The 111,000-nt window shown below is 61.5% G+C and carries 121 protein-coding genes, 4 tRNA genes and 1 pseudogene (1 of these 126 running past the window's edge); 40 read left to right on the plus strand and 86 right to left on the minus strand.

What is annotated here, in order from left to right; translation table 11 throughout:
* From PPN31114_RS16995 to PPN31114_RS17005, 3 genes are all read left to right on the plus strand, one after another.
* A protein-coding gene (locus tag PPN31114_RS16995; RefSeq protein ID WP_150680693.1) for an amino acid ABC transporter permease crosses the window boundary here: on the plus strand, positions 1-418 show its 3' portion. It extends 236 nt beyond the left edge of the window; the window shows 418 of its 654 coding nt (coding positions 237-654); the start codon falls outside the window, past its left edge; the stop codon is at positions 416-418.
* Entirely contained in the window at positions 402-1,130 is a 729-nt protein-coding gene (locus PPN31114_RS17000; RefSeq protein ID WP_150680694.1) for an amino acid ABC transporter ATP-binding protein, read from the plus strand. The genes PPN31114_RS16995 and PPN31114_RS17000 overlap by 17 nt, the downstream gene beginning before the upstream one ends.
* A 63-nt stretch (positions 1,131-1,193) precedes the next feature.
* The gene (locus tag PPN31114_RS17005; RefSeq protein WP_150680695.1) at positions 1,194-1,988 is read left to right on the plus strand and encodes a transporter substrate-binding domain-containing protein; all 795 of its coding nucleotides are present in this window, start codon (positions 1,194-1,196) and stop codon (positions 1,986-1,988) included.
* 69 nt (positions 1,989-2,057) lie between these two features.
* Here the strand turns inward: PPN31114_RS17005 and PPN31114_RS17010 are convergent, their stop codons facing one another.
* Positions 2,058-2,570, minus strand: a complete 513-nt coding sequence (locus PPN31114_RS17010; protein ID WP_150680696.1) for a DUF6622 family protein — start codon at positions 2,568-2,570, stop codon at positions 2,058-2,060.
* Positions 2,571-3,029: 459 nt separating this feature from the next.
* Here PPN31114_RS17010 and PPN31114_RS17015 point away from each other — a divergent pair, with 459 nt between their 5' ends.
* Positions 3,030-3,374 carry a c-type cytochrome gene (locus PPN31114_RS17015; protein ID WP_306439733.1) on the plus strand — a complete coding sequence of 115 codons (345 nt, stop codon included), beginning with the start codon at positions 3,030-3,032 and terminating at the stop codon, positions 3,372-3,374.
* Between the two features lie 13 nt (positions 3,375-3,387).
* On the opposite strand, the gene PPN31114_RS17020 is transcribed toward PPN31114_RS17015, so the two are convergent.
* Together PPN31114_RS17020 and PPN31114_RS17025 are read right to left on the minus strand one after the other, a co-directional pair.
* Positions 3,388-3,960 (minus strand): isochorismatase family protein, encoded by a 573-nt coding sequence (locus tag PPN31114_RS17020; RefSeq protein WP_150680697.1) that lies wholly within the window; start codon positions 3,958-3,960, stop codon positions 3,388-3,390.
* Positions 3,961-3,968: 8 nt separating this feature from the next.
* A complete protein-coding gene (locus tag PPN31114_RS17025; protein WP_150680698.1) occupies positions 3,969-4,400 on the minus strand; it encodes a MarR family winged helix-turn-helix transcriptional regulator in 432 nt (143 codons plus the stop codon).
* Positions 4,401-4,691: 291 nt separating this feature from the next.
* Between PPN31114_RS17025 and PPN31114_RS17030 the strand changes: the two genes are divergently transcribed.
* Positions 4,692-5,603, plus strand: a complete 912-nt coding sequence (locus PPN31114_RS17030) for an alpha/beta fold hydrolase (protein WP_150681114.1) — start codon at positions 4,692-4,694, stop codon at positions 5,601-5,603.
* A gap of 129 nt (positions 5,604-5,732) precedes the next feature.
* On the opposite strand, the gene PPN31114_RS17035 is transcribed toward PPN31114_RS17030, so the two are convergent.
* Positions 5,733-5,817 (minus strand) — tRNA-Leu (locus PPN31114_RS17035).
* Positions 5,818-5,909: 92 nt separating this feature from the next.
* On the opposite strand from PPN31114_RS17035, the gene PPN31114_RS17040 reads away from it, so the two are divergent.
* From PPN31114_RS17040 to PPN31114_RS17065, 6 genes are all read left to right on the plus strand, one after another.
* The gene (locus PPN31114_RS17040) at positions 5,910-6,113 is read left to right on the plus strand and encodes a hypothetical protein (RefSeq protein ID WP_150680699.1); all 204 of its coding nucleotides are present in this window, start codon (positions 5,910-5,912) and stop codon (positions 6,111-6,113) included.
* 89 nt (positions 6,114-6,202) lie between these two features.
* Positions 6,203-6,793 carry a chromate transporter gene (locus tag PPN31114_RS17045; RefSeq protein ID WP_150680700.1) on the plus strand — a complete coding sequence of 197 codons (591 nt, stop codon included), beginning with the start codon at positions 6,203-6,205 and terminating at the stop codon, positions 6,791-6,793.
* Complete coding sequence (locus PPN31114_RS17050) at positions 6,783-7,319, plus strand: chromate transporter (RefSeq protein WP_246182608.1); 537 nt, start codon at positions 6,783-6,785, stop codon at positions 7,317-7,319. The genes PPN31114_RS17045 and PPN31114_RS17050 overlap by 11 nt, the downstream gene beginning before the upstream one ends.
* Before the next feature lie 176 nt (positions 7,320-7,495).
* Positions 7,496-8,746: an ergothioneine biosynthesis protein EgtB gene (gene egtB / locus PPN31114_RS17055; RefSeq protein ID WP_246182643.1), complete on the plus strand. Its 1,251-nt coding sequence runs from the start codon at positions 7,496-7,498 to the stop codon at positions 8,744-8,746.
* Positions 8,746-9,729, plus strand: coding sequence for an L-histidine N(alpha)-methyltransferase (egtD, locus tag PPN31114_RS17060; RefSeq protein ID WP_150680702.1), 984 nt, complete (start codon positions 8,746-8,748; stop codon positions 9,727-9,729). The genes egtB and egtD overlap by 1 nt, the downstream gene beginning before the upstream one ends.
* 470 nt (positions 9,730-10,199) lie before the next feature.
* Positions 10,200-11,033, plus strand: coding sequence for a DUF4088 family protein (locus PPN31114_RS17065; RefSeq protein ID WP_150680703.1), 834 nt, complete (start codon positions 10,200-10,202; stop codon positions 11,031-11,033).
* 94 nt (positions 11,034-11,127) lie between these two features.
* Here the strand turns inward: PPN31114_RS17065 and PPN31114_RS17070 are convergent, their stop codons facing one another.
* The 3 genes from PPN31114_RS17070 to PPN31114_RS17080 all read right to left on the minus strand — a co-directional run bounded on the left by PPN31114_RS17070 (position 11,128) and on the right by PPN31114_RS17080 (position 13,477).
* Positions 11,128-12,021: a DMT family transporter gene (locus PPN31114_RS17070; RefSeq protein WP_150680704.1), complete on the minus strand. Its 894-nt coding sequence runs from the start codon at positions 12,019-12,021 to the stop codon at positions 11,128-11,130.
* A 185-nt stretch (positions 12,022-12,206) separates the two neighbouring features.
* Positions 12,207-13,217 carry a hypothetical protein gene (locus PPN31114_RS17075; protein ID WP_150680705.1) on the minus strand — a complete coding sequence of 337 codons (1,011 nt, stop codon included), beginning with the start codon at positions 13,215-13,217 and terminating at the stop codon, positions 12,207-12,209.
* A 14-nt stretch (positions 13,218-13,231) separates the two neighbouring features.
* Positions 13,232-13,477: a hypothetical protein gene (locus PPN31114_RS17080; protein ID WP_150680706.1), complete on the minus strand. Its 246-nt coding sequence runs from the start codon at positions 13,475-13,477 to the stop codon at positions 13,232-13,234.
* 383 nt (positions 13,478-13,860) lie between these two features.
* Here PPN31114_RS17080 and PPN31114_RS17085 point away from each other — a divergent pair, with 383 nt between their 5' ends.
* Complete coding sequence (locus PPN31114_RS17085) at positions 13,861-14,337, plus strand: nitrate reductase associated protein (protein ID WP_150680707.1); 477 nt, start codon at positions 13,861-13,863, stop codon at positions 14,335-14,337.
* 33 nt (positions 14,338-14,370) lie between these two features.
* Here PPN31114_RS17085 and garD read toward each other — a convergent pair whose 3' ends face one another.
* The gene (gene garD, locus PPN31114_RS17090) at positions 14,371-15,903 is read right to left on the minus strand and encodes a galactarate dehydratase (RefSeq protein WP_150681116.1); all 1,533 of its coding nucleotides are present in this window, start codon (positions 15,901-15,903) and stop codon (positions 14,371-14,373) included.
* A 404-nt stretch (positions 15,904-16,307) separates the two neighbouring features.
* Between garD and kdgD the strand changes: the two genes are divergently transcribed.
* Positions 16,308-17,219: a 5-dehydro-4-deoxyglucarate dehydratase gene (gene kdgD, locus PPN31114_RS17095; RefSeq protein WP_150680708.1), complete on the plus strand. Its 912-nt coding sequence runs from the start codon at positions 16,308-16,310 to the stop codon at positions 17,217-17,219.
* 10 nt (positions 17,220-17,229) lie between these two features.
* Entirely contained in the window at positions 17,230-18,804 is a 1,575-nt protein-coding gene (locus PPN31114_RS17100) for an aldehyde dehydrogenase (NADP(+)) (RefSeq protein WP_150680709.1), read from the plus strand.
* An 81-nt stretch (positions 18,805-18,885) separates the two neighbouring features.
* On the opposite strand, the gene PPN31114_RS17105 is transcribed toward PPN31114_RS17100, so the two are convergent.
* The 9 genes from PPN31114_RS17105 to PPN31114_RS17145 form a co-directional block, all read right to left on the minus strand.
* On the minus strand, positions 18,886-19,530 hold the full coding sequence (locus PPN31114_RS17105; protein WP_150680710.1) for an antibiotic biosynthesis monooxygenase: 645 nt from the start codon (positions 19,528-19,530) through the stop codon (positions 18,886-18,888).
* Positions 19,531-19,552: 22 nt separating this feature from the next.
* Entirely contained in the window at positions 19,553-19,861 is a 309-nt protein-coding gene (locus PPN31114_RS17110) for a UBP-type zinc finger domain-containing protein (protein ID WP_150680711.1), read from the minus strand.
* Positions 19,862-19,873: 12 nt separating this feature from the next.
* Positions 19,874-21,154, minus strand: a complete 1,281-nt coding sequence (locus PPN31114_RS17115; RefSeq protein WP_150680712.1) for an NAD(P)/FAD-dependent oxidoreductase — start codon at positions 21,152-21,154, stop codon at positions 19,874-19,876.
* 15 nt (positions 21,155-21,169) lie between these two features.
* Positions 21,170-21,487, minus strand: coding sequence for a GNAT family N-acetyltransferase (locus tag PPN31114_RS17120; protein ID WP_150680713.1), 318 nt, complete (start codon positions 21,485-21,487; stop codon positions 21,170-21,172).
* A 54-nt stretch (positions 21,488-21,541) separates the two neighbouring features.
* Complete coding sequence (locus tag PPN31114_RS17125; RefSeq protein ID WP_150680714.1) at positions 21,542-22,363, minus strand: alpha/beta fold hydrolase; 822 nt, start codon at positions 22,361-22,363, stop codon at positions 21,542-21,544.
* Between the two features lie 73 nt (positions 22,364-22,436).
* Complete coding sequence (locus tag PPN31114_RS17130) at positions 22,437-22,850, minus strand: DoxX family protein (RefSeq protein WP_150680715.1); 414 nt, start codon at positions 22,848-22,850, stop codon at positions 22,437-22,439.
* Positions 22,851-22,852: 2 nt separating this feature from the next.
* On the minus strand, positions 22,853-24,766 hold the full coding sequence (locus tag PPN31114_RS17135) for an amidohydrolase (protein ID WP_150680716.1): 1,914 nt from the start codon (positions 24,764-24,766) through the stop codon (positions 22,853-22,855).
* A gap of 150 nt (positions 24,767-24,916) precedes the next feature.
* Positions 24,917-25,201 carry a DUF1427 family protein gene (locus tag PPN31114_RS17140; RefSeq protein ID WP_150680717.1) on the minus strand — a complete coding sequence of 95 codons (285 nt, stop codon included), beginning with the start codon at positions 25,199-25,201 and terminating at the stop codon, positions 24,917-24,919.
* 14 nt (positions 25,202-25,215) lie between these two features.
* The gene (locus PPN31114_RS17145; protein WP_150680718.1) at positions 25,216-25,878 is read right to left on the minus strand and encodes a hydrolase; all 663 of its coding nucleotides are present in this window, start codon (positions 25,876-25,878) and stop codon (positions 25,216-25,218) included.
* Between the two features lie 230 nt (positions 25,879-26,108).
* Here PPN31114_RS17145 and PPN31114_RS17150 point away from each other — a divergent pair, with 230 nt between their 5' ends.
* A complete protein-coding gene (locus PPN31114_RS17150) occupies positions 26,109-27,011 on the plus strand; it encodes a LysR family transcriptional regulator (RefSeq protein ID WP_150680719.1) in 903 nt (300 codons plus the stop codon).
* On the opposite strand, the gene PPN31114_RS17155 is transcribed toward PPN31114_RS17150, so the two are convergent.
* From PPN31114_RS17155 to PPN31114_RS17185, 7 genes are all read right to left on the minus strand, one after another.
* Positions 27,008-27,916, minus strand: coding sequence for a zf-HC2 domain-containing protein (locus tag PPN31114_RS17155; RefSeq protein WP_150680720.1), 909 nt, complete (start codon positions 27,914-27,916; stop codon positions 27,008-27,010). The genes PPN31114_RS17150 and PPN31114_RS17155 overlap by 4 nt on opposite strands.
* The gene (locus tag PPN31114_RS17160; protein ID WP_150680721.1) at positions 27,916-28,470 is read right to left on the minus strand and encodes an RNA polymerase sigma factor; all 555 of its coding nucleotides are present in this window, start codon (positions 28,468-28,470) and stop codon (positions 27,916-27,918) included. The genes PPN31114_RS17155 and PPN31114_RS17160 overlap by 1 nt, the downstream gene beginning before the upstream one ends.
* A gap of 145 nt (positions 28,471-28,615) precedes the next feature.
* Positions 28,616-29,008, minus strand: coding sequence for a COG4315 family predicted lipoprotein (locus PPN31114_RS17165; protein ID WP_150680722.1), 393 nt, complete (start codon positions 29,006-29,008; stop codon positions 28,616-28,618).
* 224 nt (positions 29,009-29,232) lie between these two features.
* Positions 29,233-30,141, minus strand: coding sequence for an ABC transporter permease (locus PPN31114_RS17170; RefSeq protein ID WP_246182609.1), 909 nt, complete (start codon positions 30,139-30,141; stop codon positions 29,233-29,235).
* Between the two features lie 53 nt (positions 30,142-30,194).
* Positions 30,195-31,076, minus strand: a complete 882-nt coding sequence (locus tag PPN31114_RS17175) for an ABC transporter permease (protein WP_150680724.1) — start codon at positions 31,074-31,076, stop codon at positions 30,195-30,197.
* On the minus strand, positions 31,073-32,152 hold the full coding sequence (locus tag PPN31114_RS17180; protein ID WP_150680725.1) for an ABC transporter ATP-binding protein: 1,080 nt from the start codon (positions 32,150-32,152) through the stop codon (positions 31,073-31,075). The genes PPN31114_RS17175 and PPN31114_RS17180 overlap by 4 nt, the downstream gene beginning before the upstream one ends.
* Before the next feature lie 26 nt (positions 32,153-32,178).
* On the minus strand, positions 32,179-33,354 hold the full coding sequence (locus PPN31114_RS17185) for an ABC transporter substrate-binding protein (RefSeq protein WP_174988158.1): 1,176 nt from the start codon (positions 33,352-33,354) through the stop codon (positions 32,179-32,181).
* 291 nt (positions 33,355-33,645) lie between these two features.
* On the opposite strand from PPN31114_RS17185, the gene PPN31114_RS17190 reads away from it, so the two are divergent.
* The 3 genes from PPN31114_RS17190 (at position 33,646) to PPN31114_RS17200 (ending at position 37,153) form a co-directional block, all read left to right on the plus strand.
* Positions 33,646-34,920, plus strand: coding sequence for a glucarate dehydratase family protein (locus tag PPN31114_RS17190; RefSeq protein ID WP_150680726.1), 1,275 nt, complete (start codon positions 33,646-33,648; stop codon positions 34,918-34,920).
* 88 nt (positions 34,921-35,008) lie between these two features.
* Positions 35,009-36,181 (plus strand): porin, encoded by a 1,173-nt coding sequence (locus PPN31114_RS17195; RefSeq protein ID WP_246182610.1) that lies wholly within the window; start codon positions 35,009-35,011, stop codon positions 36,179-36,181.
* Between the two features lie 225 nt (positions 36,182-36,406).
* The gene (locus tag PPN31114_RS17200; RefSeq protein ID WP_150680727.1) at positions 36,407-37,153 is read left to right on the plus strand and encodes a FadR/GntR family transcriptional regulator; all 747 of its coding nucleotides are present in this window, start codon (positions 36,407-36,409) and stop codon (positions 37,151-37,153) included.
* A 13-nt stretch (positions 37,154-37,166) separates the two neighbouring features.
* Here PPN31114_RS17200 and PPN31114_RS17205 read toward each other — a convergent pair whose 3' ends face one another.
* Positions 37,167-37,811 (minus strand): MSMEG_1061 family FMN-dependent PPOX-type flavoprotein, encoded by a 645-nt coding sequence (locus PPN31114_RS17205; RefSeq protein WP_150680728.1) that lies wholly within the window; start codon positions 37,809-37,811, stop codon positions 37,167-37,169.
* A 131-nt stretch (positions 37,812-37,942) separates the two neighbouring features.
* Here PPN31114_RS17205 and PPN31114_RS17210 point away from each other — a divergent pair, with 131 nt between their 5' ends.
* On the plus strand, positions 37,943-38,731 hold the full coding sequence (locus PPN31114_RS17210; RefSeq protein ID WP_246182611.1) for a helix-turn-helix domain-containing protein: 789 nt from the start codon (positions 37,943-37,945) through the stop codon (positions 38,729-38,731).
* A gap of 189 nt (positions 38,732-38,920) precedes the next feature.
* Positions 38,921-39,817 (plus strand): dienelactone hydrolase family protein, encoded by an 897-nt coding sequence (locus tag PPN31114_RS17215; protein ID WP_150680729.1) that lies wholly within the window; start codon positions 38,921-38,923, stop codon positions 39,815-39,817.
* A gap of 74 nt (positions 39,818-39,891) precedes the next feature.
* Here the strand turns inward: PPN31114_RS17215 and PPN31114_RS17220 are convergent, their stop codons facing one another.
* From PPN31114_RS17220 to PPN31114_RS17235, 4 genes are all read right to left on the minus strand, one after another.
* Positions 39,892-42,354 carry a TonB-dependent siderophore receptor gene (locus PPN31114_RS17220; RefSeq protein ID WP_150680730.1) on the minus strand — a complete coding sequence of 821 codons (2,463 nt, stop codon included), beginning with the start codon at positions 42,352-42,354 and terminating at the stop codon, positions 39,892-39,894.
* 71 nt (positions 42,355-42,425) lie between these two features.
* Positions 42,426-43,478 (minus strand): FecR family protein, encoded by a 1,053-nt coding sequence (locus PPN31114_RS17225; protein ID WP_150680731.1) that lies wholly within the window; start codon positions 43,476-43,478, stop codon positions 42,426-42,428.
* Entirely contained in the window at positions 43,475-43,942 is a 468-nt protein-coding gene (locus tag PPN31114_RS17230; protein ID WP_150680732.1) for a sigma-70 family RNA polymerase sigma factor, read from the minus strand. The genes PPN31114_RS17225 and PPN31114_RS17230 overlap by 4 nt, the downstream gene beginning before the upstream one ends.
* A gap of 211 nt (positions 43,943-44,153) precedes the next feature.
* Positions 44,154-44,537 (minus strand): glyoxalase superfamily protein, encoded by a 384-nt coding sequence (locus PPN31114_RS17235; RefSeq protein ID WP_150680733.1) that lies wholly within the window; start codon positions 44,535-44,537, stop codon positions 44,154-44,156.
* Between the two features lie 181 nt (positions 44,538-44,718).
* On the opposite strand from PPN31114_RS17235, the gene PPN31114_RS17240 reads away from it, so the two are divergent.
* The 3 genes from PPN31114_RS17240 (at position 44,719) to PPN31114_RS17250 (ending at position 46,665) form a co-directional block, all read left to right on the plus strand.
* Positions 44,719-45,462 carry a hypothetical protein gene (locus PPN31114_RS17240; protein ID WP_174988161.1) on the plus strand — a complete coding sequence of 248 codons (744 nt, stop codon included), beginning with the start codon at positions 44,719-44,721 and terminating at the stop codon, positions 45,460-45,462.
* A 182-nt stretch (positions 45,463-45,644) separates the two neighbouring features.
* Positions 45,645-46,376, plus strand: a complete 732-nt coding sequence (locus tag PPN31114_RS17245) for an AzlC family ABC transporter permease (protein ID WP_150680734.1) — start codon at positions 45,645-45,647, stop codon at positions 46,374-46,376.
* A complete protein-coding gene (locus PPN31114_RS17250; protein WP_150680735.1) occupies positions 46,369-46,665 on the plus strand; it encodes an AzlD family protein in 297 nt (98 codons plus the stop codon). Before PPN31114_RS17245 ends, PPN31114_RS17250 begins: the two co-directional genes overlap by 8 nt.
* 33 nt (positions 46,666-46,698) lie before the next feature.
* Here the strand turns inward: PPN31114_RS17250 and PPN31114_RS17255 are convergent, their stop codons facing one another.
* Complete coding sequence (locus tag PPN31114_RS17255; RefSeq protein WP_150680736.1) at positions 46,699-47,256, minus strand: hypothetical protein; 558 nt, start codon at positions 47,254-47,256, stop codon at positions 46,699-46,701.
* A gap of 58 nt (positions 47,257-47,314) precedes the next feature.
* Between PPN31114_RS17255 and PPN31114_RS17260 the strand changes: the two genes are divergently transcribed.
* The gene (locus PPN31114_RS17260; protein WP_217426959.1) at positions 47,315-47,863 is read left to right on the plus strand and encodes a hypothetical protein; all 549 of its coding nucleotides are present in this window, start codon (positions 47,315-47,317) and stop codon (positions 47,861-47,863) included.
* 92 nt (positions 47,864-47,955) lie between these two features.
* Positions 47,956-48,483 carry a DUF2846 domain-containing protein gene (locus PPN31114_RS17265; protein WP_150680737.1) on the plus strand — a complete coding sequence of 176 codons (528 nt, stop codon included), beginning with the start codon at positions 47,956-47,958 and terminating at the stop codon, positions 48,481-48,483.
* A 42-nt stretch (positions 48,484-48,525) separates the two neighbouring features.
* Here the strand turns inward: PPN31114_RS17265 and PPN31114_RS17270 are convergent, their stop codons facing one another.
* From PPN31114_RS17270 to PPN31114_RS17285, 4 genes are all read right to left on the minus strand, one after another.
* Positions 48,526-50,091, minus strand: a complete 1,566-nt coding sequence (locus PPN31114_RS17270; RefSeq protein WP_150680738.1) for an EAL domain-containing protein — start codon at positions 50,089-50,091, stop codon at positions 48,526-48,528.
* Positions 50,092-50,279: 188 nt separating this feature from the next.
* Complete coding sequence (locus PPN31114_RS17275; protein ID WP_150680739.1) at positions 50,280-51,080, minus strand: hypothetical protein; 801 nt, start codon at positions 51,078-51,080, stop codon at positions 50,280-50,282.
* A gap of 335 nt (positions 51,081-51,415) precedes the next feature.
* Positions 51,416-51,793, minus strand: a complete 378-nt coding sequence (locus tag PPN31114_RS17280) for a hypothetical protein (RefSeq protein WP_150680740.1) — start codon at positions 51,791-51,793, stop codon at positions 51,416-51,418.
* Positions 51,794-51,900: 107 nt separating this feature from the next.
* Positions 51,901-52,476, minus strand: a complete 576-nt coding sequence (locus PPN31114_RS17285) for a hypothetical protein (RefSeq protein WP_150680741.1) — start codon at positions 52,474-52,476, stop codon at positions 51,901-51,903.
* 474 nt (positions 52,477-52,950) lie between these two features.
* Between PPN31114_RS17285 and PPN31114_RS17290 the strand changes: the two genes are divergently transcribed.
* The gene (locus tag PPN31114_RS17290; RefSeq protein ID WP_150680742.1) at positions 52,951-53,247 is read left to right on the plus strand and encodes a type II toxin-antitoxin system RelE/ParE family toxin; all 297 of its coding nucleotides are present in this window, start codon (positions 52,951-52,953) and stop codon (positions 53,245-53,247) included.
* Positions 53,248-53,250: 3 nt separating this feature from the next.
* Complete coding sequence (locus PPN31114_RS17295; RefSeq protein WP_150680743.1) at positions 53,251-53,565, plus strand: addiction module antidote protein; 315 nt, start codon at positions 53,251-53,253, stop codon at positions 53,563-53,565.
* Positions 53,566-53,630: 65 nt separating this feature from the next.
* On the opposite strand, the gene PPN31114_RS17300 is transcribed toward PPN31114_RS17295, so the two are convergent.
* Positions 53,631-54,425 carry a DNA adenine methylase gene (locus tag PPN31114_RS17300; protein WP_150680744.1) on the minus strand — a complete coding sequence of 265 codons (795 nt, stop codon included), beginning with the start codon at positions 54,423-54,425 and terminating at the stop codon, positions 53,631-53,633.
* A gap of 175 nt (positions 54,426-54,600) precedes the next feature.
* Between PPN31114_RS17300 and PPN31114_RS17305 the strand changes: the two genes are divergently transcribed.
* Positions 54,601-55,314, plus strand: a complete 714-nt coding sequence (locus PPN31114_RS17305) for a hypothetical protein (RefSeq protein ID WP_150680745.1) — start codon at positions 54,601-54,603, stop codon at positions 55,312-55,314.
* 144 nt (positions 55,315-55,458) lie between these two features.
* On the opposite strand, the gene PPN31114_RS17310 is transcribed toward PPN31114_RS17305, so the two are convergent.
* The 30 genes from PPN31114_RS17310 to PPN31114_RS17455 form a co-directional block, all read right to left on the minus strand.
* Entirely contained in the window at positions 55,459-55,860 is a 402-nt protein-coding gene (locus PPN31114_RS17310; RefSeq protein WP_150680746.1) for a hypothetical protein, read from the minus strand.
* On the minus strand, positions 55,847-56,248 hold the full coding sequence (locus PPN31114_RS17315) for a phage holin family protein (protein ID WP_150680747.1): 402 nt from the start codon (positions 56,246-56,248) through the stop codon (positions 55,847-55,849). The genes PPN31114_RS17310 and PPN31114_RS17315 overlap by 14 nt, the downstream gene beginning before the upstream one ends.
* Positions 56,227-56,673 carry a hypothetical protein gene (locus tag PPN31114_RS17320; protein WP_150680748.1) on the minus strand — a complete coding sequence of 149 codons (447 nt, stop codon included), beginning with the start codon at positions 56,671-56,673 and terminating at the stop codon, positions 56,227-56,229. The genes PPN31114_RS17315 and PPN31114_RS17320 overlap by 22 nt, the downstream gene beginning before the upstream one ends.
* Before the next feature lies 1 nt (position 56,674).
* Entirely contained in the window at positions 56,675-57,169 is a 495-nt protein-coding gene (locus tag PPN31114_RS17325; protein WP_246182612.1) for a glycoside hydrolase family 19 protein, read from the minus strand.
* A 180-nt stretch (positions 57,170-57,349) separates the two neighbouring features.
* Positions 57,350-58,012: a hypothetical protein gene (locus tag PPN31114_RS17330; RefSeq protein WP_150680750.1), complete on the minus strand. Its 663-nt coding sequence runs from the start codon at positions 58,010-58,012 to the stop codon at positions 57,350-57,352.
* A gap of 89 nt (positions 58,013-58,101) precedes the next feature.
* The gene (locus PPN31114_RS17335) at positions 58,102-58,407 is read right to left on the minus strand and encodes a hypothetical protein (RefSeq protein ID WP_150680751.1); all 306 of its coding nucleotides are present in this window, start codon (positions 58,405-58,407) and stop codon (positions 58,102-58,104) included.
* Complete coding sequence (locus tag PPN31114_RS17340) at positions 58,400-62,155, minus strand: TipJ family phage tail tip protein (RefSeq protein WP_150680752.1); 3,756 nt, start codon at positions 62,153-62,155, stop codon at positions 58,400-58,402. Before PPN31114_RS17340 ends, PPN31114_RS17335 begins: the two co-directional genes overlap by 8 nt.
* Entirely contained in the window at positions 62,152-62,709 is a 558-nt protein-coding gene (locus tag PPN31114_RS17345; protein ID WP_150680753.1) for a tail assembly protein, read from the minus strand. Before PPN31114_RS17345 ends, PPN31114_RS17340 begins: the two co-directional genes overlap by 4 nt.
* Before the next feature lie 63 nt (positions 62,710-62,772).
* Complete coding sequence (locus tag PPN31114_RS17350; RefSeq protein ID WP_150680754.1) at positions 62,773-63,540, minus strand: C40 family peptidase; 768 nt, start codon at positions 63,538-63,540, stop codon at positions 62,773-62,775.
* On the minus strand, positions 63,537-64,235 hold the full coding sequence (locus PPN31114_RS17355; protein ID WP_150680755.1) for a phage minor tail protein L: 699 nt from the start codon (positions 64,233-64,235) through the stop codon (positions 63,537-63,539). Before PPN31114_RS17355 ends, PPN31114_RS17350 begins: the two co-directional genes overlap by 4 nt.
* 11 nt (positions 64,236-64,246) lie before the next feature.
* On the minus strand, positions 64,247-65,080 hold the full coding sequence (locus PPN31114_RS17360; protein WP_150680756.1) for a tail fiber domain-containing protein: 834 nt from the start codon (positions 65,078-65,080) through the stop codon (positions 64,247-64,249).
* A gap of 75 nt (positions 65,081-65,155) precedes the next feature.
* The gene (locus PPN31114_RS17365) at positions 65,156-65,497 is read right to left on the minus strand and encodes a phage tail protein (protein WP_150680757.1); all 342 of its coding nucleotides are present in this window, start codon (positions 65,495-65,497) and stop codon (positions 65,156-65,158) included.
* Positions 65,498-65,522: 25 nt separating this feature from the next.
* Positions 65,523-68,780: a tape measure protein gene (locus PPN31114_RS17370; RefSeq protein ID WP_150680758.1), complete on the minus strand. Its 3,258-nt coding sequence runs from the start codon at positions 68,778-68,780 to the stop codon at positions 65,523-65,525.
* A 9-nt stretch (positions 68,781-68,789) separates the two neighbouring features.
* Positions 68,790-69,080 (minus strand): phage tail assembly protein T, encoded by a 291-nt coding sequence (locus PPN31114_RS17375; protein ID WP_150680759.1) that lies wholly within the window; start codon positions 69,078-69,080, stop codon positions 68,790-68,792.
* A gap of 8 nt (positions 69,081-69,088) precedes the next feature.
* Positions 69,089-69,514, minus strand: a complete 426-nt coding sequence (locus PPN31114_RS17380) for a hypothetical protein (RefSeq protein WP_150680760.1) — start codon at positions 69,512-69,514, stop codon at positions 69,089-69,091.
* A 2-nt stretch (positions 69,515-69,516) separates the two neighbouring features.
* Complete coding sequence (locus tag PPN31114_RS17385) at positions 69,517-69,951, minus strand: phage tail tube protein (protein ID WP_150680761.1); 435 nt, start codon at positions 69,949-69,951, stop codon at positions 69,517-69,519.
* Between the two features lie 8 nt (positions 69,952-69,959).
* The gene (gene gp17 / locus PPN31114_RS17390; protein ID WP_150680762.1) at positions 69,960-70,313 is read right to left on the minus strand and encodes a tail completion protein gp17; all 354 of its coding nucleotides are present in this window, start codon (positions 70,311-70,313) and stop codon (positions 69,960-69,962) included.
* Positions 70,310-70,747 carry an HK97-gp10 family putative phage morphogenesis protein gene (locus PPN31114_RS17395; RefSeq protein ID WP_150680763.1) on the minus strand — a complete coding sequence of 146 codons (438 nt, stop codon included), beginning with the start codon at positions 70,745-70,747 and terminating at the stop codon, positions 70,310-70,312. The genes gp17 and PPN31114_RS17395 overlap by 4 nt, the downstream gene beginning before the upstream one ends.
* On the minus strand, positions 70,740-71,081 hold the full coding sequence (locus PPN31114_RS17400) for a phage head closure protein (RefSeq protein WP_150680764.1): 342 nt from the start codon (positions 71,079-71,081) through the stop codon (positions 70,740-70,742). Before PPN31114_RS17400 ends, PPN31114_RS17395 begins: the two co-directional genes overlap by 8 nt.
* Positions 71,066-71,404 carry a head-tail connector protein gene (locus PPN31114_RS17405; protein WP_150680765.1) on the minus strand — a complete coding sequence of 113 codons (339 nt, stop codon included), beginning with the start codon at positions 71,402-71,404 and terminating at the stop codon, positions 71,066-71,068. Before PPN31114_RS17405 ends, PPN31114_RS17400 begins: the two co-directional genes overlap by 16 nt.
* Positions 71,405-71,450: 46 nt before the next feature.
* A complete protein-coding gene (locus PPN31114_RS17410) occupies positions 71,451-72,677 on the minus strand; it encodes a phage major capsid protein (protein ID WP_150680766.1) in 1,227 nt (408 codons plus the stop codon).
* Between the two features lie 26 nt (positions 72,678-72,703).
* On the minus strand, positions 72,704-73,312 hold the full coding sequence (locus PPN31114_RS17415) for an HK97 family phage prohead protease (RefSeq protein WP_150680767.1): 609 nt from the start codon (positions 73,310-73,312) through the stop codon (positions 72,704-72,706).
* Between the two features lie 16 nt (positions 73,313-73,328).
* Positions 73,329-74,441 carry a phage portal protein gene (locus PPN31114_RS17420; protein ID WP_246182613.1) on the minus strand — a complete coding sequence of 371 codons (1,113 nt, stop codon included), beginning with the start codon at positions 74,439-74,441 and terminating at the stop codon, positions 73,329-73,331.
* 110 nt (positions 74,442-74,551) lie between these two features.
* Complete coding sequence (locus tag PPN31114_RS17425; RefSeq protein WP_246182614.1) at positions 74,552-76,255, minus strand: terminase large subunit; 1,704 nt, start codon at positions 76,253-76,255, stop codon at positions 74,552-74,554.
* Positions 76,256-76,266: 11 nt separating this feature from the next.
* On the minus strand, positions 76,267-76,773 hold the full coding sequence (locus tag PPN31114_RS17430) for a P27 family phage terminase small subunit (RefSeq protein ID WP_246182615.1): 507 nt from the start codon (positions 76,771-76,773) through the stop codon (positions 76,267-76,269).
* Positions 76,774-76,956: 183 nt separating this feature from the next.
* Positions 76,957-77,385 carry an HNH endonuclease gene (locus tag PPN31114_RS17435; protein ID WP_150681124.1) on the minus strand — a complete coding sequence of 143 codons (429 nt, stop codon included), beginning with the start codon at positions 77,383-77,385 and terminating at the stop codon, positions 76,957-76,959.
* Between the two features lie 311 nt (positions 77,386-77,696).
* Positions 77,697-78,314, minus strand: a complete 618-nt coding sequence (locus PPN31114_RS17440) for a hypothetical protein (protein ID WP_150680769.1) — start codon at positions 78,312-78,314, stop codon at positions 77,697-77,699.
* A gap of 237 nt (positions 78,315-78,551) precedes the next feature.
* Complete coding sequence (locus PPN31114_RS17445; RefSeq protein ID WP_150680770.1) at positions 78,552-81,296, minus strand: VapE domain-containing protein; 2,745 nt, start codon at positions 81,294-81,296, stop codon at positions 78,552-78,554.
* A 153-nt stretch (positions 81,297-81,449) separates the two neighbouring features.
* Positions 81,450-81,827 (minus strand): hypothetical protein, encoded by a 378-nt coding sequence (locus tag PPN31114_RS17450; RefSeq protein WP_150680771.1) that lies wholly within the window; start codon positions 81,825-81,827, stop codon positions 81,450-81,452.
* 3 nt (positions 81,828-81,830) lie between these two features.
* Positions 81,831-82,340, minus strand: coding sequence for a phage regulatory CII family protein (locus PPN31114_RS17455; protein WP_150680772.1), 510 nt, complete (start codon positions 82,338-82,340; stop codon positions 81,831-81,833).
* A 209-nt stretch (positions 82,341-82,549) separates the two neighbouring features.
* Between PPN31114_RS17455 and PPN31114_RS17465 the strand changes: the two genes are divergently transcribed.
* The 9 genes from PPN31114_RS17465 to PPN31114_RS26635 all read left to right on the plus strand — a co-directional run bounded on the left by PPN31114_RS17465 (position 82,550) and on the right by PPN31114_RS26635 (position 87,950).
* Positions 82,550-83,287 carry a helix-turn-helix domain-containing protein gene (locus tag PPN31114_RS17465; RefSeq protein WP_174988168.1) on the plus strand — a complete coding sequence of 246 codons (738 nt, stop codon included), beginning with the start codon at positions 82,550-82,552 and terminating at the stop codon, positions 83,285-83,287.
* A 586-nt stretch (positions 83,288-83,873) separates the two neighbouring features.
* Positions 83,874-84,167 (plus strand): hypothetical protein, encoded by a 294-nt coding sequence (locus PPN31114_RS17470; protein ID WP_150680775.1) that lies wholly within the window; start codon positions 83,874-83,876, stop codon positions 84,165-84,167.
* A gap of 221 nt (positions 84,168-84,388) precedes the next feature.
* On the plus strand, positions 84,389-84,781 hold the full coding sequence (locus tag PPN31114_RS17475) for a beta-hexosaminidase (protein ID WP_150680776.1): 393 nt from the start codon (positions 84,389-84,391) through the stop codon (positions 84,779-84,781).
* Complete coding sequence (locus tag PPN31114_RS17480) at positions 84,778-86,073, plus strand: transcriptional regulator (protein ID WP_150680777.1); 1,296 nt, start codon at positions 84,778-84,780, stop codon at positions 86,071-86,073. Before PPN31114_RS17475 ends, PPN31114_RS17480 begins: the two co-directional genes overlap by 4 nt.
* Before the next feature lie 134 nt (positions 86,074-86,207).
* Complete coding sequence (locus PPN31114_RS17485; RefSeq protein WP_150680778.1) at positions 86,208-86,792, plus strand: hypothetical protein; 585 nt, start codon at positions 86,208-86,210, stop codon at positions 86,790-86,792.
* A gap of 4 nt (positions 86,793-86,796) precedes the next feature.
* The gene (locus PPN31114_RS17490; protein WP_150680779.1) at positions 86,797-86,979 is read left to right on the plus strand and encodes a hypothetical protein; all 183 of its coding nucleotides are present in this window, start codon (positions 86,797-86,799) and stop codon (positions 86,977-86,979) included.
* Complete coding sequence (locus tag PPN31114_RS17495; RefSeq protein WP_150680780.1) at positions 86,976-87,179, plus strand: hypothetical protein; 204 nt, start codon at positions 86,976-86,978, stop codon at positions 87,177-87,179. The genes PPN31114_RS17490 and PPN31114_RS17495 overlap by 4 nt, the downstream gene beginning before the upstream one ends.
* Entirely contained in the window at positions 87,176-87,628 is a 453-nt protein-coding gene (locus PPN31114_RS17500; RefSeq protein ID WP_150680781.1) for a hypothetical protein, read from the plus strand. The genes PPN31114_RS17495 and PPN31114_RS17500 overlap by 4 nt, the downstream gene beginning before the upstream one ends.
* Entirely contained in the window at positions 87,621-87,950 is a 330-nt protein-coding gene (locus tag PPN31114_RS26635) for a helix-turn-helix domain-containing protein (RefSeq protein WP_174988171.1), read from the plus strand. The genes PPN31114_RS17500 and PPN31114_RS26635 overlap by 8 nt, the downstream gene beginning before the upstream one ends.
* Here PPN31114_RS26635 and PPN31114_RS17510 read toward each other — a convergent pair.
* From PPN31114_RS17510 to pgsA, 5 genes are all read right to left on the minus strand, one after another.
* Positions 87,915-89,078, minus strand: a complete 1,164-nt coding sequence (locus PPN31114_RS17510; protein ID WP_150680782.1) for a site-specific integrase — start codon at positions 89,076-89,078, stop codon at positions 87,915-87,917. The two genes, PPN31114_RS26635 and PPN31114_RS17510, sit on opposite strands and share 36 nt — an antisense overlap.
* Positions 89,079-89,236: 158 nt before the next feature.
* Positions 89,237-89,310: transfer RNA gene (locus tag PPN31114_RS17515), tRNA-Cys, on the minus strand.
* 113 nt (positions 89,311-89,423) lie between these two features.
* Positions 89,424-89,499 (minus strand) — tRNA-Gly (locus PPN31114_RS17520).
* A 49-nt stretch (positions 89,500-89,548) separates the two neighbouring features.
* Positions 89,549-89,624: transfer RNA gene (locus PPN31114_RS17525), tRNA-Gly, on the minus strand.
* A gap of 176 nt (positions 89,625-89,800) precedes the next feature.
* Positions 89,801-90,394, minus strand: coding sequence for a CDP-diacylglycerol--glycerol-3-phosphate 3-phosphatidyltransferase (gene pgsA, locus PPN31114_RS17530; protein WP_150680783.1), 594 nt, complete (start codon positions 90,392-90,394; stop codon positions 89,801-89,803).
* A 176-nt stretch (positions 90,395-90,570) separates the two neighbouring features.
* Between pgsA and kch the strand changes: the two genes are divergently transcribed.
* Positions 90,571-91,806, plus strand: a complete 1,236-nt coding sequence (gene kch, locus PPN31114_RS17535) for a voltage-gated potassium channel protein (RefSeq protein ID WP_246182616.1) — start codon at positions 90,571-90,573, stop codon at positions 91,804-91,806.
* 118 nt (positions 91,807-91,924) lie between these two features.
* Here kch and uvrC read toward each other — a convergent pair whose 3' ends face one another.
* Entirely contained in the window at positions 91,925-94,216 is a 2,292-nt protein-coding gene (gene uvrC, locus PPN31114_RS17540) for an excinuclease ABC subunit UvrC (protein ID WP_246182617.1), read from the minus strand.
* 110 nt (positions 94,217-94,326) lie between these two features.
* Between uvrC and earP the strand changes: the two genes are divergently transcribed.
* Positions 94,327-95,574, plus strand: coding sequence for an elongation factor P maturation arginine rhamnosyltransferase EarP (earP, locus tag PPN31114_RS17545; protein WP_150681128.1), 1,248 nt, complete (start codon positions 94,327-94,329; stop codon positions 95,572-95,574).
* A gap of 138 nt (positions 95,575-95,712) precedes the next feature.
* Positions 95,713-96,270 carry an elongation factor P gene (gene efp, locus PPN31114_RS17550; RefSeq protein ID WP_150680784.1) on the plus strand — a complete coding sequence of 186 codons (558 nt, stop codon included), beginning with the start codon at positions 95,713-95,715 and terminating at the stop codon, positions 96,268-96,270.
* A gap of 172 nt (positions 96,271-96,442) precedes the next feature.
* Here efp and nagZ read toward each other — a convergent pair whose 3' ends face one another.
* From nagZ to acpP, 15 genes and pseudogenes are all read right to left on the minus strand, one after another.
* The gene (nagZ, locus tag PPN31114_RS17555) at positions 96,443-97,477 is read right to left on the minus strand and encodes a beta-N-acetylhexosaminidase (protein ID WP_150680785.1); all 1,035 of its coding nucleotides are present in this window, start codon (positions 97,475-97,477) and stop codon (positions 96,443-96,445) included.
* Positions 97,477-97,926, minus strand: coding sequence for a holo-ACP synthase (gene acpS / locus PPN31114_RS17560; protein WP_150680786.1), 450 nt, complete (start codon positions 97,924-97,926; stop codon positions 97,477-97,479). The genes nagZ and acpS overlap by 1 nt, the downstream gene beginning before the upstream one ends.
* Before the next feature lie 24 nt (positions 97,927-97,950).
* Complete coding sequence (gene pdxJ, locus PPN31114_RS17565) at positions 97,951-98,712, minus strand: pyridoxine 5'-phosphate synthase (RefSeq protein WP_150680787.1); 762 nt, start codon at positions 98,710-98,712, stop codon at positions 97,951-97,953.
* On the minus strand, positions 98,709-99,716 hold the full coding sequence (recO, locus tag PPN31114_RS17570; RefSeq protein WP_306439734.1) for a DNA repair protein RecO: 1,008 nt from the start codon (positions 99,714-99,716) through the stop codon (positions 98,709-98,711). The genes pdxJ and recO overlap by 4 nt, the downstream gene beginning before the upstream one ends.
* A complete protein-coding gene (era, locus tag PPN31114_RS17575) occupies positions 99,703-100,596 on the minus strand; it encodes a GTPase Era (protein ID WP_150680788.1) in 894 nt (297 codons plus the stop codon). The genes recO and era overlap by 14 nt, the downstream gene beginning before the upstream one ends.
* Before the next feature lie 60 nt (positions 100,597-100,656).
* Positions 100,657-101,580, minus strand: a pseudogene (gene rnc / locus PPN31114_RS17580) (ribonuclease III); the annotation flags it as partial.
* 294 nt (positions 101,581-101,874) lie between these two features.
* On the minus strand, positions 101,875-102,789 hold the full coding sequence (lepB, locus tag PPN31114_RS17585) for a signal peptidase I (RefSeq protein ID WP_150680790.1): 915 nt from the start codon (positions 102,787-102,789) through the stop codon (positions 101,875-101,877).
* An 18-nt stretch (positions 102,790-102,807) separates the two neighbouring features.
* On the minus strand, positions 102,808-104,613 hold the full coding sequence (gene lepA / locus PPN31114_RS17590) for a translation elongation factor 4 (RefSeq protein WP_150680791.1): 1,806 nt from the start codon (positions 104,611-104,613) through the stop codon (positions 102,808-102,810).
* Between the two features lie 191 nt (positions 104,614-104,804).
* The gene (locus PPN31114_RS17595) at positions 104,805-105,050 is read right to left on the minus strand and encodes a glutaredoxin family protein (protein WP_150680792.1); all 246 of its coding nucleotides are present in this window, start codon (positions 105,048-105,050) and stop codon (positions 104,805-104,807) included.
* Positions 105,051-105,061: 11 nt separating this feature from the next.
* Positions 105,062-106,573 (minus strand): DegQ family serine endoprotease, encoded by a 1,512-nt coding sequence (locus PPN31114_RS17600; RefSeq protein WP_150680793.1) that lies wholly within the window; start codon positions 106,571-106,573, stop codon positions 105,062-105,064.
* 130 nt (positions 106,574-106,703) lie between these two features.
* Positions 106,704-107,762, minus strand: a complete 1,059-nt coding sequence (locus tag PPN31114_RS17605) for a MucB/RseB C-terminal domain-containing protein (protein WP_150680794.1) — start codon at positions 107,760-107,762, stop codon at positions 106,704-106,706.
* Positions 107,763-108,455 carry a sigma-E factor negative regulatory protein gene (locus PPN31114_RS17610; RefSeq protein ID WP_150680795.1) on the minus strand — a complete coding sequence of 231 codons (693 nt, stop codon included), beginning with the start codon at positions 108,453-108,455 and terminating at the stop codon, positions 107,763-107,765. It abuts the gene before it with no gap.
* A gap of 38 nt (positions 108,456-108,493) precedes the next feature.
* Entirely contained in the window at positions 108,494-109,093 is a 600-nt protein-coding gene (gene rpoE / locus PPN31114_RS17615; protein WP_058375946.1) for an RNA polymerase sigma factor RpoE, read from the minus strand.
* A 167-nt stretch (positions 109,094-109,260) separates the two neighbouring features.
* Positions 109,261-110,499, minus strand: a complete 1,239-nt coding sequence (fabF, locus tag PPN31114_RS17620; protein ID WP_150680796.1) for a beta-ketoacyl-ACP synthase II — start codon at positions 110,497-110,499, stop codon at positions 109,261-109,263.
* Positions 110,500-110,645: 146 nt separating this feature from the next.
* Entirely contained in the window at positions 110,646-110,885 is a 240-nt protein-coding gene (gene acpP, locus PPN31114_RS17625) for an acyl carrier protein (RefSeq protein ID WP_150680797.1), read from the minus strand.
* Positions 110,886-111,000 lie beyond the last annotated feature (115 nt).

Genomic DNA, 111,000 nt, shown 5'->3' on the forward strand with positions numbered 1-111,000 from the left:
CGGCTTCGAATTGCCCGCCATCGTGGCCGCCGCCCTCGCGCTGATGGTCTACACCAGCGCGTATCTGGGCGACATCTGGCGCGGCTGCGTGGAAGCGATGCCGCGTGCGCAGTGGGAAGCCGCTGAGTGCTTGTCGTTCACGCGCTGGCAGACGTTGCGTCTGGTGATCATTCCACAAGCCATTCGTTTGTCGCTGCCGCCCACGATCGGCTTCTTGGTGCAGATCATCAAGATGACGTCGCTCGCATCGGTGATCGGCTTCGTCGAACTCACGCGCGCCGGTCAGATCATCAACAACTCGATTTTCCAACCCTTCCTCGTGTTCTCGCTCGTGGGGGTGTTTTATTTCGTGCTGTGCTACCCGCTTTCGCGCTGGAGCGCTGCACTGGAGGACAGACTGAATGTCGGCAATCGTTAAGGTCAACCAGATTCACAAACGCTTCGGCGACAACCCGGTGCTCAAGGGCGTGTCGTTCGAAGTGGAGCGCGGCAAGATGGTCGCGATCATCGGCGCGAGCGGTTCGGGCAAGAGCACGGCGCTGCGCTGCATCGACCGGCTGGAGACGATTGACGAAGGCTCCATCGAAGTGTGCGGTATTCGCGTGGAAGATCCGAAGATCGATCTGCACGAACTGCGCCGCGAAGTCGGCATCGTCTTCCAGAGCTACAACCTGTTTCCGCACCTAAGCGTGCGCGAGAACATCATGCTCGCGCTGCGCCACGTGAAGCGCATGCCGCGCAGCGAGGCCGAAGCGGTTGCCAAGCGCGTACTCGCGCAAGTGGGCCTTGCCGAAAAAGCTGACAGCTATCCCGAGCAACTCTCAGGCGGTCAGCAGCAGCGCGTGGCGATTGCGCGTTCGCTCGCCATGTCGCCGAAGGTGATGTTGTTCGACGAAGTGACTTCGGCGCTCGATCCGCAACTCACCGGCGAAGTGCTGCGCGTGATGGAAGACCTCGCTGCCGACGGCATGACAATGGTGCTCGTCACGCACGAGATGGCGTTTGCCAAGCGCGTGGCCGATCAGATTATTTACATGCATCAGGGCAAGGTGTGGGAAGTCGGTCCGGGCGAGATGCTCGACAACCCGCAAACGCCTGAACTGCGTGCGTTCCTCGCCAATGGTCTGTAAGACAGGCCGCCTGCGTACGCTAGCAAATCGCAGCAAAACACAACACTTCAAGGAGACCACCGCATGAAACTCAAGACGCTCTTCACCCAAGCCTGCGCGGCCGTTGTGCTCGGCGCGATGGCGCACGCTGCGCTCGCCGATCAACTCGACGACATCAAGAAGGCGGGCAAGATTCGCGTCGCGATTGCCATGGGCACGCCGCTGTTCTCGTTTGCCGATGCCAATCTGCAACCTGCGGGCTCGGATGTCGATACGGCGAAGTTGCTCGCGCAAGACCTCGGCGTGAAGCTCGACATCGTGTCGGTGACGAACGCTGCGCGCGTACCGACGCTGCAAGCGAACCGCGCCGACGTGGTGGTGGCCGACTTGTCGATCACGCCGGAGCGTGCGCAGGTCATCGACTTCTCGGTGCCGTATGCGGTGATCTCGATCATCGTCGGCGCGCCCAAGAGCATGAACATCAAGACCTATGACGATCTGAACGGCAAGCGCGTCGGCCTCACGCGCGCGACCGTCAACGACACGCTGACCACGCAGAACGCCAAGGGCGCGCAGATTGTTCGTTATGAAGATGACGCGACGCTCATCACGTCGATGGTGACGGGGCAAGTGGACATCTTCTCGAGCACGCCGTCGAACCTCGGCGAGATGGCCAAGCGTGCGCCGGAAAAGAATCTTGAATTGAAGTTCACGCAGAAAGACTTCGATCTGGGCATCGCGCTCAACAAAAACCAGCCGCGCCTGAAGGAGTGGATCAACGAGTGGGTGAAGACCAACCTCAAGAACGGCAAGCTCAACGCGATCTACAAGAAGTATCACGGCCGTGATCTGCCGGACAGTGTGACGAAGGCTTCGTAAGCGTCTGTTTCGCACGGGTGATGGCGATGAAGCACGCATGTGCCGAATCGCCCTCACCCGTTTTCTGTTTCACGACGCCAGCGGCACCGCCTTATTCCCGGCCAGCCGAATCGCCCGCCGTACCGCCAGCCCTCGGCCGAGAAATACGCCGGTGAAGGCGCCGTAGGCCAAGCTGATCCACGCGACGAAGCCGCCTTGCTCGCGCAGCGCTGGATGCATCGCTAATTGCACGGCGACAGCGAATTTCAACGCGAAGATCGCGAGCATCCAGACGAGTGGCATCCAACTCCCTGCGACGATGACTCTGCGCGTCGCTGGCACCCAGCGCACGTCGCCCCAGATACCAAGCGCGGCACGCAGCGCCACGACGATCACCACGGCACTCGTCCATGCGACGAGCGACGGTGCACTCGCCCCAAACGAATTCGCCACGCCGTATGCGGAAAACACCGTCATGGCCACCGGCATCGCCAGCGCCGCCCACAAGGGCTTTTGCTGTGTACGCGTGGCCGACAAGCCCAGCGCCACCAACCCCACGAATAGAAACCCGACCCACAGCGGGATATGAGACAGAAAGGTCATTGCAACGCTCCGAAGAATGGCCGCAGTCGTGCGGCGATGACCGAAGCATCGGAGATTGCATGAGATGACTCGACGAGGATGCGACGAACGGCAGGCGGCATGGCGCGAGTTGCCGATGCGATACGCGAGCCGAGCGCACTGTCACGCGCCGACGCTGCAACGCACCGCCGTGCCACCGTTCCATTGCACCACCGCATCACCGCATCGCCGCACCATCGCGCCACCGCGACACGATGTCGCAACGTGTCGCCGCGCGGGAGAAACACTGGCCCGAGAATTTAGAACGCGGTAACGTAGCGCCTTGCTCACAAAACGCTTCGCGCAGCATTTCCGCCGATGAACCGTTCGTCCTTAGCTTCCCCGCTCGCCACCGCGCTCCACCACGAGCCATCACGCCAGATCGCAGCTTCCGTCGCGCCCTTGAACGCTCGGCAAATCGCGTCGCTCGGCGCAATGCTCATGGCGCTTGCATTCGCGTCGCCAGTCTTCGCGGAGGGGAATATTGCAGAAGGGAAAACGCTCTTCACGGCGCGCTGTTCGTCCTGCCATTCGGTCGGGCCGATGGCGGGCTCCGGGTTCGGGCCGCAACTCAATGCGATCGCGGGCCGCCGGGCGGGCAGTCTGAAAGATTTCGACTATTCGACCGCGATGAAGCAGTCGGGCATCGTCTGGGACGACAAGTCGCTCGCCGCCTTCATCGAGAACCCGGGCAAGACCGTGCCCGGGACCAAGATGCGCTTCTGGGGCATCAGCAACCCGCGCAAGATTGCCGATTTGCTGGCGTATCTGGATTCGCTCAAGTAAGCCCAATCACCGCTCAGTCGTCGGCTCGCTGCTTCAGCGCGGCGAGCACGTCAGCCGTGGTCGTCGTCTCACCAAGCCTCGGGAAGATCTTCTCGACGCTGTGCGCATGCGACGCGGCATTCAGGTCAGTCATCGCATCGACCACGAGCGCCACGTTGTAGCCAAACTCGTGGGCATTGCGTGCGGTCGATTCCACACCAATGCTGGTGGAAATACCCGCCAGCACCACCTGCGTCACACCACGCCGACGCAAGAACTGATCAAGCGACGTGCCGTAAAACGCGCCCCATTGCAGCTTCGTGACTTTGTGATCGCTGGGCTGCACGTCGAGCTCAGGGATCAGATCAGCCCAATCGGGGGCAGGCGTGCCGTGCACAGGCGCGTCGGTTCGGCCCGCCGGGCGGCCAGCGACGTTGACCAGCACCACGGGCAAACCCCGCGCGCGAAACATTTGCGTCAATGCGGCGCAGTGCTTTTTGATGTCTTCGACCGGATGCGCGGTCGGCAAGCTCACAATGCCCTTCTGCATGTCGATGACGACAAGCGCAGGCAGACCGGGATGGGAATCGAGTTGGGAGAGTGGCATCGGAAGCCTCAGGAGTTGCCGAGTCGGCGAATCAGTTCTACCGCCGAGACGAGCGTCTTGCGCTCGGCGGGCGTGAAATTGGCGACGGCGCTCATCAGCCAGTCGTGCTTGGCTAAGCGCACTTTGCGCCGCGTCTCACGGCCATCGTCGGTGAGCGCAACCAGCATTTGCCGACCGTCGTCGGGATGAGCGTATCGCTCGATGAGCCCTTCCGCCTCCATCACCGCCAGCGTGACGCCCATCGATTGCGGCTTGACCGCTTCCGCGCGGGCGAGATCCGCCGTCGTCGTGGGGCCGCCCTCTTCAAGGCGCGCCATGATGGCCACTTGCGACCACGTCAACTCGCGGGTGTTGGAAACCGCCCGCAGGCGGCGCAGCAATTGGCCCATCACCGGCAACAGGTCGGCGATGGCGCTTTCAGATTCGTTGGGAACAGTCATGGGCGAAGCATAGAACTTGGAATATTAACTTGCAAGTTAACATTCCAATTTCATCGTGCCGTTGAAATGCTGCGTCGTATCGGGGACCGAAATCCGAACCCCTATTGTCTTTGCAATAATTCCTGCGTAGATTTGGAACGCCACAAGCAGTTGCCGACCACGGTCGGCGTCGCCCACAAGCGATATTCAACGCACTACGAAGCGGCCGTCCGAGACGGCCGTCTTTTCGCTAGGCAGCAGCGCTATCCACACCACAGGCAATTCGGCTTACTCAACCCTCGGGGGTTAGAAATGCGGAAGCTTCTCTCGTTTCTGTTGCTGCTTGTCTCTGTTCACGCCCTTCCTGCGGCGGCAGACGTATTTACATTTCCCACCAGTTTCAAGCATCAAACGATCGCTACCAACGGCGCGAAAATTTACGTGCGCGTCGGCGGTCACGGGCCAGCCGTCGTATTGCTGCATGGCTATGGCGAGACCGGTGACATGTGGGCACCCATCGCCGCAAAGCTCGCGGCCAACCATACGGTGGTCGTCCCCGACCTTCGCGGCATGGGGCTCTCCGACCATCCAGCCACTGGCTACGATAAGAAGAACGAAGCACGCGATATTGCCGGGGTTCTGGATGCGCTCCAGATTGGCAAGGTCGATGTGGTTGCCCATGACATCGGCAACATGGTCGCCTACGCTTTCGCAGCCGAGCAGCCTGAGCGCGTGACGAAACTCGTGCTCATGGATGCCCCGATTCCGGGTGTTGGCCCGTGGGAAGAGATTCTGAAGAGCCCGCTGCTCTGGCACTTCCGTTTCGGCGGGCCGGACATGGAGCGTCTGGTCAAGGGACGAGAGCGTATTTATCTCGATCGATTCTGGAATGAGTTTTCCGCAGATCCCAAGAATTTCAACGAGGCATCGCGTCGGCATTACGCAAAGCTCTATGCCCTGCCCGGTGCGATGCACTCCGGCTTCGAGCAGTTCCACGCTTTCGATCAGGACGCGATCGACAACAAGGCGTTTCTAGCCAAAGGGCCTTTGCCAATGCCGGTACTGGCGATCGGGGGAGAGAAATCCTTCGGAACGATGATGGCGACGGTCGCCAGTGCGGCGGCCAGCAACGTTCAAGGTGTCGTGATTCCAAACGCGGGCCACTGGCTGATGGAAGAACAGCCGCAGGCAACCATGAGCGCGATCACCGCATTCCTTCAGTGATGGTCATGCCCGCATGGATCGCCCCGTCGGCACGAAATCGATTCGCTCGATGTCGCGTCAGGGGCCTGACTTGATTAGCGTCTGCGGTGAGCGCTGGCTCGGGAAGTACAACCGAGCCAAATGTGCAGATGGTACCGGGGACCGGACTTGAACCGGCAAGCCCGAAGGCGGCGGATTTTAAGTCCGCTATGTTTACCAATTTCATCACCCCGGCAGGGTCGCGCATTCTAACATCCCCACCGCGTTACGTCAGTTGAGTATCATGGCGGCATGCGCGCGGTGCGCGCTCCACCGGAGATCGATCCCATGCTGGAGAATCTCGACCGCATCGCCATGTCGCTCGACGCCATCGAAACCGCCGCGCGCGACGTCGCCCTGCACTCCCCCCAGAACGCGCAGGCGCTCTACACCGCGCTCATGGAAATTCGTAACGCCATCGCACTCGTCGCCCAAGAAGTCGTGCGGCTGGAACACGAAATCCATGGCCCCACCGGCAACGGGCCGACATAAGCGCGCGAGCATCTCACGAATGACCTCCCGCTAGCACAGCGGCGCCCCCGCTTTGGGTGCGCTCCCACACTTTCTGTCTCTTCGTCGTCATGGCCGTCGATTCCGATAGCACCCCGCCGCGCCCGTCCTGCTGGCAACTCGCCCTCGCTTTCGGCACCGTCGGGGCCACCGGCTTCGGCGGCGTGCTGCCGTGGGCACGCCGCATGGTCGTCGATCAAAAGCAATGGCTAACCGACCGCGAATTCGCCGAACTGCTGCCGCTCGCACAACTGCTGCCCGGCCCTAACGTCGCCAACATCGCCACCGTGCTCGGCCGCCGGTTTCGAGGCCCACGCGGGGCGGCCGCAGCAGTCGCCGGACTCTACTTCTGCCCAACCATCGTCATCATCCTCATCGGCTTCGCGTATGCGCAGTGGGGACAAACGCAGGTGGTGCAGCACCTGCTCTCGGGCCTGATGCCCGCCGCCACCGGACTCGTCATCGCCACCGCCCTGCGCCTGCTCGCCGGTTTGGAGCGGCACTGGAGCACGCTGACGTTTGCCGCCGCCACGTTCATCGGCAGCTTCGTCTTCGGCCTGCCCTTGCTGCTCGTGCTCGGCGTACTCGGGCCGTGCGCCATTCTCATGGCGTATCACCTGCGACGACAGCGCGACCGACAAACACCGCCCGATGCCGTCTGATATGCACACGCTCATCGATCTCTTTCTCCACGGCTCGCTCTGGTCGCTGCTGGCCGTGGGCGGCACCAACGTCACGCTCGCAGATATTCATCGCTACGCGGTGGAAACGCGCCACTGGATCACCGACGCGCAATTCGTCACCTTCTTCTCGCTGGCGCAAGCGGCGCCCGGCCCGAACGGTATGGCCGTCACGCTCATCGGCTTGCAAGCCGCAGGGCTGCCCGGCGCGCTCACGGCCACGCTCGCCAAATGTGCACCGAGTTCGTTACTCGCCTATTTGGTTGGCGGCTGGGTCGACCGGCACGAACGCTCACCGTGGGTGCGGGCGGTGCGCGCCGGGCTCGCGCCGATTACCGTCGGGTTGCTGGCCGCCAGCAGCGCTATTTTGGCCCGCGAAATCGACATCAATCTGGCGCGCGCACTCGTCACCCTCGTGGCCATCTTCATCACGCTGCGCACGCGCTGGAATCCGCTCTGGCTCATCGCGGGCGGCAGTCTGCTTGGGTTGACCGGATGGTTGATGTAGTACCTCCCGGCCGGGGTTCAAACCGGCCACTCCCGGTGTCATACGAAGCGCTGGCAACAGGTCTACAATAGAGCGCACGTTTCACAACACGGTGTGTCCCCATGACCGTCCCCTGTTGTACGTCGCAAGCCGAGGCGCCCTCCGGCACCTCCCCCGAAGCGAGCGTCCTGCGCACTATGCGTGACGGGCCGTCCGCCAATGGCACCATCGCCGATCGGTTCGATTCGGTGCGCGCCGCATCGGTCGCGTTCGCGTCCGGGCTATCGGACGCCGACGCCACCGTGCAGTCGATGCCCGACGCCAGCCCCATCAAGTGGCATCTCGCACACACTACGTGGTTCTTCGAGACGTTTTTGCTCGGTGAATACGGCGCACTGGCTGGCAGACGCTATCGCCCCTACGATCCGCACTTCGCGTTTCTCTTCAACTCATATTACGAAGCCGCCGGTCCGCGTCATCCGCGCCCGCAACGCGGCTTGCTCACGCGCCCAACGCTCGACGAAATTCTGCGCTATCGCGCCCATGTCGACGCGGCGATGCACGAGTTTCTACTGCACGCCGATCTGCCTCGCGATGTCTTCGATCTGATCACGCTCGGGCTTCATCACGAAGAGCAGCATCAGGAACTGATGCACACCGATTTGCTGCATCTGTTCGCGCAGAATCCGTTGCGGCCCGCGCATCGTGAAATCGTTCGCGAAGCGGATCGGGCACCGCATCCGAATATCCCCTTGCAATGGATCGAGCTCGACGGCGGACAGCATCGCATCGGCCACGCGGGCGAGCCCTTCTCGTTCGATTGCGAGACACCCGCGCACGATGTGCTGCTACGCCCCTTTGCCATCGCGTCGCGCGTGGTGACCAATGGCGAGTGGCGCGACTTCATCGAAGACGGCGGCTATCGCATGGCGGGGCTCTGGCTCTCCGACGGCTGGGCGACTGTGCAACGCGACGGCTGGGGGCATCCGCTTTACTGGGAATTACGCAACGGCGAATGGCATGCGATGACGCTCAACGGCATGCAACCCGTCGACGACAACGCACCGGTGCGGCATGTGAGTTATTTCGAAGCCGATGCGTTTGCGCGCTGGGCTGACAAGCGATTGCCGACAGAACATGAGTGGGAGGTCGCGGCACAGACACAGGCGGCGCGACAGAACTCTCCGACGCAGCAGCACGATCAGCTTCACCAGCTCTACGGCCCGGTCTGGCAATGGACCGCGAGCCCGTACGTCGCTTATCCCGGATTCCGGACGGCAGCGGGGGCCGTCGGCGAATACAACGGCAAGTTCATGTGCGGACAATTCGTGCTGCGTGGCGGCTCGCTGGCAACACCGGCGGGACATTCGCGCGCGACGTACCGCAACTTCTTCTACCCGCATCAGCGCTGGCAATTCTGCGGCCTGAGGCTCGCGGAGGACCGCTGATGTCGCATGCCACCCAAGCCACGGCATTCGTTTGCCCGTCACTGCCCGAAAACGCGTTTGCCACCGACGTGCTCGCCGGTCTCGGCCACACGCCCAAGTCGCTACCGAGCGTCTGGCTCTATGACCGGCGCGGCAGCGAACTCTTCGAGGAAATCACCGGCCTCGACGAGTATTACCAGACACGCACCGAAACTGCCTTGCTCGGCGAATGCGCCGCCGCGATTGCCGATGTCATCGGCCCGGACGCCGTAGTCGTCGAATTCGGCAGTGGCTCCAGCCGCAAGACCCCATTGCTGCTCGACGCCCTCGTGACGCCGCGCGCCTATGTACCGGTCGATATCGCCGACGATTTTCTCGACGACGCCGTGGCGGCACTCGCGCGCCGTTGCCCGGGCATTCCGATGCTGCCGGTGCGAGCCGACTTCACGCGGCCGTTTCACCTTCCGCCGCAATTGCAGAACACGCAGGGGCCGCGTCTGGGCTTCTTTCCCGGCTCGACCATCGGCAATTTCGCGCCCGGCCAGGCGGCCGCCTTTCTGGCGCACGTGGGCAAGATGCTCGGTGCGCGTCGGCGCATGGTCGTCGGCGTCGATGCCTGCAAAGACCCTGCCGTACTGCTGCCCGCCTACGACGATGCTCGTGGCGTAACGGCGCAGTTCGATCTAAATGTGTTGGTGCGCATCAATCGCGAACTCGACGGCAACTTGCCGCTCGACGCCTTCCGCCATGAAGCGCGATTCAACGCGGGCGCGAGCCGCATCGAGATGCATTTGGTGGCGCAGCGGCCTTGCCACGCGGATGTGCTCGGTCAGCGCTTCACATTTGCCGCGGGCGAATCGATTCACACCGAGAACTCTTATAAATACGGTCCCTCGGAATTTCGCGCGCTCGCCAACTCGGCTGGCTGGGACGTGGAACGTGTATGGCACGACGCCCGTTCGCGCTTCGCGGTGTATCTCCTCGGGCCAGCGGCTAACGCCTGACGGCCAGGCACGGTTCGCGCGAGTGACAGGTTGGTCTGACCGGTCATTCGCGCGACGCCTTCCACACTTCAAAGCCAAAAACGCAGCAGCCCTAAAGTTTTTCTGCGCTTTTGCCGTTAAGCCGAGGGGATCCACGCTGCTTGCTCTGCAAAGTGTGAATTCGACAGCGTTTTAATGAATCGCGGTGACTTGCTGGCAACGAATACGCTAGAATCGCCGCCATATGGGGTCACGCGCGCCGCGAGACAGCGGCGGGAATCGATGGCCATCTTCATAGCGCACGGCCATGACCGGCGCGCACCGTTTAGACGTATCGCTGCAATGACTTCACGCGCAATGGGGATGCACGTGGCACGGGCTCCGGCGACGCCGCCTGCGGCCTGTTGCACTCAGGCAGACGCTCGCCGAGCCATGACGGGCTCGCGTGACGACTGGCATCGCGCCGTCGCAGTGGCCGGGAGCCTGTCACGATGAGCCGTATCTCACTCACCCTGTCCGACACCGCACTTGCGGACCTGCAAAAAGACTTCGACGCGTTCGTGCGTATCTCCGCCGCCGTCGATCGTCACTTCACGCCCCCGCCTTTCGACGACTTTCTGCGCGCACGCCTGCTCGACAGCACCGTCCCGCTCACCGAAGCCGCCGTCGCGCAATTGCTCGCGGGCGGTCACTACGCGTGGGCCAAGCGCACGTTCGACAAGCAGTTTCCCGACGTCGTCTCGATCATCCTGAATCAGGCGCGCCAGCACGGCTTTTACTTCGTGTCGCGCCCGGAATGGACGCGCGAAGATATGTCGCGTCAAGCCAGCCGCTGGGCCGAAGGCATCGTGCGCGAAGCGAAGGGCGAAGAGCGCATCGTGGAGTCGCTCGCGGGGCAGATCGTGACCTCGGCACAAGACCTCCGCACGCTGGAAGCGACGTTGCAGACGCCCGCGTGGCGCGCAGCATCGGTACTGCGCGAGCGGGTATTCGACGCCAAACGCGCCGTGGAAACCGCCCGCACCTTGCAGGCGAGAGAAAAGCTGGGGGAGTTGCGCGCACTGCTCGACCTCGCCGTGATCTACGGGTCGGTCGGGCATCAGGAAGCGGATCAGATTCTCGAATACCTGCGTGTGCTGCGTCCGGAGATTTTCAACGACGACCCCACCGTGTTCGAGCGGCTCGCCGCATGGTTGCGTCGCTTGCTCACGCCTTCCGCACCGCGTCCGGCCATCAACGACGCACCGCCTGCCGCCGCGTCAGGCTTGTCACACGATCAGACATCGAAGAACGCCGACAGCTTGCAGTCGCCGCTGACGCGTTGATGTGCTGATGTGCTGACGCGCTGATGTGCCGACACAGTAACGTGTCGCTTCGCACGCGCATCGACGCGCGCTGATACGCGGCGTCTCCCTCGCATCAACGGTTGAAAATCAGCGCCACCCCAGCGCTCGCAATCAACGCGCCTACCCACGCACCGGCTGCCGGACGCTGACGCGTACGAATCCACAGCAGCGGCAGCACCATCACCGGCGTGGTAGCCGAGAGCGTGGCGATCACCCCCGTATTGCCATGCCCCATGCCGTAGAGCAGCAACGTCATGCCCACGGCCACGCCCACAAAGCCAGACAACGCCGTCAGCGCCAGCGTGCCCGGCGTGAACGCGGCGAAGATGCTCCGCCCGCGCCGCGCGGCAAGTATGGTCAGCCCGAGCGCCGACACCCCCACGCGCACCGCCGATGCCCCCACCGGATCGACACCGGCCGCCATCACCGGCTTGGCGATGAGCGTACCGATCGAGTGACACAGCGCCGCCGTCAGGCCAATCGCCACGCCCACGCGCACGTCGCCGCGCACCGATTCCCAGTGATGGGCATCTTCCCGGCGGCCACCGAAAGCGATAGCTAACGCCACCCCCGCCGTCACCAGCGCAACGCCGACGATGGCACGCCAGCCGAGCGCCTCGCCCAGCCAGAAGTAGCCAAGCATGGCCGTCATCGGCGCATTGGTTGCAAAGATGATGGAGTTACGGCGCGGCCCGAGACGGCCGAGCGAGGTGTAGAGAATGGTGTCGCCCACCAGAATGCCGATCAGCCCCGAGGCGCATAGCCGCAGCCATTGTTCGGGCGTGAGCGACGGCCAGCCACGCAACACCGCCAGCGCGAAGAGCAGCATCGCGAAGACGAGCAGCATGCGGGCGTAGTTGAACGGGAAGGAACCGGCCTGACGAACAGGCGTGATGGCGATCATGCCGCTGCAAGCCCAGCAAAGGGCGGCACCGAGGGCGGCGAGGTAGGCGAGTTGGGTTGTCATGGTCAGGGGGCGGACGGCGCGAAGTCGCAACCGCCCCCCGCCGTTGGGACGCCATTATACGAGCCGCGCGCCCCATCCGGGTGCATCTTCTCGTTGTCTTATTGCCCCTTCCGTCTCGCTCCTTCCCCCCCACGCGTTCTCGGCCCTTCCCCCTTCCCCGCGTCGCTCGATCGGACTTTGCAGGCTTACATATCCTCGTCGAGCCGATACAACGCATCGAACATCGCGCGATAGGCCGCCGCGACACCCGAGGCACCGCGCAGCATGCGCAAGCGCGCGGCGGCATCCGGCGGCCCAGCCTCCTGCACCCAGAGCGACAACAGCGGCGTGCCGCCACACACACTGGCGTCGTGACGCGCATGCGCACACACCGCCGCAAACCCCTCCGCGGCCGACGGGTAGCGTTGCGAGAGCGCCTCGAACTGCGCTTCGATCTCGCTCACCGCCCGCGCCGCAGCCGGGGCCTGACAGAGTGCACAACAGCCGACGTAGCTCGGCATGTCCCCCGCCGCTTCGATAATGAAGTCGACCAACGCGTGTGTCGCGTCGAACGCGCCGCTATCGAGGAACGTGCGGGCAGCCGCGCCGCAGCGCAGCAATCCGGCAGCCAGCATCGTCGCCTGCCCGCGCTGCTCGCGGTATTGGCGCAACAGCATCGGCCGCAAGACCGGGTCGGTACAACGTTCGACGGCGATCCTGTTATGCACGTCGGCACCCGCCGCACGGTGGTAAAGCTGCGCGAGAAACGCGAGCACTTGAATGTCGCTCGACTCTCTGGCGAGAAAGCGCGCCCAGAATGGCGTCGAGAAAATGCCGCGCATCCACGTGTCGCAAATGCTCCCGAATGCGGGCACGATATCGGGCTGCGTCGCGGGCAACACACTGACGAGCCCCTCGTCGACAAGCCTCGCGAGCCAGCCGCTGGGCGCCGGTGCCGACGCCAGCAACACACCGTGCCTCACGCGCTCCAGCCATGTCGGCACCTCAGGTGTCACACCGTGCAATGTGCACGACACCTCGTGCGACGCCACCGTGACGACATCCCCCGCACAAGACCACTCCGCGTGCGGCGAGACGATGACCCACACGGCCCCGCCGGGCCTGTCGGTCTCTGCATGGGGATGGGGATGGGTATTGGTATTGGCATCGGCAAGTTGGCGAGACTCGTCGAGCGGGCGCGGCACCGAATTGGGCATGACTGGCACCGCACTCATCGGACGATCGCGCCAAGCAACAGCACCTCGGCACCGGTCACGACACGCACCACGTCGATGCGCAGACCGGCGAAGCCGCTGTCGGGCGACGTCATCGGGGTCTGACGCGTGCCGCCCGACACACTGCGTTGTGCGTTGCGAGATTTGGGAGGGATGGCAGAAGTGAAAGCCTGCGATGCCGAGGGTGGTGCTGGCGTCACGGGCACGAAGGGAAAGGGTAGCGGCGAGGCGTTGGTCGGCATGTCGGCTCCTGTCGAATCCTGCGAGCAAACGCTAACCTTAGGAAAACGCGAGGGTTTCGTGATTGGGGCAATGCTCTAGGAAAATTCCCAACGAGTGCCACGCCGCTGCCATGCGCCATACCCGGCTTTTGCGCGCACACCACCGCCCTGAATGGCTGCCGCGCGGGCACCCGTCGTCGCGCGTTGCGCCCGTCAGGTCACTGAAGGCGTTACGCGCAAGCGTCACGAATATCCGTCGGCTGAGTGGCACTTTCGGAAACCGCCCAAGAACCTGTTGGGAGAATCCGAAGCCACCTCGCACTTCTGCGCCCTGTCGCGATGGCGGCAACTGCACAGGTACAATCGTCTGGCTACGATATGTCGCCACACGAGGAGTTACGCTCATGCATCTCTACCAGCGTCTGCCGATCTTTGTCTTCGAGATCGAAGCCTGCGAAGACCTGAAGTTCATCACGATGGCGATTCGCTTCAATCTGGATCGCAACGGACAACACTTGTCGCTGGCCGATTGGCAGCGCCTGCCGTATGAGGCGCGCGAGACGCTGGCGTCCTGCGCGCCGGGCGATGAGGATTTTGCGGCGCGTCTGGATGAGATTGCCGAACAGCATCTGGGCCAGCCGGTCGAGCGCAGCATCGACGCTGCGCCGACGGCGTGGCAAGACGGTAACGCCCTGCCGCCGGGCTTACTCAAGCAATGTGAACTGGCCGACCTGCTGCCGCCCGACGTGGGCGACTGGGGCACGCTCACGCCGTTTCGCCGCTACGTGCTGACCAAACTCTCGCGGCGCGACACGCTCAACCACTGCTTCGTGCCCGCCATGCTGGAGTTCGGTCTGGCGCAAACGCAAGCAGAGCTCTGAGGCCAGCCCCCCCTCCGCCGCCCTCGCCTATCATCAGGTCACCGGTGCGGGGTTGAACAGCACGAGTGCGTTGTGCAACTCCCACCGCTCGGCCCACGTCTTTTCGCCGCTCGCCACCGCGAGCATCAAGTGGAAGAGTTGCCAGCCCACGTCTTCGATAGTGGCCTCTCCCGTGGCGATCCGCCCCGCGTCGACGTCCATCAGATCGTGCCAACGGCGCGCGAGATCGCTGCGTGTCGCGACTTTGATCACCGGCACTTCGGCCAAACCATACGGTGTGCCGCGCCCGGTCGTGAACACATGCAGATTGATACCGGCCGCGAGTTGCAGCGTGCCGCAAATGAAATCGCTGGCAGGGGTCGCCGCATAGATGAGCCCGCGCTGGCGTGACCGGTCGAGCTTGTCGCCCGGCGACACCACGCCGTGAATCGGCCCGCTGCCTGACTTCACGATCGATCCCATCGCCTTTTCGACGATGTTCGACAAACCGCCTTTCTTGTTGCCCGGCGTCGTGTTCGCACTGCGATCGACGCGCCCGCGCTCCAGGTAGGCGTCGTACCACGCCATCTCCTTGATCATGGCTTGCGCCACTTCGGGCGTGGCCGCGCGCGAGGTCAACTGATCGATGCCGTCGCGCACTTCCGTCACTTCCGAAAACATGACTGTCGCGCCGGTGCGTACCAGCAAGTCCGTGGCGAAGCCGACAGCCGGATTCGCGGTCACGCCCGAGAACGCGTCGCTGCCGCCGCACTGCACGCCGACCACCAGTTCCGACGCGGGCACCGTCTCTCGCCGACGGGCATTTAGGCGCTGCAAGTGCACTTCCGCCGTCGCGAGAATCGAATCGATCATCGACAGAAAGCCGACATGCGCCTCGTCTTGCAGGCAAACCGTGTCGGGTTTGCCGTCGGCGTTCGCGCTGCCGATGGGGATACTGCCCGCCGGGAGCAGCCGCTCCGGCTGAAGCTTCTCGCACCCCAAACTCACCACCATCACTTCGCCGCCGAAGTTCGGATTCGTCGCGATGTTACGCAGCGTGCGGATGGGGACGATCGCATCGGGCGCATCGATGGCGACCCCGCAGCCGTACGTATGCTCCAGACCGACAACGTCGTCGACATTCGGATACTTGGGCAGCAGCTTCTCTTTGATGCGCTTCACGGCAAACTCGACCACGCCCGCCACACACTGCACGGTCGTCGTGATCGCCAGAATGTTGCGCGTGCCGACTGAGCCGTCGGCATTCCGATAGCCCTGAAACGTGAACCCTTCGAGCGGTGGCAATTCGGCCGGCACGCGCGTTGCGATCGGCAGCCGGTCGAGCGACGGCGCTTCCGGCATATGCAGATTGCGCTCGTTGACCCAACTGCCCGCAGGCAATGCGCGCGCCGCGTAGCCGATGACCACGCCGTAGCGAATCACCGGCGCGTCCTGCGCGAGATCGACAAGGGCGACCTTATGGCCCTGCGGCACCGCATCGACCAGCACCAGACCGTCGGCAAAACGACTGCCCGCAGGCAAGCCGCCGTCGTTCACCACGATGGCAACGTTATCTGCGGGTTGCATGCGGATGTAGCGCGGCAAAGCCGACGACTTGTTGGAAATATCCGACACACCGGCGGCGGTGTCCTGATGTGCATCGCTTGCGCGGCGCGTGTCCTGTGTTGAAGACATCTTGCGTCCCTCTCCTCCTGCTGACTTGATCCCATCCGGCGTCGTTGACGTTAGCTCAACCCGCCGTCACTTATGCGTCATCATACATCTAGACGCTTTCTGCGCGTACGCTTTCGCGGTCACACCCATATACCGATAAGCCCTTTCCGGGTTTATCCCAACTGCCATTCCGGCAGCCGCCCTCTTGCTCGTCCGAATGACATGTTATACGATGACATATAACTAAGCGCCGGACGCTAGTTGAGCGATCCCTTTTTTATTGAATCCGGCCCTGCGGGCCGACAGGAACTGCCGAAATGACCGCACCCCAAGAACTCAAACAGATCGTCTCCGACGGCTTGTTGTCTTTCCCCGTGACCGATTTCGACGCGAATGGAGACTTCAACGCGCGCGCTTACGCGGCTCGCCTGGAATGGTTGGCGCCGTTCGGTGCGACGGCCCTGTTTGCAGCCGGCGGCACGGGCGAATTCTTCTCGCTCACGCCGCAGGACTACAGCGCCGTGATCAAGACCGCCGTCGATACCTGCGCAGGCAAGGTGCCGATTCTGGCCGGTGCCGGTGGCCCGACACGCATGGCCATTCAGTACGCACAAGAAGCCGAACGCCTCGGCGCCAAGGGCGTGCTGCTCATGCCGCACTACCTGACGGAAGCCAGCCTCGACGGTATCGCCGCGCACGTCGAACAGGTCTGCAAGGCCGTGAACATCGGCGTGATCGTCTACAACCGCGCCAACTCCAAGCTGAGCGCCGACGAACTGGAGCGACTCGCCGACAAGTGCCCCAACCTGATCGGCTTCAAGGACGGCGTGGGCGACATCGAGCGCATGGTGCAAATACGCCGCCGTCTGGGCGAGCGCTTCTCGTATCTGGGTGGCCTGCCCACGGCCGAGGTCTATGCCGCAGCGTACCGCGCACTGGGCGTGCCGGTGTACTCGTCGGCCGTCTTCAATTTCATCCCGAAGACCGCCATGCAGTTCTACCGTGCCGTGTGCGAGGACGATCAAGCCACGATGGGCCGTCTGCTCGACACGTTCTTCCTGCCGTATCTCGAAATTCGCAATCGCCGCGCCGGGTATGCCGTGAGCATTGTGAAAGCGGGCGCGAAGCTCGTCGGCCACGACGCCGGTCCGGTGCGCGCGCCGCTGACCGACTTGCTGCCGCAGGAACTCGAAGCGCTCGACGCGCTGATCAAGAAGGTCGAAGGCTAAGGAGCCCCGCATGCAGATCACCGGTGAGATGTTGATTGGCCGCGCCGATGTGCGCGGCAGCGCGGGCACGCTCGACGCGTTCGATCCGTCGCGTGGCGAGCGTCTTGCGCCCGCGTTCGGCGCGGGCACCCCGCAAGACGTCGACCGGGCCTGCGAACTGGCCCGTGCGGCGTTCGACCCGTTCCGTGCGCTGCCGCTTGCGAAGCGTGCCGAATTTCTCGAAGCCGTCGCGCAAGCCATTCTCGATCTGGGCGATGCCCTCATCGAACGCGCCCATGCGGAAAGCGGCCTGCCTGTCGCGCGTTTGCAAGGCGAGCGCGGCCGCACGGTCGGGCAGTTGCGGATGTTTGCGCAAGTGGTGCGCGACGGACACTTTCTCGACGCCACCATCGATCCTGCACAACCGGCACGCCAGCCGCTGCCGCGCAGCGATCTTCGTCTGACGAAGATCGGCCTGGGCCCCGTGGCGGTGTTCGGTGCGAGCAACTTCCCGTTAGCATTCTCCGTGGCAGGCGGCGACACGGCGTCGGCGTTTGCGGCGGGATGTCCGGTCGTGGTGAAAGCGCACTCTGCACATCTGGGCACGTCGGAGTTGGTCGCACGCGCGGTGCGTTCCGCTGTGCAAAAGCTCGGCTTGCCCGAGGGCGTCTTTTCGCTGCTCGTGGGTGAGCGTGCAGTGGGCGAAGCGCTGGTGGCGCATCCAGCCATCGCTGCGGTCGGCTTCACCGGCTCGCGCACTGGCGGACTCGCATTGCAACGCATCGCGCAAGCCCGCCCGGTGCCGATTCCGGTTTATGCGGAAATGAGCAGCATCAACCCGGTGTACGTATTGCCGGAAGCGCTCAGCGCGCGCGGCGACGCCATCGCCAAGGGCTTTGCCGATTCGCTCACGATGGGCGTCGGTCAGTTCTGTACGAATCCGGGGCTGGTGCTGGGCATTGCGGGCGAGGCGCTCGAGCGTTTCTGCCAAACCGCTGGCGACGCCCTCACGGCGAAGGCCGCGGGCACGATGCTCACGCCGGGCATTCATCAGGCCTACGACAAGGGTGTCGCGCGTCTGGCCGACGAAAGCAACGTAGCGCTCGTCGCACGCGGTCAGGCAGGCAGCGGTTGCCAGGGGCAAGCCGCCCTCTTCCGCACGACGGCTGCGGCGTTTCTCGCCACACCGGCGTTGCACGACGAAGTGTTTGGTCCGGCGTCCGTCGTCATCGCATGCGAGAGCATCGACGAGATGATCGCGATTACCGAGCGTCTCGAAGGCCAGCTCACGGCGACGTTGCAACTCGATGCAGGCGATGTGGAAACCGCGCGCCGCCTGTTGCCGAGTCTGGAGCGCCGCGCTGGCCGCATTCTCGCCAACGGGTTCCCGACCGGCGTCGAAGTGTGTCATGCGATGGTGCACGGCGGCCCGTTCCCGGCCACGTCGAACGCGATGTTCACATCCGTGGGCGCCACCGCCATCGATCGCTTCTTGCGCCCGGTCTGCTATCAAGACCTGCCTGATGCGTTGCTGCCGGATGCACTGCGTCAGGACAACCCGCTCGGTTTGTGGCGTCTGGTCGACGGGGCACTCAAGCAAGCGTAATACCTGCGTAGTGCGTAATTCGCGAGGGGCGTCATCGAGAAACGCTGGGAGTTAAAAGCGTTTCCCGATCCGCCCCTCGCGTCATTCATACAGCCATTTCGAGGCGAGCCGGGTCACACGCGGCATGATCACGTAAGTCATCAACCCGACGATGACGGCGGCGACCACGAGTTTGGCGAAGATCGTATTAGTCAGCCAAGGCAAGCTGGCTGCCAGCCAATGCACGGGTAACGGCACCACCACCGTGAGCGGAAAGATCACCGACAGCGTCAGCAGAAACTGCTTATAGCGCTTAGCGGGTTTTTGTCCCGGTGCCGGGTGAAACCAGAACTCGAGCCCGGTGATCGTCTGACGCCGCTCGTCACTCGCCAGAAACGGCATCACCTCGCTGAGCAAGGTCTGCCGCGCATCCGACTCGAACCAATCTTCCGCATGCGCTAGCGAGTCGAAACGCAACGTCACGGTGTAGACCGTCGAGCCCGCCGCAGGACGAAGGACATGCACACCACGGTGCCCGGGGAATCGTTCCGCGATCGGCACAATGCGCTTGAGCCATGCTTCGTACGCGGCAACGGACTCCGGGCGAATGTGATGCTCGATGACGGCCGTCACACTCTCGGGACGCGGCAAACTGCGTGCCGAAAGATCGCCCAGCGAGGCGCTACGCAGCGAGGGATCGCGCGGATCCATGGAATCTGTGGCGGCGGTGGTTTCGGCTTGATGCATAAGATCCTCTTCGAATTGTTATTTAGACGTAGCGCGGAATCGGCCCGTTTTGCGGCGTCGTATCGTCGCCCAAGTCCAGCATGACGCGATCGACATAGCACCAGCCCCAGCCTTCCGGCGGGTCGTAGCCCTCGATGATCGGATGACCGGTTTCGTGGAAATGCGCGTTAGCGTGGCGGTTCGGCGAGTCGTCGCAGCACCCCACGTGGCCGCACGTGCGGCACAGTCGCAAATGCACCCAACGGCTGCCGGTTTTCAGACACTCTTCGCAACCGAGTGCGCTGGGTGTGACGTGTTGAATGCTGTCGGTATGCGTGCAACGTTTGGACATGGCGATCTCTCCTCAGAGGGTTGCGAGATGCTGATGGATAAACGCGACTGCCATTGCGCCTTCGCCCACCGCGGACGCGACGCGCTTCATCGAGCCATGCCGCACGTCGCCCACGGCGAACGAACCCGGCACACTCGTTTCCAGCGGAAACGGGGCACGCGCGAGCGGCCAGCCCGCCGCCGCCAACATCGCCGGGGTGAGATCCGGTCCGGTGACGAGATAGCCGGAGCCATCGCGCGTAATGGCGGTATCGCGCGCCCAATCGGTATTGGGCAAACCGCCGATACAGACGAACAAATGATGCGTCGCCAGATGTTGCTCCGCACCGCTCGCACGTTCGCGCACCGTGATCGCCTCCAGAAAGCGATCGCCATGCAACGCACTCACTTCGCAGCCCGTGACCACCCGAATGTTGGCCGTGCCTTGAATCTTCTGAATCAGATAATCGGACAACGTATCGGCCAAGCGCGCACCGCGCACCAGCATGACAACTTCGCGCGCATAAGCCGACAGATGCATCGCAGCCTGCCCCGCCGAATTGCCACCGCCGACCACATACACCGTCTCGCCGGTACACATCGGCGCTTCGCTCGCACCGGCGCCGTAAAAAAGCCCCAGCCCCTGCAACCGCGCCTCGTCTGGCAGACCGAGACGGCGCCACTCGATGCCGGTCGCGCAAATGTTGGTGCTCGCGCTTAGCTGTGTGCCGTCGGCCAGATCGACATGAATGCCGCGCTCGGCAAACACGGCGTACACGCCCTCGCGTAGACGAAGAATTTCTGCCCCAAAGCGCACCGCCTGCTGACGCGCACGCTCGGCAAGTTCACCGCCGCTAATGCCCTGCGGAAACCCCAGATAGTTCTCGATCAACGACGAGTTACCCGCCTGTCCGCCGACCGCATCGCGCTCGACGAGCACCGTGTTCAACCCTTCCGAAGCGGCATACACCGCCGCACTCAACCCCGCCGGGCCAGCACCGTAGATGGACACGTCATACGCCTTCCGGCGGGGCTTTTCCACCCATCCCAGCCGCCGCGCAACGTTTGCGACAGTCGGGTTGAACAACCGCGTTCCATCGGGAAACTCACACACCGGCAGCCCCGGATCGTCCAATCCCCGAATACCGGGAATGCGGCGCGCCGCCGCTTCATCCAACTCGACCCAGTCGAAGGTGACCACACTTCGGCTCAGGAAATCGCGAATCTCAAATGCACGTGCAGAGATGGCAAGCCCGAGCAAGCGCACTCGGGGGCGTGGGGTGTCAATCGGATCGGCAGCGGCGGGCGATGTCATGACAGCTCCGTGTCGTTACAAACCGAGCAAGGTGCGGCCTTCATCGGCCAGCAAGTCGTGCGTCTCGGGATGCGCACGCATATAAGCCGCAAACACGGGGCACTGCGGAATGACACGCAGACCACGCTCCCGCGCCGAGGCCAGCCCCGCCAGCACCAACTTCGTGGCGATGCCTTGGCCACGCAACGCGTCGGGCACCAGCGTGTGAATGAACGTAATGACGTTGCCCTCCAGCGAGTAGATCGCAACGGCGTGTTCGCCTTGCACCGTGTACTCGAAGCGGTGCTTTGCCGGGTTGTCTTGCACCTGAATCGGCGTGGTCGAAGTGGTCATGAAAGTTTCTCGATGAGGGGGCGCGGTTTTACACGCCCCCGGGGCATGTGCCCCTTAGCCCTTGATGAATGCCAGCAAATCGGCGTTGAGTTGATCGGCGTGGGTGGTCGCAGTGGCGTGCGGTGCGCCTGCATAGACCTTCAACTGCGCGCCCTTGATCATCTCCGCCGCGATCTTGCCGGTCGCCTCGAACGGCACCACTTGATCGTCGTCACCGTGAATCACGAGCGTGGGCACGTCGATCTTCGCCATGTCAGGGCGGAAATCCGTTTCGGAAAATGCCGTCACGCAATCGATGGTGGCTTTGATCGACGCCTGCAACGCGATCTGCAACGTCTGCTTGAGGACGCCTTGCGACACCTTCGCGCCCGGCCGATTGGTGCCGTAGAACACCGTGCTGAAGTCATCGATGAACTGCGGCCGATCGGCGGCAAGACCTGCACGGATACCGGCAAAAACAGAGGCATCCGGCCCCATCGGGTGATCGGCCGTCTTGACGAAAAGCGGCGTCACGGCGCTGATGAGTGCGAGCTTGGCAATCCGCGAGCTGCCTTTACGGGCGATGTAGCGCGTCACGTCGCCCCCACCCATCGAGAAGCCAGCGAGGATCACGTTCTTCAGATCGAGCGCTTCGATGAGCTCGCCGATGTCGTCGGCGAACGTGTCGTAGTCGTAGCCGGTCCACGGCTGGCTCGAACGGCCGAAACCCCGGCGGTCGAACGCAATGGCGCGGTAGCCGCGCTCGGCGAAGAACAGCATCTGGGCATCCCACATGTCGGCGCTCAGCGGCCAGCCATGGCTAAAGAGAATCGGCTGGCCCGAGCCCCAGTCCTTGTAGTAAAGCTCGGTGCCGTCGCGCAAAGTCAGAGTCGTCATGATTTTTTCCAAAGAAATGGGGGAAACGAGATCGAGAAAACGAAGCACTTACCGAAGCAATTACCGCTGCCGTTTAGGCATCCGCACGGGCTTTCCAGTCGTGCCATGCCACCAGCAAAAAACCACCCACCAAACCGAGATGCTCGAAGAACGCGTTCTCGGCCATGAAGCGCTCGGGCTGCGGCATCTCCCAGAAGCGCAGCGCCAAGAAAGTGGCGAACAACGTGAACGCCGCCAGGGCCAAGGCCCCCAGCCACCGATAGAAGCCGGTGAGGATGAGCAGCGACGCGCCCAACTCCAGCACGATGACGGCCGCCGCCATCGGTGCCGCGGGCGACACGCCGAAGTGCTGCATTTCGGCGATCGCGGCGTTGAAATCGAACGCCTTATCGAGGCCGCCCTGCAAGTAGGCGGCACACAACAGCAACAGTGCGATCCACCGCAGTGCGGGCGCGGGTTGCCAACGCGCAAGGGTTGACGTGTTCATCGTCACACCGCCCAGCAGGCACAACCCAGCGCGCCCCAGAAGCCCTTCAGATCGGACACGGGCAGCTTGCTGCTCCACGCCGTCGCATGCCGGTGACCGTGCACGTTGCAGTTGTTGGCGCAGGCACAGGCCGCTGCGGCGTTGTGCAGTGCCTTCTGCATCGGCGTGCCTTGTGCCGACGTTTCCTTATCTGCCCATCCGGCATAACCGCCGAACGTGCGGGCAGGCGACCAGTCGGGCATCGCTACCGGCGGCGTGCCTTCGTCGAACGAGGCAAACGGACCCGCCCCGTAGACCACTTTGCCGCCAACCATGGTGAGCAGCGCGGTGGTGTCGGCAATATCCGATTCGGCACAGCCGAAGAAGTCGCGATCCGGCACGATCAGATCGGCCAGTTGACCCGCTTCGATACGGCCCTTCTTGCCGACTTCGTTCGAGAACCACGTGACCTTCTCGGTCCACATGCGCAGCGCCGTCTCGCGATCCACGCAGTTGGCCTGCGGGTAAAGCTGCATGCCGCCCACCGTTTTGCCCGTGACCAGCCACGACAGCGACACCCACGGGTTGTAGCTCGCCACGCGCGTCGCGTCGGTCCCGGCCGACACATTCACGCCCTTCTCCAACATGCGCTTGACCGGCGGCGTTGCCTCGGCAGCGCCTGCACCGTAACGCTCGACGAAATACTCGCCTTGATATGCCATCCGATGCTGCACGGCGATACCGCCACCGAGTGCCGCGATGCGATCGATCGACTTCTCGGAGATCGTTTCGCAGTGATCGAAGAACCAGTTCAGGCCTTCGAGCGGCGTGTCTTGATTTACCTTTTCGAACACATCGAGCGCTCGCTCGATGGTCTCGTCGTACGTCGCGTGCAGACGCCACGGCCAGCGGTTCTGTGCGAGTACACGCACCACTTCTTCGAGTTCGCCTTCCATCTCCGGCGCCATGTCCGGGCGCGGCTGGCGGAAGTCTTCGAAGTCGGCGGCGGAGAACACCAGCATCTCGCCCGCGCCGTTATGGCGGAAGTAGTCGTCGCCCTGCTTGTACTTGGACGTTGCGGTCCAGTTCAGAAAGTCTTCCTTTTCCTGCTTCGGCTTTTGCGTGAACAGGTTGTAGGCGAGGCGAATTGTGAGTTGACCGGCGTCGGCCAACTGCTGAATCACCTGATAGTCCTCGGGGTAGTTCTGGAAGCCACCGCCAGCATCGATCGCGCCGGTCACGCCAAGGCGATTGAGCTCACGCATGAAGTGGCGCGTGGAGTTGACCTGATAGTCCAACGGCAGCTTGGGGCCTTTGGCCAGCGTGGCGTAGAGAATCGAGGCATTGGGTTTGGCGAGCAGCAAGCCCGTGGGGTTGCCCGCGCTATCGCGCACAATCTCGCCGCCCGGCGGCGCCGGCGTATCTCGCGTGTAGCCCACAGCGCGCAATGCGGCGCCGTTGAGCAAAGCGCGGTCATACAAATGCAGGATGAAGACCGGGGTGTCGGGGGCCACGGCATTGAGTTCGGCGATGGTCGGCAGGCGCTTCTCGGCAAACTGATGCTCGGTGAAGCCGCCGACCACACGCACCCATTGCGGTGCGGGCGTGATTGCCACCTGACGCTTGAGCATGCCCATCGCGTCGGCCAGGCTGCGCACGCCGTCCCAGCGCAATTCCAGATTGAAGTTCAGGCCGCCGCGAATGATGTGCAGGTGGTTGTCGATCAGGCCCGGCAGCACCGGCTTGCCCTTCAAATCGATGACTCGGGTGTTGTCGCCTGCAAGGGGCAGGACTTCTTCGGTACGGCCAACGCGCACGAAGCGGCCGTCTTTGATGGCCACAGCACTCGCCGTGGGATTGGTGCGGTCCAGCGTGGTAAAGCGCCCGTTGTGCAGGATGACGTCGGGGGTAGCGGTCGAGGCGTTGGTGGCGGTCATGTCGGGCTTCCTTGGCTTGGCGGAGTGGGACGTCTCAGGACTGGGAACAAGGCGCTCGCCATTTAGGCGAGCGCGACACCGGTTGCACGCGCTGCGTGGGCAGCGTGCGCTACGTGCGTTCTTCTGCGCTTTCTTCTGCGCTTTCTTCTATTACGTGCGTTCTTCTTTGACGGGCGCGGCCGCAGCAACGTCGGTCTTGGCGCATCGCGGCAGCTCGCCGAACACATGCGGCTTGACCTGCTCTTTCAGCCACGAAGTCTGCACCGTGTCGGGCTTGATCCAGCCTTTGACGAGGGGCGGAATCTGCTCACCGAGCAAGATTCCGAGAAGCCCCACCAGAGCGACGACCGGCGGTGCCGGGGAGCGCACGTGAAACATCGCGTAGATCACGCCAACCAGTACGCCGAGCGCCAGTGAAAGTAGGTAGGGCTTCATCGTCTTCCTCCGGATTAGCCTTCGTGAGCGCCAAACATCGTCTTGGCATAGTTGATGCCGATGCCGTACGACCCGCCCCACTTCTTCGCGATACCCGTGGTCATGTCGTACGTGTCGGTGCGCGCCCAGTCACGTTGCAATTCGAGCAGATACTGCAACGACGTCATCGGGCGGGCGCCAGCCTGGATCATGCGCTCAACGGCGCGTTCGTGGGCTTCCGTCGAAACGTCGCCGCTGGCGTCGGTAATCACATACACCTCGAAACCTTGATCGATCGCCGAGAGGGCCGGGCCCACGATGCAAACGCCGGTCCAGAGACCTGCGAGCACGATGCGCGACTTGCCGATCTCGTTCACGCGGCGAATCACTGCCTCGTCTTCCCACGTGTTCATCGACGTACGGTCGAGCATCTTCTGCCCCGGGAACGGTGCGGTGACTTCTTCGAACATCGGGCCGCTGAAGCTCTTCTCAGCCACGGTGGTGAGGATGGTCGACACGCCGAAACCGGCAGCGGCGTTAGCAACCAGCGCGGCGTTGTTGCGCAGCGTGACGGCGTCGATCGAGTGCGTAGCGAAAGCCATCTGCGACTGGAAGTCGATCATGATCAGCGTGTGGTCTTGCGGCGTGAGCAGCAGCGAACCGGGCTTGGCGGCGGCGACGGGTTTGTTGAGGGCCATGGTAAGTCTCCTAGATTGCGTTGAATGACAGAAAAGTTAAAAACCAACGGGAAATCGCGTTTTACTGTTCGATAAAATTCACTAAATCAAACTCGGCGGCTCGTGTAAGCTTTCGTCTGTGTTTCCCGCCGCGTTGGAAGAAGTTTCGTCGGAATCAAGGCACGCGAGGTTGAAGGTTTTGACGACTTATCATCGAAAATTTCGATGATCGATTTTTTGGAGAATCATCCGTGCTCAAGCTGTCTCTGGAAGCCATCGAAATCGTCGATGCCATCGCTCGGTACGGCTCGTTCGCCGCTGCGGCCGAACGGCTGCACAAAGTGCCGTCGACCATCTCGTACGCCGTCTCCAAACTGGAAGATCAACTCGGCCTTGCCCTATTCGTTCGTAACGGACCGAGGGTGACGCTCACCGACGCGGGACAGGAGATGCTCAAGGAGGGCCGCTGGCTGCTGGCGGCGGCAAACCAGCTTGAATCACGCATGCGGCAAATTGCGACCGGCTTCGAGGCGGAAATCCGGTTGGTTCACGATTCGCTGATCCCCACGAGCGCCTTCAATCCGGATATCTGCGCCTTCGAAGACCTGAACTGCGGCACACGCCTGCGCATTGGCACCGAGACGCTCACGGGGACTTGGGAGTTGTTGCGGGAAGGACGGGCGGATCTGGTGGTGGCGGCGGGGGAAGGACCGGCCAGCGGCGGCTATAAGGCCGTGGCGATCGGCACGCTGGATTTCGCGTTCTGCGTGAGCGCCAACCACCCGTTCACCAAGCTGGGCCGTCCGCTCACGCGGGACGACCTGCTGGAGAACACCGCCATCGTCGTGGGCGACGGGGCGCGCTCGCTGGCCGATCGCTCAGTGGGGCTGTTGCTGGGCCAGCGCCGGATCACGGTGCCCGGCATGCAGGCGAAGATTGCCGCCCAGTTGGCCGGGCTGGGCCACGGCTTTCTGCCGCGCGCCTGCGTGTGCGCGGAACTCAAGCGCGGTGCGCTGGTGGAATTGCAGGTCGAAGAGCCCCGCCCGCCGGAGACCTTCTGGCTGGCGTGGCGCACCGAGCGCATGGGCGAGGCGTTGAAATGGTGGAGCCAGCGGCTTAGCCGGCCGTTGTTGCCCGAAATTCTGGCGCTTTAAAGCTGCGCCAGCGAACTCGCAACGGCCTTCAGATCGACCGAACCTGGCGCGCCGATCAGCGCATAACCGAGCTGCCCCTTTCGCCAGGTGACCACGCCCATACGGTCGATATGCTGCTCGGCAACGCCTTGATCCGGGCGCGGGTCTTTCACCACGCATAGCGCAATCGGGTCGCCCTTCTCGGGCAAATACACCATCTGCACCAAGGCGCGATCCTGCCAGCGCAAGCGCTGCACACGCTTGAACGTCAGGCCCTGCGCCTTCAGATCCGGCACTTGGATATCGAGTTGATCGTCGCGCTGAATATCGGCCACGGTGCGCGCGGTGTCGCTGGCGTCCACGTTCACCGACGCCACTGTGTCGCGCGCATAAAGCTGCTGATATTCGGCCGCCGCACGCACCCACGTCACGCCTTGCGGTGACTTCGGCGGGGGAGTCGTGGCACTGGTGAGCACCGGTGCACCAATCCCTGCCTTCTGCAAAACGCCCGGCAACAACGGCATCGTGACGGCGGTCACCGCCACACCGGCCGCAAACGCCGCAGCGAGCCACCACGGGCGCACACGACGCCCCGGCCCATTCGTCGGCATCGACGATTCGATCGGCGCATCGTTAGCGACAGGCGCATTCGTTTGCGGAATCTCACTCGCGGGCTTCGCCCCCGCCTGCTGACGTTGCGCATGCGTGCGCAGCAACGCGTCGAGATTGGCGCTCAGGCTTTCGGGCACGGGGGGCAACGCTTGCGCAGCAAACGTCTCGCGATACGGCAGGCGCGACGCCCGCAGCGAGGCCACCACGTCGGCCAGCGCGGGCGAGGCGGCTACGGCCGCTTCTACCTCGGCACGTTCGGCCGGGGCGAGTTCGTTGTCGACGTACGCGAGCAGGCGGATATCGTCTTCGTTCATCACGCGTCCTCCTCACGTGCGCCGGGGGTGGTGTCGATCCGGCGGGGTTGTCCCTCGGGGTTACGGAACCGGTCGCCGATGGTACGGCGAGCACGTGACAGGCGGCTCATGACCGTGCCGATGGGCACGTCGAGCACGAGCGCAGCCTCTTGATAACTCAAGCCTTCAACCGCCACGAGCAGCACCACGAGACGTTGCGCCTCGGGCAACTGGTCGACGGCACCGAAGACCTGGTGATAGCTGGCAAGCTCCTCCGGCGTCGACGCTTGCAAATCAGGCACGGTTTCCACATCGGCGTCTTCCCACGCGAGACTGCCGCGCGAGCGTACCCGCCGCGCACGAATCTCGTTGATCCACGTGGTGTGCACAATGCTGTACATCCAGCTCAGCGCGGAGGTGCCCGGCTGCCACTGATGCACGCGCTCCAAGGCATGCACGCAGGCGCGCTGCACGAGGTCTTCGGCATCGTGACGATCGCCTGCGATACGCAGCGCGAACGCCCAGAGGCGTGGCAGCAGGCCCGGGAGCATGCTGGGCAAATCCTGACCGGTCATCGGCGAATTTCCTGGCGGAGGAGACCTGGCGGCAAGCCAGTCCGAAGCGCCGCCGGCGGTGGCCGCCAGCGTACGCCGCGAAATTATACTGAGCCGCCGGGAAACCCGCGCGACGGGAGTTCGCACCCGCGTCCTCCCGCTTCGCTCAAGGCTTGATGGCGTGCCACACGTCCTTAAAGCCGTCGCCCTTCATGTCGCCCGGTGCGGCATCTTTCGTGAACAGGTACATCGGCTTGCCTTTGTAGGCCCACTGCATCTTGCCGTCGTCGCGCTTGATGATCGAGTAGTCGCCTTCGGGCTTGGCGCCCAACATGGCCATCACCGGCGGCCACGCTTCGGCGCACGGGCCGTTACATGCGCTCTTGCCGCTGCCGGCTTCATCTTTGTCGAACGTATAGATCGTGCGGTTCTGGCCATCGACCAGCATGCCGTTGGCCGCCTTGAACGGCACTTCTGCGTGGGCAACGGTGGCGGCAAACGCTCCGGCGGCGACGACGAGAGCGGACAGAACGGCGGACATCGATTGACGTTGGTTCATCAGATTGGCTCCTCAGGTAATTGTCGGTGTCGACATTGAGAGAACGTTCGCCCGCAACGCTTTATTCCATCGCGAGCGATCGGTATTTTCCGCCGCTGCCCGGTAAACGACAACGGCCACCCGAGCCCCCTCGGATGGCCGTCACCGGGCAGGCCGCGCCGGGGGGACATCCGGCGCGTCTGCCTGACAAACGCAATATTCCTTTGCTGGCTGACTTCCCCTCTTTATTCTCCTTTCGGTGCTTCTTTGACGCGGCTCACCAACTGCGTCGGGCTGACGAATTGCAGCGCGATGAGCACCCACAGCAACGTGATCGCCATGTAGATCATCGCCATCGCATCGATCGACTGTGGCGCCCGCACGCCGGTGGAAAACACCGCGTAGTACAGCGCCACCACGAGCGTCTGTGTGTCTGGGCCTGCCGTGAAGAACGTCAGTTCGAACATCCCGATGGTGCGCACCAGCACCAGCAAGCCTGCCGCAAGCATGCCCGGCACCAGCAACGGCAGCAGCACGTAGCGGAAGTACTTGAGCGTGTTCGCACCGAAGATGCGCGCGGCAGCCTCCAGATTCGGGTCGATCTGCTCGATGAACGGCGTCATCACGAGAATCACGAACGGCAGCGACGGGACGAGGTTCGCGAGAATCACGCCCGAGAGCGTGCCGCCCAACCCGATCTTGTAGAGCACCGTCGCCATCGGAATGCCGTACGTCACCGGCGGCACCATCAACGGCAGCAGGAACACCAGCATCGCAATCCGCTTGCCGGGGAACTGCGCACGCGCCAACGCGTAGGCCGCGGGCACCCCCAACGCAATGGACAACAGCACCACGGCGCCCACGACCTCGAACGTCACCCACAACACGTTAGCGAGTTGGAAGTCGTTCCACGCCTGCGCATACCAATGCAGCGTGAAGCTCTCGGGCAGCGGCGTGCCGAACCAGCGCGTAGCGACCGAGTTCATCGTGACCGTGGCAATCATCAAGCCGACGTTCACGAGGAAGAAGATCATCGCGCCCCACACCAGCACCCGCCAGATGCGCGCGCCGGGGCCTTCGCGGCGCAAATTGCGGCGCGCACCCTTCGCTTCGCGCGACGCGGTTGTGTTGCCCACGGGCGAAGGCGTCGTCATGAGGTCTCCGTTCTGCATAGCCATGGCACCCGCCATCGATTTATCGGTCGCGCTCATCCTTTGCCTCCCGTGGTCGGACCGCTATAGAACGCCCGGCGTGCGCCGAGCATGCCCGCCACGATCAGCAGTTGCACAAAGCCCATCACAATCGCCACACACGATGCGAGCGAGTAGTCGTAGCTCTCGAATGCCGCTTCGTACGCCGCGATCGACACCACGCGCGTGGCACCGGCCGGCACCCCGAGCAGCACCGCCGACGGAAACACCGAAAACGCCTGCACGAACGACAGACACGCAGCCATCGTCAGCCCGGGCACGAGCAACGGCAGATAGATCAGCCGGAACTGTTCCCACGGGCCTGCGCCGAGCGTACCTGCGGCGCGCGCCAGCGTCGGATCGATACCCGTCACGTACGACAGAATCAGCAGGAACGCGAACGGAAACCCCGAGATCACGAGCGAGATCAACACGCCCCAGTAGTTGTGGGTCAGACGCACTTCATCGCTATACAAATGCAACGCGTGCAGTGCCTGCGGGAACCAGCCGTTCGGCCCGTAATACGTCAGCATGCCGTCGGCGATCAGCACCGTGCCGAGCGTGACCGGCACCACCAGCAGCATCGTCACGAACTTCGCCGCAGGCGTGTTGCGGCGCAACGCAAACGCCGCCGGAATCGATGCGCCGACGTTGATCAGCGTGGCGGGAACCGCAAGCTTGAGCGTGATCCAGACCGTCGGCCAAAGCGTGGATTCGGTAAAGAACTTGAGATAGTTCGCGAACACCCCGCCGCCGTCCATCGGCTGGAACGACAGGAACAAGCCGTACGCGAACGGGTACACGAACATCGCCACCAGACACGCGAGCGCTGGCACGACGAGCCAGCCGCGCGCATCGAATCGTGCCCCGGCCGGGGCCGTAGACGTGGCGGCACTCATGCCCGCTCTCCCGCGTACACGAGCGTGCGATCGGCTGGCACGCGCAGCGGCACACGCTCACCAACAGCGAAGTCGCCGGGCAAGCGCGCATACAACGGGCCGAACGGCGACGCCACGCGCAGCAGCGAATCGTGACCGCCGTATTCCACCGTTTCCACCACGGCCTCAAAGGCGTTGTCGTTGGCGGCTTGCGCGCGCTCGAAGTCGTCGGGCCGGATTGCCACACTCACGTTGGCGCCGCTAGGCGATTCCATGAGCACGCCGTCGAACGACGCACCGCCTGCTGACACGCGGGCATGTTCGCCCTGCGTCGACGTGACCGAAAAGTCGAGCACATTGCGATAGCCCATGAAGCGCGCCACGTGCAGATTGCGCGGGCGGCAATACACGTCGCGCGGCACACCGATTTGCTGCACCACGCCTTCTTTCATCACGACGATGCGATCGGCCATCGACAGCGCTTCGTCCTGATCGTGCGTGACGTAGATCGTCGCGCGGTCGAGCTTGCCGTGAATGCGGCGAATCTCGGCGCGCATCTCGATACGCAGCTTCGCGTCGAGATTCGACAAGGGCTCGTCCATCAGCACCACCGGCGGCTCGATCACGATGGCGCGTGCAATCGCCACGCGCTGCTGCTGGCCGCCCGAGAGTTGACCGGGCAGCTTGCGCTCGTGCCCCACGAGTTGCACGAGTTGCAGCGCGTCGCGCGCCCGCTTCTCGATCTCCGCACGCGGCACGCCGCGCATGCGCAGACCGAAGCCCACGTTCTCGAGCACGCTCATATGCGGAAACAGCGCGTAGTTCTGAAACACCATGCCGAAGCCGCGCTTTTCGCTGGGCAGCACGTCGATGCGCTCGTCGTCGAGCCAGATCGCGCCGCCCGTGAGCGGCGTGAGTCCGGCAATGCAGTTGAGCGCGGTCGACTTGCCGCAGCCCGACGGCCCGAGCAAGGCGATGAACTCGCCGCGCTCGATCGTCAGGTCCAGCCCGTTCAGTGCAGCAACGGACTGGCCTTCGGCGTTGGTGAAACTACGCGCAACGTTGTCGAGGCGTAGATGCTGAAAGTTATGCTTCATGACGAAACCCTTGTGAATCCGCCGAATTACTTCGACTTCTGGGCGCCGATCTCGGCATCCCACTTCTGGAAGGCCGCCACCATGGCCGTGGCGTCGAGCGGCACGGCATGCGGGAAGTCGGCGATCAGCTTCGCGTACTCGGGACGACCGTACTTGGCGATCACTTCCTGACTCTTGGCGGGCGCAGCCGAGAGCGGCACGTCCTTCACGGCGGGGCCCGGATAGAAGTAGCCGTCGTCGTAGGTCAGCGCCTGTTGCGCCGGTTCAAGCATGAAGTTGATCAGCTTGATGATGACTTCCATCTTTTCCTTCGACACGCCCTTGGGCACGACCATGTAGTGCGCGTCGTTCACCCACGTGAACTTGTCGAACGACTGCACCTTGAAGCTCGCCGGGACGATGCCGAGTGCGCGCGGGTTGATGTCCCAGCCCGTGACGGTCACGGTCATATCGCGGCTGCCTTCGCCGAGTTCCTTCATCACCGCCGACGTGCCGCCCGGGTAGTACGGAATGCACGTATCGAGTTCTTTCAGGAAAGCCCACGTCTTGTCCCAGCCCTTGATCGGATCGTGCGGATCTTTGTCGCCGAGCAGATACGGCAGGCCCATCAGGAACGTACGGCCCGGGCCGGAGTTGGCCGGACGCGCGTAAATCAGCTTGCCGGGGTTCGCTTTGCACCATGCCAGCAGCTCAGCCGGCGTTTTCGGCGGTGCGCTGACCTTGGCCGGGTTGTATTCCACGAGCGGACCAGCGGGCATGAACGTCACCGCCAGACCATAGCCCTTCGAGAGTTCCTGCATCGCGCGCACATTCGGCGCGTACTTGTCGAGCACGCCCGGCAGTTGGGCGCTGTACTCGGGCAGCAGGCGTTGCCAGAGGTTTTGCTGGATACCGGCGGCGAGCGCATCGGTGCCGGTCAGCACCACATCGATGTCGGCGCGGCCAGCGGCCTGCATCGCTTTGATCTTGCCCGGCAGTTGCGGCGCCGGGGCGTTGGTGAAGGTGATTTTCGAGACCAGATCCGGGTACTTGTCACGGAACGCTTCGAAGCCCTTCTGCGTGAGCGCGAGGTTACCCGCCACGTCCACGATATTGAGCGTCACCGGCGCAGCAGCGGCGGTGTTCGCAATGCTTCCCACTACGGCGGCACATGCCAGTGCGCTTAACGTGCGTTGCCAGAATCCCCTGCGGCTGAAGGCCATGCTGTCTCCTCTTCTAGGTTAAATTTCTCGTAAGTCATCATATGACTGACGTTGTCATTTTGCAATTAGGAGACGCCGCGAAACACGTCAGAGATTTCCCTAGGATAGCGAGACATCTTTGTTTTTGCAGCGTTTACAGGCTTATTTCACCAGGAAAGACAGCCAACGATCAGGGGAAACACCGATAGAGAGACGCCGGATGCGTCACCTAAATTACGGCCAGTCATACGATGACGTAAAAGATATCAGCGCACCGCAATTTGCGGATGCCGCAGACGAGGCCGAGACACCGTGAAAATCCAGCGCATCACCATCACCCCGATTGCCTTTCGCGACCCGCCGCTGCTCAACGCGGCCGGTATTCACGAGCCCTACGCCCTGCGCACGATCATCGAAATCGAGACCGATAACGGGCATGTCGGGTTGGGCGAGACGTATGGCGACGCCCCGGTGCTCACCCTGTTGCAAAACACCCGCGAGCATTTGATCGGCATGGACCCGTTCGACACCAACGGCCTGCGTGCCCGGGTGGCGGCGGTGGTGGCGCGTGGCGTGGGCGGCGAGCGCGTCGAGTACGAACTCGCGCCGGGCACCGATCCGCGCAAGGATGCCGAGAAGATTTACTCCGCCTTCGAAGTGCCCTTCCTCGATTTGCAGGCGCGGCATCTGGGCATTCCGCTCGTCGAGCTCCTGGGCGGTGCGGTGCGCAACGAGGTGCAGTACAGCGCGTATCTGTTCTTCAAGTACGCGCAGCACATCGAGAACCCCTACGCCCCCGACAGTTGGGGCGAGACGCTCGACGCCACGCAGTTGGTCGCGCAGGCACGCACGATGATCGACACCTACGGCTTCGGCAGCATCAAGCTCAAAGCCGGTGCGCTCGATCCGAGCGCAGAAGTGAAGTGTCTCAAGGCGCTCAAGCGCGCATTCCCGGACAAGCCGCTGCGCATCGATCCGAACGGCAACTGGTCGCTCGCCACCGCCATCGCGATGGGCCGCGAACTCGAAGGCGATCTCGAGTACTACGAAGACCCCACGCCCACACTCGAAGGCATGGCCGAACTGCACCGTGCAACCGGCATGCCGCTCGCCACCAACATGGTGGTGACCGATCTGCGCCAGTTCCGCGAAAACGTGCGGGTGAACGGCGCGCAAATCATTCTTTCCGATCACCACTACTGGGGCGGCCTGCGCGATACGCAGCTTCTGGCGCGCATGTGCGAGACGTTCGATCTCGGCCTGTCCATGCATTCCAACTCCCACCTGGGCATCAGCCTGATGGCCATGACGCATCTGGCCGCGAGCGTGCCGCGTCTGTCCTATGCCTGCGACACGCATTACCCGTGGCAAGAGGCCGATGAAGAAGTCGTGCGCGGGGGAAAGATCGCGATCCGCAATGGCGCCGTCGCCGTCACGAAGGCCCCGGGGCTGGGTCTCGAAATCGATCAGGACCAGTTGGCGAAGCTTCACGAGCAATACCTGCGTTGCGGGGTGCGCACCCGTAACGACGCGGTACAGATGCGCAAATACCAACCCGGCTGGAGCGGCAAGGCACCCCGCTTCTGACACAGGCACACGCGGTATCCGAAGTCCCGAAGCATCGAAGCACCGTAGTTTCAGAAACACAAGAAAACACACCACCTGAGGGGATGTCGTGAGACAAACGAAACTGTTCGCCGGGCTTGCACTCGCCGGTCTCGCTGCCGGCGCCGTGCCGGCCTTCGCGCAAACCAACGTCACGCTGTACGGGATCGTCGACGATGCGCTGACTTACAGCAGCAACCAGAACGGCAGTTCCAACACCTACCTGCGTAACGGCAATCTGGCGGGTAGCCGCTGGGGCATTCGCGGCACGGAAGATCTGGGCGGCGGCACCAAGGCGCTGTTCCAGTTGGAAAACGGCTTCGACGTGAACAGCGGCGCGTTCAGCTCGGCGGGCGTGATGTTCAATCGTCAGGCGTTCGTAGGGCTGAAGAACGACACCGTCGGCACCGTCACCATCGGCCGTCAGTACACGCCGTACTACCTGATGGTCGGCACGATCGGCCCCGTGGCCTACGTCACGGGCGCGACCGGCGCGCACCCGGGCGATATCGACGGTTTGGACACGACGATTCGCATCAACAACTCGGTGACGTACACCTCGCCGGTGCTGTGGGGTGTGACGGCCAGCTTGCAATACGGCTTCGGCGGCCAACCCGGCGCATTCAGCAAGGGCAATACGTATTCCGGCGCATTGCGCTACGACGGCGGCCCGCTGTCGTTGGCAGCCGGTTATTTGCGTTTGAACAACGTGGGTGGCGGCACGAGCTGGAACAGTGCGTCGACCGGGTCGTTCGGCACCTCGGCGGTCAATCAGGGTTACGTGACGGCAGACGTGCTGCAACACATCGCCTTCGCGGGCGTGTACACCATCGGCGGCCTGACGTTCGGGGCAAGCTACAGCAACGTGCAGTACAAGCCGGGCGCCACGTCGCTGTTCCACGACACGGCAGTGTTCAATACGGCGGGCGTGCACGCGTCGTGGATCGTTGCGCCGCAATGGCGTCTGGCGGCCGCCTATAGCTATACGGCAGCGTCGAAGGCAAACGGCATCAACGATGCCGCGACCTATCATCAGGTCTCGCTCGCGCAGGTGTATTCGCTCTCGAAGCGCACGTCGCTCTACGCGCTCGAAGCGTGGCAGCACGCCAACGGCAAGTCGCTGTCGGCCAATGCGACGAGCATCATCAACGCCGGTCCGGTGGTGGGCGATTCGCAGAACGCCACGCCGTCGACGACGAGCTCGCAGTTCGTCGGCATGCTGGGGATTCGCGTCGACTTCTGACGTCTGCCCGCACGTTGTGTGTCCTGAGGGTCGACGCCGTGCGCGCGTCGGCCCGTGCTTGACGAGTGGTCGCGAGAAGGCGCACTTTGGACCGTCGATACCGCATCGCATTTGGGGTGAGGCATCGACGGTCGATTCTTATCGGTTGTCGTATGTATGCGACGGTCGATAAGGTAAACTGGGGGCGTTTTTTTCGTCATCACCTCTTTATCCGACGCCATGTCCATGAACAGCTCGTTGCCCGCACGTCCTCGCCGCAAGTCTCGCAGCCTCACGGAAGAGGTCGTGAGCGCCTTGTCCGAGCAGATTCGCGCCGGCACGTTCCGGCCCGGCGACAAGCTGCCGACCGAGTCGGCCATCATGGAAAGTCTCGGCGTGAGCCGCACCGTAGTTCGCGAAGCCATTTCGCGGCTGCAAGCGGCGCAACTGGTCGAGACGCGTCACGGCATCGGCACGTTCGTGCTCGAAGCGCCCCGCGAAAACGCCCTGCAAGTCGACACCAACAGCATCCTCACGATGCTCGACGTGCTGGCCATTCTGGAATTGCGTATTTCGCTGGAAACCGAAGCCGCCGGGCTGGCCGCAAATCGCCGTACCGACACGCAACTCAAGCTCATGCGTCAGGCGCTCGACGACTTCGAGATGCACGTGCGTCAGCGCACCGGCAATGCGGTGACCGCCGACGTCGCCTTCCACTTGCAAGTGGCGAGCGCGACGGGCAACCGCTACTTCCACGACATCCTCGAACAACTCGGCAACACGATCATTCCGCGCACGCGCGTGAACTCGGCTGCGCTGGCCGACGACGATCAGGTGACGTATTTGAATCGTGTGAACCGCGAGCACGAAGATATCTACAACGCGATTGCGCGACGCGACCCCGAAGCGGCGCGTGCTGCGATGCGCACCCACCTGACGAACAGCCGCGAGCGCCTGCGCCGTGCGCAAGAATCGGCAGGCGCACAGAACTAATTTCCTCCGACGTTCAGTACAGATCGCCGCGCACCGCGCGGTAATACCCTTCATCCATCTCCTGCGCTTTCGCTTTATCGATCCCGGTAAGCGAGGCCTTCATCTCGCCTAGCGACGGCACTGCCGTACGCGCGAGTTGCGACTCCGGCCGCCAGAGTTTCGCGCGGTTGATCGCTTTGCCGCAGTGGAACAGCACTTCGTCGATCGTGACGACGATGGCCGTCTTTGGCGTGCGCTCGTTCTCCTTCAAACGGTTCAGCAAATCGGGCGACGTCGAGATCTGCCCGTGCCCGTTGATCCGCATGAACACCTCCAGCCCCGGAAATAAAAACAGCATGCCGATGCGGCTGTCTTCGTTGAGATTGCGCAGCGACGCGATGCGGTTGTTGCCGGGCCAGTCGGCAAACGCCACGGTTTTTTCGTCTAGAGCATGAACGAACCCGGGCTCGCCGCCGCGCGGTGACGCATCGAGCCCTTGCGCGCTCCCCGAGGCGAGGCAAAAAAACGTGGCGACTTTCAAGTACGCGATGTGAAAGGGCAGCAGATTCGGCATCACGCCTTTGACGATCATCTCCGAGGGCGGATCGTAGAGTTGATCGAGATCGATGGGCTTGATGAGTTCGGTGGGCTCGATGGGCTCGACAGGGGCTTGTGACATGACGAGGTGTCCTTGGCAGATTTGACAAGGCAGCATATCGCCGCGAGCGCTGGCACTGATAGACTATTCACGCCATTGAATAGCGCATTTGCGCCACAATTGCGCTCACCTATCGCGGCATCCCGATCACCATGACTTTCCCCGAGCATCTGACACCGAAGATCGCACGCGTGCACTGCATGGACGCCACCGATCCGCCGATCATCGCCTTGATGGGACGCATCGACGAGCCGCGCGGATCGCAAACCCATCAACACGATTCGGGGCAACTGCTCGGGTTGCTCGGCGGACTGCTGACCGTGCAGACGAGCGCAGGCACATGGGTCGTGCCCACCACGCGCGCCGTCTGGATTCCGCCGAATCATCCCCACGCCGCGTTCTCGCACGGGCCGTTCTACGGCTGGGCGGTGTATGTGCGCCCTGACCGGTGTGGCGACCTGCCCGACGCACCGCGCGCCATCGAGGTAACCGGTCTGATGCGCGAAGCCGTCTTGCGGGCCGCGCAGTGGGAATTGGGCCAGCCGGATCGCCGTCAGGAGAGCGTCGTGAACGTGTTGCTCGATGAGATTTCCACCAGCGATGCCGACACTTTCCGCTTGCCGATGCCGGGCGACGCCCGGTTACGGCGCATCGCCACCGCCCTTGTCGACAACCCCGCCGACGCCCGCACCCTCAACGAATGGGCGGTCTGGGCCAACACCACGCCGCGCACCGTGAGCCGCCGCTTCGTCGAAGAGACGGGGCTGACGTTCACCGCATGGCGTCAGCGTGCGCGGTTGCTTCGCGCGGTGGAGCTGCTGGCGGCGGGCCAACCGGTCAGCACCGTGGCACTCGATCTGGGATACGACAACGCAAGCGCCTTCATCGCGCTATTCCGACGCACGTTCCACACCACGCCGGGGCGCTACTTTGCTTCGTAATACGGCATAACACTTTGTCGGTGCCGCACCCTTCGCCGCCCGTTCCCGGCGTCATGCGGCGGGGGTAGTATCACCGCTGGTCCTCGTTCGAAGGTCAATAAAAATATGATGCCCATCGCCACGCGTTTGCGCCCTCGCCTTCACCTTCCACGCCTTGCACTTCGCTGCCGCTCAGCGGTGTTGGCGGCGATGCTTCCGATCGCGTTGTGCGCGGGTGCGCCGCACGCCTTCGCGCAGGACGAAGCCCCGGCAGCGGCGACCGCCTCACCACAAGAGATTCAGCCCGAAATCGTCTCGATCGTGGTGCCCGGCGCAGGCACCTTTGGCCGCGACATCGCCATGCGCACCGAGGTCTACAAGCCCGCTGGCAACGGCCCCTTCCCCGTGCTGCTGTTCGAGCATGGCCGCGCGGGCGACCCGCTGGAGCGCGCCAAGCTGGCACACCCGGTGTTGCAAGGGCATGTGCGGTTCTGGCTCAGCCGAGGCTTTGCCGTCGTGGCGCCGATTCGCGTCGGCTATGGCACGACGGGCGGCCCGGATCGCGAGAACTCGGGCGCGTCGTTCGGCAATGCGGGGGAATGCAAGCGCCGCCCCGATTTCCGCCAGCTTTGGAAAGTGACTTCCGAGGCAAATCTCGCCGCCCTTGGCTGGGTGCGAGAACAGCCGTGGGCCGACAAGGATCGCGTCATCTTGGAAGGCCGCTCGGTCGGCGGCTTCACGACTGTGGCGACCGTGGCCGAACGACCACCGGGTGTCGTCGCGTACATCAACTTCTCCGGCGGTGCCGGGGGCTCGCCCGACAAAGCGCCGGGCCATAGTTGCGACCCCGAGCAAATGAAGTCGATCTACGGCGAAATGGGCAAGACCACGACGATTCCCGGCTTGTGGCTCTACGCGAAGAACGACCAGTACTGGGGACCGGATGCCCCGAAGGGCTGGTTCGATGCGTTCGCGGCGGGCGGCAGCCCTGCCCAGTTCGTCCACACCGACGACCTGCCCGGTCACGACGGTCACTTGCTGCTCACCTACGGCGGCAAGATGTGGTCGGTACCGCTCGACAAATTTCTCAAGCAGGTCGGGTTTTGAGTGTGGCGGCGATGCGCACTCAGTAGCGGCTTAGAAGATGCTTAGAAGCGGCTCGGTAGCGACTCAGTAGCGGCTTAGAAGCGATACGTGAGCTTCACCCAGCCGTTACGCGGTGCGCCATAGGTGTAGCCGTTGTAGCCGCCCAACCCGGCCCAGTAGCGCTTATCTGTCACGTTGCCAACGTTGAGCGACACGCTTAACTCGCGCGTGACGTCGTAGCGCGCCATCAGATCGATGAGCGTGATACCGCCTTGTCGCGCCGTCAGCCCGCTATAGGTCTCCACATACGAGATCGCGCTCTGGTAGCTCAAGCTGCCGCCGATCGTCACCTTGCTTAGCACGCCGGGCAGACGATACGTCGTGGCAATACGCAGCAGCCGCTGCGGATACGTCGGGTTCACCAGCGCGCCGCTGCGGTCGCGCTTGGCGCTGTAGGTGTAGCCCGCCTGCACCTGCCAGCCCGGCAGCACCTGCCCCGCGACGGTCGCCTCGAAGCCTTGCGTCTTCGCACCGCTCACCGCCTTGTAAGCCGCCGTGCCGCTCGGCGTGAGCGTGCCGTCGGTCACAGCGAGGTTGTCTTCATACGTGCGGAAGATCGCTACCGCCGTATTCAATCGTCCACCGAAGTGTTCGCCCTTCAGACCCAACTCGATGTTGTTGCCGCGCTTAGGCGCCAGCGTATTGCCCGAGGTGTCTTGCGCCGTGTTCGGCGTGAAGATGCTCGTGTAGCTGGAATACAGCGAGAAGTCCTCGCTGACATCGACCACCAGCCCTGCGTATGGCGTGAACACGGCGTTCTGCTCGACCGGCGCACCGGTCACGAGCGCACCGTTCGTGCCGTTGTTCCAGTAGCGCGCCCACGACGTCGCGCGATACCACGTGACGCGACCGCCCAGAATCACCGACACACGGGCGATCGGTTTGATCTGTGTCGCCGCGTAAATGGCGGTTTGCTGCGTGGTGCCGCCGAGCCGGTTCAGCGGATAGGCAAACGACGGCATCGGGATGCTGCCCGGATTGAGAATGTCGACCGGGCGTCGATCGAACGCATTGGGCACCGCCGAATCGTTGCCGTAGTTGTAGGCGTTGTGATTGATGCTCGCGCCGAACGTCGCCTGATGGGTTCGCCCGAACAGGTGATACGGCCCCGTTGCATACACGTCTAACGCTTTGTTGATGCCATACGCGGGGTTACTCGCGAGCTGCATCGTGCCCATGTGCGTATTGGGATCGATGTTGGCGGGATACAGCCAGACGTCGCCGCTGTAGCGCTCGCGCTGGTTGCGCGACCACGAGCCTTCCGCCTTGATCTTCCAGCCCGAGTCGAAGCGATGATCGAGATCGACGAAGACGCGATCGGTCGTCATGTTCCACAGGCTCCACGGCGTAGAGGAGTTATACGAGCGCGGCAAATTCGTCGCGGCTCCGTTGCTGTAAAACAGCGGACTCTGGCCGAAGTCAGCACCGTGAATCTTGTTCTTCTGATACTCGTAACCGGCCGAAATCGTGGTGTTGTCGGTGATGTCGGCTTCGACGATGCCGTAGAACACGTCTTCACGCGTGCGCTTGTCGTCGATGAAGGTGTCGCCTGCGGTGTGCGAGCCGACCACGCGCGCGCGCAGCGAGCCCGATTCGTTGAGCTTGCCGCCCACATCGGCTTCGAGGTTGTAGCGGCCCCACGACCCTGCACCGGCGGTGACGTAGCCCGTGAAGTCTTTGCTCGGGCGCTTGCGCACGAGATTGATGGCACCGCCCGGATTGCCCACGCCATTGAGCAAACCCGCTGGGCCGCGAATCACGTCGATACGGTCGTACATCACCATGCTCAGCAGGTTGCGCATGCCCGCGATGGTGTCGTACGCGAGCGTTGGCACGCCGTCGATCATGGTGGCGAGATCGAAGCCGCGCGAGGAAAAGTTCGCGCGCTCGTCGAGCGTATCGACCACGATGCCGGGCGTTTGCCGCAGCACGTCGGTGAGCGACATCAGGTTCTGATCTTCGATCTGCTGGCGCGTGATGACCGTCATCGATTGCGGCGTTTCGCGCAGCGACAGGTCCATACGCGTGGCGCCATCGGTCACGCGCGTTGTGTACGAACCCGTGCCTTCGGTAACGCGCTGCGCGTCAGCGCTGACCACCGTCGCGGGCAAGGCCACGGCATCGGCATGAATCGATACCGTGCGACCGGAGATACTCACCGCGAGCCCCGAACCGGCAAGCGCCCGTGAAAGCGCATCGCCCAACGTCATACGGCCTTGCAGCGCTGGGGCGGTCTTGCCGGTGGCGAGGCTCGCATCGAAGCCGATACCGACGCCGGACTGGCGCGCCAACGCGTCGATGGTCAGCGCGAGCGGTTGTGCGGGCAGCGACAGATCAAGCGGCGTGGCGGCGACATTAGTGTTGGTGGTCGCAGGTGTCTGGGCGCGCACCTCCAGCGGGAGCGAGGCGGCGCACAGGCAGGCGACGGCGATGCTAATGAGCGTGGCCGCATGTTTCGAGTGAGTTGAAGTCGGCAAAGCGTGCAGATGTCTGGTCATTTCCGTGAGTCTTCTGTTGGCTTACCCGGTGAAGACGCACGAGAACGCAAACGACAGACAAAAATTTTTCCCTACCGTAGTGCCGCGATGACGGCTTGACCGTTTTCCCGACGAACGCGAACCGGCAGCATCGTCGGCAAGCCTTGCAGAAAGCCCGCGGGATCGGACACGGGGAATGTGCCCGTCAGCCGCAGCCCGCGCAGCGCTGCGGCGTCGGCGTCCGCCATACGCATCTGCTGCGCCGGCTGGGCGAGAAAGTCGTTCCACTGCGCGATCGCCTGCGGCAGCGGCGTGGCTTGAAAGACCAGCCACCCTTCGCGCCAGGCCCCGACGCTTCGCGGCGTGACCGCTTGCGGCGCGCCGATACCCTGCGGCAGCGTCGTGACCGCCTGTCCGGCGGCCAGCGTGACATCGGGGTCACGATCCACGTGGACCCGGCCGTCAGGCGAGCGCGCCCAGACGGCGACGCGTCCATGCGCGACGGCCACGTCCATGCCGTCGTCACGCAGCGCAACGGTGAAGACCGTGCCCAGCACGCGCACGTTGCCGAACTGCGTGGCGACGCTCAGTGGCCGCGACGTATCGGGTTGCACGTCGAGATGCAGTCCACCGCGCGACAGTTGAAACTCGCGGCGATTGCGGTAGTAAGTGATCTGCACGTCTGTGTGGGGTGCCAGCGTCACCACGCTGCCATCGGGCAGCGTGTGCGGCAGCACTTCGCCTTTGCCGGTGCGCAGCGCGAGAGTGTGCGTCGGCTGTAACCATTGGCGCCGGGCCACACCGCCGAACACGATGGCGAGCCCGCCGACGCCTAGCCACGTCAGCATCTGACGGCGGGCTTGGCGCGGCGTGCCATCGACTCGCTTCGGCACCGCGACACGCTCGCGTAACGCGGCACCGTCCGTCTGCGCCCAATACGATTGCGCAATGTCGGCGGCGGCATCCTGCACGGGAGACTCGGCACGCCAGTCGGCCAGTGCGCGGGCGGCGGCCGCGGCATCATCGGCGTCGCCGTGTTGCGTACGGCCAATCAGCGAGAGCGCGTGCGCAATCTGGCCGCGCGTCGGCTTCAATGCACGCGATGAGGGCTTCGTGCCGGGAGTTTGGGTCGCGCGGGCGCTCATGGGCGGTAACTCATGCAATCCATGACAGCGCGCACGACGTGCTTATCGATGGCTTCGAGCGAGACTTGCATGTGGCTGGCGGCTTCGGCATAGCTCATGCCGTGAATACGCACGAGGATGAAGGCGTCGCGGCGTTTGCGCGGCATCCGCTCCAGTCGGCTGAGCAGCCGTTCGAGTTGCTGACGAATATCGGCGTGATGTTCGGCCGACGGCGCGTGGTCGGCGCCGATGAGGGCCAGGGTCTGGAGCATGCGCGTCTCGGCGTCATGACGACGCGCGTCGCTCACGATCAGATGCTTGCCGGTGCGATAGAGCAACGCCCGCCAGTCGCGAATCTCCGTGCCGCGCGTCTGCAAGGCGAGCACCTTCGCATAGGCTTCTTGCACCAGGTCTTTCGCGTTGTCGCGATTGTTCAGCGACTTCGCGAAGAAGTTGACCAGCTCGGTGTAGTAATGCGCAACCACGGCAGTCTTCCGGCAGCCCGTCGCATCCGCGCACGGAAAAAGTTAAATGAGAATTAATCGCATTATGGCCGTGAGTGACGACGTGACGCAAGAAGGATTTTGCGTATTGGAACGGGATTAGGTCAGGCGCGCTCCGCCCCGCGGCAAATGCGCGCCTGTATGCGGCGTCGAATCAGAATGAAGTCGGCGTCGTTAGCGTTGTCGCGTGGCGCTATCGGATCTCAGCGACGTCGATGCGATTGCCGTCAGGATCGGCAAACACAAACGCACGTAAGCCGATGTCCATGGTGCGCAACCGTTTGACGATCCGCACGCGATGCTGCTCGAGGTGATCGTGCAAGGCATCGGCATTCGCCACCATCAAGTGCGCGACGTTCTGCGCGGTGGCGCGATGCTGGGCGTCGCGGGACAAGTGCAGCTCCGCACCGTCTTTTTTGAGAATCACGAAACCGACGGGCGAACCGGCTTCGAACACTTTCTCGAAGCCGAGCACATCGCAGTAGAAACTCAGTGACCGGTCGAGATCGGCAACGGAGAGGGTCGGGGCAATTCGGCCGAATTGCACGGCATGAGGGACACGATTGAGAGTATCCATGGGCGCTCCACAAGCGGCGTCTGCGGTTCCAAGATGGGCGACGAAGGCGGTGCTTCGACGGGAAACAGACGCTAGATGGCGGAGCGGTGTCCGCAGGTTCGGCGTATCCTAGCACGACCTTTTTGGGCTGTTGAGTCCTGCTGAGTCCTGCTGAGTCCGCCACCCCTATCAAAACTATCAAGTGCACGACGCGCCCAACGCCCTCACCTCTATCTATTGGCATGACGACACGCTGCGCCACCGCAGCGTGAGTCGCGTCGTGCTGTGGGGGCACGCGGATATCCCCGCGCCGCCTGAGCGTTTGGTGACGGATTGGTCGCGCGATATTTCGTCGCACACGCCGTTGGCCGTTGGTGACGTCGAGCCGATGCCGCTAGCGCGCGCACGCATGCGCTGGCCCGAGTATTCACAATGTGTGCAGGCGGCCTACGACTGGACCGGGGCACAGGGTCTGCCGGGGCTGCTGGCGGCGAGCGATGTGGCGTTGATGGCGTGTCGCGGCGCGCGCTATCACCACGATGGCGAACAGTACGGCGGCTTCGTGTTCTGCAATTTGTTTCTGAGCGACGACTGCGGGCTGGACGTGCATTTCCCGCATGCCGGGAATGGCGGCTACCGCATTCCGCTGACGCGCGGCACCATGCTCGTGTTCGATACCTGCCAGCCGCACGCGGTCATCCGTCGAGGCAGCAGCGGGTTCGACGAAGCGGATTTTGCGAATCCCGTAGGTACGCTCGACAACGTACACATGTTCCTCACGTGGGAGCTTCCCGTCGACGACGCACGTATGGTACAAGCGCTCGGCATTCGCTTCGACGTTTTGTCGTCGGCTCCGGCACAAGACTCGCAAGTGCTGGTCGATGGGCGCACCGCCACGCTGTGTGCCGATACCGGCCGATGGTTGCCTGTGGCGAATTCGCTTTGATTGGGGCATTCGGCCCTTAGCGCCGCCGCTCGTAACGCCATCATCCGCAAGATCGTACAAGCCAGCCACCTGACGGTTGCGCTAGTCTTCCCCTCTCGCATTTCCACACGACCGGCGCCGCAGATGCGCTGGCGTGTTCGACGTTTCGTTGGGCGTAAGTGTTTTTGTTTGAAGGACGTGTAATGAGTGGTATGTATTCGCCATCGGTCGCGGCGCAGGCGTCGCCGTTTCGCACCGAGATGGCACGAGGCATGCGCGCCGCGCTGCCGGTGATGTTGGGTTTCGTTCCCTTTGCGTTAGTGCTTGGAGCTCAGGCGGCGCAGAAAGGCTTGAGCGCGATTGAAGTGCCGTTGATGACGGGCCTGAACTTCGCGGGCGGCTCCGAGTTCACGGCAATTCGTATCTGGACCTCGCCGCCGCATATCGCGCTGATTATTGCGATGTCCCTGCTGGTGAATGCACGGCATATTTTGATGGGTGCGGCGCTCGCGCCTCGTATGCGTCATGTGCCGCTGCCGCGTGCGCTCGCTGCGCTCTTTCTGATGTGCGACGAAAGCTGGGCCATGGCGCTTGCCGACGCGAATGCGCGCGGCAAGGAGCGCATTAGTTTCGGCTACTACGTGGGTGCGGCGATCAATCTATGGATGACGTGGGTGGCGTTCACTGCGCTCGGGGCAGTGCTTGGCCCGGTGCTGGGCGATATCGAGCAATACGGTTTCGATATGGCTTTCACGGCGGTGTTCATCGTGCTGCTCAAGGGCATGTGGAAGGGCATGAAAGCGAGCCGTCCGTGGTTCGTGAGTCTGGTGGTCTCGGCGATCACGTATCTGCTGGTGCCTGGTGCTTGGTATGTTGCGGCGGGCACGTGTGCCGGGCTGATTACAGCGGTCATGCTGGAGAAGAAAGATGCTTGATGGGATGACCGTTCTGACCATTGTGTTGATGGCAGCGTCGACGTACGCGACGCGCATCGTTGGCTTTGTGGCACTGCGCGATCGCACGTTGAGCCCGCGCATGCGCGCGATTATGGAGAGCGTGCCGGGATGCGTGCTGATCTCGGTGATTGCACCGGCGTTCGTCGCCCGTAACCCCGCCGACTTGCTCGCGCTGGCTGTGACGTTGCTGGTGGCGACGCGGTTTTCGCTGTTGCCGACGGTGGTGATCAGCGTGGTGGTGACTGGGGTGTTGCGGCAGGTGGTTTGAAAGGAGCGCGGGACGCGCGCCCCCTCTAAGGAATTACGGACATTCAGGGCCGCTATCCTTGCTCGCGTCACGCTCCACAAATTTGATTTTCATGGCGGTCTGCGACTTTCCCCGGCAAACCTCCTGTAGCGCTACATCGGGAGGTTGCCCCTCGCGGCGCACAGGGACGAGTTTGTAAATCGTGTCGGGCGCTAGGTCCACTTCCAGTTCGCGATAGTCCTGTTTCCGCTTGGTCACGGATCCAAACCCCATGGGGCTCACGGATGCGGAATGCGAGAGGCGAATGGTCAGCGTGTGGTTGCCGGGCAGCATTTGGATGAACAGGCCACAGTACGGGACGCCGCCGCCGTTACCCGATTCCTCAGGACATAGTTCGCCATCGACGCCCGCGACGTATGCGATAACTTGCTCCGCGGTTGTCTTGTTCCAGGAACCACCGATCCACCCCACTGCCACCAGCGAAATTTCCTCGTCCGGGAGCGTGTCCCCCGGGTACATTCTTTTGGGCTCCTCACGGGCCCCCTGGGCAATTGAAATCGCACCGAATAGCATTGCACTGACCACGGCAACCCGGCTCAATACTCGTCGCATTGTGTTTCCCCTTATCTGTTATTGATTTTCGCGCAGAAGCATATCAAACGATTCGCGTGTGACGGAAGTTCAACTTATCAATCCACAGGGAGCCCATTTGAATCTGCTTACGTTGTTCCCCGGCGTCGAGGCGGGTGTGGAAATACGGCCCCGCTGGCCCGCACGCTATGTCTACGTGGATGCGCATGCGTTGAGCAAACTTCAGGCGATTCAATCCGAGATGCCGCCTGAGATCACGCTGATTCTGACACGCGGCTTCGAGCCGAAAGCTTCGAGCCTCGGGTTAGCGCGGCGTCAGTTTCGCTCGCTCGGTATCGCTGTGTTTCGCTTGATCTATCCCACGCGACACGACGAGCTCGCGGATATTTTCGGCAGCAACGGACATGATGTGGACGGCACGCACGTCGACGTTTCTTTTCGTTTAAATGGGCGACGTGTGCGCATGCTGCCGCTAGGTGTATTTACCCCACCTTCGTGGCAACGGCGCCGCATGGAACGCTGCGCTGCGGCATTGGCACTTGTGAAGTCAGCGCTCGTCAGCCATGGGTTTTCGATTCATCACAACGCGACGGAGAGTCTGCAAATTCATTGTGATTGGGTTGGATAGTGCCTGCTGGCAGCGAGCCATTTCGTGTTTCACCGTGCTAACATCGCGAAAAAATTCGTTTAATAAATCAAACTAAAAATCGCGATAACAAGATGAAAAAAATATCCTGGGGATTTAGCACACGACATCTCGCAATCGGACTGATGCTCGTCGGTTCGCAACTGCTCTCCGCTTGTGGCGCAATTGGACCGGCGTTCCAAGCGGTTCAGAATGTTCCAGAAGATAAAGCCCTTGTTTATGTGTACCGTTACGACCGCCTCGCACTTGGCGCGCGTACGGCCAAGTTCTATCTCAACGACGTTCCCGCTTTCGATTTGGATAGCAACGGTTATTCATGGCTGACGCTGTCACCGGGAACGTACCACCTTGCACAGCGCTGGAGCAGCCTCTGGATGGGCGAGGACAGGGACGAGACCCGATTGATCCTGATGGTGGGGGCGGGTGAGACGATCTACGTTTCGTTCGACACCAATCGGTGCCCCTCCGATTACGGCATGCTCTGTCTCAGTTGGAAACTGAAGCGGATGTCGGAATATTTGGGACCGAAAGAAATCGCCAACAAAAAATTTCAGGAAAACTTCGGGCTAAAAGAAATCGCGGAAAACGTGGAGCCCGAGTGATCAAGTGACGCTGACCGGGGGCGGGGATTCATTGCGATTGGCTTAATGCGTACCACGCGCCTTAAGCCACGCACTCAACGTTGCCGCCGGCAGCGCCTTAGAGAATAGCCACCCCTGACCGTATTCGACGCCTTTGCGCTTCAAGTACTCAACCTGCGCCTCGGTTTCGACACCTTCTGCCACGATGCCAAGGCCAAGCTCGTGTGCCATTTCGATGATGTGCGGCGCGACGACACTCGATGCCGCGCCCTGCCCGATGGTGTCGACGAAAGACTTGTCGATCTTCAGCACGTCGACGGTGAACGATTGCAGGTAGGACAGACTGGAATAGCCGGTGCCGAAGTCATCGATATACACGGGGTGACCGGCCTGCCTGAGCGCCCCAATGATCTTTCGGGCCGAGTCGGCTTTGAGCATGCCCCGCTCGGTCGCTTCGATTCGGATTTGCGATGGATGGATGCCCGTGCCCGCCAAGCTCGCATTCAATTTCTTGATAAACCTGTCGGTTTGCAAATCCTCGCCAGCAACATTAATCGACACATAGAACGATGGCTGCGCCCGCAGCAATTCCTTAAGGTCGCGAATCGTCTTTTCGAGCACCAAGTCGGTAAGCGGTTGAATTAAGTCATTGTCTTCGGCCACAGCGACGAAGATATCCGGCGGGATATTCTTGCCGTTCAAATTCCACCGAACCAGCGCCTCGCATCCGACGCACACGCCATCCTCCAGCCGCACGATCGGTTGGTAATGCACGTCGATATACCGGCGCGAAATCGCCCATTCGAGCGTAGCGGGGAACGACACTTGTCGTGAGATTCGCTTATACGACAGCCATCCAATCAATCCGCCCACCGCCACGCCAATCGCAAGCCAGAACGCCAGCAGCCCCGTCCAACCGGCGACTAACCCACTGCGCGGCGCTTTGACGATGACCCCAATGGGGCGCGATGACGAACGGGCAACGGCGTAATGCCATTGATCACTCTTGATCTGACCGCCATGCCGCCACGCGTTGAGCATGTCGTCGCGATCGGCGCCGTACGACATGGCAAGAACGCCGTTGGTATCGATGTTGATGGCAGCGATCGGGCGGCGGGCCGGGTCGATGATGTCCACATACGATTGCGGATTGATCGACACGTAGTTGCCGTCGCGCCCGAATTGAATGTCGTCGCGAACGTCGCTGATGGGGTTGTGCTGACGCAGCCAGACGAGATAACCGTCGTTGCTTCGCCAACTCGGTGCCGGGAGTTTGAAATGCTTGTCGCGCACGTCGCCAAGCAGTGGCGAGCAAAGGTATTGCGAGTCGCCGTACGCGCCTGCGTCCTGAACGTAGCCGTAGTTGAAGATGACGCGGGAAGCTCGCGCAAGATAGGCGGGGGAACAGCGAGGTTCTGCACCGGCAGACAAGTCTGCGATGGCAGCGAACGCCTGATAGGTGACCTGCTCCGCGCGCATGACAGCCTTCTGCGCGAACTGCTGGAGCTCTTCTTGCTCACGCTTTTGCGCGTCTTCGCGCGCGATGTAGATGCTGGTCAGCACAGGAAGCACTGTGCCGACGCAACCGAGCGCAATCGATGCCGAAATGAGCGACAGCCGTCTGAACATTCTGCAAGCCTCCCCCGAGCTCCACACACCGCCAAGCAGCGGCAGTCCCCCGAACGGCGACAAGGGCCAGGATGCCTATTGCGACCCGTGACTTGGTCGCATACTAGCCGATATTTGAGGCGCGGGGGATTGCCACACGTTTGCGGCAATGACGCGTCTATTTTTTGATAAGCATTAATGCCAGAGCACTACGATCTTTGATGCTTTCGCGAAAGGCCAAGCAAGGCGAACCCCACGATCGACAAGATCAGCAGCACTTGTAGCGTGGCATCCCAATGGAAAAGTCCTCTGGCTTGCGGATACTGAACTCGGACATAGACGTAGCTCATCACGCACTGAAGCACTTCAAACGACGCAAGCGCAACCAACAAGAGTCCCGCGACGTGCTGGGCTGACCGCTTCTCCTGCCAAATCACACCGCCGATCCACATGATTAGCAACGCCGCACCGAGGTTCACGAGTGCTTGGCCGCTCGTCATGGCCACCGAACTCATCGTCGGCGACGTGCCGTTGAACAGCGCCCCAATGGTCACGTAAAGCAGAAGCGTCGCGAAACCGAAAAAACCCAGCCCAACCGCGCGCTGAATGTTTTCCTCTACCGAACGCCGACGGTTATCGGTTGCCCGCACAATGGGCGCGCGAAAGAGAATCATCAACGGCACCGCCGAAACCAGGGCCCCGAACAACTGGAAGACCACACTTCCCTCGTACAGAAACAAGCCCGCGACATTACTCAGCAGAAACTGGGCAATGAGCACAGTCCTTCCCCAAGACAACCGCCGCAGCAGCGCGACCGCACAGATCGCACTGACTACGCCACCCAACCCCGTCATTACCCACTGCCAGCCAATCGATAACGTTGATCCCGGAGTGAGTGGCGCGCCACGGGACTGCTGCGATGCATAGACCCAGTAGAAAGCCACGAGCGTAGACATCGCATAGAACATGCAAAAATAGCCCGCCAATGTTGGCCGATCAGATTGGTTCATAAGTCGAAGTGCCCGGAGCGCGGGCGTGGGTCAATCGAAAATTGCCACGAATTGAAGCGACAGAACATCTATTTTCACGCAATGACGGCCCATCCTCTTAAAACAAAGGAGGCGGTATAGGGAGCGAATTCTGGCGCGGAAAAAGAAAAAGCCCTGACAAGTCAGGGCTTTTGAATTTTGGAGGCGGGAGTCGGAATCGAACCGGCGTACACGGCTTTGCAGGCCGCTTGAAAGTCTTAAATATCAATCGACTACTAACAACACCACCCCGAAGCACCCCCTCCAGCGTTCCAGTTACCTAAAGACCCGCTGCGTAGGCTGGCTGGAATCCAAAATTACTGTGGCTCGTATTCATCCCCGACCTGCAAGAGCCCTCTTACACCGAGCACAACGCTGAAGCGCTTGAAATGGCGCAGGAACTCGGCAGCGGTCAAGGCCAAGTCGACCTGTCTCAAAGGAATCGCGCCCTGCGCGCGCTTGGCATCAATGTACGCCTTGGAAGTGTCGTACGTATTTTCGGGCACAACCAGTGCCTTGATCGAAATGAAGTCGTGAGCGCCAGCGTAGAACTTGACACCGACCACCGTCTCTCCCTCTTTGAGGAGTCCTTGGTCCGCGATCCAAGCACGAATGCCAGCCAAGTCAGCGTCGTCAGCGTGAGCATCACCGACCCAATCCCCATATTGCGCCTGCGCTTTGAATACTTCCGGCATAAATTCACCTCGAATATCAATAGTGGAATCAAGAATTCTACATTGCTCTGCACACCTACTTATCTCATATTTCGATTAGAAATCCTCAACGTACGGATTTGTCATTTTTATGGAAAAGGCGGTTGCGCTTTCGCCAAAAACTCATCGCCAACAATTCTCGGGACAGTTTCAAATGCGAGATGGAGCATGGGGGTGACATCAACCCCGTTCAGCTTGTTGTCATATGTTGCATGAGCAAGACGCTGGCCTGCAAAGTCACATGTTGCTACCCACGCTCTCCGCACCTTCTCAGGCTGAGGGAAGCGATGGACCACGCCTAGAGGCAGCCGATGCAAAGGGGAACCACCGATATCCCAGAAATCTTCTATCCCCACGTCCCCCTTCTTTCGCTCCTTTATTTCCACAAGGTCCGAAAGCTGCCCCCCACTCCTTAGCCCCACGAACTCAAGCAGTAGGCGGCAATGAACTGCTGCCATGTTTGAAATCGGATGCGTGTACATGTTAACCGTCGTCTCGTGTACAGGTTCCGCCTCTTGATCGACGTACACCCTCAACGGCGCCAGTTGATTGTGCTTGCTTGCCAGTTGCAAAGCATGCAAGCCATATTCAACCGACATTTTGTAGTAAGGGATTATGTGTAGCAGCATGTCAAAGCGCCGCTTTGCGGCCCGCGTCAATTCCATTTCTCCCCCTTGACTTCGTTGCACTCGGACAAACCAGATATACTGTACAAAAACACAGTGTTATATTTTGCACCATGCCGCACATCCTGTCTGACACATCAAACTCACCGTGCGATAGGTACATGCTCGATACGGAGCATAACGTTGTGCCAGCGAGCGATTGGGCCGACTGGTGTAAATGGATGGCCGGGCCACTGTGCCCTCGATGGGTGACGGAGGTACCGCCGACTAACGTTCGAGTTTTCACGTTCTTCGCAGGCATGCCAGACGAGCACGGCGCCTTCTTTTGGACCACCATCACTGGCGGACGTTATCACGGGCGAGCAGGGCACGCGCTCACCTACGCAGACGCCAAAGCACAGCACACCCGGGTGGTTGCTTGGCTCCGCAAACGCTTCCCCGACCCGTCATGAGTAGATTTTTGCAAAGCGACTTTTCATTGCAATTGTGTAACCCATGGGTTACATTTAAATCATGACGAAAATTCTCCAACACCCTGAATTCAGCAAATGGTTTTCCGGCTTGCGGGACAAAAAAGGCGTTGCCGCGATTGCTCAACGGCTCGACCGCATCGCCCTTGGCAACCCGGGGAACGTCAAGCCGGTGGGCGAAGGCGTGTCGGAGTTGAAGGTGGATATCGGCCCGGGCTATCGCGTGTACTTTGTGCAGCGTGGAGCCGTGCTTGTGGTCCTGTTATGCGGGGGCGACAAGTCGACGCAGGCCAAAGACATTAAGCGTGCCAAGAAGTTGGCCGACGAGCTGGAGGATTGAGAAATGAAACTTAGCGAATTGAAGGAATTTGACGCCGCAGAGGCGCTACAAGACGACGAGACGATCCGACATTACCTGTCGCTCGCGTTCGAAGGAGGCGACCCGCGAGAGATTCAGCGGGCGCTTGGCACGGTTGCCCGTGCGCGAGGAATGAGCGCACTTGCACGAGACTCCGGGATCGCTCGTGAAGCGCTTTATCGTGCGCTGTCAGACACGGGAAACCCCGAATTTGCGACCATCGTAAAGGTAGTAAGCGCCCTTGGCTTACACCTCACGCTGACCGCAAACACCGAGCCGACAGACACCGCGACGGCGTGACCTTCTTTAGCACGCTACGCCGCCGCCCGGAACTAAACGCGAAGTGCGGCACACGTGCGCCAACTTTACCCGAAGAGCCCCGCTGGCTCCGCGTGCCGGTCCCAACTGTAGATAATCACTTCTCTCCGGTCGACGGGTTTGTCATTACCGCCGACCGTGTATTTGATATCGCACGTGTCAATCTCGAACCCCGCGAATACACGCCGAATATCCGGGTGATCATTTAGGCTCACAATCGCCTTCCCTTTGATCGTTCGAAGCAAGTCAGCCATGCGCTCGTACTCAGCAAACGGGAACGCCACGCCGTAACCCTCTGTCTGCCAGTAGGGCGGATCAAGATAGAAGAACGTCTGCTCGCGGTCATAGCGCTCGATGCATGCGTACCACTCCATATTCTCGATGTACGCACTAGACAGACGGAGATGAGCCGCCGACAAATTCTCCTCTAAGCGCAAAAGATTGAGTCCGGGCGGTGCTGTAGTAGCCGTACCGAAGCTCTGCCCTTCCACCTTCCCACCAAAGCAATTTTGCTGAAGGTAATAGAACCGCGCAGCACGTTGAATATCCGTCAGCACGCGCGGCGGCGTGTCTTGCAGCCACTTGAACACCTCCCTGCTCGATAACGCCCACTTGAACTGTCGCACGAACTCCTCGAGATGGTTCTGCACCACACGATATAGGTTTACCAATTCGCCATTAATGTCGTTAATCACCTCGACCGGTGCCGGGTTCCGCATGAAGTACAACGCTGCACCTCCAGCGAACACCTCGACATATGTCTTGTGTGCTGGAAAGCGGGGGATTAGATCGTCCGCAAGACGGCGCTTTCCGCCGATCCAAGGGATGATGGGTTTCGTCATGAGTATGGGCCTTATGGTTTTGTTACAATTCGCCCCGCCTCCTAGGAAGGTAGCAGGGCCTTGGCTTGGCTCACTGGGTACTCAGTGTGTCAGGTGACTGTTCAGATGCTGCAACACCTGAGCGGTCGCCCTGTTTTTCGGATACGAGTCGTTTCTCTAAGCGGGGGGTGAACGAATGTCACAAAGCCGAGCGCTAACGGCAATCAGCATCGTGGGAGCTGCTGTCACGGATGCCCTGACAGCACAAAACAGTCTGGTTGCCACGTTGGGCGGCACTGGTATGGTTGTAGCTCTTACCGGTCTACTAGAGGCACGCGTAAAGAATGCGACGCAGATTATTGAAGAAGAGCTGCGCCGAGGCGACCGCAACCTCGACGTCTCGGATCTCGATGGCGTCGCGGCAATTGCATACAGGTACGCTCGGGCCGCGCAGGAGGGCGCAGCACGCAACAATTTGCGTCTGATGGCAAGAGTCCTCGCGGGCCAACAAGAACAAAAATCCATCTCAGCCGACGACTTCCTTTATTACGCAGATCTAATTTCTGGTCTCCGGAGAAACGAGATCATCTATCTCGGAAGCCTACTGCGCTATAACGTGCGGCTTGAAGCATTACAGCCCCAGAATTCCCAAGAGTTGCAGAAGCGTTACCTCGATATGCAACGCGAGCTACATGCGAGCGGCTTTTTGACTCACGAGCAAAGCACAGTCGCCACCAGCCTTCAGCGCACAGGCTTGATCCTCAGTTTCCAGACCGGCATGAACTTCACCGGATCCTTGGGAATTCACGTGGGGACGCGTCTGCTTGATGAATTCGAGCGATGGGCAAAACTGGAGGCATTGGTTCGTGAAGATGGGGCCACAGAACCGCCCCCTGACGTGAGCAATTAACGGCTCCACGCCGCTACCGTCTTGGCGTGGCGGCGAGCGCAATCAACCAGTGCCCCAAGTAACTTTTCCTGCACCCACACTTGCCACACGTCGTAATCGGCAAGTGCGGGGGCGTCCGGCACCTCGCAGGCTGCGGCAAGTGCACTATCGAGTTGCGGCTTGCTTGGCGGCGTCAATTGCGTCTGAGAGGCTGCGCAGCCGACCAGCATCAGGGCGGCAGTCAACAGGCAGAGGCTTTTCGTTCGCATAGTTTTTCAAATCCTTCGATAGTTGGTCGAGCTTGCCGACAATCGCAGCACGCTCGTCGGTATACGACTTAGCCGCGTCCCTCACCAAGTCGGCCCCCTTCACAAAATCCGCCAGCGCGGCCTCTGCCGCTGACGCGCGATCCTCTGCTCTCGCATGACGTTCTTCAGCGATTGCCGCTGTCATGCGCCAACCGTTCACCACCCAGCCGCCGCCGAATCCAGCGAGCACGCCCAAAAGCAAGAGCGCGACGATGAGGCCGCCCTTGGATGTCCACGCTGTAACGTCAAGCACGCCCACGATCCACCTCCTGAAGTCCGCGATTCAGTACAGCGTCAAGGACGCGGGATCCGCCGTACCCGGCCAGCGTGATAGCCAGCGCTTCAAGCGCCCACTTCCACTCCATCCACTCGGCCACGAAGAACGCCGCGAGACCCGCTACAACGCCGACGACCAGATCCTTCGCAACTTCAAGCGGCACTGAGCGAACAGGCGGTGCGTCAACTCGCGCGAGCTTCTGCAACGTGTTCGCGACCCCACCGAGCAGCGAAAACACCAATGTCAGAACGATGGCGGCCGGTGCGATGTTCGCAAGATCCTGATCGAACGTCACCGAGCTACCGGCGATGGCTGCCGTCGCCCAGCAAAGCAGCCAGATTGCCCACGTCAGCTTGATAATTTGTTGCACACCATCCCCCGTTGAGTGCGATGTTTTTGAAGGGCGTCGCGCAACGCGAGCACGACGCCAAAGCAAGCCATTCCGACGTGAAGTGCATACACCGCCCAATCTCCGAATCCGACGCTTGCAGCTCGAAGTACCTGCACAGCGACGAACGGCGGCACGAGATATCCGAACGCCACTCCCACATAAAACCAGTGACGTAGGTGCACTGCCCAAGGCAAAGCGAACCGTGTCGGCATCACGTCGTTTACAACCACGTCCGCCAGCAAGGCCACGGCCAACGCAGCAGTCCCACACGAAATCAGGCCGCCCGCCACCCCACTGAAGTCGACCATAAAGGCCGCGAGTGAATCCGGTGCCCCGAACGCAGCGACCGCCATGTACAAAGCGAACAACGCGTACATGACGCGCGCAACAATGTCTCTTTGCATCTCACACTCCCAAAGCAGCCTTGGCCTGCTTCCACCGTGATTGCCGATCCGCAAGGCCATTCGTGCCGCCGTTGATGACTCGCGTAAGCCCAACGAAATCGCCCCGATCCGCTAACGCGTTACAACCCGAGTTTTTCCAGTACCAGCCCGCCGAGCGAGCGGCATTGATCGGCTCTAGCAACAGCTCCGGGTGCTCCAGCAAGTCCAGCTCAAGCGCCATCCCGCACAGCACGTAGTTCCGGTGCCCCGTGATCTGGATTAGCCCTCGGCCCTTGTATCGCTGCCCGTCGCCGTCGGCTTCCGGCGTGTTGCCCAAAGCGATAGCTTTCGCGCCGGTGTCGTAAGCCGCTCCGCTCGCGTATTCCTGTGCCGTCGCGAAGCCATCACTCTCGTGCCCGATCTGCGCGAGAAAGGCCGCTTGACGTTCAGGCGTCGATATCCCGAACTCGGACATAGCCAATGAAACCGGTGCGGCCCACCGGGCGGCAAGCTTCACGCTGGTTCCTGTAGCGCGTTGAAAGGTCTGCAACTCCATTAGCGCCCCACAAACCAGATCGTCAGAAGCGGCGACGCCACCACCGCGCCCACCGCCACAAACCCGAGCAACACATCCATATGCACCTCCAAATAAAAAAGGCCACCCGAAGGTGGCCTTGCTGTTGAACTGCTCAAAGATTTAGAGCGCCGATACGTCGAGCACCATCGCATTCCAGCGAAGTGCCGATCCAAAGTCGTAGTTATAGGCGGGAGGGTTCGGGGCTTTCGGACCAAAACGCCAGTGATAGAACGATTGATAAACGACACCCGAGCCGGTCGACCATCCGCCCATACCCAAGATGCCACTCCACGCGCCCTCGTCCTTGCGACCGCCCGAAAGCGTCGTGATCGGCGTCAGAACAGCGCCCACGGCGAGCTTGCCGCGCCCCGGGTATGAGTACGGCTGCGTGAACGCGCCGGGGAACGCGTATTGCCCGTAACCGTCACTGTCGCGGGCAATACGCCCCGAAAGCACGTCGGCGACACGCGCATATTTCGTGCGAGCGTCAAACACCGGCACCTGCGCCTCGTTGAAAATTCGCACGCCTGCCCCGGGACCACGATAGGCAGGTGTCGGATTGAACACATACCAATCGACGTCTTGCGGGGACAGCGAGTGCAATCGCACGGTCCACGTACCGTTGCCATTGTTCACGCACGTGAGCTGCGCAACCGGATAAGGGCACGAGTACGCCACCATTGGCTGCGTACCGACAAATGTGATATCCGCGATGTACCCGGACGCATAGACGTCGCCATTGCCACTCCCGCCGATCCAAATGCTGGCCCAAACAAGCGACACAGTTCCCTTATCCGACACGCCGTAGTTCGTGTACTCCCCGTCAATCTGCAAGTTGAATTGGTTATCACGACAACGAAAACCACCCGGCATCAGTAGACTCCATAAACGATGTAGACCGGCACCCCATACTGCGTGCCTTGCGGCGTGGGATACGTCCACGAAACCATGCGGTTCGCATCTGAAATCACGGGATGGCGCTTGTAAGCCCGCACATCCGAAAACAGGAGTGCGAGCTGGGGCGCGAAGTAGATATCGCCAGTTGCAAACGCTGGGTGCCAGACGCTTCCCGGATTGACACCATCCGCATAGGCGATGCCCAGCACGCGAGGCACACGTGCTGAGCCGTCGAAGACCGTTCGCTGCTGCTCATCGAGAATTCGAAATCCGCTAGGCATCCCACCACCCGAATTGAGCGTTAATGTTTCCGTTCGGGAAGAACAGCGTCACACCGTTGCTATCGATCTTGAGCCGCCGCCCTTCCGCATTCATGGGGTTAAATTCCATCTGCCCCGTGCGGAAGTTGAGACGCAGCAACGGCTGCCCCAGCGCATTACGCGCGTCTGACTCCAGCCACTCGACAAAAACACCGCTACCCAAAGTGGCTTTGCCGATCAGCGCACTGTTAATCACCGTATCGCCGTTCTGGATCGCAAACGGAATTGATACCTTCCCGTTTACAACGTTAAGCACGAAAAACTGATCGGCCTGCACGCCAAACCGCGACGTGGGCTTACCGTTGCTGTTGTCGATACCGACGCTGAAACCTGCCGCGTACGGAATGCCGTCGGCCGTTACGTTGACCTGCACCACCCGAGACGCCGAGATCTTGCCGTCGAGCGAAACCTGCGCCTCAGACAGATCCTGAATTGCCGCACTGGTTTCGCCGAGCGATGCCTGCACGTTGTCGACACGACGAGCGACGGCCATGTTTTCCGCTGCCCACGCAGACTGCTGCGACCAGACACCCGCAAACACTTTTGTTGATCCGGCGTTGAACGACGTCGAGCCAGCCATCGGCGGATTCAGTGTTGCATACACCCCGTCAAGCTTCGTAGCCAGCGCATCGTTCTGCTGTGCGCGCGTCTGAGACTCTTCGATCAATCGAGCATCTACGTTCTCGAATGACGACTGCATCGCATCTACTTGCTTCGTGATCGCCTTGTCTCGCTCAAGACTTGCGCTCGCCTCACGAGTAACTAGCGCATTGGTGTCGCCGACGCTCGCCTTTACCAAATCGACCTGCGTGGAAATCACTCGGTCGCGCTCGACGCTGGCACTCGCCTCTCGATTCGCGAGCGCTGCGACGTCGCCGACGCTGGCCTGCACCGAGTCGATACGCTTTGCCGCCGCCATATCCTCGCTGGCCCATGCAGCTTGTTGGGACCACACACCTGCGAGCACAAGCGTTGAGCCAGCGTTGAACGTCGTCGAGCCAGCCATGGGCGGATTGAACTGCGCATACACGCCGTCAACCTTCTGCGCCATCGCATCCAACGCAGTAACGCGCTGCTCGTGCTCGTCTACGAGCGCTGACGACAGCCCCTCAACCTCGCTTTGTACGCCGCGTACCCGCGCATTGACGGATCCGGGCAATTCAGGCGGCCCGTCAATCAGGTCGATACGCTCAGCGAGCTTCTTTCCGATGATCGACTCGTCAACTTCTCCTTTGATGTAATCGAGAATGTTGCCGGGATTGACGTCGGTCGAGCCAAGCACCCCGCCAACACTGGGATAAAAGTCGCCGACGTTGCCGGATCGGTCGACCAGTCGCGCCCAGAAATAGAATTTCTGACCGTGAGCCAACCCCATGAGTGACGTTGAGTTGTGCGGATAGGCAAAATCGCCGAGCTTGATCGCTGCGCCCACGTTAGCCGTAAGCGAATACCAGATCTCCGTTCGCTCGATATCGAGCGGCCCGGGCGGGAAACCCCACGCAAGCGCGATGCCCATTACCAGCGGACTGGCGCTAAGTGCTGTGACCACTGGCGGCGGCGTCGTCTTACCTTCCAGTAACGTCGCCACCGAATAAGTCGCGGCAGACATCACCCCCAGCGCGTTGATCGCACGAACCCGCATTACATACGTGCCCGCGTAGATCCCTTGCACTTCTGCGCTCGTGCTACCCGTTGTCGGCATCGACACCCAATCGCCGTTGTCACGACGCCACGCCACGCTGTATTGCACGGCATTCTTGACTGACGGCCACTCGCCTACCATCGTCGTGATAGCGATGCCCTGATTAATCACGTGATAGGCGGAAACCGTCACGCTATCGGGCGGGGGCTGCACGCTTGGAGGCACAACGACAGTCGGTCGCGGATCAATGCGCGTGCCGTGATCGACCGCCTCGAACTTACCCGGCTCGTACTGCACGGCCGTAACCTCGAACGTGAGCTTGTCGCCCGCGCGCTTTTCCTTGACCAATCGAACCCGGTAGAGCGGCGCCGTGAGATCCGAGGTCTCGATCACCCATGCCGCTTGCTTCGCAACTTCCTCGGGCCAGTCCTGCGTTACGGTCACAACCCGGTCACTGATAAGCTCGATGGTGCGCGTGGCGCTCTGACCGCTCGGCATGTTGATCGTGATCGTGTCGCCCGCAGACGCGTATGGCTCTCGATCCAACGTAACCGACCGCCCCGACGACTGACTCACGCGGCCGTCGTTCATCCGCCGCGCCCGCACCCGGTCATACACTCGCACCACTTCACCCGGGAGGCTGCGCAGCCCCTCCAATGCCACCTCAAACGTAACGGTGCCCCGCTCAAGCCGCGACGAGAGCAATAGCCATTGCCCCAAGCGTTGCGCCTGCCCTTGCGAAGTGCACCCGAACGCAACGACCTCGGTGATTTGGAGGCCGTAGCGCTGGATGCCGTCGGGGTCTTCGACGTATTCAACTTTCTGCCGCCCGAAGTCGGTTTGATCCGACCACGACACGAGCGCCGCAGTGAAGCGAGTCTTACGCGGCGTGCCTGCGTAGCGAAACTTGCCGTCGATGACGTTCGCCGCGTTGTAGACGTACCCGGGATCTTTGGGCATGTCCGCCGACACGAACACGGTGCCTCCGGCCATGTACGCGATGCCTCGGAACAGCGAGGCAAGATCCTGAATTACCTTGCGCGCCTGCGCCCGCTTTTGCAGGTACACATTGCACGTGAAGCGCGGCTCCATGCCGCCGCGACCGTCCGGCACCATCTCGTCGCAATAGCGGGCAATCGTGTACAGATCCCACTTATCGAGCTGGTCGGCCGAGATGTACCGCCCAAGCCCGTAACGGCGCGAGAGCACAAGATCCCGGAACACCCAAGCCGGATTGTTCGTCCACGCGAGCTTAAAGGCACCTCCCCACGCTCCGGTGTACTGGCGAGTCCACGGGTCATAGTTGTCTGGCACGGCCACAATGCGCCCATAGATCTCATAGGCACGCTTTGGAATGCTCCCGCTGAATTGAGCGGCCGGGAGTGTAACGAAGGCCAGTGCACTCATGGGGTAGCGCAACTTGGCGTCGATAACCTCCGTGTATGCCTCGACAACCGTCTTACCCGAGATCGTGTCGCTCGTCGGTTGCGGCGTCTTTCGCACAACGCGAACCGTCCAACCGAGCTTTGCATGCGGTAAATCGATGCGCCGCGTGCGCTCATACTTTTGCGTCGTTTTGCCATCGAACGCTTCGTTCAGCACGTCGACGAACGGGCTACCGTCCGTCGAAAGCTGAATGGAATATTCGACACGCCAACCGACCCTATCGCCGTTGTCGAGCTGCTGCATCAATCCGGCAGCGGACAGCCTGACGCGCACCGCCGACAGACTCAGATTGTTGATCGCTTGCGTCCAATGCTGGCCGAACTTCAGCTCGACGCCGACATAGGTTTCGTTGTCGACCGAAGGCAGGCCAGCGATATAAGTCTGATCCTGCGTCCCGGGCCGGAAGTCGACCGTAGCGCCTTGGAAGTTGAACGACCCGTCCGCGTTTTGTAGCGGCGTCTCATTCACGAATACAGACCGCAACCCGTCGACGAACCCGTAGATCTCTCCTTCGCTCACGATATCGAGCACCTTGGCCGTCGCGACGCTATGCAAACTGTCCGGTGACTCCACCGGCTGGCGCACCTCGCTCTCGGCCTTGAATCCCATCAATGCGTTCACTGCTGATCCTCCGCATAAATGCCGCCAGAACCCACCGCCGAACCTGCAATCACGCGGCCGTATGCCAGACCGACGCAGTTCCCCTGCGCTTCGGTGTTGACGATCCCGTTGAAGTAATACGAAGCGCCGTTGTCCGGTGAGTCGGCCGCCGCGACGCCGTTCGGTTGACGTGAGATCAACTGCGTCACGCCGCCGAGCGTCATCGAAATCCCGAGCGGCGCAGCGGCGGGAAACCATATCGACGCGACCAAGAGCACCCCACCCAGAATCGTTTGAAATACGCCGCCAGCCTTCGCCCCCTGCAAGATCGGAGCGATGCGAATGTCCTCGCCGTTGGCGAATGTCCGCAGCTCGTCATAGCCGAGGTTTCGCTTGCCGACGAACACGGCATACGAGATCCCGAGATCCTGACTCTCCATCAGCGCTTGCCTAAAGCCCGGGACCATCACGCTAAGTGCCTTGATCGCTTCGGCCGGGGACGCCACCACTAAGCGGTGCACGCGACCGAACCGCGCCCCTAGCCATCCGTAGAGCCTTATCGTCGTATAGGTCATTTGCGGGACCCCATAGAAAAGGCCCGCTCGTGGCGGGCCTTGAGAAGCGTCAGACTCATTCGATCATTCGCGCACGTAGCGCAGCACGTGACGGGTGCAATCGAGCCAGTACCCGCCATATACGTCGCGCGTAGAGAGGCGCCCGTGTAAGTGGTGCAGCATGCAACCGTCGCCGATGTAGACCCCGGCATGGTTCGGGACACCGTTCTTGCTGCGAATCTGCATCAGGATCACGTCGCCGACTTGCAAATCGCGAACCGCGCGGTGCACGGCGGCCGGACTATCAGCAACATCCTCGAAGCCAGCGTCGCGATAGTGCTGCCGATACAAGTCACTTTGCCCGTCGTCCCACCAGCCATCCGTTCGGCCAAAGTCCGGCAACACAATGTCGCGCTCCCGCTCGTACCAATCGCGCACAAGTGCATAGCAGTCGAGCGTACCGTGATGGAAGGATCGGCCGACGAGCGGGGCCACGTAGCCACGTGGCTCGATCATCTTCGTCTCGCCGGACGGCCAAGCCATAATCAGCCACGGCAGGCGAGAGCCTTCGCACCTCACGAGATCCCCCTGACTGGGTTCGGGTGACGCATCGGGATGTGAATGCACTGCACACACAATCTCGCCCAGATCTTCGGCTGCGGAATACTCATCAGCGGGCAGCATGAAACTATCCCATTTCCCCGTACGCGGATTGCGCGCGGCCTTGTTCGAACACGGCACGTACACCTCGCGCCCTCGCTCAATGATGACGAGGCCGCAGCATTCCCGACGCTCGTTCTCGTATTCCTTGGCGGCGTGCTCGCGGATGGCTTGCAACGTGGTTTCGTTCATGATCGGTTCAGCCCTGCGCCCGGGAAGGCGCGAAAAGGTATCGGCTCCCACTCGCCGAATCGCAACTTGCAATCGCTCATTGCACGGCCGCACGCATCGAGCGACGGATCGTCGACGGGGTTGCCCTTACGATCGAAGCAGCGCGTGCCGGTGTAACCGCACTCCGGCCCGCGATACTCCTCGACGTCGCACCAGTTGGCAACAATGGTTCTAGCGGGGATCTGCGCATCGCCAAAGTCGAGCAACGACGCAAGTTCGAAGTCGACCTGAATCCCCGGCTCTTCGTTGGTTTTCTGCTCGATACGCCACTCGCCGGTAATTGTTCCCTGCGACGGATCTGCCGACGGGTTGCCTTCCGGGAAATTTCGAGCATCTAGATAGTGTGCGAGCGTTCGACGGCGGCGAAACACTGCACCGACGAGATCCTCGTAAAGCACGCACATAGCCGAGATAGCCCCCTCGAAATCGCCTACCGAAACCGTGGGCGTCTCCTGCTGCCCCTCCCCGATGAGTGCAAAACCGTCGCCAAGAATCGGCCACGCCGTGTACTCCACACCACGCCACCAGATCGACGCGACGTCGGGGTAGCCATGGAAGTGAAACATCAGGCTAGGCTCGATACTCGTTGCATCGAGCTCGTACATCTCGACGTAACCACCCGGGGATAGCGTTTGAATATCTGCGAGCAACGGCATGTCGCCCTCCTTTAACTTGCGTCGCCGGAAGGCGTACCGTTGACTGCGGCTGACAGTGCGTCTACGGCAGCGGTAAGGTCAGTGATACGTGTTTCCGCCTCCTTCAAACGGCGTACCACCGCCTGCACACCAGCGGCCAAATAGACCGTTAGACCGGAGTAATTAACCCGCTGGTAGTCCGGCACCATCTCGTCGGTGCCCCCTGCCGGGTCGGCAGCACGCATCGCGTCTTTTGTCCCTGTTACCAAATGTGGGAACTGCTCCTGCAACTCGTGCGCAAAGACACCGGGACCGCGCGAGTGATCGGGGTCGAGGAGAGCATCGTATTCGAACAGATGGAGCCGCAGGAGGCGGCCGAGTACGTCATCTGGGTCGAGATCGGCCACGTTCTCTTTTAGCCGATAGTCTGAACCTTGGGTTAACGTGCCCAGTATCGATAGCCCGCCGACCGACGATAGCCCCATCAAAATACCGCCGTTCGCCGTGCCGCCACCGTTTGACCCAACCCAAGAAAGGCTACCGTCTACGCTCAAGAAGCAAATTCGTGCCACGACACTCGGGATATGCCACTCAAACGCGGGCCAGTTGTCGTTCTTTACTTGTACGTACCCCTTCACGGCATTTCCGACGGTGCCGTCTCCCATAACGAAATTCGAAGATGAACCGCCCGGGTTCTTCGGCATCTTTTGTGCGAGTGCCGCCTCGGCCGTCTCGCTCGACATTTTCGCGTCGAGCTGCCGTTGCGTCTCCTGAAAATTGTTGTTGGTCCGCGAAAATCCAGTACGCGCGTCGTCACCGCCCGCACCATCCGGCAGAGAACCCAGCCTGATAGGATCGAATGCCATAGCCCCTCAAAAAGAAAAGGCCGCTTGAGTAACCCCAAGCAGCCCATATGATTTGATAACGAACCCACCGGCGCGCTACGGCACCGGCGACAGTTCAAACGTGGCGGTGATCGTGCAGTTGCCAGCGCCGTGCGCGACGTAGCCGTAGCCTCCGGTCACCTTGTAAATCCCCTTGCTGTGATCTGGCGGGGTCCAGTAGAACCGCGTGACGCCGCGATGGCGGCGCAGGAAGTCTTTGACGGGTTCCAGCTCCGCAGTGGTGCCGACTAGCGTCACCGGCCACGATTGCTTTTCGACGTTAATGCCGTCGTCCGCCTGTTGGCTGTAGCCGTCGCCGAACTGCGCAGTTAGCGTGCGAAAAGTAACTTGGCCCTGCACGTCGGGACGCACCGGCCAAGTGAAGGTTTCAAGATCCATCCGCTACCTCATTCATGCGCCATGGCTACCTGCGGCCACGGTCAGCCCACTCGGTAATGAGACCGCCCGGCCGCAGTGCCGCTCCAATCTCAGCACGTGCCCGGTCGCCCATCTGCTCGGCGAGGCGCTGCAATAGCGGATCATTGGCTGCCGTCTGCGTTTGGGTTTGCGCACTTCCGGGGGTAATGTAGAAATTCTGTTCGACGACCACTGACGGCGTTGCAGCCCCGCGCGTTGCTGCGGGAACAGCAACCACCGGTGCGGCCGACGAACCCCCAACGTACCCACCATCGGAGAAACCCGGCAACGACGCGTTAAGGCCACTAAGAAACCCCATCATGCCGGGGCGACGCACGACGTCCGCATTCACGACGAATTCACCGCGATGCACAACGCCTGCTGCTTCGTACTTACCGCCGTCGCCCGTGTAGCCCCCTTCAGAGAAGCCGAACATGGACGCCAGCCCGCCCCACCCGCCAACGCTGCCCATCGCGCCCGATAGCCATCCGCCGTTGCCGAGAAGCGTCTCAGTGAAGAATTTCTGAGAAGCCAGCTTGGCGAGATCGCTAAGCATGCCCGTGGCCATTTTCGAGAATGCGCCACCGACCGACTCGGTGCCCGTCACCATGCTCGAAAATGCGTCGCTGAACCGCTCACCGAGATTGGTTTGAATCGCTCGGCCGAGCGCGTCGACGTTCACCTGCGTGCGAAGCATGCCGGTGTTCAACCGCGCCATGAATTCATCGATCTGCGGGGTGTTGCCGTATTCGGCTTTCAGATCTGCAACAGCCTTTTTGACCTGCTCGTATCCAGCCACGGCGATACGCGCAGCGCCGTCCGTTGCTTGCAGGCTATCCACCGTGCCCAACGTACCGAGCGCCTTGCTGTTGCTGATATTTTCGAGCGTGCGGTTGTATGTATCGTCGACCTTCCGCACTTGCTCTTCGTAATACCGCAGCGAGTCAGCAACAGTGGTGATGCGTTGCAGCGCGATAGCCTGATTGCCTTGCTGCTCGGCCTGCGTTTTTTTCTGCTGGATCTCCTGAATCTTCGCAAGCACCTGCTCGCGTTGCTTCGCGTCCTTGCCGCTGAAGTCTTGCAGTTGCGCGATCTGTTGGTCATACAAGGCCAGCTCGTTGGCGACTGCTTCCTGCTGCGCTGCGCCCTTCGCAGCGAGATAGTCCTTAACGGTCATGAAATTCTGACCATAGAACGCGTCGAGCATTGCGTTTCGGTCTTTGAGCAACGATTCTTCGGCCGCGATCTGGCGCGTCGTCAGACGCAGCGATGCGTCTAGATCGAACTTCGGCGCATCGAAGGTCGATCCCTTGTCCTTAAACTTCTCGCTGATCTGCGCAATACCTTTCGACAGATCCGCATCGGAAAGCTTGCCGGTGAACTGCTCTTTGAATTCCGCGATGGCGTCGTCGCGCTCCTGCTGACGGCTCCGGTACTTCTTCATGAAGTCCTTGAGCGCGTTCTGCGTCGTGCGCCCCTGCGCGATATCCTGCTGCTCTTGCAGGTCACGAGCACCGAACTGCAACTGTGCGAGCTGCGAACCTTTCACCCGCAACAGCTCGTTACGCGCAACATCGTTCAATCGCTCATAGCCGCCGCGACGATTCACGATGTCGTCGACGTCTTTTTTTGCCTGCGCAATCGCATCGGTTACTTCCGTCGATGCGGAGCGCGGGGCCATCCCCTTTGCGGCGAGCGCGTTACGCTCTTTTAGCTTGCCGATCTGCCGGTCGAGATCCGCAATAATGTCGCTCGTGCTTTTCTCGACACTACGTTTCGCATCATCTTCGGCCCGCTGCGCGCTCGATCCCCACAACTGCCACGCAGCAACGCCAACCCCTAGCGCCGTCGTGACGAGTCCGATAGGACCGCCCAGCACGCCAAGCGCTCGCCCGAGCACGCCTGCAACACCGCTGGCGCCAGCTTTGGCAGCGGTAAGCGCCAGCGTGGCCTCGGTTTCGGCCGCCGTGGCGGCAGTCATGGCGGCAGAGATGCGGGCTTGCTGCTGACCAAGAACGGCCAATTCAGCAATGGCAGCAGCTCGTGCCTGCGTCGCAGTTGCATTGGCACGCAGCGCTGCGCTATGCGCCCCCATCGCGACCGTCGCTTCAATCGTGGCATTCGCCTCGGTGAGCGTCGCCATAGCCTGCTCGCGCGCGGCAACGACTGACGCCTGCGTTGCGACCACTTTGTCGACCGACGCCTTTGCCTTGAGCACGTCAGCCTCGGCGCTCGCCACAGCAGCCGCGCGTTCGGTCGCAAGCGCTGCACTCGCTGTAATCGCCGCGTTGCCCTGCTGCACCATCGCGCTACCGGCCGTCAGCGCCCAGCCGCTCAGCTTGTAGGCAAGCAAGCCCTCGACCGCGCCCGCGAGCACGTCGAAGTTCTTCGCAGCCAACGTCACAGTGCTCGACAGGGTGCCACCGATCCCGGAACCCTGATTTAGTGCAGCGACGTAGCCGATAGCTTCATTCTTGAGCAATTGAAACGACTGCCCAATCGTCTGCGGCATCTTGGCCGCTTCGGCTCGGAGCTTGTCGAAAGAATTCAGCACCGACTGAAAGACAACCTCAGACGTCAGCTTGCCCTCGGTGCCGAGCTTCTTTAGCTCGGCCTGCGCCACGCCCATACCGTCCGCAATGGCCTGTGCGAGACGCGGCGCGTTCTCCGTGATCGACCGGAATTCATCGCCTTGCAAGCGGCCGGACGCGAGGGCTTGACCGAGTTGCAAGATGGCCGCTTCGGACTGTTGCGCACCAGCGCTGCTAATCAGCAGCGACCGGTTCACCGATTCGGTGAAGCGCACGAGATCCGTCTGACTACGCGTCAGGTTCTCCGTCGCCCGGGAGACCTTGCTATACAGGTCAACCGTGGCAGTGAAGCCCGCGCGCGTGTCGTTGGCCGTGCGGAAGAGCTGCGACTGTGTTTCCTGCAACTCACGTTGCGTGTCGGTCACCAGCCGCAGCTTTCCGACGACCTGCTCGGAGGCATCCGAGAGCGACACAAACTCACGGGCGACCACTGCGACACTGAACATAGCGAAGGCGTTCGCCATCGCACCGCGCATCTGATCGAAGCGCTGCACGACGGCGCTCGACTGTGCTTGGATGCTTTTGAGCGCGCCTTCGGCCGTTTTCGTCGACGACTCGATACGCTGCATGCTTTGCTGCGTGACGTCCGCAGCGCGGTTCATGTCCGCGTTAAACTTCGCGATCCCCGCTTCAAGCGAGACGACCGCAGACCCCATGTTGACGTTGCCGTACATGGATGTACCTCACTTTTTCGATGGGGGAATGCCGAATATCGTCGCGCGCAGCAGATTGGAGTGCGCAACCTTGTCCTGCAACAGAACAGGGGCCGCAGATTGCTTCTCCAACTCGGCTTGACGGCGTACGTTCCACGGCATGAAATGCAGCGGACCAAAGGCGTCAGGCGTTTTTTTCGGGTCGCGATTGACGTTGTAGATTGCCGAGACGACCGAGCCAGCCCGGAGATCGTCGAACGACGATCCCCAAGGCTCCAGTTCCGCGAAGGCAATCCAGCGCGTGAACTCCGCGCTGGACACACTTCGCTTTAGCTCGGCGACTGTTCGCCCAAGGGCGAGGGCGAGTCGGAACCAGAGCCGCTCGACTGGATCGTCTCGGAGGGCTTTTTTGCCTCTTCAACCGCCCCCGGCCCAAGACCGTTAATGCGGATTGCGTGCAGAGCCAAGCGCTCGATAACATGCGGCTGCTTCTTACGAAGCTCATCGAGCCGGTCCGCCCCGAACAGCAGCGCCCCGTCGTCGTCCACAAGGCAGAGAGAAACGACCATCTGGCCGAATCGCACCGCCGTGACGTTCTGGCTCGCATCCGAAGCGGCGACCATCATCGCGGTGAGCTGGTCGCGCTGCTCACCGCTCATCATCCGCACTCGCACGTCGCCACCCCACTCGGGCACAGGCACCGACTCGACCGCAAGATCGTCGGCAGCGAGGATTTGTTCTCGTGTCAGTGCCATGCTTAGCCCCCGACCGGCGCGTCTGCCGAGATGACTTCACCCGTCACCCGCAGCGTGACGCTAACCTTCATGATCTGATCCACACCGCCGTTTGTCGGAAAGCTCATCACGTAGGCGTCAAAGGTATCCGTGTTACCAGCCGGGTACGTCAGACGAAACGCACACTTCTTTCGCGACTTCTTAGCCGCAATGAGCGCGAGCTGCCCCGGATCCGTGAAATTGCGGTTCATTTCCATCGTGAAGTTGCCGAAGTCCTGCAAGCCCGGCCGCACTTCCTTCGCCTTGCTGCGCAGGTTCGTTGCGTCCAGCTCCGACGCCTTGCCGTCAAAGCCCTGATAGCTCACAACCCCTTCGATCTCGACCCACTGAGCACCATCGCCCTTTACTTCGAGAATCGAGTCTTGCGCGCTGATAGCGCCATTTTCAAGAGCATCCATGTGCCCTCCTAATTAGTAAACCAGATAGAGAAATCGCGGGACGCTCGCCAGAGACCTGTGTCTGCCTCCTTCGTCCAGCGGGGATTGCCTTCGAGCGGTATTGCCTTCAGAACCGCGTCACGCGTCAAAGCGAGGAATGCTCCGTCCATGACGGCCAGCGCCTCCAAAAGTGACTTTGCGTATGCGTCGATCTGCATACGAGCGTTCTGCGTGGAACTCGGGCCGCGCAACGTGACGTTCGGCTTGCCGCCTATACCTTGGTAGGTAATACGCGGCAGCTGTGCGCCTTGTGGTGCCGTGCCGGGGAATACAGCCCCCGGCGTGACCGGCTCTAGTGCCGCTTGAACCGCCTTTTCGATCATTTGCCACTCCCGTGGAGCTGAATCCCGCGCCACAACGAGTCGAGCAGTTGCCGAACCGCAGCGTCGCCGGTCGCTTCAAACCCGGGCCGCACAAACGGCTCGGCGGGCATCTTTGACGTACCGAACTCCTTAAAGACCCAATACCAAGCGTCCCGGCTGTAGTCCTTGGTTCCGTCTCGGTTACGACGCGGGCCGCTTCGCACGCCGATGATGTACGTCATGTGAAGCGGATCACTCGGATCCCTGATTCGCTTTCGGTACACCGCCGCTCGCATGCGTCCCGTATCAACCGGCGCTCGCTGTTGGATCTCGCGTTGGATTAGCACCGCCCCTGAGCTGACCGAGCGCCCCAGCGTGGTCCGTGCGACCTTGGGGGCGAGCTGGCGCATTCGGTCAACGATCTCCTGCCATCCCTGCACACGGAAGTCAGCCATCGGAGGCTCCGGTTGAACAGGCGAAATCGACGTACACGCGCCGACGTTTATCAGGAAGGATCGCCGCGATGCTGTAGACCTGTCCGTCTGCGTCAACGATTCGATCCGACGCGAGCACGTCGTCACGCCAGCGCATGCGAATACTCACGGTCGCCACGCTTACCTCGGTGCCGCTCGTCACGTACTCACGTCCATTGACGAAACGTATGTCGCCCCAATCTGCGTCTAACCTCACCCATTGGTGCGACTGCTCGCCCAAGGCGTCCCTTACGGACTCTCGTCGCTCGATCACCACCCAATCGCTTAATCGACCCGCTCTCATAGCGAGAACCATCGGTAGGGGCCGACCAGTGCCTCATAGGCCAACGGCACCGTGTACAACTGCGCCCCATCGCCAACGGCTTCCCGATGCTCGTACCAATGGCCGATGAGCATGAGCATTGCGACGCGAACGTCTTCCGTGACAGCCATCGCGCTCTCGGGGGCGTCCTCGGGCAACTTCTCTTCGGCGGGGTACAACTTGCGCCCGGTATCGTTCTCGATCTTCCGCTGCGCAGCTTTCGCGAGCAGTTCGACGTGCGGATCGCTCCCGCCGTCAGCGGGCGGCGACCCACGCAAGCGCAGGTGCCGCCATACCTCTGCATATGTGACGAGCATAAAAAAAGCCGCTCTCGCGGCCCTCACTGACGGTTACTTCGACGATTTACGCGGGCTTGCCCTGCAACGACTTGATCGCCGCCAAGTCCTGCTGAACACAGCCGAAGCGGTAGAACATCAGGAAGCCGGTCTGATCGAACTCGGCGTACCGCTCGACCAAACGCTTGAGCGTCATCGAGCGGACCTCGCGAATGACGAACTGCGAGAAATCGCCCGCGTACATGAACTTGCTGCCCGCACCGACATTCGCAACTGCCTGATCGACGACGTATTGATACTTCAGGATGCGTGCAGGTGCCCCAGCATCCAACCCCGGGATCCACAGCGGACGGCCCTGACCGTCTTCCATCTCCTCGATGAGCTGCATCGTCGAATCGTTGAATGCCAAGCGGAAGTTCGGGGCCGAACGATAGGCCGGATCGACGGAGTGGATCAGCGCGTTAATCTCCTTCCACGTGAATTTGTCCGCTGCCGCTGCGATCTTGCCGACGGGGGCGGAGGCTTCCAAGCCCTTCGGCTGTGCGGGCTTGCCTGCGCCCGTGCCCTGTACGATGAGACGGGCGCGGACGCGGCCGATACGCGAGCCGGCGCGTCCGGCCAAGAACGCCTCCATATCGACGCCCGCGTCGTTCAGCAGCTCATTCGACACACGGATCACCTTCGACGTGAGCTTGTGCGCGCCGACCGCATCGAGGCCGAATTCCACGTCCTTCTCGCCCGCGTCTTCGTTCTCGCCAACGAGCGCACCTTCGTCGTTCGTGCCGTCGCTTGTCGGCCACTCGATGGGATTACCGCTGTCGGTAACGAGCAGTTGCGACACCGATGCAATGCCGCCGAACGCGCGCATCGATTCCTGCACACGCGCAAGAAACGTCGTCGGTACGGTGTAGCCACCTCGCGACGGCTCTGCTACGCCTTGCGCGCGGCTTTCCGCCGCGAGCGCTTGCCGCTCTTCGGTCGACAGATCGCCGAGGCCGCGACGCATGAAGCGGTCGAACAACGCGGAACGCTGCTCGTCTTCCGTCTGCGTGCCCGCTGCCCGGGCGGCCTGAGCCGCCAGCTCGGCGGCATTGCCTTCGACGTAGCGTTGATCGTTCGCGCGAAGTTCTTCTTCGCGCAGGATCTTGTCGTCGAGAATCTTGATATCAGCGCGCATCGCGTCCCACTTCGAGCGCTGCTCATCACCCCATGCGCCATCGCCTTGCGCCTCGTGATAAGAACGCATTTCGTTGGCGAGCTGCGAGCGGCGTTGCTTCATTTCTGCAAGAGTCATATGTGCTCCGTTGATAGTTGGTTGAATCAGAGAGTTTCGAGATAGCGCTCGCGTGCGCGACGCCCGTTTTCGGCTTCGACGCGCGCCTTGTATTGCGCGTCGTTTGCCTCTTTCCACGCGCTCAACGAACGCTGCGCGGCGTGACTGTCTTCGTAAGCCGGATAGGTAACGGGCGATACGTCGATGAGCGCTTCGAAGCGGCGAATTGTTCGCACAACGATATCGCCCTCTTCTCGCCACTCATCGCCCCCCGGGGCTACACGAAACTTGAAGCTCGACCCGGAAACGTCGCCTCGCTGCATCGGCGCGAGCACGAGATCCCGCACCATTTGCGTGTCCGGAGGCGTGATCGTGTACGCCAGCCCGCGTGAGTCGAGCGAGAGCGAAAGCGTGCCGCTTCGCGTTCGCCCGAGGACGAAGTTGGGATCGTGATTGAACAGAGCTCGCACGTCGTCGCCGATCACGTCATCGAACGCACCCGGCGCGATCTCCTCGACGAACATGTTCATAATCAGCGAGCTACGCGTGTTGAATACCGCCGCGTAGCCCACGATGACGGAAGGCTTCGCGGGATCGCTGGACGAGCGCAGTTCGCACGGCTGACTCGTCAGCGTGCGCATTTCAATGGTGGTCATGAAAAGTACCTTTGCGTTATGCCTGAGTTGGCGGGGGCGCGTTGACCTGCGATGCCGGTTTTGCGTTCACGCTAACGAGCATTTCGCCAAGGCCATCGCGGGGGTTCAGATCTTCAAGCGCACGAACTTCGTTTCGATCCATCCAGCCGTCCGTAATCGCGTAGTGGTAGAACTCCGCACGCTCTTTCGGGGTGCCACGCAGCAGCGCAGCCAGATTGGCTTTTACGTAGTAGCCCGCCTTTCGCTCCGCTGGCGTGAACACCTTACGGTTTAGCTCCTGCTCCCAGTTCACACACCACGGCAACATGGTGTGACGCACGAACTGGATGCCCGCCTCGCTGATATTCGAAAACGTCGCCCGCTCAAGATCGTTGATCATGTGCGCGGGCACGTTGTAAATGCTCGCGATCTCCGAACGGTTCATCTTGCGGGTATCAATAAACTGCGCGTCTTCCGGCGCAATTGAGATCGACTTGTACTCAAGCTCCGCAGGCAAGAGAAGCGTCTTATTCTCGGAGGCCGCGAGTGCCGTTTGCGCCTTGCGCCAAACAGACTTCAAGCGCTCCCACGACGTTTCGTTAAGCGCCTGCCCTTTGAGCGTCACAAGCCCGGTAGGTCTACCGCCACCCGTGAAGAACTCTCGCCCGTAGCGCTGCGCCGCGATACCGAGGCCCAACATCTCCGCGTGCTGACGAATCGGACTGATCCCCGTGCGCCCATCGGACCCGAGCGCGCGAATGTGGATCATGTCCTCGGGCGCAACGGACATTGGCCTATCGTCGTCGCCCAGCGTGGAGTAGACCCACCGATTGCCGTTCTTAACCAACGTGGTCTGCCAAGGCAGACACCGCGCCAGCTCGACCAGCTCACCGCGAGCGCTTCGTCGGATCGGCGTGTACGCGTTCCCCCATCCACAGACGTGCGCCTGTCGCGTTTCCCGCCACTTGTAGCTCGTCTCCCACTCGTTCGGAGCGTCGTGCAGCAAGTAGTAGGCAGCGTGATCGGTGGCGACGTCCACCCGCTCCCCACGCCGACGAAGCACGGCAAGTGGCAGTTGCCCCCACGAACTCGATAGCACGTTGATACACGCATACACCGCAGACAGGCGCATAGCCGTTTCGGTGGTCACCGATATCTCCCCCGCGCCGTGAATGTACTCGTGCAGGTTCTGCGCCGTAATGGAGGACGATTCCGCGTCCGCGCTACGTTTGCCAATCAAGGCGTTTAAAAGTCGCATGGTCACATGACGAGCACGTCGTCTTCATCAATGGTTTCACTCAACGGACGTCCATCACCGGCGCTTGCTCTCGACAGTGCCATGACCGTCGCGACGGCTGGGTCGATACGCCCTCGCGCTAGCGACTTCTTCTTGTCCGGCCGGAAGTTACCGTTACTGTCAAAGAGCAGCGAGACGTTGAGCGTCGCCCAACGCATCACGGCATTGCCGCCGTGGCGCAGCCGGTAGTCGTAAATCAGCTCCTCGAACTTCTTTGCACCGGGGTACATGCCACCTGTCATCTGCGGTACTTCGACCATCGGCACACCCGCCTCCATCAGCTCGTTGGCAAGATGCGTCGCGTTCCACTTGTCGAAGGCCAGCTCGACCAGCTCGTAACGCTCCCGCACCTCGCCAAGAATGAAATTCTTGATCGGCGTGTAATCGGTAACGTTGCCCTCGGTGACGTTGAGCCACCCGTCTTTTTCCCAACGCTTGTAGTCCGCCCGGTCATCCGCAGCCTGATCGGTCACCTTCGCTCTCGGGCAATAGGTGTAGACCAGCAAGTACCACTCGCCGTCTGGATCACTTTCGTCGGGAGGGAACACAAGCGCCAACGCGGTCAGATCTCGCGTGGATGACAGGTCCAATCCGCCGTAGCATTTGCGGCCCCTGAGAATCGCCGGATCGAACGGCTTTCCACCCTTGTCATACGTCGCCGCATGGATCCAACCGTCTGCGCCGTTGACCCACTGATTCAGATCCTTGGTCAGAAAGTTGGTAAGCGCGGACGGCAGCGCCTTTGCCTTGCGAGCCATCGACCGCATGTATTCGAACCGCTTGGACATACCCAGCCCGGGGTTCGCCTTGATCCAGTTCCGCTCCTCAAACGGATCATCGTCAGCGTCGAGCGTGTAGACGTAACCGAAGAAGCTATCGTCTTCACGCTCGCCCCGCAGAATCTCGATCAGGTAGCGACGTATCTCCGTACAAACACCATCCAGAATGAAGCCTGCCGTCGTGATCGCGGAGAGTAGCGGCTGTGTACGCGCCCCAAGCGCAGACTCCATTACGTCCCACACTTCCGGCGTTTTCTGCGCGTGCAGCTCGTCGAACAGAATTGCCGACGGATTCAACCCGTCGAGCGATTCAGCGTTTGCCGGTAGAGGCTTGAACACTGAACTATCAAAAGCAACTTTTTCCTGATTGGTGCCTTCATGGATGGTGAACGAGCGCTTTACGCCTTTCGAGCGACGCGCCCATCGCCGGATATTGTCGAATGCAGGCTTGAACACCGACATTGCTTGTTCACGGGTAGTCGCCACCGCGTAGACTTCCGCACCGACTTCCATGTCGGCCATAAACAGGTACGCACCTTGTGGGCCTTTCCATGTGCTCTTGCCATTCTTGCGCGCAACCTCCTCATAGCCACGGGTGAAACGACGCGTGCCCTCCGGACCGAGCCAGCCGTACAGGACGGCGGTCCAAAACTTCTGCCATGGGTCAAGCAGGATTGGCCGACCGGCCAACGGCCCTTTGATGTGAACGAAGAAGCGCTCGATGAACTGAATGACTTTCCACGCATGACCGGGGCTAAACGTCAGGCCACGCTTTGCCCCGTCTCGCAGATCTTGGTAGTGACGCTCGACCGCGAGATACACCAGCTCACCGACAACGATCTCCCCTCGCAGCACGGGCAGACCATAGTCCTCATCCCACTCGTGCAAGACGCTCGGGGTTAGTTGAGCGATTTGCTTGCGGGTGCGGCGAGCGCGGATTGCAGCAGATCGCCGAAGAGATCGTCCTGCTGCCCGTCGTCGCCCAACTTCGCCCTTGCCATCACCGATGACGGTAGGGTCAGGCAACTCTCGGGTAGCCATTTCAGCAACTCCGTTTTAAGCGTCTGTGCCGCATAGAAGAACTGGTGCGGCTGCTCGAATCCGGTCTTGGTCTTGATGAAATACGAGCCGCTGTTGCTGGCTTCGAACTCCTGCAACTGCAACTCGGTGTTCACCCATCGGATGAAGGTTTTGCACACGACCGCAATCGCCAGCCCGGCAGTCATGTGCGGCAGCCCTTCTTCGCGCAAAACGTGGCAAATGTAGTCCCACACCTTCCGCTCGCGCGGCGACAACTGCGTGCCGGGTGGTGGCTTCGGTGAAAGCAACTTCTTACCAACGGTGCTTGCTGACGATTTTTCGTCAGCCGCGTACTCATCGGCCAGATCGGTGTAATCCGAACTCATACGGCGCTCCTGTGGCCCGCGACAAGATTTTTCGCCAAACAGGGCGAAGTAGCGGGTCTACGGGGCGGCTGCTTTAACCCCCCCCCTCTTCAAAAATCACTGCTCGGAAAAACGCAGCTGGGCGCTCGGTCCCTGGCAAAAGCGCCTCAGAGATTGACCCACCCCCTCCCCGGCCGGTCATCGTCACCGACCGGGGGTTGCTTGTTTTGTGAGCAGACCCTGTGCCGCCCGGGATCGGCCGCGCTGCTTCTCGGCATCGGTCTTTGCGGCATGGCACGAACGACACAACGTTTGCAGGTTCGTGTCGTCGTCAGTTCCGCCCTCTGCCTTCGCGACGATGTGATCGCACCAAGCGCTGTAAGGCGTGTCACCCACTGGTTTGATGACACCCGCCCGCAGGCATTCTTGGCATAGCCACTTGTCACGCGCGAATACGCGTTGTCGCTTTGCTTCCCACCCAGCTCCGTAGCCTCGCTGCTGCCGCGTGCCACGCTCGCGATCAGCGAACGAGCCACGCGCAACGCGCTTGTGCTTGTCGCAATATGCCGAGCCGTCGCGAACGAGCGCGCGACAATTCGGCTCTCGGCATGGGCGGGGAGCGCTCGATGGCATACGTTCACGAAATAGGTGCTCGCCGCACGTCCATAGCGGTGGACGGCGACGAGCGGTCGGCCGCGAGGAGACGGGCGCGGCCGGTTGGACAAAACAAAAAGCCCCGAACGCTTTCACGTTCAGGGCTTCACTGTGTTCTTCGCAATCATCTAGGGCGGACCTTCCCCAACCCCACCTCGCAGGCTCCGATTGTTATTTTTATGTCCCGAGAGGTTTGCACGACTAACGCGCGGTGCCAGCGATATCCCGAAACGTCGTAACGTCCAACAGGATGAAACGGATTCTATTTCAAGATATTTCGGATTGCAACATTATCTCCATCGCATCTGCTTTTTCACCGTCGCCTCTGTTGCCGCATCGACCTCATCCAACAACGCCAGCATTGCTGCGAACAGACGTGACCAATGTTTGCGATACACCTCCAGATCTAAACCCATGCACCGCGCTCGTGCTGCATCGTCTTGTGGCGCACGTCCGGTGCCACCGCAACCCGGGCACTGCAAGAGCGGAGCTGCCGCCGCCTTCGACTTAGACATACGGGGGATCCATCGGCGACCGTGGCACGTCACGCACAGATCAGCCACCCATTCGGTAATGACACGAGCCGCGAACCGCTCGACGATATCCACGCTACTCCGCTCCACATCGAATCCCATGCGAGCATCCCTACGGTCAGCCTTCGTCACGCCCGTGAACTTCGACCGCTTGAACTTACCCGAAGCCCGCACGCGGCTTGCAAGTATCAGCGTCGCACGCTTCATTCCCGCATGCTTCACGTCTTGCCCGTACTTCATGCGCCACAGCAGACGCCCCAACTCGTCTGCGAATGCGAGAGCACCCAAAGTTACTTGGGGATCCATCGCGGCATCAGCGAGTTGGCTATGCGGATTCATCGCAATCCCGGCTTGCTCTTTGTAGTCGACACTCATTGCATGCTCCCCCGTCCCAATGTCCCAACGTCCCAAAGAAAAAATGAATGCTTGGGTGTGTGCGCCTGCGACGCGGGCGACGTGCGCACTCTCGCCTGCACGTCGCACACGTCGCACGCATCACGCGCACGGAACCGTGGCGGCGCATGGGACATTGGGACATGGGACGGCGATTCAGCGCGCCGTTGTCCGCTGTCGCGCGCGCCAATGCCAGCGGTTAGGCGCGCCTCGCTCCGATCAAAGCGGCACATCGTCGGCCTCGTCGTAAGTAACAGGCGGAGGCGGAGGCGTGGGCGCTACGGGTTCGGCTGGACGCTCGTAGTACCACTCACGTGCGCCGGTGCTCTCACGCTTACGCACCCAGCCGATAGACTTGAGAGCCTTGCCAACGCGCCGCTGCTCGGCCGGGGTCCACTTCGAAATGTCGAGCTTGAGCACGTCAGCCAGAATCTGCTCCGTAGTGATCTTGCTTTCGGACAGATGATGCAAATGCCGTGCGATCATCGTCTCGTACACGTCGCCTTCGTAACGCGCTTCTTGCTCAACAGAGAACAGAGGCTTTTCGTGGGCCAGCACCTGCCACGGCGTCGGCTGCATACCGCCCGCTTCGTCGTTCGCCTGCTCCCACTCCAGATACTCGGTAAATGCTTCGGCCCAAAGTTGATCGCGGTCGCGAGCAAGGCCAACGAAATCGATGACGTCAGCAGTCTTTACCGGCCAGTAGCGACGATTGCCGGACTCATCCTTCAGGTACGCATCGAAGTTGACCGAGCCGCCGACAACCCACTGCCGTGGCACGTCGATAGCCCGCCGCCCATAGGGCGGGCGGAACGTATCAACCGCAGTCGTGAAGAACTTCTTAGCGAGCGACGAATCGGCTTTGTTCAACGCATCAAGCTCGGCCAGCTCAAGCACCCATTTGCCGTTCATCACGACATAGGTGTCTTTGTCGCCGATGTTGATATGGGCGTCTGTAAACCACTGCTGCCCGAAGAGCGTCGCGAACGTACGCGACTTACCTGCATCCTGCTTACCCTCCAAAATGAGGATGTTGTCCATCTTGCAGCCGGGGCGCATCACACGGCCAACAGCGCCGAGCAGCCACTTGAACCCGACCAGACGCGCATACTCGGTATCCTCGACGCCCAAGTAGTCGACGAGCCACGAGCGGAGGCGGCTCTTGCGATCCCAATTCGGGCGAACGGATTCCAAGTAGTCGCGCACGACGTGGTACGAGCTGCGCTCAGCGACTAGGAAAGCCGCCTCCATCGTTATGTCTTGCTTCGGACTGAATCCGTAGCGCTGGCCGAGCCACAGCACGCACCGGGCATCGTCGCGGTCGGTCCATTCGCCCTCGATGCCGCCTTCGTCGAAAGGAGGCGGCTTGAGCTTCATGACTCGACCGGAGAACTGCTCGAACCCGAGCACGCCCGCCCATGCCGGATCGTTGAGCAGGATGGCGAATACGTTGTCGAGCGCCGGAAGTACAGCACCGGAATTGTCTGCGCGACGTAGCCGCGCCCGCCAATGCTCCTCTTCGTCGCCATCGCCTCGCATGGCTCCCGCTGCGCCAGCAGACGAAGGGGTAGCCGCCGATCCCGCAACCTTGCGTCGACCGTTGGCGTCCACAGCCGTGACGATACGGCGATCTTCCATGACCTCCAAAAGTCGAGACGCGCGCGCGTACGAAATCGAAAGTAGCTTTTGCAGATGCCCAACCGTTGCGCGCCCGTGCTTCGTCACCGCATCGACGGCTGATTCGTAGAGCGGATCGTCTTGCGTCTCAGCAGATTGCAGGTGCGCATACGGCGCGACGCTTGCTGGATCCGCCCCCATCGCAGCCAGTACCGCAGCGCTCACCTGCTGCCTGACCACATGCAAGCCCTCTTCGACATGCAAGTCGTTAAAGTCAGTCAGCTTTCGATCGCCACGTGCTTCGAACGCTGGATACGTCACGCTCGCGTTGCCCACTTCGGCTGCCGCTTCGTGAGCCGCTTTGCGGCCTGCGTTTGCAAATGACTTCGTGCGCGGCGCAGTGCTTGCACCGGCCGTCGTAATCGTCGCAAGCAGCCACTCGACGGCAAAGGCGTCGGCCTTGCGTTCGATACGCACCTGCACTGCGGTTTCGCCGCGTTTGAGCGAGAGTGCGTCACCACCGATCTGCGGATCGCCTTCATATCCGAATTCGTCGGCCAACCAATCGCGCGCACGCTGCTCGATCTTCCAATCGTCATCGGCGAGAAACAGCAGATGCGCGCCGGGATGGCTCTTGCGGAGACGCTTGGCGCTCTCCATCAGCCCGCCCGCGTCGAACGCGACCACGACCGGGATTGCATCCTCCAGCGCCATACGCACGGATCTGGCGGTCGCGTAGCCTTCGGCGATGCCGACGACCTGATCGTCGGCCGAGACACTACCGAGTTGGCAGGCGGTGCCCACCTTGTCCATACCCGCATTGAAGCGCTTAACGCCGTCCGGCGAGATCTTTTGCAGCCCCGCAAGGTGCTGCGTCTCTCCGTAGACGACCATGGGCACAAGAATTTGGCCTTCGGCATCTACGCGAACGCACTCGGGTGTGATCTGCTTTTTGTCGAAATAGGCTGACGCGACGGCATGCGCCTCTGCCGCGTCCCACTGTGCGTTTGCACGATTGGAGGCATTCTTTGCCGCTTTGGCCTTCTTTTCCGCCTCTGCTCGGGCAACATCCTCCTGACGGCGCTTGACCGCCGCGAGATCATCTGCCGTTACGGTTTCGCCAATCCACTCAAACTTTGTGGCCCCGTTATCGTGACCCGACCAGCATCCGTAGGCGCCGGTATGGCCGATCAAACGGCCGTCTCTCCACACCTCATGCAAGGCGTACCAATACTTTTTGCCCTTCCCGTACCGATGGTGCTTGTCGTCAGCGATGGGGTGACCCTCGGGTAATGCCGGGTGACCCGCCGCCAACAGTTGCAGACGGATATCGTCAATACTTGCCATCGTTATGCCGCCTCGATCTGAGCCATGCGCACAGCCTTGCGCCAACGCGCGCGGCCCGCCACAAACGCGCAGGACACCGACGCCCTACGGAAACGGAATGCGGGGCGCATATGGCCCCGTGCTTTCATTCGCAAAGTCACTTGTTGCCCCCGGTTAAACCTTGCCGCGCAGGCGCTGCCATTCAGCGTTATGAAGCGTCTTGAAGCGCTCCGTTTGCTCGGCAGTGAAATGGCCCGCGAGGAAGTGAAAGAAAGTTCGACGTTCGTCGAGAGTCGGGTATGTGGCGCAATAGCAAGCCGCCGCCTCTATGAAGGTGTCTACGTATCCGCCGCGACGTGCCTGCACAAACAGAACGTTGGGCGGGAACACCGCGAGAAGTGAAGTGAGAAATTCGGGCAGACGGCGGGGGGCGTGCGCCGCAAGACGTGCGCTCTCAAAAGCAACGCAGTCGAGCTGCGCGTCGAGATCGCAACAAAGCCCCGCCTTCGCGCGGTACTTGTTGCAACACACCATCCCCGGACCGAACTGCATCGATCAGGAGTTGTGCTGTTGGGCGAGAATTCGCGCGCGGGCAAGTAGCCCGTCGAGCGTTCCCTGAGTCTCACGGACCACACGGGTGATTGCGTCCAGCTCATCGAGCGAGATCCGTCCGTCATCGATAGCCGCGATAACTTCGGCCGCAACCGAGCCCGTGTGCTGCCCAAGCGTGAGCGCGTCACGCGCGAGGCCTGACACGCACTGATCGCCACTCATCTGCGCCATAGGTACGGCACGCATGCCGTACTGCGCAGCGAACGCGGAAATCGCATCGCGTGCGTCGACCCGGCCACGTTCATCCAAAAATTCAACGAGCAATCCGAACATTTCGAACGAGATACGGTTTTCGCCTTCGTTGCGCAGGCGAAGTCGAAGCGACTCCGGCGAGATCTGACGGCCACGGCGTGCCGAGAGGAAATTAGCCGCATCCGCAACACCACCGGGAGTGGCGCGTACAGCGTTGTAGAGCACGTCGAGCGGTTCTGTTTCGCGATACTTGTAGGTCATGCTGGCCCCGTTTCTTTGATACGTGTGCGTTTCATCGTGTTAACCGCCGCCGAAGGTCACTACAGTTCAAGGCGTCACACGACAGGGAGAAGAGAAGGTGCTTAAACAGAACTCAATCCGCAGGGGATGCGTTGCCGGGCGTCGCATGACCGTCAGGGCAACTCGCGAAGTAATCGTGCAGGGCTTGCACGGTCGAAACACGGGGGTCAGTGACCACGCCGCTGGCGACCTTTACGACCGTGTGGTACGGCACTCCGGACTCGCGGGCGATTTCAGGCCACTGGCGTTTGCGTTCTTGCAATTTGGTGCGGACGGCCTCAATCCAACTTGGCTGGTTTGGCTTCATTTCCGTGATCCCTCGATTGATTAACCGAGAGAATAAACCATCGATGGCTATTTTTGCAATCGACAATTGGTCACAAATGGCTATCCATCCTTGGCAAGATGGGTTTATGGCTACCGCAAAAACGACCACTCCGACGAAGCTGCAAGCACTGCTGGCGAAGAATGTCCGTCAGCAAATGGACTTGCGCCCCCACCTCGACACTCAGGCGAAGTTGGCCGTGCGCGCGGGCGTCACACAAAGCACGGTCGGGAGAATTTTGCGCGGGGAAGTGTCACCGCTTCTATGCAACGTAGAGGCAGTCGCCGAAGCACTCGGGGTAAGTGTGACCAGCCTGCTAGTCGAAGAAAGCACGAGCGACGAGATCCAATACGATCACGAAGCCTTCGCACGACTGCCCCCAGCCGAAAAAGAGAAGATCAAGTCATACATCGGATTCGTCATTGCAACGAATCGCGGCCTCAGCTTTTCCGAAGTCACACCCGCAAGCGCAGAGCAGGCCGGAGACATTACCGCAGCGTCCAGCAGACCATTAGATCACAGGACGCTGACGCATAATGAAACGACCAGTTCATCAAAGAAACGAGCAGTCAAACGTAGTTAGCCTTAGTGACGCCCGCGTCGAGCGTGCTACGCAAATCGACGCCGCTGCCCATAACACCGGGGTTCGGCAGCAAGCAGTCCTCAATGCCACCCTTCGCGCATTCGAATCGAAGGAGTGCGCACCTGTGGCCGCAGCGCAGGTTTTCGTCCGCGCCGACGGATCCGTCGAGACGTGCATACAGAATGTTGAGCCGGAGCACTTTGGTCCGATACTCGCCGCACTTCGCCGAATCCAAGACGTTCTACTCGGAGCATCCCTAAGCTCCCGACACCGCCCTCGCCCCCGCGAGCGCGGTGCAATCGACACAATCCTACTCGCCTCCACCGTCCAGATTGCGGGCTTCGCCGCCGCAGCGTACATCAACACCAATCCGTGGATCGACGTTCTGCTGACGGTCGGGGGCGAAGCAATCGCCATCGCCGCTAGCCGCTACGCAATATCCAAGCTATAGCCAAGTTTGGCGTTTTTACCACAATCAAGATGCACAAAAATAAGGCAATCCCCACTTAATAGCCATTGATGGCTTGACACTAATAGCCATGAATGGCTATTCTCCGCTCCAGTAACTACCGAAGCGGAGACAGTCATGCCCACTTTGTTATCTCAACGTTTGAAGCAGCACGGCACGACGCAGACCCTGCGCGAACTTCCCGCCGTGCTGCCGACCGGATTCACCGCAGCAAGGCAAAGCGACTTTGCGCGTCCACGTCGCGCACTGTGCCTGTGCTTGCTATCTCTCGCGGCCGCAATCGTCTACGCGAGCAGTGAGCGGCCCCAAGCGCCCACGCCGCAACCCGCTAAACGCAGCCCCGGGGTCATCCGCACCAAATGCAGCTCCGATTGCCTGCATCCCACCCGACCGCTTCGCCGCTTCGTGTGAGCCTCACCATGCCGAAGCCCGATACGTTCGACGACGAGACGCTCGCGCGCGAATTCCGCCTACTCCGCTGCCGAGGCTCTCCGTCAGTTGCTCTCGCTCACCCCGGCATTCGCCGATGCCTCGCCAACTGCGCGGAACTCCGCCAGCAGCGCGAGAAGCCGAGAAGAGATGCACCGGATCTGAAACGACTTTCAGCCGGTGACAAAGATGAGTGACCAGCCATGACCAAGCCTTTCATTCTCCCCGGCCCGGACCGGGATCAACGTTCCGACACGATCAGTCTCATGAGTACCACGAGCTACGATCCCGCTGCCCCGCGTCCAACCACGCCGCTGCTGATCGGCAAGTACGTCGTCTATCGCAAGCCGCTCGCTGGCACGCCGCTTACCGTCTACATGATCATGTTCGGCAACGTTGTCGCGGGGACTCAGGTATCCCTGCCGACCAAGGCCGATTGCGACACCGCCACGAAGCGACACCGCGCCGCACTTGAGGCGCGCGCTGCCGAGCAAGCCGCACGCGATGCACAGATCGCGGAGCGGGATGCGAAGCGAAAAGAAGCGATGGACAAGCGCAAGGCAGCGAACGCCGCACGCGCAAAGGTGGCCGCATGATCGACTCACGCCAAACTGATCTAGCTGCCGAGCCGATCATCACAGGCAACACGAAGGCCGCCGTGAAGGAAGCAGGAGGCGGTTCCTCCGACTTGTGGATCATCGATCCCCGAAAAGTCTTTCACGACCCGCGTGACAATGCGCGCCCCCTCGACTACGAACGCGTTGCCCACCTTACCGCGCTCATGCTCGCCAACGGCTTTGACAAGACGAAGCCCATCGGCTGCTTCGTGCGCAAGGTTGGCGACGAGAATCGCATCTACGTTCATGACGGGCAGCATCGTCACTTTGCCGCGATTGCGGCAATGGACTCAGGGAAGTGGTCGCGACCAGAGATCGTCTTTGATCGCGTGCCGCTCATCATCCGGGATGCCCGGACGGTTGATCGCCGGACATTAATCATCACCGGCATTACAGCCAATGATGGCGAAAGACTCACCCCACTCGAACTTGGCGGGCGCATCGCAGAATTGCAACGAGAGGGGATGACACAGGCCGAGATCTGCGCCGCACTGAACATCACCGGCCAGACTGTGCGCGACGTCATGCTGTTGCTCGATGCTCCGACCGAACTGCATACGCTCATTCGCGACAAGGCGATCACGTCGACGCTTGCCATCAAGACGATTCGAGACGTTGGCCCGAGCAAAGCTCTTGGCGTCATCGAAAAGGCGCTCTCCGTCGCTACCGAACAGGGGCGAACCAAGGTTACGCAAAAGAACCTTGACCTGCCCAACAAGCCGAACGAGAAAAGCTCACCCAAACCCGCCGCCGAGAAAACTAAAGGAACAAGCGCTATTGGCGATGCGTTCGCAAAGCAACTTTTGTTTGCTACCGTCGCCGCGTACAGCAGTCCGACGTTCGGCGAGGACTCCCCGGGCTTTGTCGAAATATCCACGGTGCTTTCGACGTTCTGCCGCATCCACTCGACAACCGACGATGAGGCCCCCGTGGCTGTAGCGCACGAATACGGCATGCTCGATAGTCGGGCAACCGAATTCATTCGCTCGCCCAAATGGGCTGGAAGCTACGTAGAAATTAACGTCGCGCGTGGCGAGTCGGGCAAGTGGTACTCATCACGGTCTTATCAGATCGGCACGACATATCAGGGCGGCCCTGTGTCGCATCATGGCACCGGGCATTCAACGCGCCGTCTCGCCATTGCGGCAGGCGCCGTCGCACTCGCCGACCAACTGCGACACAACCAATTCACCCGCGACAACAAGCACACTCACCGAGCCGTCAACTGGCTCGAAGAGCTTGCCGTACGCGCACTCACGGGGGCCGTTTGATGGGTTGCCCGGCCATTTCTACCCCATGTCCGCTGCCGCGACAGCGGGAAAGGGGGGCAAACGACAAGTCGCCCCAAACCAATCCCACTGCACACGTCAGCGCGGATGCGCCTGCATCCGAGGAATTTGTCCAGATGAACGAAGCGCCGCTCGCGCGGCGCGAAATCCAGATTAACGAAGGCGTGGCGCTTACGCGCCCCGCCCAGCCGGAGGGCTCTACCATGACACACGAAATCGCTGGCCTGACCACGTACGGCGGAGTACACCACTTCTCAGCATCGATGGATGACGATGGCACGCACGCGGGTCACGCGCTGCTGCCGTGCCCGATGTGCGGCGGCAACGATCTTGAGCTTGCGAATACTCATACGCCTAGCTACTGGATCGAGTGCTGTGACTGCGAGACACAGGCTCATGGAGATTTGCCGGAAGGCGGTGGCGGGACCATTCGGACGCGACGAGCTTGCCTTCGCTTGCACAAGGCAGCTATTGAAAGCGCAGTAGCGAAGTGGAATGCACGCGCAGCTGCGCCCGCCTCGGACAACACTCACGCCCAAGCCTTCGCATCGTTTCACGTTAGCGACGACGACGCCCTTGAATGGGCCAGACGACACAATCTCGAAGGCGCGCTGCGGCACTCTGGCGAAGCACGTCAGGCGATCGAAGATGCTCGGTCCCTCCATTTGCTCATCGCCGAACGCGATGCAAAGGGGGCGTAACAGAATGAAGTACACCCGAGAACAACTCCGCTCGATGGCACGCACTGCACTGCAAGCCAGAGCCGAAAGCGACGAGCGCTATCTGCAACTCGTCGTTCAACTCAGCATGCAACTCGATATGCCGACCGACGAAGTAGAGCAGCGCATCGTCATGTTGGCGCACGACGACGCCAAGGAGGCCGCGTGACACCGATCACTTTCCCCGGCTATTCCGTGGGTGCGCGTGAAGTCACCGTAATCGCTGAGCGAATCCTTGCATGGTGGCCGATTGACTACAACGGCGTTCACGGCACATGCATTCAACTCGACACGGGCAAAGAAATCAATGTCCGCGCATGGTCGACTGAAGTCGACCGAGCCGTCGTCGCGGCCGGGAGCAAAGCATGACCCACAATTACATGATGAGCCAAGCGAGCGAGTTCGATCTGCAACTGATGGCCGAAGCAGGCAGGACAATTGGACTGCGCACGCGCATCGAGAACTTTCGCGAGCTTCGTGTGGTCGCCTTTAGCGCAGCATTGCTTGGCGACTTCGACCACCCCTGCGTGCGAATTCGACACCGCTACAACCCGCTCGACGATGACAAGCAAGCGTCCACACTGGCAGCAGTCGCCTGTATCAACGTGTACCACATGCCGGATGCAGACGCTTGCCTTGCCGAAACTTATGCACGCTCATCGGAACCGAACGGCCCGCCGCGACTAATACGGGAATCGGTTGACTATATGTCGAGATCTGCACGAGATAAAACTGCGGCGATGCGTCGGGCGGTTGTAACCGTGGCTGCGGCACTGTACCGGGCCGCGCTGGAGGCGGAAGGGGGCAATCGTGTCTAGAACGTTCAACATCGCGGAGTGTGCACAGTTTCTCCACATCCACGAATCGACCGCGCAGGATCTCGCAAAGGCTGGCGAGCTTCCCGGCTGCCAGATCGGGCGGGCGTGGGTATTCCTAGTGGACGATCTTGTCGCATATCTGCGCGACCAAGTGCGCACGCAGCAAATGCAGCGACTGGCCGAGCAAGAGGTTTCACGTGGGATCGACGCGGCAACGGCACGTATTCCGCCTACGCCGATCCCGCGCCCTGCTCGCAAGGCCCGAGCAAAACGCGTGTATCAGCCTTTACCAGAGGTGAGTAGCCAAGTTGCTTGCGCGTAGGTTCGCGTACCGACTCAGCATGCGCGGGTCTTTATGGCCCGTGATCTTTGATATCTGCAAGTCCGAGAGCTGCGTCCGCTCGTAAAGGCGCGACGTAGCCTCATGCCTCAAGTCGTGAAACCGGATCTCGCCGCACTTCGCCATATCGAACACGCGCGAGTATTGCCGGGATAGCAGCGACGTCACCCTCGCCAGCTCCACGCGAGAGACTTCACCAGACCACCACGGGAACAGCCGGACGTCGGCCGCGTAGCCTTCCATGCCTCGCGTGCCGCCGTCGACGTGCGCGAGGTATTCCCCGAGCACCCGCACGGCCACACTCGAAAGCGGCACCTGTCGCCTGTCACCGTTCTTCGTCTTGTCGAGAAAGATCGTACGCGCGGCAATGTCGATCTGATCTTGTGAAAGCGTGAATATCTCGCGCATGCGCATGGCCGTCTCTAACGCCAGGTCGAACATGCATTCGAGCGCAGCGCGATAGGCGAGCGCCAACGGCCGCTCACGATCCTCGCGCTTCTCCCCGTTCAACACCGCACGAATTGCGGCCTCCTGCTTCGCGTCTAGCCGCTGCTCGCGCGATTCGTCACGCTTAGCCGCCTTCCCCTTTCCGACCGCAGCGAGATAGGCCACGTCGGCGTCAGAGTAGGTCGCGTAACGCTTGGGCAGCAATCCGAGCGGGTTAATCACCAGCTCAGGGTATTGGCCGGATCTGCACGCCCACGCGAAACACCGACTGAGCGCCCCGACGTAATGGCGGATCGTCGACGGTGCGAGATTCTGCTCGCGCTTCATGTCGGACACCCAACGTTCGACCCACTTGTAGTCGAGCGTCAGTAGCGGCGTTTTGCCGAGACGCGCGTGAATGACGTTTAGCAGCGCTCGATCTTCGTCAGGCACATGCAAAGCAACTTGGTATGCACGATTCAGTTCGGCGAGCGTCAACTTACCGGCCGCAGTCGGCGCAAACTCTTCGGGCACGACACCCGCATCGAGCAGCGCTTCGAGACGGCGCACATACTCGTCGCCCTCGGCCTCGCTCTCAAATCGCAGATAGATTGGTTTGGGCAGCAGAGCGCTGCGCTTTACGACGTACTCCCACGTACTACCCCGAAGCCTTTTAGTTGCCATTCCTCAACTCACGTACACGGCAAATATTCATGTATTCCGGGTGGCAAAGCACCTAATCCCGGGTGGCAGAGACGGGTTTATACCACTTTTGGCGGGTATACGCGGCGATGAAACGGGGAGTAGAAAAAGAAAAAGCACTGTAAATACAGTGCTTTAGATGGAGGCGGGAGTCGGAATCGAACCGGCGTACACGGCTTTGCAGGCCGCTGCATGACCACTCTGCCATCCCGCCATCGGGATATGCCGCATTGTAACCACTCGGTGTTGCCATCGAGGGCGCCCTTCGGATCGATCGCCGTGGGCTTTTCGGCAAATAAAAAGGGAAGCCAGGCTTCCCTCTGGATTTGGAGCGGGAGACGAGTCTCGAACTCGCGACCTCAACCTTGGCAAGGTTGCGCTCTACCAACTGAGCTACTCCCGCATGACACCCGACATCAAGGCTTTATTCACTCAATGTCCAGTGTAAAAACTGGAGCGGGAGACGAGTCTCGAACTCGCGACCTCAACCTTGGCAAGGTTGCGCTCTACCAACTGAGCTACTCCCGCATTTTCATGCGTACTACCAATCCAACACTTCTCAAAATTTCGCTGCCGGGCTAACGCCGTAGCAGCGAGAAGGAGATTATGTCCAAACGCCGATTCAGTGTCAAGCACCTGCACTGAAAATTTGTGAAGATTTTTTGCCTCCCTCGCGCAAATCCCGCACTTTCAGCCACTTACGCTCACATCTGTGCGCCGCCACGCTCACGAATCTGCGGCCACGCGCGGCGCAAATAATACAGCATCGACCACAACGTCAGCACCGCCGCCACGTAAATCAGCCACGTGCCCCAGAACCGCGAATCGAACCGCAAGCCGTTCCACACTACCGTGCCGTTGAACAGCAACAACGGAATCGCCACCATCTGCGCCGCCGTCTTGATCTTGCCCAATTGATGCACCGCCACGCTGCGCGACGCGCCAATCTGCGCCATCCACTCACGCAACGCCGAAATCGTAATCTCGCGGCCAATGATGATCAGCGCCACCAACGCGTTGATCCGGCCCATCTGCAACAACATCAGCAACGCCGCCGCCACCATCAGCTTGTCGGCCACCGGGTCGAGAAACGCCCCAAACGCCGACGTCTGATTCCAGCGACGCGCCAGAAACCCGTCAAACCAGTCGGTCAGCGCCGCCAGCACGAAGATCGCACACGCCACCCAATTCATCTGGACCGGCGTCAACCACGTGGTCGGCAAGTAATAAACGCCGACCACCAGCGGGATCAGCACGATCCGAAGCCAGGTCAGGAAGATGGGGACATTAAAAGGCATGGCAGCATGAGTTCGGCAAACGGCAGTCGACACACGGCGCACTCGGCAGCCGTACCAGACCCGCATTGTGCCGTGTATGCCCCGCAGCGACAAGGCCGAGGCACCGCTACGCGGTTGACATATGCGTCACTGTGCCCCTATCTTGCTCGCAACAACCCGCCATTAGCACCGATCTCGTGAAACCGCTCTGGTCGTCTCTGCCCGCCCTGCGATGGCGCCTGCTCCCGCCGCACGTCATCATCAGCATGCTGGTCGGCCTCAACGGGCTGCTGCTCGTCGCCTCCGTCTTGCTGCGCGTGCCGGGCAGCCTGCTCATCGACCTCTTCGTGCGCGGCGACCTCTCGGCACTCGAGCGCATCGAAGCCCGTCACCTGCCCCGCCTGCTCTTCGGCATCAACGCCATCGAGCGCATCGATTTCTCGCATCTGCCCCGCGCACTCGTCGGCCTCTCGCTCGTTGCGCTCAGCTGCGGACTCGTCATTCGCGCCCGCACCGCATGGGCCTTCTCGCTCGTGATGCTCGCCCTCGCGGCGATCATCAACGTGCATCTCAATATCCGCTTCGATCTGACCTTTGCGCTGTCGATCGTCAGCATTGCGCTGCTGCTCTGGTACTGGCGCGAATTCGACCGCGCGAGCTTCGCCGCCGCCACGCTCTACACGCTCGTCGCCGTGTTCGCGCTGGTCGTCTATGCCACGTTCGGCACGATGTATCTCGGCAGCGAGTTCGCGCCGCCGGTCACCGATCTGGCCACCGCGTTCTACTTCGCTATCGTGACGATGACGACCGTGGGCTACGGCGACATCGTGCCGCACTCGACCGACGCACGGCTCTTTACGGCCTCAGTCATCATCTTCGGCATCAGTGTGTTCGCGACATCGCTCACCGTGGTCATCGGTCCGCTCGTCGGGGGCAATCTCAAGAAAATTCTCGCGGGGAGGTTTACTCACGTGATACGCAAGCAACACTTCATCGTGGCCGGCGCATCGCCGCTCGCCATCAACGTGCACCACGAACTCACGAAACGTGGCTGGCCCGTCACTGTCATCATCGCGAGCGGTGTCGACAACCCGTATCCGGAAGATGCCGATGTGATCCACGGCGACGCAAGCGATAACGCAGTCCTCACGCATGCCGGGATCGAACATGCGAAGGCCGTGTTAGCCCTGCGCTCCGACGATTCGGAGAACGCCTTCATCGTGCTCGCGGCCAAGGAAATCGCGCCGGGCGTGCGCACCATCGCGTCAGTCAACGACAGCAAGCACCTGAGCAAGCTCAAACGCGTGCAGCCGGACATGATCTTCGCGCCGCCCGTCGTCGGCGGCGAATTGCTCGCGCGCACGCTCTCCGGGGAAACCGTCGATAACGATACGGTGATGCGGCTACTGTTTCACGGGGATACGGAGAAGTGAGCGACACCGAGCGATGTTCGCTGCCCAGTTGACATGGATGCCGAGCCGTCGCCAGTGACGACTCGGCAGGACGATGGATGCGCTCCGACAAGGGCGGCTATCCTCCTCGTCGCCAGCCTCAGTGAAGCTGTCGGTAGATCTGTTCCGCCAGCGTTGTCGAAATACCTTCCACGCTCGCCAGTTCGTCAACGCTTGCCGACGCCACGCCTTGCAAGCCGCCGAAGCGCATCAACAAGCGCTGACGGCGTTTGGCACCGATGCCTTCGATCTCTTCCAGACGCGACGTCTGACGTGCTTTCGCCCGCTTCGCGCGCATCCCGGTGATTGCAAAGCGGTGCGCCTCGTCGCGAATCTGCGCGATCAACATGAGCACCGCGCTTTCCCGGCCCAGTTCCAGCGGTGCGCGGCCATCGGCGAAGATCAACGTCTCGAGCCCCACCTTACGGCCCTCTCCCTTGGCAACCCCCACCAAGCGGCTAATGTCGATGCCCAACTCGACGAACACCTGACGCGCCACTTCCACCTGGCCCTTGCCACCGTCGATCAACACCAGTTGCGGCAAATTGGCTTCGACGTCAGACACGTCGGTGACTGCGGCGGCATCTGCTGCGACGTCGGCCGCAGCGTCTGTCGTGGCGTCTGTCGTGGCGTCTGTCGTGGCGTCTGTCGTCGCGCCGTCCGCTGTGGCCGTTGTTTGCTGCGCGTCGTCGTGCGACGCCGTGTCAGGCAGTACCGCCGTCTCGGCTTCGGCGCGCGCCACATCGGCGGCGACGGACGTCGGGTCTGCGGCATCGCTCACCGTCAGCGCCGCCGCCTCCATCAACCGACCATAGCGGCGCGTGAGTACCTGACGCATCGCGGCATAGTCGTCGCCCGGCGTGATGCCAGCAATGTTGTAACGGCGATATTCGCTCGTCTGCATCTTGTGATGATGGAACACCACGCACGATGCCTGCGTCGCTTCCCCCTGCGTGTGGCTAATGTCGAAACACTCGACCCGCAGCAAAGCCGCATCGTCGATGTCGAGCCCGATGGTCTGCACCAACTCGCGCGTGCGCGCCTGCTGGCTGCCCTGCTCCGTTAACAGACGCGTGAGCGCGAGTTGCGCGCCTTGCAGCGCCATGTCGAGCCACGCACGCCGCTGTCCCTGCGGTTGACGCACCATCGCAATACGGCGGCCAGCCTGCTCGGAGAGCGCCGTCAGCAACTCGTCGCTGGGCAATGCGTGACTCACGACCAGCACCGGCGGCACCGATTGGCCCAGATAGTGCTGCGCCACGAAGGCTTCGAGCAGACGCGATTCGAGTGACGCGGCAGGCGTGTCGGACGGCATGTCCGAAGCGATCTCGGCAGCGACGGCCGGATCGGCATCGATAGGCTCAACGTCAGTGGCAGCGACGGCGTCGGCCGACACGACATCGTCCTCATCGAACTCGTCGGCAATGCCGCCTTCGACACCCCGTTCCACATGCGCCGGGAAATACGCCTTGTCGCCCAAGTGGCGGCCACCGCGCACCATCGCGAGGTTCACGCAAGCGCGGCCACCCGCGTAGGCCACCGCGAGAATGTCGGCATCGACATCGCCCGCCGTTTCCACCGACTGCTGCTGCAACACGCCGGAGAGCGCTTGCATCTGATTGCGCACGACCGCCGCTTGCTCAAACTTCAGCGCCTCGGCGTACGACATCATCTTCGTCTCCAGCGCACTGAGCACTTCGCTCTGACGCCCGGACAGGAAGGCGGCGGCGTTGTTCACGTCGCGCGTGTAATCGTCGTCGCTGATCGCACCGACACACGGCGCACTGCAACGCTCGATCTGATGCAACAGACACGGGCGCGTGCGGTTGGCAAACACCGAGTCTTCGCACGTGCGCAGCTGAAACACCTTTTGCAGAATCTGAATGCTCTCACGCACGGCCCACGCGCTCGGGAACGGGCCGAAATACTGCCCCCGGCGATCGACCGAACCGCGGTAGTACGCCATGCGCGGGTACTTGTGCTGCGTGAGCTTGAGAAACGGGTACGACTTGTCGTCGCGAAACAGGATGTTGTATCGCGGGTGCAGCGCCTTGATGAGGTTGTTTTCCAGCAGCAACGCCTCGGTCTCCGAGCGCGTGACCGTGGTCTCCAGCTTGGCGATGCGCGCCACCATCAACGCAATACGCGGCGAGAGTTGTGTCTTGTTGAAGTAACTCGAGACGCGCTTCTTCAGATTGCGCGCCTTGCCCACGTAGAGCACGTTGCCTGCGGCGTCGTAATAGCGATACACGCCCGGCAGGTTCGGCAGTTGCGCGAGCACTTTGCGGGCGTCGAATTCGGGCACTGAAGGGGCGACGGTCTCCGCCCCGGCGGCGGTTTTCGCTTTGCGTGACTTGCGGGGTGGCGTGACGTCGTGGGCGTCTTCGGTCATGAACTCTAAGATTCGGATGCGTCCTGCGGACAGCACAGCGGTGCTGCCACGTGTCACAAGGACTAGAATCGCAAGTTTAGACCAATCCGAGTCACCGCTTCTCAATGTCCCTGCCTACGTCTCACCCCGCTGTGCCCGCCCCCTCGTTGCCCCTCGTGCCGCGCTGCGATCTCTTCTGCACGGTGATCGACAATTTCGGCGACATCGGCGTGTGCTGGCGGCTCGCCCGCCAATTGGTGCGCGAGCATGGCTGGTCGGTGCGGCTATGGGTCGATGACCTGACGAGCTTCCGCTATCTGCGCCCAGAGATCGATCCCGGGCTCGCCAAGCAACGCTGCGACGGCGTGGACGTCCGCCACTGGGGGGCCGACTTCGGCCCGATGACCGACGACAACGCGCCAGGCGATATCGTCATCGAAGCGTTTGCCTGCAACGTGCCCGAACCCTATGTGCAGGCCATGCACGCGCGCAAGCAAGCCGGAAGCCCTCCCGTGTGGATCAATCTGGAATATCTCAGCGCCGAAGATTGGGTGGACGACTGTCACTTGCAACGTTCGGTGCATCCGCAACTGGGATTGGTCAAAACCTTCTTTTTCCCCGGCTTCACCGAACGCACCGGCGGGCTGGCGCGCGAGCGCGAGTTGTTCTCGCGACGCGATGCGTTCTATGCCTCGGCCGACCTGCGCGACGCTTGGTGGCAACGCACGCTGGGGTTGCCCGCAGCACCCCAGGGTGCCCTCGTCGTCTCGCTATTTGCGTATGAGAACGCTGCACTCCCGGCCCTGCTCGCTCAGTGGGCCGCCAGCGACACGCCGGTGGTGTGTCTCGTGCCGCAAGGACGCGTCGCCCCGGGCGTCGGCGAGTGGTTCGGGCGCAGCGCCTTGGCGCCGCGCGAGTCGGCAACCCGTGGATCGCTGACGGCTTATGGCCTGCCGTTCGTCCCGCAGGCCGATTTCGACACGCTGCTGTGGGCGTGCGATCTGAACTTCGTGCGCGGGGAAGATTCGTTCGTGCGGGCGCAGTGGGCCGCAAAGCCGCTGGTCTGGCATATCTACCCGCAAGAGGACAATGCGCATCACGAGAAGCTGGACGCGTTTCTTGGCCGATATTTGGCTGAAATGGCTGAAACGGCTGAATCGGCCGCGAACGGCGGTGGTTTGTCGGTCACCTCGCGTGAAGCCTTGCGCACCTTCACCCATCTCTGGAATGGCTATGCCCAGACGGCACCCGACTGGCCGGCGCTGGCGGCCGCATTGCCCGCGCTCACCGTACATGCGCGCGGCTGGGCAGACAAGCAGGGCGCCCTTCCCGACCTTGCGCGACAGTTGGCAAGCTTCGCGGAAAATCAGGTAAAATAGCTGGTTTTTCAACGCTTTGCTGCTGAACCTGCTGCCCCGGACCGTTCCGGGCGGGCGCGGGAATCAAGCGGCGAATGGGCGTATGGAAGCGCTCAACAAGCGGCAAATCGCTTATTTCGTCACAGGATCTCGTTTTTTATGAAAACCGCTCAAGAACTCCGCGTCGGTAACGTCGTCATGATCGACGGTCAGCCCAACGTCGTGCTGAAGACCGAATACGTCAAGTCGGGCCGTAACTCCAGCGTCGTCAAGATGAAGTACAAGAAGCTGCTGACCGAAGGTCGCGGCGAATTCGCGTACAAGGCCGACGACAAGTTCGACGTCGTTGTGCTCGACAAGAAGGAAGTCTCCTACTCGTACTTCGCCGACCCGATGTACGTGTTCATGGACGCCGACTACAACCAGTACGAAGTCGAAGCCGAAAACATGGGCGACGCAATCAAGTACCTGGAAGCCGATATGAAGTGCGAAATCGTGCTGTACGAGGAAAAGGCTATCTCGGTCGAACTGCCGACGACGCTCGTGCGCAAGGTTGAGTACACCGAGCCGGCCGTCAAGGGCGACACCTCGTCGGGCCGCGTGATGAAGAACGCCAAGATCAACGATCTGCTCGAAATTCAAGTGCCGCTGTTCGTCAGCACCGACGATTTGATCGAAATCGATACGCGTACCGACGAATACAAGAGCCGCGCTTAAGCGATTGCCCGCCGCCTGCGCCGTCTTCGGATGGCGCGGTGCGAAGCGCAACGCAGTGGTGAAAAAAAAAGCGCTCGTCCCTTCGGGGTCGAGCGCTTTTTGTTTGGCGGCTTGCTTGGATTGAACCCGAACGGCTGACTACGCCTCCGGGCTCATCGTCGATCCCGCACCATCAGCCGCCGAACGTCTCCGCAATCAATCGCTTCGCCGCTTGATATTCCGGCTGCGCGAGCATCTTTTCCCAACCGTGCACTTTGCCGCGGCCCTTGAGATGCTTGATACGGCGTTGCGACACCGTGTCGATCTCCGTCTTCATTTCTCGCAGCATACGGTCAGCCTTTTCCGGGCTATTGCAGATCAGCACCATGTCGCAGCCCGCATCCATCGCCGCGTGTGCCGCAGTCACGACGTCACCCGCGGCGCTCGCACCCTGCATCGACAAGTCGTCGCTGAAGATCACACCGTCAAAACCGTACTTGCCACGCAGAATCTCCTTGAGCCACTTGGCCGAGAAGCCTGCCGGGTTCGGGTCGACCTGCGGATAGATCACGTGTGCTGGCATCACCGCCGACAACGACATGCCGAGCCAGTCGTAGGGCTGTGCATCGACCGAGAGAATCTCGTCGAGTGAGCGTTCGTCGACGGGAATCTCGTGGTGCGAATCCGCCGCGACGAAACCGTGGCCCGGGAAGTGCTTGCCGCAGTTCGCCATACCGGCGAGCAGCAGGCCGTGATTCAAGCTCTTGGCGAGCATCGCCACCACGCGCGGGTCGCTGTCGAACGCACGGTCGCCGATCACCTGCGACGTGCCGTAATCGAGATCGAGCACCGGCGTGAAGCTCAGGTCGATATCGCACGCACGCAACTCGGCGGCGAGCACATAGCCCACGGCCGTCGTCACGCGCGTGGCCTTGAACACGTCCTCGTGCCACAGCTTGCCGAGCTTGCCCATCGCGGGCAGATGCGTGAAGCCGTCAGTGCGAAAACGCTGCACACGACCGCCCTCGTGGTCGACCGCAATCAGGATGTCGTCACGCACGTCGCGAATCTGCTTCGTGAGCGAACACAACTGCGCGCGATCGTCGAAGTTACGCGCGAACAGGATGACACCTCCGGTCAGCGGATGGTCGATGCGGCGAATGTCGTCTTCGCTAAGGGTCAATCCGACGACGTCCAACATCACCGGACCCGGCCTGCGCTTCGTCATTACGTTTTCTCCGATGCAATTTTGCGTGAAGCGATCGCGAACGCGACCGCGTATTCCTTTTCGTCCGTGATCGAGATTTCGATCGACAGCTGCCGGGCGGCCAGCCATTCGGCCAACTCGCCCGACGCCACCACAACGGGTTTGCCCGACGGGGCGTTGAGCGTCTGCACCGCGCGCCACGTCATCGGCCAGCGCATGCCGAGACCGATGGCCTTCGACACGGCTTCCTTCGCAGCAAACCGCGTACACAAGTACGCGAGTCCGCGAACCGCAGACCGGTTCTGACGGGCGTGATAAACCTTGAGTTCCTCCGGCCCCAGCACGCGCTCGGCGAATCGGCCGCGCGTACGCTCCATCACGCCCACGACGCGGCTGATCTGGAGGATGTCGGTGCCGACGCCGTAGAGCGTCGTCGGTGCGTCGGGCGGGAGCGGATCCTGAACACTCATGGGGTCAACGTCCTGCGGCGCGGCTCAGCCGCGCGCAGCGATGCGGCTGGCAACCATGATCGCCTTCATCTCGCGCACGGCATTTTCCCAGCCCGCGAAGATGGCGTGCGCCACGATGGCATGACCAATGTTGAGTTCGCTAATGCCCTCGATGGCCGCAATGGGTTGCACGTTTTCGTAATGCAAGCCGTGACCGGCATTGACCCGCAGCCCCAGCGACAGACCCAGCGCCACCGCACGTTCGATGCGGGCGAATTCCGCTTCGCGCGTGGCCTCGTCATGCGCCTCGGCATATCGGCCGGTGTGCAGTTCGATCGCCGGCGCACCCATGCGGGCAGCGGCGCGAATGGGGGCTTCCTCGGGGTCGATGAAAAGCGACACGCGGCTGCCGACTTCGCTCAGCCGCTGCGTCGCGGCGGCCACTGCGTCATACAGGCCCACGACATCGAGACCGCCTTCGGTGGTGAGCTCCTGACGGCGCTCAGGCACCAGACACACATCGTGCGCCTTCACCTGACAAGCGATGGCGAGCATCTCTTCGGTCACCGCGCATTCGAGATTCATGCGGGTCTTGAGCAGGCCGCGCAAGTTCGTCACGTCGTCGTCGCGGATATGGCGGCGGTCTTCACGCAGGTGCAGCGTAATGACGTCTGCGCCCGCTTCTTCGGCCAGCAACGCCGCTTTGATCGGGTCGGGATACGCCGTGCCGCGCGCATTGCGCACCGTTGCGACGTGATCGATATTTACCCCCAGGTCGATGGGGTTGCCGTGGAAGAAGAGGCTCATAGTTTTTGCAGGTCGAGCAGGATCTGCCGGGTATTGAGCGGCACGCCGCCCAAATGATGGTTGAGAAGAAAGCGCATGAGTAGCTTGCTTTGCTGCACGGTCTGCGCGCGCGTGTAGTCGTCCTGCTCCATATCGAGCAGCGTCTGACCACTCACCACCGGCCAGTCGGGCGACTCGCCGCCGCGCGCGGGCCGTACCCCCCAATCGGGATGGAAAACATATTGGCGATCGCACACCACCTTGCCACGCGTTTGCGTACAGCGATCAAACGCCACCGCGTAGCCGGTCTCGCGCAACAACACGCGCTCGAAGGCCCGCAGAATGATGCCGGCCGGCTCACCATGTGCAAGGTGATGCAGCGTCGTCAGGTAATGTTGGAACAGTTTGTCGTGCGGGTCGTCACGCGCACAAAACTTCACCAGCAATTCGTTGAGGTAGAAGCCGGAGAGCAGCGCATCGCCTTCGAGCGGACGCAGGCCACCCACCCATTCGGCTTTGGTCAGCGTGCGCAATTCGCCCTTACCCAGCCATGCCAGCGAGAGCGGTTGAAAGGTTTGCAGCACACCGCGCAGCGCCGAATGCGGACGCTTGGCCCCTTTGGCGACCAACGCAATACGGCCGTGATCACGCGTGAGCACGTCGATGATCAGGCTGGTTTCGCGGTAGGGGTAGCTGTGCAGCACGAAGCCCGGCTGCTCGGAGACGCGGCTTTGTTCGCGCTCGGCGGCACGCGCTGGCGACGGTGCCCGACGCGCGCGCTTGGTGCCTTTGGCCGCCGGTTGGGCAGCGTCGGCCTTGCCTGTGACATCAGCTTCGCGAAACGCTTCCGCCGCTTCGTCATCGACCACCCGCGTCGCGGCGCTCGTCGCACGCGAAGTGCGCGTCGAACGGGCTGGACGCGAAGGGCGCGTCGTTTGGGTGGGCGATGCCTTGCCGGGCGTCGGCGCTAGTTCGGCCGACGTGGCAATCTCGTCACTTGCAGTGTCGAGTTCACTCGTAGCCATACGCCCGCAGGCCGGCCTCGTTGTCGGCCCAACCGCCCTTGACCTTGATCCAGACTTCCAGATACACGCGGCCGTCGAAGAGCTTCTCCATATCGACGCGGGCATCGGTGGAGATCTGCTTGAGCTTCGCCCCCTTGTTGCCGATGATCATCGCCTTGTGGCTGTCGCGATCGACCAGAATCGTCGCGAACACGCGGCGCAGATTGCCCTCTTGCTCAAACTTGTCGATGATCACCGTGCTGGTGTACGGCAGTTCGTCACCGGTCCAGCGGAACACTTTCTCGCGCAGAATTTCGGCCGCGAGGAAGCGCTCGCTGCGATCGGTCAGATCGTCTTCGCCGTAAATCGGTTCGCCTTCGAGCAAGTACGGACGCAGCACGCCCAGCAGTCGCTTGATGTCGTCGGCACGCTTGGCCGAGAGCGGCACGAATTCGCGGAAATCGCGGGCTTCGCCGACGCGCTTCAAGAACGGCAGCATCTCTGCCTTGTCGTTGATGCGATCGAGCTTGTTGACGATCAGCAGCACCGGCACATTGTCGGGCAGCAGCTTCATCACCTTCTCGTCGTCCGGGCCAAAATTGCCTGCCTCGATGACGAAGAGCACCACGTCCACGCTCGAAAGCGTGGAGGTGACGGCACGGTTCAGCGAGCGGTTGAGCGCACTGGCGTGACGCGTTTGAAAACCCGGGGTGTCAACGAAGATGTACTGTGCGTCGTCGGTGGTGCAAATGCCCGTGATGCGATGGCGCGTGGTCTGCGCCTTGCGCGAGGTAATGCTGATCTTTTGACCGACGAGGGCGTTGAGCAGCGTCGATTTGCCGACGTTCGGACGCCCGACGATCGCCACGGTCCCGCAGCGAAAATCCGTCTTATCGTTCATGTTTGGAAACTCTCTTGATAGGGGGCCGGCGCTATGCGCCCTCCCCTTGAATAGTACTCAGGCGGCTGCCGGCGGTTGCTTGGCAGCTTCGACCTTGTCAGCCGATTTCTCGGATGCCTTCTCAGGCGCTTTCTCCGAAGTCCGGTCGGCCGCGGTCTTTTCAGCCGCCTTGCCGTGCACAGCCGTCATTGCGGGCACCGGTGCGCTCGTCGCCTGATCGGCCTTCTTCGCCTCGGAGGCTGCCGCCTTCGCCGCGCGCTTCTTGGCAGCCTTCGCACTCTTCTCCGCTTTAGGCTTCGCGAGCGCCGGCATCTTCTGCACTTCTTCAAGCGCCTTCTTGGCCGCGGCTTGCTCGGCCGCGCGGCGGCTGGCACCTGCGCCACCCACCTTGATATCGAGCTTGGGTACGGCGCATTCGACTTCGAACTGCTGGTTGTGCGCCGCGCCGTGCGTGGCCGTCACCGTGTATTGCGGCAGCGCGATCTTGTGACCTTGCAGGTACTCCTGCAACAGCGTCTTCGCGTCCTTGCCAAGCGTCTTCGGGTCGACGTGCTCCAGCACCGGCGTGTAAAGCCGTTCGATCACGGCGTACGCCGCTTCGAAACCGCCGTCGAGGTACATCGCACCGAATAGCGCTTCAAGCGTATCGGCCAGAATGGACGGACGGCGGAAGCCGCCGCTCTTGAGCTCACCCTCACCGAGCCGCAGGAAGTCGGAGACACCCAGCGCCTGTGCAATTTCATACAACGACTGCTGCTTGACGAGATTGGCGCGAACACGCGACAGATCTCCCTCGTCGAGCTTGGGATAACGACGGAACAGAATCGCTGCGACGGAACAATTCAGAATGGAATCGCCGAGAAACTCCAGCCGCTCATTATTGGCGGCACTGTGGCTACGATGCGTCAGTGCTTGGCAAAGCAATTCCGCATCGTGGAAGCGATACTGGAGACGTTCTTCCAGTTGATTCAGAGATTGAGGCATGGCGCAAGTATAGCGCGACGCTCCCGCCCCGGCGCGCCCCGTCGCCAAGAAACGACGGGCGAAACCGCCGTCCGACGGGCTTTTCAGACTCGCGTGAGGACGGTGGCTCAGACAAGTCCGGGGCGATCACAGTGAGATCTGCCCGGCCCGCCAAGCCAGCCGCATGATTAAAAGCAAAATCAGAAACAATAATGCGGAAATTGACGACAAACCGCCAATTTCCGCATTAATAACGCTTTACCACCACTTCACTTCCGGCTTACCCCATACGGCGGTAATCCGAGAACCTTCCAATTACTGGAAACCACCCAGCCGCTTGAGGTTCGAGAAGTTCATCCAGATGAAGAACGCACGGCCCACGATGTTTTGCTCGGGCACAAAGCCCCAGTAACGGCTATCCGCACTGTTATCGCGGTTGTCGCCCATCATGAAGTAGTTGCCCGGCGGCACCTTGCAGATCACGCCCTGGCTGTTGTACTGGCAGTTCTGCTTGTTCGGGAAGTCGTCGGCGCCCATGATGTACGGCGGCACGTTCGGATCGTTCAGGATGCGATGCTTCACGCCGCCCACCGTCTCTTCGAACTGCTTGAAGTAAGCGATGTGTTCGTCGTCGAAGAAGTCCGGCATCGCCGTCTCCGGCACCGCCTCGCCATTCACCGTGAGCTTCTTGTTCTCGTAAGCCACCACGTCGCCCGGCACGCCGATCACACGCTTGATGTAGTCCATCGACTCATCTTTCGGGTAGCGGAACACGACCACGTCGCCACGCTTCGGCTCGCCCAGATCGATGATCTTCTTGTTGATCACCGGCAAGCGAATACCGTAGTCGAACTTGTTCACCAAGATGAAATCGCCGACCAGCAGCGTCGGAATCATCGAGCCCGAGGGAATCTTGAACGGCTCGACCACGAACGAGCGCAGCACGAACACCGCCAGAATCACCGGGAAGAAGCTCGCCGAGTATTCCAGCCACCAGGGCTGGCGCAGCTTGTCGTCGCGTACCTTGGCACGCGCACTCGCCAGCGCACCGCCCTCTTGCACGCCCGAGCCCTGAATACCGGAACCCTGCATCGCAAGCTGCTGCTGATCGAATTGCGTCACCGCCTGCTGTGCTGCCCGGCGGCGCGCCGGTTGAAACACCAACTTGTCGGCCACCCAGGCCACCCCGGTAACCAGCACCAGGATCAAAAGAATCAGGGCGAAATTCATGCGGGACCTGTCGCTACGTTATTTGTCTTCGACTTGCAAAATGGCGAGGAACGCTTCTTGCGGAATTTCCACATTCCCCACCTGCTTCATGCGCTTCTTACCAGCCTTCTGTTTCTCAAGCAGCTTCTTCTTACGCGAGATGTCGCCACCGTAACACTTGGCAAGCACGTTCTTGCGCAAGGCTTTGATGTTCTCACGCGCAATAATGTTCGCGCCAATCGCGGCCTGAATGGCCACATCGTACATCTGACGCGGGATGATTTCCCGCATCTTCGCGGCCACTTGGTTACCACGGCGGCGGCTCTCCGAGCGGTGCACGATGATCGACAGCGCGTCGACCTTGTCGCCGTTAATGAGCATGTCGACTTTGACCACGTCCGACGCGCGATATTCCTTGAACTCGTAATCCATCGACGCATAACCGCGCGACACCGACTTCAGACGATCGAAGAAGTCGAGCACGATTTCCGCCATCGGAATTTCGTAGATCAGTTTGACCTGACGGCCGTGATATTGCATGTCGAGCTGAATGCCGCGTTTTTGCTGGCACAACGTGACGACCGAACCCACATACTCCTGCGGCATGTACAGGTTGACCGTGACGATCGGCTCGAGAATCTCTTCGATGCGGCCCGGATCGGGCATCTTCGACGGGTTTTCAACGGTGAGGGTCGTACCATCACGCTGCACCACCTCATAAATCACGGTCGGTGCCGTGGTAATGAGGTCCATATCGAATTCGCGCTCCAGACGCTCCTGCACGATTTCCATGTGCAGCAGGCCCAGGAAGCCGCAACGGAAGCCGAAGCCCAGCGCTTGCGAAACTTCCGGCTCGTATTGCAGCGACGCGTCGTTGAGCTTGAGCTTTTCAAGCGATTCGCGCAGAGCGTCGTACTGGTTGGCTTCCACCGGATAGAGGCCGGCAAACACCTGCGGCTTCACTTCCTTGAAGCCCGGCAGCGGCTCCGGTGCCGGCTTGGTCGTGGTGGTCACAGCGTGCGTGACGGTGTCACCGACCTTGGCAGCGTCCAGTTCCTTGATGCCCGAGATGATGAAGCCCACCTGACCGGCCGACAGCGACTCGCGCTGTTGCGAGCGCGGCGTGAACACGCCGACCTGCTCGACGGGGTACGTAGCCCCCGTGGCCATCAGTTGAATCTTTTCCTTCGGCTTGAGCGTGCCGTTGACCACGCGCACCAGCATCACCACGCCCACGTAGTTGTCGAACCACGAGTCGATGATGAGCGCTTGCAGCGGGCCGCTGGCGTCGCCCTTGGGCGGCGGCACCTTGGCGATGAGGGCTTCGAGCACCTCTTCCACACCAAAGCCCGTCTTGGCCGAGCAACGCACGGCGTCGACCGCTTCAATGCCGATAACGTCTTCGATTTCCTGAATGGCGTTCTCGGGCTCGGCCGACGGCAAGTCGATCTTGTTGAGCACCGGCACCACTTCCACGCCGAGTTCGATCGCCGTGTAGCAGTTGGCCACCGTCTGCGCTTCCACGCCTTGCGAAGCGTCGACCACGAGCAGTGCGCCTTCGCAAGCGGACAGCGAACGGCTCACTTCGTACGAGAAGTCGACGTGTCCGGGCGTATCGATGAGGTTCAGGTTGTAGATCTTGCCGTCGCGCGCCTTGTATTGCAGCGCTGCGGTCTGGGCCTTGATGGTGATGCCACGCTCGCGCTCGAGGTCCATCGAGTCGAGGACTCGGGATTCCATTTCACGATCGGACAAACCGCCGCTCAGCTGGATGATGCGATCGGCCAGGGTCGATTTCCCATGGTCGATGTGGGCGATGATCGAAAAATTGCGAATATGGTCCATGAGGCGGGGCTATAGAAAAGTCGGTGCCATGAAGATTCGGCTCGGCAGCGGCTTTCGAGAGAATCGGCGAACACGACATTTTAGCCGAAAGCGCGGTCATTCCGGCCGAAATCGCGTGCATCGCGGCGTTTCATCGGTGGGGTGGGGGAAGCCGTCCCGCACCATCCGGGGGGGCTTGGCAGATATATGTCCTACGGGGCGCTTAGCGCCGCTTGGACGGCACCGGCATCGAAACGATACCGGCACAACTCGCGCTCGCCTAAAGCGAGCACAGGCACGATCTCGTCGTATTTCGCTTCGAGCGCCGGGTCGCTGTCGACGTCCACCACCGTCACAGAGAAATTCCACGCCGGGCGCAGAGCCTCCAGTGCCGCAAGCATGTCATCGCACAGATGACACCATTTGCGGCCATAGAGGGTCAGCGCCGGCGCGGTCATCGCAAGCCCGCTTACTTGCTGGCCGGCGCACGCGGGCGCAACGGCACGAACTGGGTCGCATCGCCACGGCGCACGAGAATCGGCACCAAACGCTTCGGATCGAGCGCCTTGACCACTTCTTCGAATTGCTTCGCGCTCGTGATATCGGTGTCGCCCACGCGCAGAATGATGTCGCCCTGCTGCAAGCCGGCGCGGCCCGCCGGGCCTTCCGAGAGCTCGACCTGCACGCCGCCGCGCAGCTTCATGTCCTTCTTCTGCGCATCGGTCAGATCGGAGACCACCAGACCCAAGGCATTCGGATGCGGGGTATCGGCAGCGCCGCTTTGCGCCTTCGACGCCTTCGGTGTGTCTGCGTCCGCCTCGGCGATCGTGATGCGCAGGTCTTGATTCTTCCCCTTGCGCAGCACTTGCAGCGTCGCCGTTGCGCCCGGCTTGGTGTCGCCGACCATGCGAGGCAGATCCGTCGCATGATCGACCGAGCGGCCGTCGAACTTCATGATGATGTCGCCCGGCTGAACGCCCGCCTTCTCGGCAGGACTGCCCGGCTCGATGCTACGCACCAATGCGCCTTGCGCACGCGGCAGGCCCAGCGAATCGGCCACGTCCTTGCTGACTTCGCTGATCGCCACGCCGATACGGCCACGCACGACCTTGCCGGTCTTCTTGAGCTGGTCGGCGACGCGCATCACTTCGTCGATCGGAATCGCGAACGAAATGCCCATGAAGCCGCCCGTCTGGCTGTAGATCATCGAATTGATGCCTACCACCTCGCCTCGCATGTTGATCAGCGGGCCGCCGGAGTTGCCGGGGTTCACGGCGACGTCGGTCTGAATGAACGGCAGATAATCGCCCGTGTCGCGGCCCTTGGCCGAGACGATACCGGCGGTCACCGTGTTCTCGAGCCCGAACGGCGAACCGATCGCCACGACCCACTCGCCCACGCGCAGCTTGTTCGAATCGCCGATCGGCACGGTCGGCAGATCCTTGGCATCGACCTTGACCACAGCCACATCGGTGCGCTTGTCGGCACCGACCAGCTTGGCCTTGAATTCGCGCTTGTCGGTCAGCGTGACGTAGATGCTGTCGGCACCGTCGACCACGTGAGCGTTAGTCATGATGTAGCCGTCGGCCGATACGATGAAGCCCGAACCGACGCCACTGTTCTGCTCTTCGTCCGGCTGCGGCTGGCCGCGCTTAGGCGCACCACCCTTCGGCCCCGGTTGCGGCATCGGCACGCCGAAGAAACGGCGGAACAACTCGGCCATGTCGTCGTCCATGCCCGGCGGCAGGCCGCGTTGACTGCGGCTCACGCGCTCGGTCGTACGAATATTCACGACGGCCGGGCCGACGCGATCGACAAGCTGAGTGAAATCGGGGAGGTTGGTCAGCGGCGCAGCCGGTGCGGCTGGCGCTGATCCGCTGGCGGGTGCCGACGCCGGTGCGGCAAAAGCGGCGGGAACTCCCGCCAACGAGGCGGTCACAATGCCGCCGAGCATGACACGAAGCAGGAGAGTCTTCTTCATTGGAAGATCGTAGTGCGCGATAGTCTGGGAATCCCTGAGGGCAACGTCGTCATGCGCATGGCCATCGCTGCCATGTGCCCTTCGCTGCCCGGGCCGCGCCGTCACCGGTCGCGGCCCGCCCGGCAGCCGATTACTTCGCCGGCTGCTTGAATTCGATACTTGCAGCGAACTGTTGCAGAGTCGCCTGCGGCACTTCGCCGAGCAAGGTCAGCCAGTAGTCGCCGTGGCGCTTGATGAGGATGTTGGTCGCCCCAGCGCTGCCGTGGCCTTCCTTGCGGTCACGCGTAGCCGGCTCGATAAACACCGAAAGTCCAGCCATGCCGTCGGAATATACCACCTGCTGGACTTCCAGCGGTTTGCCGTCGGCCGTCGAGCGCATCGTACGGCGGACTTCGCGAACGGCCTTGAAGCCCGGCACCTTCTTGTCGACGTCGATGCTCCAGCCCGCGTCGGACAAATGCGTCGGTGCGATCTGCGGCTTGATGACGTGCCAGCCGTGCGTTGCCTGAATGGCATGCACGATGCGCGCTTTCTCGCTCGGCACACCAATCGAGATCTGCGAGAACGCCGCTTGCTCAAGCATGTGACCGTCGGCATCGATGGTCTGCGCGCGCAGCAGCAAGCCGGTGTTGCGATCGGCCCACAGACGGTAGCCGAAACGGTACTCGTCCTTCGGCGTGAGTTCGATCACCATGCAGTCGAACCCGGCCATGCGCTCGTTCGGCAGCAGCTTCGGCGTGTAGAAATCGAGAACGTCGCGGTTAGGCGTCGCGAGCAACGCGGGGAACGAGTCCTTGCTCTCGCGCTTTTCCTGGAAAACAGTCTTCTGCTCCGGAATCAGCGTGTAGACATCTTCGTTCTGCCGGAGAATTCGGCGCTGACGACCGTCGAGCGTTTCGAGTTCTTCGTACTCGTTGCCCTTATCGGCAAAGTGGCTGATCTTCGATGAACGCATGGTCGAGCCACGCTGATACACGAAGGTGCCGATGTAGTTCTGGGTCTGCGCCGCGCGATGGATCTTGTTGAGCCATGCGCTGACTTCGCGCCGCTCGACCAGCGGGTCGGCAGACGGCGCCGAGGCCTGTGCCCACGCCTGCGATTGCAGTGTGGACACCAGCAGGAAGGCAAACAGGAAGAAAGTGCGCCCCAAGGGCGCACGCGGCAAGGATTCGATACTCAGGCGCTGCATTTATTCATCCGCTTGCGCCGAGGCTCGCATATAAGGAGACACACCCTGGCCGATCGGCGCCGGGGCGTATTGCTGATGCGCCGCCAGATACTGGTCCAGACGCGCATCGCGCAGCACGATCAGATCGTTCGGACCTGCACCGTTGGCCGCCGCGGCAACCGCTTGCGGCTGCTGCGTGAGCGTCACACGGGTCAGGTTCGTACCCGCGGCAGCTGCCGGGGTTGCCGTCTGTGCCAGCACTTGCGGTTGTGCGCCGCCCGCCGGGTGATCTTGCAAACGCGGCACCACCACCCACGACAGGGCAGCGACCGCAGCGGCGGCAGCGGCCGTCGGCAGTACGCGGCGCACGCGCAGGAACGGATTGATACGAGTGATGCGCGAGCCGGCATTGCTTGCCGTTTGTGCGGCGCTAGCCTGTGCATCGGCCAGTGCGGCCGGCGCGAGCAGGTGCGGCTCGGCTTCGAGACGCGCGGCGAACGAGGCCATGAAGGCCGATTCCGAGCGCGGTAGTGTCAGTTCATCGGAACGCAGTGCGTCCCCGATCAGATGGTAGTCATCCCACAGAGGCCGGCCCGAAGTATCCGCCTCGTCCAGCAGGGCTGCCAACTCGTCCGGATCGAATTCCCCGTCCACCAACGCGGAAATCCGCTCGGCTTGCAGCCCCCGCTGCGTTTGCACCGTCGCTGATCCCATGATATCCCCCAACGAAAATAACTTCCCCGGCGGCGCGCTCACCAGCGCTTACCGTCAGGCGTGTCCAGCAGCGGCCGAAGCCGGCTGGCAATCGCTTCACGCGCCCGGAAAATTCGCGAACGGACCGTTCCGATCGGGCACCCCATGGCTTCGGCGATCTCTTCGTAGCTCAAACCCTCGATTTCTCGCAGGGTAATTGCCGTTCGAAGTTCATCGGGCAAAGCCTCCATCGCCGCGTTGACCGTTTGAGCAATCTGCTTGCTCATCAGCATCGACTCAGGCGTGTTGATATCCCTTAGTTGATCGGCCTCGGCAAAAGTTTCCGCTTCTTCAGCGTTTGCTTCAGTCGAAGTCGGTGCACGACGCCCCTGGGTTGCCAGGTGGTTCTTCGCCGTGTTGACAGCAATACGGTACAGCCAGGTATAGAACGCCGACTCGCCGCGAAACTGCGGCAAGGCACGGTAGGCCTTGATAAAGGCCTCCTGCGTCACATCCTCGACCTCGGCGTGGTCGCGCACGAGCCGCGATACGAGGCGGATGATCTTGCGGTGATATTTCGCGACCAGCAGCTCGAAGGCGGCTTTGTCGCCTTTTTGCACGCGCTCGACAAGCGCCTGGTCGATTTCTCGTTCACTCACCTGATATGGATCCGTTTTTTCTCTGGCTGCCAGGTCCCGGTCGGGCCTGATTGCACCATGGCGGCACTTGCCACCACAGCTGGATGTGTCTTGTACGCCGCACGCCCGGGCACACTCACCGGCGCGTGGGTCAGCGGGACGGGACGCCTGCGCGGCGTCCCGCGAACTTAGACTCGCTGGAAGACCAGCGTGCCGTTAGTCCCGCCAAAACCGAAAGAGTTCTTCAATGCGACATCAATTTTCATGTCGCGGGCCACGTTTGCGCAGTAATCCAGGTCGCAAGCGGGGTCTTGATTGAAGATATTGATCGTCGGCGGCGATTTTTGATGATGAACAGCCAGCACGGTGAACACCGATTCCAGGCCACCCGCGCCACCCAACAGGTGACCGGTCATCGACTTGGTGGAATTCACCACGACGTTCTTGGCCGCATCGCCCATCAGACGCTTCACAGCGACCGTTTCGGCGATATCGCCCAGCGGCGTCGACGTGCCGTGTGCATTGACGTAATTCACCGCATCGGCGTTGATACCGGCGTCGCGCAGTGCATTCTTCATCGAACGCAGCGCGCCGTCGCCGTCTTCGCACGGTGCGGTCATGTGGTACGCGTCGGCACTCATGCCGAAGCCGGTCAGCTCGGCGTAGATCTTCGCGCCGCGCGCCTTGGCGTGCTCGTACTCTTCAACCATCATCACGCCAGCGCCTTCACCCAGCACGAAGCCGTCGCGATCGCGATCCCACGGACGGCTCGCCGTCGCCGGATCGTCGTTACGCGTGGAAAGCGCAGTCATCGCAGCAAAGCCACCGATGCCCAGCGGCGAAACCGTCGATTCAGCACCGCCGGCGAGCACAGCGTCCGCATCGCCGTACTGGATCATGCGCGCAGCTTGACCAATACAATGCAGACCCGTCGTGCAAGCCGTGACGATAGCAAGGTTGGGGCCCTTCAGGCCGTACTTGATCGACAGGTGACCCGAGATCATGTTGATGATCGAACCCGGCACGAAGAACGGGGAGATCTTACGCGGACCACCGTTGAGGGCCGCAATCTGGGTGTCTTCGATCATCGGCAAACCGCCGATACCCGAACCCACCAGCACGCCAATGCGCTCGGCGTTGGCTTCGGTCACTGCGAGGCCACTATCTTCGAACGCTTGAATGCCTGCGGCGAGCCCGTAATGGATAAACGTATCCATACGGCGGGCTTCCTTCGCGGAAATGTACTTCTCGGTCTCGAAGTTCTTAACTTCGCCGGCGAAGTGCACTTTGTGGGCACTCGAATCGAACTTCGTGATGTTGGCGATGCCCGATCGGCCAGCGACCAGATTTTCCCAACCTTCGGCAACGGTATTGCCGACCGGCGAGATCAGGCCCAGACCAGTAATGACGACGCGACGACGACTCACGATACTCCCCTTCTTCTGCTGGGTCATACAAAACAAAAGCCACAGAGGCGACAGGGTTCGACCCCGTGCTCCCTGCGGCTGACAGGCATCCCTGGCGCCGGGAACCGGTCGGCACCCCGGCCGGCCAGGCGATCCATAAGCCCTGTTTAGGCCTTGACGTGCGCGCTTGCGTAGTCGATCGCTTGCTGCACCGTCGTGATCTTTTCGGCTTCTTCGTCCGGAATTTCCATACCGAACTCTTCTTCCAGGGCCATCACCAGCTCGACCGTATCGAGCGAGTCGGCACCCAGGTCATTCACGAAGCTCGATTCGTTCTTGATCTCCGCCTCGGCAACGCCAAGTTGTTCCGCGACGATCTTCTTGACGCGTTGCTCAATGTTATCCATGCAAACCCTCCGGGGTAGTTAGTTCAGACAAGTGCGCGCATTTTAACAGGTTTGCCGTGCAAAGTTAGCCTGCGCCAAATAATGTTCAACGCCTTGCAAAATCGCATAATTATAC

The sequence above is a fragment of the Pandoraea pneumonica genome (assembly GCF_902459645.1).
Taxonomy (GTDB): Bacteria; Pseudomonadota; Gammaproteobacteria; order Burkholderiales; family Burkholderiaceae; genus Pandoraea; species Pandoraea pneumonica.

Bases quoted from the DNA above. Each gene is read 5' to 3' on its own strand.
- PPN31114_RS17100 (WP_150680709.1), top strand. From the start codon at position 17,230: ATGCAGATCACCGGTGAGATGTTGATTGGCCGCGCCGATGTGCGCGGC.
- PPN31114_RS17355 (WP_150680755.1), bottom strand. From the start codon at position 64,235: ATGCCGTTGCTCGCAGATATTCAAACGCTATCCCCGGGTGGTTACGTC.
- PPN31114_RS17075 (WP_150680705.1), bottom strand. From the start codon at position 13,217: ATGCCCAATTCGGTGCCGCGCCCGCTCGACGAGTCTCGCCAACTTGCC.
- PPN31114_RS17300 (WP_150680744.1), bottom strand. From the start codon at position 54,425: ATGACGAAACCCATCATCCCTTGGATCGGCGGAAAGCGCCGTCTTGCG.
- PPN31114_RS17160 (WP_150680721.1), bottom strand. From the start codon at position 28,470: ATGACCGGTCAGGATTTGCCCAGCATGCTCCCGGGCCTGCTGCCACGC.
- PPN31114_RS17015 (WP_306439733.1), top strand. From the start codon at position 3,030: ATGGCGCTTGCATTCGCGTCGCCAGTCTTCGCGGAGGGGAATATTGCA.
- acpP (WP_150680797.1), bottom strand. From the start codon at position 110,885: ATGGATAACATTGAGCAACGCGTCAAGAAGATCGTCGCGGAACAACTT.
- PPN31114_RS17085 (WP_150680707.1), top strand. From the start codon at position 13,861: ATGCATCTCTACCAGCGTCTGCCGATCTTTGTCTTCGAGATCGAAGCC.
- egtB (WP_246182643.1), top strand. From the start codon at position 7,496: ATGCGTGACGGGCCGTCCGCCAATGGCACCATCGCCGATCGGTTCGAT.
- PPN31114_RS17070 (WP_150680704.1), bottom strand. From the start codon at position 12,021: ATGACAACCCAACTCGCCTACCTCGCCGCCCTCGGTGCCGCCCTTTGC.
- PPN31114_RS17500 (WP_150680781.1), top strand. From the start codon at position 87,176: ATGACCCACAATTACATGATGAGCCAAGCGAGCGAGTTCGATCTGCAA.
- PPN31114_RS17445 (WP_150680770.1), bottom strand. From the start codon at position 81,296: ATGGCAAGTATTGACGATATCCGTCTGCAACTGTTGGCGGCGGGTCAC.
- PPN31114_RS17455 (WP_150680772.1), bottom strand. From the start codon at position 82,340: ATGACCTACAAGTATCGCGAAACAGAACCGCTCGACGTGCTCTACAAC.
- PPN31114_RS17105 (WP_150680710.1), bottom strand. From the start codon at position 19,530: ATGCATCAAGCCGAAACCACCGCCGCCACAGATTCCATGGATCCGCGC.
- PPN31114_RS17265 (WP_150680737.1), top strand. From the start codon at position 47,956: ATGAAAAAAATATCCTGGGGATTTAGCACACGACATCTCGCAATCGGA.
- PPN31114_RS17595 (WP_150680792.1), bottom strand. From the start codon at position 105,050: ATGACCGCGCCGGCGCTGACCCTCTATGGCCGCAAATGGTGTCATCTG.
- PPN31114_RS17125 (WP_150680714.1), bottom strand. From the start codon at position 22,363: ATGACGACTCTGACTTTGCGCGACGGCACCGAGCTTTACTACAAGGAC.
- efp (WP_150680784.1), top strand. From the start codon at position 95,713: ATGAAAACCGCTCAAGAACTCCGCGTCGGTAACGTCGTCATGATCGAC.
- acpS (WP_150680786.1), bottom strand. From the start codon at position 97,926: ATGAGTGTTCAGGATCCGCTCCCGCCCGACGCACCGACGACGCTCTAC.
- PPN31114_RS17020 (WP_150680697.1), bottom strand. From the start codon at position 3,960: ATGCCACTCTCCCAACTCGATTCCCATCCCGGTCTGCCTGCGCTTGTC.
- uvrC (WP_246182617.1), bottom strand. From the start codon at position 94,216: ATGACCGAAGACGCCCACGACGTCACGCCACCCCGCAAGTCACGCAAA.
- recO (WP_306439734.1), bottom strand. From the start codon at position 99,716: ATGGCTACGAGTGAACTCGACACTGCAAGTGACGAGATTGCCACGTCG.
- PPN31114_RS17185 (WP_174988158.1), bottom strand. From the start codon at position 33,354: ATGGCCTTCAGCCGCAGGGGATTCTGGCAACGCACGTTAAGCGCACTG.
- PPN31114_RS17210 (WP_246182611.1), top strand. From the start codon at position 37,943: ATGACTTTCCCCGAGCATCTGACACCGAAGATCGCACGCGTGCACTGC.
- PPN31114_RS17215 (WP_150680729.1), top strand. From the start codon at position 38,921: ATGCTTCCGATCGCGTTGTGCGCGGGTGCGCCGCACGCCTTCGCGCAG.
- PPN31114_RS17350 (WP_150680754.1), bottom strand. From the start codon at position 63,540: ATGAACGAAACCACGTTGCAAGCCATCCGCGAGCACGCCGCCAAGGAA.
- PPN31114_RS17270 (WP_150680738.1), bottom strand. From the start codon at position 50,091: ATGTTCAGACGGCTGTCGCTCATTTCGGCATCGATTGCGCTCGGTTGC.
- PPN31114_RS17040 (WP_150680699.1), top strand. From the start codon at position 5,910: ATGCTGGAGAATCTCGACCGCATCGCCATGTCGCTCGACGCCATCGAA.
- lepB (WP_150680790.1), bottom strand. From the start codon at position 102,789: ATGAATTTCGCCCTGATTCTTTTGATCCTGGTGCTGGTTACCGGGGTG.
- PPN31114_RS17045 (WP_150680700.1), top strand. From the start codon at position 6,203: ATGGCCGTCGATTCCGATAGCACCCCGCCGCGCCCGTCCTGCTGGCAA.
- PPN31114_RS17305 (WP_150680745.1), top strand. From the start codon at position 54,601: ATGTCACAAAGCCGAGCGCTAACGGCAATCAGCATCGTGGGAGCTGCT.
- PPN31114_RS17250 (WP_150680735.1), top strand. From the start codon at position 46,369: ATGCTTGATGGGATGACCGTTCTGACCATTGTGTTGATGGCAGCGTCG.
- PPN31114_RS17200 (WP_150680727.1), top strand. From the start codon at position 36,407: ATGAACAGCTCGTTGCCCGCACGTCCTCGCCGCAAGTCTCGCAGCCTC.
- PPN31114_RS17170 (WP_246182609.1), bottom strand. From the start codon at position 30,141: ATGACGACGCCTTCGCCCGTGGGCAACACAACCGCGTCGCGCGAAGCG.
- PPN31114_RS17135 (WP_150680716.1), bottom strand. From the start codon at position 24,766: ATGACCGCCACCAACGCCTCGACCGCTACCCCCGACGTCATCCTGCAC.
- PPN31114_RS17480 (WP_150680777.1), top strand. From the start codon at position 84,778: ATGATCGACTCACGCCAAACTGATCTAGCTGCCGAGCCGATCATCACA.
- PPN31114_RS17510 (WP_150680782.1), bottom strand. From the start codon at position 89,078: ATGGCAACTAAAAGGCTTCGGGGTAGTACGTGGGAGTACGTCGTAAAG.
- garD (WP_150681116.1), bottom strand. From the start codon at position 15,903: ATGCAACCCGCAGATAACGTTGCCATCGTGGTGAACGACGGCGGCTTG.
- PPN31114_RS17175 (WP_150680724.1), bottom strand. From the start codon at position 31,076: ATGAGTGCCGCCACGTCTACGGCCCCGGCCGGGGCACGATTCGATGCG.
- PPN31114_RS17140 (WP_150680717.1), bottom strand. From the start codon at position 25,201: ATGAAGCCCTACCTACTTTCACTGGCGCTCGGCGTACTGGTTGGCGTG.
- PPN31114_RS17335 (WP_150680751.1), bottom strand. From the start codon at position 58,407: ATGCCTAGCGGATTTCGAATTCTCGATGAGCAGCAGCGAACGGTCTTC.
- PPN31114_RS17320 (WP_150680748.1), bottom strand. From the start codon at position 56,673: ATGCAAAGAGACATTGTTGCGCGCGTCATGTACGCGTTGTTCGCTTTG.
- PPN31114_RS17115 (WP_150680712.1), bottom strand. From the start codon at position 21,154: ATGACATCGCCCGCCGCTGCCGATCCGATTGACACCCCACGCCCCCGA.
- PPN31114_RS17490 (WP_150680779.1), top strand. From the start codon at position 86,797: ATGAAGTACACCCGAGAACAACTCCGCTCGATGGCACGCACTGCACTG.
- lepA (WP_150680791.1), bottom strand. From the start codon at position 104,613: ATGGACCATATTCGCAATTTTTCGATCATCGCCCACATCGACCATGGG.
- pdxJ (WP_150680787.1), bottom strand. From the start codon at position 98,712: ATGAGCCTCTTCTTCCACGGCAACCCCATCGACCTGGGGGTAAATATC.
- kdgD (WP_150680708.1), top strand. From the start codon at position 16,308: ATGACCGCACCCCAAGAACTCAAACAGATCGTCTCCGACGGCTTGTTG.
- PPN31114_RS17435 (WP_150681124.1), bottom strand. From the start codon at position 77,385: ATGCCATCGAGCGCTCCCCGCCCATGCCGAGAGCCGAATTGTCGCGCG.
- PPN31114_RS17290 (WP_150680742.1), top strand. From the start codon at position 52,951: ATGACGAAAATTCTCCAACACCCTGAATTCAGCAAATGGTTTTCCGGC.
- PPN31114_RS17145 (WP_150680718.1), bottom strand. From the start codon at position 25,878: ATGGCCCTCAACAAACCCGTCGCCGCCGCCAAGCCCGGTTCGCTGCTG.
- PPN31114_RS17280 (WP_150680740.1), bottom strand. From the start codon at position 51,793: ATGCCGGAAGTATTCAAAGCGCAGGCGCAATATGGGGATTGGGTCGGT.
- PPN31114_RS17610 (WP_150680795.1), bottom strand. From the start codon at position 108,455: ATGGGATCAGCGACGGTGCAAACGCAGCGGGGGCTGCAAGCCGAGCGG.
- PPN31114_RS17605 (WP_150680794.1), bottom strand. From the start codon at position 107,762: ATGCAGCGCCTGAGTATCGAATCCTTGCCGCGTGCGCCCTTGGGGCGC.
- nagZ (WP_150680785.1), bottom strand. From the start codon at position 97,477: ATGACGAAGCGCAGGCCGGGTCCGGTGATGTTGGACGTCGTCGGATTG.
- PPN31114_RS17440 (WP_150680769.1), bottom strand. From the start codon at position 78,314: ATGAGTGTCGACTACAAAGAGCAAGCCGGGATTGCGATGAATCCGCAT.
- PPN31114_RS17005 (WP_150680695.1), top strand. From the start codon at position 1,194: ATGAAACTCAAGACGCTCTTCACCCAAGCCTGCGCGGCCGTTGTGCTC.
- PPN31114_RS17430 (WP_246182615.1), bottom strand. From the start codon at position 76,773: ATGAGTTCGGATTACACCGATCTGGCCGATGAGTACGCGGCTGACGAA.
- PPN31114_RS17395 (WP_150680763.1), bottom strand. From the start codon at position 70,747: ATGGCTGACTTCCGTGTGCAGGGATGGCAGGAGATCGTTGACCGAATG.
- PPN31114_RS17025 (WP_150680698.1), bottom strand. From the start codon at position 4,400: ATGACTGTTCCCAACGAATCTGAAAGCGCCATCGCCGACCTGTTGCCG.
- egtD (WP_150680702.1), top strand. From the start codon at position 8,746: ATGTCGCATGCCACCCAAGCCACGGCATTCGTTTGCCCGTCACTGCCC.
- PPN31114_RS17130 (WP_150680715.1), bottom strand. From the start codon at position 22,850: ATGAACACGTCAACCCTTGCGCGTTGGCAACCCGCGCCCGCACTGCGG.
- gp17 (WP_150680762.1), bottom strand. From the start codon at position 70,313: ATGATCGAAAAGGCGGTTCAAGCGGCACTAGAGCCGGTCACGCCGGGG.
- PPN31114_RS17470 (WP_150680775.1), top strand. From the start codon at position 83,874: ATGCCCACTTTGTTATCTCAACGTTTGAAGCAGCACGGCACGACGCAG.
- PPN31114_RS17120 (WP_150680713.1), bottom strand. From the start codon at position 21,487: ATGACCACTTCGACCACGCCGATTCAGGTGCAAGACAACCCGGCAAAG.
- PPN31114_RS17380 (WP_150680760.1), bottom strand. From the start codon at position 69,514: ATGGCACTGACACGAGAACAAATCCTCGCTGCCGACGATCTTGCGGTC.
- PPN31114_RS17405 (WP_150680765.1), bottom strand. From the start codon at position 71,404: ATGCTCGTCACATATGCAGAGGTATGGCGGCACCTGCGCTTGCGTGGG.
- PPN31114_RS17050 (WP_246182608.1), top strand. From the start codon at position 6,783: ATGCCGTCTGATATGCACACGCTCATCGATCTCTTTCTCCACGGCTCG.
- PPN31114_RS17030 (WP_150681114.1), top strand. From the start codon at position 4,692: ATGCGGAAGCTTCTCTCGTTTCTGTTGCTGCTTGTCTCTGTTCACGCC.
- PPN31114_RS17385 (WP_150680761.1), bottom strand. From the start codon at position 69,951: ATGGATGCTCTTGAAAATGGCGCTATCAGCGCGCAAGACTCGATTCTC.
- PPN31114_RS17255 (WP_150680736.1), bottom strand. From the start codon at position 47,256: ATGCGACGAGTATTGAGCCGGGTTGCCGTGGTCAGTGCAATGCTATTC.
- PPN31114_RS17080 (WP_150680706.1), bottom strand. From the start codon at position 13,477: ATGCCGACCAACGCCTCGCCGCTACCCTTTCCCTTCGTGCCCGTGACG.
- PPN31114_RS17155 (WP_150680720.1), bottom strand. From the start codon at position 27,916: ATGAACGAAGACGATATCCGCCTGCTCGCGTACGTCGACAACGAACTC.
- PPN31114_RS17370 (WP_150680758.1), bottom strand. From the start codon at position 68,780: ATGTACGGCAACGTCAACATGGGGTCTGCGGTCGTCTCGCTTGAAGCG.
- PPN31114_RS17365 (WP_150680757.1), bottom strand. From the start codon at position 65,497: ATGGATCTTGAAACCTTCACTTGGCCGGTGCGTCCCGACGTGCAGGGC.
- PPN31114_RS17450 (WP_150680771.1), bottom strand. From the start codon at position 81,827: ATGCAGTTCGGTCCGGGGATGGTGTGTTGCAACAAGTACCGCGCGAAG.
- PPN31114_RS17410 (WP_150680766.1), bottom strand. From the start codon at position 72,677: ATGACTCTTGCAGAAATGAAGCAACGCCGCTCGCAGCTCGCCAACGAA.
- PPN31114_RS17485 (WP_150680778.1), top strand. From the start codon at position 86,208: ATGAACGAAGCGCCGCTCGCGCGGCGCGAAATCCAGATTAACGAAGGC.
- pgsA (WP_150680783.1), bottom strand. From the start codon at position 90,394: ATGCCTTTTAATGTCCCCATCTTCCTGACCTGGCTTCGGATCGTGCTG.
- PPN31114_RS17000 (WP_150680694.1), top strand. From the start codon at position 402: ATGTCGGCAATCGTTAAGGTCAACCAGATTCACAAACGCTTCGGCGAC.
- PPN31114_RS17245 (WP_150680734.1), top strand. From the start codon at position 45,645: ATGAGTGGTATGTATTCGCCATCGGTCGCGGCGCAGGCGTCGCCGTTT.
- PPN31114_RS17275 (WP_150680739.1), bottom strand. From the start codon at position 51,080: ATGAACCAATCTGATCGGCCAACATTGGCGGGCTATTTTTGCATGTTC.
- PPN31114_RS17165 (WP_150680722.1), bottom strand. From the start codon at position 29,008: ATGAACCAACGTCAATCGATGTCCGCCGTTCTGTCCGCTCTCGTCGTC.
- PPN31114_RS17285 (WP_150680741.1), bottom strand. From the start codon at position 52,476: ATGGAATTGACGCGGGCCGCAAAGCGGCGCTTTGACATGCTGCTACAC.
- PPN31114_RS17225 (WP_150680731.1), bottom strand. From the start codon at position 43,478: ATGAGCGCCCGCGCGACCCAAACTCCCGGCACGAAGCCCTCATCGCGT.
- PPN31114_RS17205 (WP_150680728.1), bottom strand. From the start codon at position 37,811: ATGTCACAAGCCCCTGTCGAGCCCATCGAGCCCACCGAACTCATCAAG.
- PPN31114_RS17360 (WP_150680756.1), bottom strand. From the start codon at position 65,080: ATGGCATTCGATCCTATCAGGCTGGGTTCTCTGCCGGATGGTGCGGGC.
- PPN31114_RS17110 (WP_150680711.1), bottom strand. From the start codon at position 19,861: ATGTCCAAACGTTGCACGCATACCGACAGCATTCAACACGTCACACCC.
- PPN31114_RS17180 (WP_150680725.1), bottom strand. From the start codon at position 32,152: ATGAAGCATAACTTTCAGCATCTACGCCTCGACAACGTTGCGCGTAGT.
- PPN31114_RS17065 (WP_150680703.1), top strand. From the start codon at position 10,200: ATGAGCCGTATCTCACTCACCCTGTCCGACACCGCACTTGCGGACCTG.
- PPN31114_RS17345 (WP_150680753.1), bottom strand. From the start codon at position 62,709: ATGACCTATACGACGATAAGGCTCTACGGATGGCTAGGGGCGCGGTTC.
- era (WP_150680788.1), bottom strand. From the start codon at position 100,596: ATGAACGATAAGACGGATTTTCGCTGCGGGACCGTGGCGATCGTCGGG.
- PPN31114_RS17400 (WP_150680764.1), bottom strand. From the start codon at position 71,081: ATGGTTCTCGCTATGAGAGCGGGTCGATTAAGCGATTGGGTGGTGATC.
- PPN31114_RS17010 (WP_150680696.1), bottom strand. From the start codon at position 2,570: ATGACCTTTCTGTCTCATATCCCGCTGTGGGTCGGGTTTCTATTCGTG.
- PPN31114_RS17600 (WP_150680793.1), bottom strand. From the start codon at position 106,573: ATGAAGAAGACTCTCCTGCTTCGTGTCATGCTCGGCGGCATTGTGACC.
- PPN31114_RS17295 (WP_150680743.1), top strand. From the start codon at position 53,251: ATGAAACTTAGCGAATTGAAGGAATTTGACGCCGCAGAGGCGCTACAA.
- PPN31114_RS17475 (WP_150680776.1), top strand. From the start codon at position 84,389: ATGACCAAGCCTTTCATTCTCCCCGGCCCGGACCGGGATCAACGTTCC.
- PPN31114_RS17235 (WP_150680733.1), bottom strand. From the start codon at position 44,537: ATGGATACTCTCAATCGTGTCCCTCATGCCGTGCAATTCGGCCGAATT.
- PPN31114_RS17220 (WP_150680730.1), bottom strand. From the start codon at position 42,354: ATGACCAGACATCTGCACGCTTTGCCGACTTCAACTCACTCGAAACAT.
- PPN31114_RS17415 (WP_150680767.1), bottom strand. From the start codon at position 73,312: ATGACCACCATTGAAATGCGCACGCTGACGAGTCAGCCGTGCGAACTG.